The following is a 94847-nucleotide window of genomic DNA, read 5'->3' on the forward strand; positions in this document are numbered from 1 at the left end:
CACCGGTATTGGCGACCGTGCCGCCGATCAGCGCCATGTAGCCGCCGCGATTGATGGTGATCGCACCGGCATTCGTCACCGGCGCCGAGGCGCCATTGCCGGTGAAGCTCCGCCTACCCGCCATGAAGTCGTCGTCGGAGATGCCGAGCGTCGAGGCGACGAAGGCGCCGGCCTTGATTGTCCCGGTCTTGGTGATGGCAATGCCGTTCGGATTGATCAGATAGACCTGGCCATTGGCGTTGATCTGACCAGCGATGGTCGAGCTTGTCCCACCGGTGACGCGATTGAGGATGGCAGCATTGGCATCGGGCTGGACGAAGGTGACCCGGTTGCCCTTGCCGACATCAAAACTCTGCCAGTTGACGACGGCGCTGCCGCTCGCCTGGTTGATCGTCAGCGCCCCTGCCGACGGTGTGCCGATGGTCGCACTGCCGGCCGCCACCTGACCGCCCGTCGGCAGCGACTGCGCCAGCACCGCCGTCGAATGCACCAGCGCCGTCGAGGCCAGAAGCCCGGCCTGGAACAGACCGCTCCTGAAGCCACGCGCGGATTTCGAGAACACTCGTGCAGACATAAATTCCCCCGGCCCGAAATTGCAGAGTTCGGGTTCACGGCGATCAGAAGCCGCTTGCCATTCTCGTGATTCCGTATTTGTTGTCGTCCATGCGCTTTTTGGCAGCACCAGCCGGGAGACGTCCTGATTGGCCGTGGCGGAAGCCCTGAAATTTTGCTGAAATTCCGCTGAAACCCACGAATATTCATGGTTTTTGGCTGACTTACGTGATTAGTGGCACTGTGCCGGAATATGGAACTATCGCAGGAGAGAGGGGGATCGGTGCTCCAATTTGCCGGCTTTGAACTCGATGAGAAGCGCTCCGAATTGCGCAGGCTCGATGGTGAAACTATCAAGCTGAGGCCGAAGTCTTTCGATTTGCTGCGCCTGTTTGCGACCAGACCCGGCAGGGTCCTCAGCAAGCACGAATTGATGACGGCGATCTGGCCGGACGTTCACGTCGGCGAGGACAATCTGTTTCAGTGCATTCGGGAAATTCGCGCAGCACTAGGCGACGAGAAGCGCGAATTGATACGCGCGATCGCGGGGCGTGGCTACCTGTTTGAGGCCGAGGTGTCGGGTTCGACCGACGCCAACCCACAGCAAGCAGTCCTCTCGAAAATCGGATCTCAAACCGAAAGCGAGCTGACGGTAGGTTGGCGCAGCAGCAAGGTGCGGCGCCGCGCCGTATTGATCGCTATGGCAGCGGTCGGCGTGACGGCTTTGACAATTCCAGCAATGATGCTTCCCAATATTTTCGCAGCTTCGCCACCAAATGTGGCAATATTGCCCATGGCAATGGCGAGCAGCGATCCGGCGGTCGCTCGAATGGCGGCCGGCGTCATTAGTGACCTGACAGACGGGTTGGCAAAAATCGAGACCATCCGCGTGGTGGTTCCGCCTGGCGCGGCCATAAAGAAAGCCGATCTTGTCTTAAACAGCGAATTGGAAAAGACCGGAACGACATGGAGCCTGCGCGCCCATATGATCGAACCGGCAACCGGCGCGGTCAAGTGGTCGACATCCCTATCGGTTAACCTGACAGACATTGATCCTCAGCTCCAGCGAACGCGCCTGACCGCCGCTATCGGCGACGCTCTCGCCCAGCGGATCAACGCGCTTCTGACGTCAGGCAATGGTTCAGTGGATGGCGGGCCGACGGGCACCGCCAAAGCCACTATCGAACAGGCAACCGCCTCGATCAATCACACGACGTTGGAGCGCTTTCGCACCGCTGAGGCGATGCTGGAAAAGGCTCTTGCGGACGACGCCGACAATGTCGATCTGCGAGTTGCGCTTGCGGCCTTCAAATTACGCGGGATTCAGTTGTCGTGGTTTCCCGACACGGAGCGCCAGGCGGTCGTCAATGGTGTCGGCGTAATCATGGAGCGCGCATTGCACACGCATCCCAACTACATCCCGGTGCTCGCAACACATTGCCGGTATCTGTCGGCGACGAACCGGTTCGCCGAGAGCCTGGTGGCATGCGGAAAGGCGCTCGCTCTAGACCCCTGGGACGGCAGCGCGCTCTACCTCACCGGCCTCGCACAGATCTTTTTGGGGCGTTTCGATGATGCGCTTGCGACGTTCAAGCAAGCGGACCGTTTCGATACGCCCCAAGTCGCGCGCTGGACATGGGGGATCGGAGCGGGCTGGGCTTGCATGCTTATGGGCCGCGCCGACGAAGCGCTGCCCTGGCTGGAGCGATCGATCAAGATCACGCCGGCCAGCGGGCGCATCTATTTTCTGATGGCGGCAGCCTATCAGCAACTGGGCCGAATAGCCGAAGCAAAGGTCGCCGTTGCAAAAGGGATGGAGCTTAGACCAGGTTCGACAGCGCTAAATGCACCGCCGCCCAGCAACAACACAAGCCCTGTTTTTCTCAAGGCCCAGGAGCGCATTATGAGACTCATAGTTGAGGCCGGGTTGCCCGAGAAGTGATGATCCAGCGGCAAAGGTGAAGCGTCGAGTTTTGGCAAAGATTGAGTATCGCGCTTACCGCCAGACATGGCCGAGAACGCGAGTGGCCAGGTGCAAAATTGCTCGCTCTGAGGAGATATGCCGGTTGGTTTGAGGCGGGCCGAAGGCTGCGTCTCGGCATGAATCCACAGCGATATAGCCACATGCCGGCAACACCATGAACTGTGGCGAACGAAGCTATAAAATCAATCGTAATGCACCGAACAAAGACGGTACCATTGGAATGGAACCCGCCCATTCAGCCCCTAGCGACTGAAGGAATGCCCTATGGAAAGCGAGCAGATAAGCCCTGTCACCTGAGGTTACTCAGGTGACAGGGCGGGCCGCCGACACGAGCGATGCTAGTGTCAGCAACCGGGGGCGAAATGGCAATAACCCAAATCAAACGCTTAGAACATTGGACCTTAGTCTGATCACACGCCTGATACGAAACTTCCTCGAAAAATAATCCAATTCATCAAGCGCAATGTCGGTAGAAATTGATTCAACACCATCACAACCAGCCTGCATGGGATGATCGTCTCCGAGCACGACGGTCTTGAGTGGCTGTACCAGTATGGTGACCTGGATCTCGGCGAACACGATTACGGCGTTTTCCTGTAGGGCATTCGCACCGTCGTCATGGGGCGTGGCACGTATGATTTCATCGCGAAGGCGCCGTCGCCTTGGGCTACGCCGACCAATGCGTCATCGTGGTCACCTCCCGACCGATCGATGATCCAAAGGCACCTCTCATTGTTCGTAGCGATGTCGATATTCTCATCGCGGAGCTGCGTGCACTCAATGACGGTGACGTCTGGATGCCTGCTGGCGGACAACTGCAGATGGCTTTCATGGAGCGTGGCGCTCTGGATGAGATCGAAATCTATGTAATGCCGGAACTACTCGGCGGTGGCCTTCCGCTCTTTCCGCTCACCGGTTTTCGTGCAAGTCCTAAGCTCGTAAGCGCCAAAGCGATCGACAAGAGCTGCGTCCGGCTGCATTACCGAATGGAGCCTAAGAATGCCGCTGAGGTTAGTTTTGCTGGTAGCGTCGAGTAGTATACTCGTGATCCGCAGCACGGCGAAAACGCAAACTGAGCTGTCAATCAGCTCGTCCTCAAGCCCTTCGCTACCAAGCTTACAATAGCCTATGTCGGCTCTGCCGCAGCCGTAGCGCGGCCACGCAGCCTGCGGCGCGTACCGGACGGGCTTTCGGAAAAGCTTGCCCTGTAGCTGCGGGAAAATGCCGAGGCGGAATTGAAGCCGGTCGCGGCGGCTATATCGGCAAAAGAATCTTTGGTTTCGATGACCTTGCGTCGTGCGGCATTCAGTCGGAGTGCCAGATAGTGCACATGCGGTGGCGCGCCGATGCTATCTTGAAAGAGCGCCTGCAGGTGGCGGGCGCTGACGCCGACGCGCCGCGCCAGGCGCGCCAAAAGCAATGGCTGTTCGATATGGTCTTCCATCAAGCGGATGGCCTGAGCGACGCGGGGATCGCGCATGCGCAGACCGGCGGTCGACGGTGAGAGTTCCACCGCATTTTGGCCGGATGCCGGCTCGTAGATGAACAAACGGCTGACCTCGAGCGCCAGCGAATAGCCCTGCCGCCGGCGGATGATTTCCAGCATGAGATCGACCGTCGGCAACGAACCGGCCGTGGTAATGCGCTTGCCGTCGATCACGAAACGGTCCTTGACGGCCCTCACCTGCGGATAGGCAAGCGCGAAATCGTCGAAATCCTCCCAGTGCACAGCGGCCGAAACATTGTCGAGCAGGCTCGCTTCGGCAAGCAGCCAGGTGCCGGACTCGATGCCGGCAACCATCGAACGGTGGCGTGCGGTTTGCGACAGTTGCATTTTCAACGCCTGCGTCGCGCTGCGCTGCCAATTGTAGCTGGCGAGCACGAAGAGCGGCGCCGTATCCGAAGTCGACCGGAAACCGGACGATGCGGGCACAGGGATCTGGCTGGTCGTTTCCGCCGGCGAACCATCCGGCGTGAAGAGCCGCCAGCGATAAAGCTCCGCCCCGGAAATACGGTTGGCCCCGCGCAATGGCTCGATGACCGAAGCGATCAAAATCAGGTTCGTCTCCGGGAGGATCAGAAGGTCGATGTCGAGCGTCTCATTGGCTGATGTCAGCATTCAGCATTCCTTTGATCGTTCCGAAACTGTATCGAATACTTCTGATAATGCAAAGCATGAAGGCGTCTCATGGCTCGTAATGTCCTCAATACGAGGGAGAACAAAAATGCCTCTTGCGATGAATCGCGACGTCTTCATCACCTGTGCCGTGACCGGTGCCGGCGACACGGTTTCCAAATCCAGCCATGTTCCGATCACTCCCAAGCAGATTGCGGAATCCGCGATCGATGCCGCCAAGGCCGGGGCAGCGGTGGTTCACTGCCATGTCCGCGATCCGGAGACGGGTGCTGCCAGCCGCCGCAACGATCTCTACAAGGAGGTCACGGACCGCATCCGTTCGGCCGATGTCGATGTCGTGCTGAACCTGACGGCCGGCATGGGCGGAGACCTGATTTTCGGCGATGTCGAAAGCCCATTGCCGTTGAATGCCAGGGGCACGGACATGGCGGGCGCCACCGAGCGTGTCAGCCATGTCGCCGAATGCCTGCCGGAAATCTGCACGCTCGATTGCGGTACGATGAATTTCAGTCTCGGCGACTATGTCATGACCAATACGCCCTCGATGCTGAGGGCCATGGCGAAGAAGATGACCGATCTCGGTGTTCGTCCTGAGATCGAGGCCTTCGATACCGGTCATCTCTGGTTTGCCAAGCAGCTTGCCGAGGAGGGTCTCATTGAGGACCCGGTTCTCATCCAGCTCTGCATGGGCATCCCCTGGGGGGCGCCCGACGACCTGAACACCTTCATGGCGATGGTCAATAACGTTCCCAAAAGCTGGACCTTCTCGGCCTTTTCCATCGGTCGCAACGCCATGGCCTATCCGGCGGCTGCAATCCTTGCCGGCGGCAATGTCCGCGTCGGGCTTGAAGACAATCTCTATGCCGGAAAGGGCATGCTCGGGACCAACGCGCAGCTCGTCGAAAAGGCCGTGCAGGTGGTCGAAGGCATGGGCGCGCGCATCATCGGCCCCGAAGATGTCCGCAAGAAACTGAAACTGACGAAGCGCTGAGGCCGGCATGACCAAGATCAACAAGGCGGCCTGCATCGGCGGCGGCGTCATCGGCGGCGGATGGATCGCCCGCTTCCTGCTGGCGGGCATCGATGTCGATGTCTACGATCCGCATCCAGAGGCGAAACGCATCGTCGGCGAAGTGCTTGCCAATGCTGAAAAAGCCTATGCGATGCTGACCGGCGCACCGCTTCCGCCGCGCGGCAAGCTCACATTCCGGGACACGCTGGAAGCGGCCGTAGACGGTGCCGACTGGATCCAGGAAAGCGTGCCCGAGCGGCTTGATCTCAAGCGCAACGTGTTGACACAGATCGATGCGGCCGCACGGCCGGATGCCTTGATCGGCTCGTCCACTTCCGGGCTGCTGCCGACCGATCTGCAGCGCGACATGCGCCATCCCGAACGGCTCTTCGTCGCTCATCCCTACAATCCGGTCTATCTCCTACCGCTCGTCGAGATCGTCGGCGGCGAAAAGACCAGTGCTGCGACAATCCAGGCCGCCATGGACAGGCTGCCGCCGATCGGCATGAAGGGCGTGCATATCGCCAAGGAGATCGAGGCTTTTGTCGGCGACCGCCTGCTGGAAGCGCTCTGGCGCGAGGCGTTGTGGCTGATCAAGGACGATATCTGCACCGTCGAGACGCTGGACGATGTCATCCGCTATTCCTTCGGCCTGCGTTGGGCACAGATGGGGCTGTTCCAGACCTATCGCATCGCCGGCGGCGAAGCGGGCATGCGTCACTTCCTGGCGCAGTTCGGCCCCGCATTGCAGTGGAACTGGACAAAGCTGATGGACGTCGTCGATCTCGACGATGCCCTCGTCGAAAAGATCGGCCGGCAGTCGGACGAGCAGGCCGATGGCCTGTCGATCCGCGAACTGGAGCGCATCCGCGACGAAAACCTCGTTGGCATCCTCCAAAGCCTGAAGGGAAGCCACGGCGGCAAGGGCTGGGGCGCCGGCAAGCTGCTCAAGGATTTCGAGCAGCATCTTTGGTCGGCAGGCGGCGGCGAGAAGCAGGGCTTGGACATCGCAAAGCCGCTGCGTCTGATCGACACCAAGGTCAGCCCGGCCTGGGTCGACTACAATGGCCATATGACCGAGCATCGCTATCTGCAGGTGTTCGGCGACACCTCGGACGCGCTGCTGCGCCTGATCGGCGTCGATATGGACTATGTCGAGCGCGGCCACAGCTACTATACGGTGGAGACCCATATCCGGCATCTCGGCGAGGCCAAGCTTGGTCAGGCCATCCATTCGACTGCGCAGATCCTCGCGTCTGATGAAAAGCGGCTGCATGTTTTCCATGCGCTGCACAACACAGTGAGCGGCGATGTCGTCGCCACCGCCGAACAGATGCTGCTGCATGTCGATGCCAAGGCGGGCAAGGCCACGGCCGCACCGGAGGAGGTGCTGGCCAAACTAAGGCCGATCGTTGCTGCTCATGCAGCTCTGCCAATGCCTGATGGAGCCGGCCGTCATGTGGGACAAAAACGCTAGGGGGAAGCGATCGTGAATTTCGGACTCAGCGAAGAACAGGAAATGATCGTCAAGACGGTCCGGGACTTCGTGGAGACGGAGATCTATCCGCACGAGAACGAGGTCGAACGCACCGGTATTGTGCCGCCGGATCTTGGGCAGGACATCAAGCGCAAATGCATCGAACTCGGCTTCTATGCCTGCGGCTTTCCTGAGGAGATCGGCGGCGCTGGCCTGGATCATCTGACCTTCACGCTTGTCGAACGCGAGCTCGGCCGCGGCTCGATGGCGCTGACGGTTTTCTTCGGCCGCCCCTCGGGCATCCTGATGGCCTGCGAAGGCGAACAGCGCGAGCGTTATCTCCTGCCGGCCGTGCGCGGCGAACGCGTCGACGCGCTTGCCATCACCGAACCGGACGCCGGCTCCGACATGCGCGGCATGAAATGCGCGGCGCGGCAGGATGGCGATGACTTCGTGCTCAGCGGCGCGAAGCATTTCATCTCGCATGCCGATGTCGCCGATTTCGTCATCGTCTTTGCCGCAACCGGCGAGGAAGACACTCACAGGGGTGTCAAGAAGAAGATCACCGCCTTCCTGGTCGATCGCGGCACGCCGGGGTTCGATATCCTGAAGGGCTATGACTCGGTCTCCCATCGCGGCTATCACAACTGCATCCTGAACTTCACCGATTGCCGCCTGCCGAAGTCGCAGGTGCTTGGCGAGGTGCATCGCGGCTTCGATCTTGCCAATCAATGGCTCTACGGAACGCGGTTGACCGTCGCTGCGACCTGCGTCGGGCGAGCCCGCAGGGTCTTCGACCTTGCGCTGCCCTATGCCGCCGAGCGCAAGCAATTCGGCAAACCGATCGGTGCCAATCAGGGCGTGTCGTTCAAGCTTGCCGACATGATCACCGAGATTGACGCCGCCGACCTCCTGACACTATCCGCGGCCTGGAAACTGGATGCCGGCATCCCGGCCAATCGCGAGATTGCGTCGGCCAAGCTCTATGCCTCGGAAATGCTTGCCCGCGTCACCGACGAAGCGATCCAGATTTTCGGCGGTATGGGCCTGATGGATGACCTGCCACTGGCCCGCTTCTGGCGCGACGCTCGCGTCGAGCGCATCTGGGATGGCACCTCGGAAATACAGCGGCATATCATCAGCCGCGACCTGCTTCGGCCATTCGGAGCATGAGCCCATGACGCAGCGCTCGCTCGACCGTCTCATCCGACCCAGAACGATCGCCGTCTTCGGCGGCCGCGAGGCGCGACGCGTCATCGAACAATGCGATCGCATGGGATTTGCCGGCGAGATCTGGCCGGTGCATCCGACACAGGAAAGTGTCCTCGGCCGCCGTTGCTACCGGTCGGTCGCCGAACTGCCTGACGCGCCTGACGCCGCCTTCGTCGGCGTCAACAGGATGCTCACCGTCAATATCGTCCGCGAACTCTCCGCGAGAGGCGCCGGCGGTGCGGTCTGCTACGCCTCCGGTTTCAGCGAAGCGGTGGCGGAGCTTGCAGACGGCGCTGAGCTGCAAGGGGCTCTCGTCGAAGCCGCCGGCGCCATGCCGATCGTCGGTCCCAACTGCTACGGCATGATCAATGGCCTTGATGGCGCCCTGCTCTGGCCCGATCAGCACGGCATAGTGCGCACAGAGCGCGGCGTCGCGATCCTCACCCAATCCTCCAACATCGCCATCAATCTCAGTATGCAGAGGCGCGGCCTGCCCATCAGCTATCTGATGACTGCGGGCAACCAGGCACAGACCGGCCTGTCGGATCTCGCCCAAGCCGCTCTCGCGGATCCTCGCGTCACAGCGGTCGGCCTGCATATCGAAGGTTTCGGCGATATCAGGGCGCTGGAAGCTCTCGCAATGCGCGCGCGGGATCTGAAGAAACCCGTCGTCGCGCTGAAGGTCGGCAAATCCGAACAGGCGCAGCGAGCGACCGTTTCACACACGGCCTCGCTCGCCGGCAGCGATGCGGTTGCAGACGCCGTTCTCGATCGCCTCGGCATAGGTCGCGTCACGACGCTGCCGGAGCTCATCGAAACGCTGAAACTCCTGCATGTCGCAGGTCCGCTCGAAACCAATGCAATATCTTCGATGAGCTGTTCGGGCGGCGAGGCCTCGCTGATGGCAGACGCCGCAGTCGGTCGGAATGTCGAGTTCCGCGCTCTGAAAACCGAACAGCTGCCCGCCTTGCGCGCGACGCTTGGCCAGATGGTGACGCTTTCCAATCCGCTCGACTACCACACCTTCGTCTGGGGCGATCTTGCGCGGCAGACGGAGGCCTTCAGCGCCATGTTCGCCGGCGGCTATGCCCTCAATCTCCTCGTTCTCGACTTTCCGCGCGAAGATCGCTGCGATGGCGCCGACTGGATGATCACCGTTGCGGCCGTTGCCGCAGCCGCGAAGCAAACCGGTGCGCGTGCCGGCATTCTGGCGACACTGCCCGAAAACATGCCGGAGACAATCGCGCAGCAACTGATCGAAGCCGGCATCGTGCCACTCTGCGGCATCAGCGAGGCACTGGCGGCGGCTGACATCGCCAGCGGGATCGCCGACGCCTGGAAGAGACCGCAACCATTGCCGCTCCTCAGCACGCGGACCGAAGCGGGCGAAATGGAAACGCTGAGCGAGGCTGCGGCCAAGGCCGAGCTCGCAGCCGCAGGCCTTATAGTCCCGCGTGGCAAGACCGCCGCCACGGCGAGCGAGGCGGCCGACTGCGCGGGGCAACTCGGCTTCCCGGTCGCGCTCAAGGCGCTCGGTGTCGAGCACAAGTCCGATGTCGGTGCTGTCAAACTCAACCTGTGGGATAGGAATAGCGTCCGAGATGCGGCGGAGAGCATGAACCATGTCGCTCGCGGATTTCTCGTCGAACGCATGGTCGATCGCCCTCTTGCGGAATTGATCGTCGGAGCGGTCCGCGATCCGGTCGTCGGCTTGACCCTCACCGTCGGTGCAGGCGGAATCCTCGTGGAATTGCTTGAAGATTCCGTCGTTTTGCCGCTTCCGGTCACGAAAGCCGAGGTCATGGACCGGATTTCGCGGCTCAAAGTCCGTAAGCTGATAGAAGGTTATCGCGGCAATGCGGGAAGCAGTCTTGAAATGGTTGCCGATGCCGTCGTATCAACGGCAGAATATGTCGTAAAGAATGCCGCACGGCTTGAAGAACTGGACATTAATCCATTGATGGTTCTACCAGAATCCCGCGGCGTCGTGGCCGCAGATGCGCTCATTCGGCGAAGGAGGTAGCAGAAGTTGCAAGACCCCATTCGCACTCGAAGCGACAACGGTATTCTTGAGGTCATCATTAACAGGCCGAAGGCGAATGCCATCGACTTGGCGACGAGCCGCAAGATGGGGCTGATCTTTCGCGACTTCCGCGACAACCCGGATCTGCGTGTCGCCATCATCACCGGTGCGGGCGAGAAATTCTTTTCCGCCGGCTGGGATTTGAAGGCTGCGGCAGCCGGCGACGCGGTTGACGGCGATTACGGTGTTGGCGGCTTTGGCGGTCTGCAGGAGTTGCGCGATCTCAACAAGCCTGTCATCTGCGCCGTCAACGGCATTTGTTGCGGTGGCGGCCTGGAGATTGCGCTTTCCACCGATCTGATTATCGCCGCCCCGCACGCCACCTTCGCGCTGCCGGAAATCCGCTCCGGTACGGTGGCAGATGCTGCGTCGATCAAATTGCCGAAGCGCATCCCCTATCACATTGCGATGGACATGCTGCTGACCGGTCGCTGGCTTAATGTTGAGGAGGCGCATCGCTGGGGCTTCGTCAACGAGATCGTCGTGGCCGACAAGCTGATGGACAGGGCGTGGGAACTGGCCCGCCTGCTCGCCAGCGGCCCGCCGCTCGTCTACGCTGCCATCAAGGAAATCGTCAGGGAAGCGGAGGGAACGACGTTTCAGACTGCCATGAACAAGATCACCAAACGGCAGTTTGCGACAGTCGATGTCCTCTATTCGAGCGAAGATCAATTGGAAGGCGCGCGGGCATTCGCCGAAAAGCGTGCCCCAATCTGGAAAGGAAAGTGAGAGGCGGCGGCAACCGCTGCATTTTCCCGCATGGTCGCGGGCATCAGGCTTCAGGCGGAAGAGGAAACCGCTTCTTGAAGCACGCCGCCCGAGAATTCTGTCAACATGACAAAAAAGAAGGAACAGGGGAATGAACGACTACACGAAATATCTGGCAAGCCGTGTGACTTCGGGCGGGCTCAACCGCCGCGAATTCATGGGACGCGCAATGGCAGCCGGCGTGACTTTGGCACTCGCCGACAAACTCTTTACCGAAAGCGCAATGGCGGCCGAGCCGAAGCGCGGCGGGCATCTGAAGCTTGGCCTCGAAGGCGGTGCTGCGACCGACTCCAAGGACCCGGCGAAATTCCTGTCTCAGGTCATGTTCTGCATCGGCCGCTGCTGGGGCGACATGCTGGTGGAATCCCATCCGCTGACCGGTGCCGCCGTTCCTGCATTGGCCGAATCCTGGGAACCGTCGAAGGATGCCGCCACCTGGACCTTCAAGATCCGCAAGGGCGTCAAATTCCACAACGGCAAGGAGCTGACGATCGACGACGTCGTCGCCACGCTCAAGCGCCACACAGATACAAAATCGGAATCCGGTGCGCTCGGCGTCATGAAGTCGATCAAGGACATCAAGGCTGATGGCGGCAATCTCGTCCTGACGCTGACCGAAGGCAACGCCGACATGCCGTTGCTCTTGACCGACTATCACCTCGTCATCCAGCCGAATGGCGGCTATGACGATCCGCTCGCATCGATCGGCACCGGCCCCTACAAGATGGTCAGCTTCGAGCCGGGCGTGCGTGCTACGCTCGAGCGCAACAAGGACGACTGGCGCACCGATCGCGGCTTTGTCGACAGCGTCGAAATCATCTGCATGAACGATGCGACGGCTCGTATCGCCGCCCTGTCGTCCGGCCAAGTCCACTACATCAACCGCGTCGATCCGAAGACCGTCGATCTTCTGAAACGCGCGCCGACTGTCGAGATTCTGTCCACCGCCGGCCGCGGCCACTACGTCTTCATCATGCATTGCGACAAGGCGCCCTTCGACAACAATGATCTGCGCCTGGCCCTCAAATACGCCATGGACCGCGAGACCATGGTCAAGAAGATCCTCGGCGGCTATGGTAAGGTCGGCAACGATTTCCCGATCAACAGCACCTACGCCCTCTTCCCCGAAGGCATCGAGCAGCGCACCTACGATCCGGACAAGGCCTCCTTCCACTACAAAAAATCAGGCCATAGCGGATCGGTATTGCTTCGCACCTCCGAAGTCGCCTTCCCCGGCGCCGTCGATGCTGCCGTTCTCTATCAGGAAAGCTGCAAGAAGGCCGGGATCACCATCGAGGTCAAGCGCGAGCCGGGCGATGGTTACTGGACGAACGTCTGGAACGTTCAGCCCTTCTCCACCTCCTACTGGGGCGGGCGGCCGACGCAGGATCAGATGTATTCCACCGCCTATCTGTCGACGGCGGACTGGAACGACACGCGCTTCAAGCGCCCGGACTTCGACAAGCTTCTGCTACAAGCCCGCTCCGAACTGGACGAAGCCAAGCGCAAGGAGCTCTACCGCGCCATGGCGATGATGGTGCGTGACGAAGGCGGCGTCATCCTGCCGATGTTCAACGATTTCGTGAACGCCTCCACCAAGCAGGTGAAGGGCTACGTCCACGATATCGGCAACGACATGTCGAACGGCTACGTCGCGACCCGCGTCTGGCTGGACGCCTGATGCCCGAACCGGGCGAATAGGCCCTCATCTCAGAGGAAGCCGGGACCGCGGAAGAATTTCGCGGTCCTCCCGACGTTTAAGCGCGAGGCATCGGCCATGTCCAATTCACCCCCCGGAACCGTTTTGCCCGGGCTGAGGTTCAAGCAGCGTTTTCCGCTGCTGTCCCTGATCATCGAGCGTTGCCTGCTCAGCATCGTCCTGCTGTTTGCAGTCTCCATCCTGATCTTCGGCGGGCTCGAGGCCCTGCCCGGCGATTTTGCCACCACCTATCTTGGCCAGTCGGCCACTCCACAGGCGGTCGCCAATATCCGTCAAGAGCTCGGCCTCAACCGCCCCGTCGTCACCCGCTATGTGGAATGGCTCGGTCACGCGGTGCAAGGCGATTTCGGCACCTCGTGGGCCAGCAAGAATTCCGTCAGCGAGCAGATCGGCAAGCGGCTCGGCAATTCGCTGTTTCTGGCCGGCTTTGCCGCCTTGATCTCGGTGCCGCTGGCCGTCTGCCTGGGCATGCTGGCCGTCCATTTCAGGAACCGCATGCCGGACAAGATCATCAACGTTATCTCGCTGGCGGCGATCTCCCTGCCGGAATTTTTTATCGGTTATCTCCTCATCATGTTCTTTTCCGTCAAACTCGGAGTCGCGACCTTTCCCGCGACGGTCTTCGACGGCATGGGCTTCCTCGATCGGTTGAAGGCGATCGCGCTGCCGACGGCCACCCTGGTTCTGGTCGTGCTTGCACATATGATGCGCATGACGCGGGCGGCCATTCTTTCCGTCATGTCGTCGGCCTATATGGAAACGGCTGAACTGAAGGGGCTGTCCGCCTTCCGCGCCATCGTCAAGCATGCCGCGCCCAATGCGCTGGCGCCGATCATCAACGTCATCGCGCTGAACCTTGCCTATCTCATCGTCGGCGTCGTCGTCGTCGAAGTGGTCTTCGTCTATCCCGGCATGGGCCAGTACATGGTCGATGCGGTAACGGTTCGCGACATGCCTGTCGTCCAGGCCTGCGGTCTGATCTTCGCCGCCGTTTACATCTTCCTCAACATGACGGCCGATATTCTCGCCATCGTCGCCAACCCGCGTCTGAGGCATCCACGATGAGATTAAGAGATATCCCCATCGCCGCCTGGATCGGCATCATCGGCATCCTGCTCGCCTTCATCTGCGCGATCTTCGCCCCCTGGATCGCCCCCTTTGGCGAAACCGAGGTTGTCGGCAATGTCTGGCAGCCCGCCGACGCGCAATACTTCTTCGGCCTCGACAATCTCGGCCGCGATATCCTGTCGCGTCTCATCTACGGCACCCGCACGACTCTGTTCGTCGCGCTAACGGCAACGATCATTTCCTTCTCGCTCGGCATTATCCTGAGCTTTACCGCCGCCGTCTCGCGCGGGTTGATAGACACTGTCTTTTCGCGCTTCAACGATTTGATGATGTCGATCCCGACGCTGATCTTCGCGCTCGTCGTGCTCGCCGTCCTGCCGCAGAACCTGATTGTGCTGATCCTCGTCATGGCCATACTCGACTCCACCCGCGTCTATCGCCTCGGCCGCGCCGTGGCGCTCGATGTCGCGGTCATGGAATTCGTCGAGGCCGCCAAGCTTCGCGGCGAAGGCAAGATCTGGATCATCTTTCGCGAGATCCTGCCGAATACGCTGTCGCCATTGCTGGCAGAATTCGGGCTGCGCTTTGCCTTCTCGATCCTGTTTCTCTCCACCTTGTCGTTCCTCGGTCTCGGCATCCAGCCGCCGTCGGCCGACTGGGGCGGCATGGTCAAGGACAACAAGGACGGCATCATCTTCGGCATTTCCGCCGCACTCGTGCCGGGTTCCGCCATCGCGGCGCTGGCGATCTGTGTCAATCTGGTGGTCGACTGGCTTTTAAGGCGCACCTCCAGCCTCAAGGGAGGGCGTGGCGATGCCTGAGCTTCTTTCCGTTCGCGATCTGAAGATCGAAGCAACCAGCTATCCGCCCGGCGAGCCGCCGAAACGCGTCACCATCGTCGATGGGGTCTCCTTCGACCTCCAGAAGGGCAAGGTGCTCGGCTTGATCGGCGAGTCGGGCGCCGGCAAATCCACCATCGGCCTGTCCGCACTCGCCTATGGCCGCGGCGGCGCCGAGATTACCGGCGGCCAGGTGCTGCTTGACGGCAAGGACATCCTGCCGCTCGGCAAATCCGGCATCCGCAGGATCCGCGGGGCGCGGGTCTGCTACGTTGCGCAATCGGCCGCCGCTGCCTTCAATCCGGCGCATCGGCTGGGCGATCAGGTGGTCGAAGCCACCGTGAAGCACGGCCTGATGACCAAGGAGGAGGCCAGGAAGCGGGCGCTCTATCTCTTCCGGGTGCTTGGCCTGCCCAATCCAGAAACATTCGGCGAGCGCTATCCGCACCAAGTTTCGGGCGGCCAGCTGCAGCGCGCCATGACCGCCATGGCTCTCTGCTCCAATCCCGAACTGATCGTCTTCGACGAGCCGACGACCGCGCTCGACGTGACGACGCAGATCGATGTGCTGGCGGCGATCAAGCACGCTATCGAGGAGACGCATACGGCGGCGCTTTATATCACCCACGACCTCGCCGTCGTCGCCCAGATCTCCGACGACATCATGGTGCTGAGACACGGCAAAATGGTCGAATATGGCAGTGTCCAGCAGATCATCGAAGAGCCGAGGCAGGATTACACTCGCGCCCTCGTCAACGTTCGCCAGGAGGCAAGAGCCGAAGCCAGCGACCAATCGAGTGCGCTTCTGAAAGTAGAAAATATCAGCGCGCAATATTCGAATGGCTTCAAAGTATTGCACGATGTTTCCCTGCATGTTCCCAGGGGGCAGACGCTGGCCGTGGTCGGCGAGTCCGGCTCCGGAAAATCGACGCTTGCCCGCGTCATCACCGGCCTGCTGCCGCCGAGCGACGGTCGGATTTCGTTCGACGGTAAGCCGCTCACACCGGCTTTGAAAAGCCGCTCGCGTGAGGAATTGCGGCGCATCCAGCTGATATACCAGATGGCTGATACCGCCATGAATCCGCGCCAGACGGTACGCGATATCATCGGCCGGCCACTGACCTTCTACGACGGCCTGCATGGTGCTGCAAAGACGGCGCGGGTGAAGGAACTGCTCGATCAGATCGAGATGGGCAACGGCTTCATCGACCGCTATCCGGCCGAGCTTTCCGGCGGCCAGAAGCAGCGCGTCGCGATCGCCCGTGCGCTCGCGGCCAAGCCGGAGCTCATCCTCTGCGATGAGCCGACATCGGCGCTCGATCCGCTGGTTGCCGAAGGCATTCTGAAATTGCTGCTCAAGCTGCAGGAGGAGGCCCATCTCTCCTACGTCTTTATCACCCATGATATCGCCATCGTGCGTGCCATCGCCGACAGTGTCGCCGTCATGCATCGCGGTAAGCTTGTTCGCTTCGGCCCGAAATCCCAAGCGCTATCGCCGCCTTTCGATGACTACACCGACCTGCTGTTGAAATCCGTGCCTGAAATGGAGATCGGCTGGCTGGAGCGCGTGCTGACGACGCGGAAGATGGAGAGCGCCGGAAATTGAAGGCTCGACATCTTCAACACGAGAGCGGTTTAGTTTTTCACGGAATCTGAGGACCACTCTAACCTATTGTTTTTACGCAATTCCGGACGGAAAACCGCTGCGTGCTTTTCCTGGAATTGCTTTAGCGGTTCAGTATTTGCTCGCTTTCATGCCAATAGAGAGCTCAGCGGATAAGGCGTTCGCTGAGTTCGCGAGCCAATGCGCTGGCATTGCGCCCAACAACCATACTCTGGTGATTACCGGAGACGTCCACCCAATCCGCATGAACAAGAAGGTGCCCCCATATGGATTTCGGATCGCAATCGACCGGAGAGCCTTGCAGACTGCGATAGAAAGTTAGTTCCCCGTCGTAGCGGCTCGGCTTGTAAAGACCTTTCATGTGTAGGAGTTGTCTGGCGGCTGCATCATAGCGCGGGGGATACTCCCCCATCCATTGCGGCGCCAGTTCCGGATAATAGACTGTACGTGGGTCGGCGTAGCGGAAAGAGAGCGGCTTCAACTTTTTCGCGAGGTATTCTCGTAGCTCGATAGCCGGCCGGCTAGGCTTTGTCGGCTCTTGGCCGCATGCGCGTTGACCGGTTTTCGTTAAGTTCCTCTTTCTGCTCCGGGCTCTCCTCCAGCGTTGCCGCATGAACTTGCCCCAGATCATCAGCGGCCATTCCTGTTCGCCCAGCGGGGTATCGAGCATCCCGAGGAATGCAATCTCTTGCTTCTGCGTCCTCAAAGCACGAGCGAGCTCCAAAGCAAAAACGCCGCCAAAGGAATAGCCCAGCAATCGATAAGGCTCTCCTATCCCTGCTGCTTGTAACGCTCTCAGTGTGCTTTCAATCTCATCCTGCACCGTTGCCGGATAATGAGGACCACGGCTGAAGTCCGTCAACGCGATGCCCAGGATCGGCCCGGGAAAGCGGATTGCCTTAATGAGGTGCTGCATTTCCAGAAAACAGCTTGCTCCGCCGGCGAATACCAGCAACGGCGCAGCGCCTTCCCCACCTCGGAGTTCTATGATTTTTGGTGAGGCTGATAGGTCTTTATGATTGGAAATTGCAAAGCTGAGCGCTTCAAGGGTGCGATGACGATAGAATACATTGACATCCATCTCCTCTCCGGTTTCGCTCCACAAGCGCTTTATGAAATTCAATGCTCGATTGACTGAAACAGTATCGGGAATGTCTGTGTCGCGACTCAAACTGATCTTCGCCTCTTCGCGAAACAGATCGCTCAGGTAAGTACCCGGGCTGGAATCTAAACCCGCTCCCGCAGAGAAAAACATCTAGGCGCCCCCGAATGTCAAAGTATGCGTCACCAAACGCTATGATAGATAGCATTCTTATAAAGCAATCATCAATATATCCCGTAAAAGCATAGCTTCTTCTCCGGCTTTAAGAGGTTTGACCGTCGAGCAACCGAGGGGTCAGCAAGCGTTGTTCCCGGCCTGGCCGGCGGCGAGCTCTTCCGCGACCAACGCCAAGCCCACTTTCAGATCGACTTGCACCATCGCATTCCGGGGCCAGATACATAGCCGGATTTGAGGACCTCGTTGCGAAAATTGGCGTCATCAATATTCTGCCGGCACCGCATAGACCTCGGCGGATGGATCGGCGAGAAACGCGCGTACCGTCGGTGGCAGCTGGCGTGACGATAGCGGCAGAGGTCCGCAGCGCGACAGAAGTTCACGCAGGTCGGGCTCGGCGCCGACATGCCGCCAGATCATCCGCGATGCATAAGGGAGGTTTTCCTTTCGCCAGGAGACCCCCATTGTCGTTCCACGCAAATAGACGCGCTGGTGCTCGTCGAACGGCAAAAGGATCGTCTGCGACAACATGGAGTTCGGGCCGACGACACGCTCCGTGACGAAGACACGGTTTCTATGAAACGCCGCTAAACCCACATATTTTGAAAACTGTTGAATGCCGTTTCCAGGGTCACGGAGACGCTCCATCGACTTGACGTGCACCAACCCACCTTGCTCCGCGAGGCGGCTGCATGAACACACGACCATTCCCGGCCACGACGGCGAGCGGTGATAGGTCTGGTAGTAGCCGATATGACGCCTCAAGGCAGTCAGATTTCCCGGGAACGCCTTTAAGAGTTCCGAACTTTCATTGAGACCGAGCGTCGGTCTCCGGAGCCGTTCGCGAAAGAGCTTCGGAGCGAGGAAAAAGTCCGCTGCGTCGAGATCGAAATACTTGGCAATGCGCGCCAGATTATGGGCAGAGGGTCTCGTCTGGCCATTTATGTATCGGTTGAATTGCTGCCGATTGAGATCAACCGCGCGGCAGATATGCGAAATGGAACGCTGCGTGGCACAGGCAATTTTAAGGTTCTCGACTAGGTGAGGCATCGGCGGCTCCGTCTGGCGACACTCAGCGTAAACTCGCTTAAACATGCGTCAAGTCGCGAAATTGCGCGAGCCGGCCTGACCTCTACGTTTCCCTCTTAGAAAACTGAAAAAGAGGGAACTGTAATGACGCGTCAAAAGGATCAACTTTCGCCCCTGAAAATCGGCCGCCGCCACTTCCTCGGCGGTGCCGTCACCTTGGGTGCGTTGCCGAGCCTTACCGCAAGCTTGCTGATGCCGCGTGACGCTCGCGCTCAGGAAAGGAAACATGGCGGCCATCTGAAGCTCGGACTCAAGGGCGGCGCCACCAGCGATGCGCTCGATCCGGCAACATATAGTGCCTCCGTGCTGTTCGTCGTTGGCCGTCTCTGGGGCGATACGCTTGTCGAATCCGATCCCAAGACCGGCGCGCCCTTGCCGTCGCTGGCCTCCTCCTGGACGCCGTCAGCCGACGCATCCGTCTGGACTTTCAAGATCAGGAACGACGTGCAGTTTCACGACGGCAGCAAGATGACCGTCGCCGACATCGTCGCGACGCTGAAGCGGCATGCAGACAAGAATTCGCAGTCAGGTGCTCTCGGGCTATTGGCCTCAATCACCGGCATCGAAGAAAAGGCCGGCGATCTCGTCCTGACGCTCGCGGAAGGCAATGCGGATCTGCCTCTCCTTCTCACCGACTACCACCTGATCATCCAACCGAAGGGTGGCGTCGAAAAGCCTGCGGCCGCCATCGGCACCGGTCCTTACATTCTGAAAAACTTTGAGCCCGGCGTTCGCGCGGCGTTTGAGAAGAACCCCAAGGATTGGCGTACCGACCGCGGCTTTGTCGACGGCGTGGAAATACTCGTCATCAACGACAACACTGCCCGCATCGCCGCCCTGGCATCTGGTCAGGTCCATTTCGTCAACAACGTCGACCCAAAGACCGTTGCGATGCTGAAGCGCGCACCGAATGTCGATATCGTCCGGAGCGCCGGCAAGGGCTTCTACAGTTTTCTGATGCATTGCGACACCGCGCCTTTCGACAACAGCGACCTTCGTCTCGCCTTGAAATATGCCGTCGACCGCCAGTCGATCCTGGACAAGGTGCTGGGCGGCTACGGAACGATCGGCAACGACTATCCGGTCAACGCAAATTACGCTCTCGCACCGACCGATATTGAGCAGCGGCCGTATGATCCCGACAAGGCCGCCTTCCACTTCAAGAAATCGGGTGTCGACCACCCAATTCTGTTGCGCACATCCGACGCGGCCTTTGCTGGTGCCGTGGATGCGGCGATCCTGTTTCAGCAGAGCGCGCGCAAGGCAGGGATCACAATCGACGTCAAGCGCGAACCCGAAGACGGCTACTGGACCAATGTCTGGAACAAGCAGCCCTTCTGCGCCTCCTTCTGGGGCGGTCGCCCGACGCAGGATTCGCGCTATTCCACATCCTATCTATCGACCGCCGAATGGAACGACACGCATTTCAAGCGCCCTGAGTTCGACAAGATGGTGCTACAGGCTAGGTCCGAACTCGATGAGACCAAGCGCAAGGAACTTTATCGGCATCTGGCCCTGATGGTGCGGGATGAGGGTGGCCTGATCCTGCCCGTCTTCAACGACTATCTCATGGCCGCCACGAAAACGCTGAAGGGATATGTCGACGACATCGGCAACGACATGTCCAACGGCTACATCGGCAGCCGTGTGTGGTTTAATGCTTAAACTTCTTCGAGATATATGACCATGACTGAGCGCAGCTACACCACCATCGAGAATCACTGGATCACCCTCAAGGACGGCACGCGCCTCGCCGCACGCATCTGGATGCCCGATGGCGCGGAGAGTGATCCCGTACCGGCGGTCTTCGAGTTCCTGCCCTATCGCAAGCGCGACGGAACGAGCCCCCGAGATGAATCCACCTATCCGGTCTTTGCCGCAGCCGGCATCGCCGGCGTGCGCGTCGATATCCGTGGCTCCGGGGAGTCCAGCGGCATCATCGACGGCGAATATACCGAGCTCGAGCTTGCCAATGCCTGCGAGCTGATTGCGTGGATTGCAGAACAACCCTGGTCGAACGGCTCGGTGGGCATGATGGGCATTTCCTGGGGCGGCTTCAACTGCCTGCAGGTCGCGGCCCTGAAGCCGCCGGCACTGAAAGCGGTCATTTCGATCGCCTCCACGGTCGATCGCTACAATGACGACATCCACTACAAGAACGGCTGCCATCTCTCCGCGCAGCTTTCCTGGGCGGCGACCATGCTCGGCTACCAATCGCGTTCACCCGATCCGGCCATTGTCGGAAACGACTGGCGGGATATGTGGCTGCAGCGCGTCGAGCAGGAACCCTTCTTTATGGAAGAGTGGCTTCAGCACCAGCGCCGCGACGACTTCTGGCGCCACGGATCGATCTGCGAGGATTTCGCAGGTTTCGATATTCCCGCCATCGTCATCGCCGGCTGGGCGGACGGCTATCGCAATACGCCGCTGCTGGCCGTGGAAGGGCTCGGGGATACGGCAAAGGCGCTGATCGGCCCATGGGTTCACAAATATCCGCATTTCGCCTGGCCGAAGCCACGCGCCGATTTCCACGGCGAAGCCATCGCCTGGTGGAACCGCTGGCTGCGTGGCGAGCGCAACGGTGCGGAGACCATGCCATCCGTGCGCGCCTATATTCTCGATTCGATAAAACCCGCGAAGCGTCGTGATTTTGACCCCGGCTTCTGGATCGCCAAGCGAGAATGGCATCCGCCCGAAATGCAGTGCTTCTATGTCGAGCAGTTCGGCACGTTGATGGAAGGCATGCCGATCCCGCATGCGCCGGAACATCCCGTCTATCTGCGCTCGCCGCTCGACACAGGAACCGCTTCAGGCGAATGGTTTACCCTGAAGCCGGACGCGGAAATGGCAATCGATCAGCGCGTCGACGACGCCGGCTCCCTTACTTTCCAGACCGCGCCGCTGACGGAGGATCACGACTATCTCGGCCGCCCGGTCATCACATTGACGCTGCGATGCGACGCCGAGACCGCCAATCTCTGCGCAAGGCTTGTCGACATCCATCCGGACGGCACGGCGACGCGTGTCTCCTTCGGCGTGCTCAATCTCGCTCATCGCAACGGCAATGCCGCGCCCGAGCCGCTGGCCAAGGGTGAGCGGACTACGATTACCGTGCCGCTGGATGCCTGCGGCTATCGTTTCCGTAAGGGACACCGCATTCGCCTGTCGCTATCGACTGCCTACTGGCCGATGGTCCTGCCGCCCCCGGAAGACCCCGGCTTGACGATCGACATCGCTTCCATCGGTCTTGCCCTGCCGCTGCTCGGTGCGCATGAGCTTATCGACGTGAAGCAGCCTGACAATCCCGAGCCGTTGCCTAAATATATCGAACATGCGCCTGCTTCGACGAAGCGCCAGGTGGTGCGCGATCTCTCGGCAGGCCGTACCCACTATGAAATCCATGAGGATACCGGCCTTTCCGAGCACCCCGGCACCGGACTTTCGACGCAGCAGCTGCGCGAAGAGGTCTGGTCGATCGCAACGGGCGATCCGCTGTCGATGACCGGCATCTCGACATGGACCTGCGACATGCAACGTCCGGGCTGGTTCGTTCGCACGGTCGCGACATCGTCCATATCTTGCTCGGCAACGGACTGGATCGTCAGCGCCTCGGTCATCGCCTACGAAGGAGAAACCGAGATTTTCCGGAAGATATTTGCGGAGAAGCGTATCGCGCGCGACCTGATGTAGGTCAGTTCGAACCCGCAAATCGGCATGCCGCCGCGCATATGGCGGCAAAGCCGGCACGCGCGCCCTCACTCATATGCCGCGCCCGCAGCCAGGCATGTACCATCTGAGGCTCTTCGCGGAACCAGACTTCGACACCCGCCTGAGCAAGACGCGCCGCATAATTGCGGCCGTCGTCGCGCAGCGGATCGAAATGCGCCACGGTAATAAAGGCCGGCGGAAGACCGGCCACCGAAGATAAAGCAAGCGGCCCGGAGACCGGGTCACCTTCGGGCGCCTGCAGGATGCTCCGGTAATAGCTGACATCCGCCGTTGTCAGCCCCGGCGCATCGGCCATCTCTTCATAGGAGCCGGAGACGAGATCGCCGCCCAGCGCGGGATAGATCAAAATCTGGCCGACAACTCCCGAAAGCCGCTCTACTTTCGCCCGCACCGCCAGCCCTGCCGCAAGATTGCCGCCGGCGCTGTCACCGATCAGCACGACCGACTTCTTCTCGGCGAGCAGCTGTCTGAGGACACAGAAACAGTCGTCCGTCTGTGCCGGCCAGCGATGCTCCGGCGCCAGCCGATAATCGACGGAAACCAGCTGGGCTCCGGCATGATCGGCGATCTCGGCGCAGATGGCATGATGGCTCCCGAGCGAGCCGACGATGAAACCGCCGCCGTGGAGATAGAGCAAGATCGTCTCCGTGCGGATATTGGCTGGATGGTATCGCCTGACCGGGATGCTCCCCGAGACGAAATCGTCCCGCGTGTGCAAGCCCTTCGGCAAGGGGCGATCGAAACGGGCGCACAGGGCATCATACCATTGGCGCTGCTGCACGATGGATGCCGACACCGCATCCGGAGGATAGAAGGAATCGCAAATCGCGATGAATTCGAGGATTGCCGCTTCTGTCGGCATGGGACGCTGCAGAGAACTCATCGGAAACCCTCAACATTGGCAGGAAGCCATTGTAGCCGCTTCTACAATCAATAAGCCTATCTGCTTACGGCCAAGATCGTCACAGTGACGACATTGTGACTGGCGCAATCGCAGCGCCTGCGCGCTGTCCGTGGAGGGCGCGTGGCCATGTCCGGATGGCGCATCGGAAACCGTTGAGCCCATGCTTTCGAGAGCGGCGCTTGCCCGCTCCCTCACATCCGCAAATGGCAGCCTAGTGAACTGATCTTCACCGGTCATTAAGTTGGCCACGCCATCGAACTGACCGCTGGAAGCACGAGGCCGTCCTATCCGCAAATCGGGGCGTGCGCTTTGATATAGTCCCAAAGACGGTTGGCGACCGGCCCGCGCGGGCGGTCGCGGCGTCGCGCCGCCACGAGTGCGATATCCATGCCCGGGAAATGCCGCCCCGCTATGGAGCGCAGGCGTCCGTCGCGCAATTCCTCCTCGATCATGAAGCGAGGCAGATGTCCCCAGGCCATGCCGCGAAGGACGATCTCCTTCTTCATCGCATGATCGGCGACCGTACATTGCGGTGCGCCCTCCACCACGTAGAAATTGGTTTTCGGCGTATCCCGGGCCGTGTCGCGAATGATGCACTGGGTCAGTCCGCGCATCTGTTCGGGCGAGATCAGATGCGAGGGGGCAAACGGCAGAAAGTCAGGGGCGACCACCGGTATGAAGGAGATCGTGCCGAGATCGATCCATTCGAGGCGCGGATCGGACTTGTCGATCCAATGGAGGATCAGATCGGCCTCGTCTTCGAAAAGCCGTTCGGACGGACCGCCGATCGTCTCGAAATGCAGATCGAGCCGCGTATTCGGGCAGTGGGCGAAAAAGCCGCCCAGCAATTGCAGGCCGTTATGCAACGGACAGGTATCGCCGAGGATCACGCGCAAATGCGTCTCCTCTCCCATTGCGAGCTGGCGGGCGTGCACCCGCAGCGCCTCCATTTCGCCGAGCAGGGCCTGCGCCTTGCGATAAAAGGAGCGGCCAACCTCAGTGAGGTCTACCCGGTAGCCGCTGCGATCGAGCAGGGCGACGCCGAGGTTAGCCTCGAGCTTGGCGATCGCGGCAAACACGGCCGTATGCGAACGGTTCAGCGCGTAAGCGGCGGCTTGAAAGCCGCCTTCGCGGACGACCGCGTCGAAGCACTGGATTTCCTGGAGTGTGAATGGCTGCATTGTAGATAATGACTACAATGATTTTCCAATCTTTTCAATTTTTATTGAAGCTGGAGGGAAGTAGCGTCGAACCGTTCTCGACAATGCACGCCGCTTCCGCGGGACCAAATCCCCGCGGCAAGGCGGAAAGCGCCGACAGCAAGAGAAGGACCAGTCATGACGAATAATTCCGCCCAGCTCGCCACGCTCAATCACGAGGAGCCGGCCGCCTTGTCGTTCTTCACCACCGGCGACGGTGTCAGGATCGCCTACAGGATCGATGGAACGGACGACCGCCCGGCGCTCATCCTCGCCAATTCCATCGCGACCACCTTGCATATGTGGGACCTCCAGATCCCGAAATTGGCCGAGCACTTTCGGGTCGTCCGCTATGATTACCGCGGCCATGGCGGCTCGGATGTGCCGGCTGGCGCCTATTCGGACGGGCGGCTCGGCCGCGACGTCTTGGAATTGATGGACTGGCTCGGGATCGAGAGGGCGCATTTCCTTGGCCTGTCCCTTGGCGGCTGGGTCGGCCAATGGCTTGCCATCCACGCACCGGAACGCATCGACCGCCTGATCCTCAGCAATACCTCCTCCTATCTCGGCCCTGCCGAAACCTTCGACTGGTCGATAGCCGCGACGCTGGCCGCGCCGGACATGAAGGAAGCTGCCGAAACTTTTCTCGGCAATTGGTTCCCGAAGGCGATGATCGCGGCGAATGGACCTGTCATTGAGCAGTTCCGGGATATGTTGCTGAATACATCGCGCCCAGGCCTTGCCGGCCTGTTTGCCGCCGTCCGTGACGCCGACATGCGCCGCACCATCGCCCTCATCCAAAGCCCGACGCTAGTGATCGCCGGCCAGTTCGATACCGTGACATCGCATGCCATGGGCAAGGCAATCGCCAGCACGATCCCCGGGGCGAGGCTGAAAACCTTTGCTGCCGTGCACTTCTCCAATATCGAGTTTGCGCAGGCGTTCAACGAGGAGGTCCTGGCATTCCTCGATGCGCAACCGGCCTGACGGCGGGTTTGCTGGTACATGATGCCCGATGTAGAGCCGTAAGCTTCGCCTCACGACTCTGCATCGGGCGCCACTTAATATGCGACATGCCAGAAAGTTAAGGCGTTATCGTTCACCCGAGTCGCCGAGCCCGGTTTATCCTGCAGCCCAAGTCCCCAGACAGAGCAGGGCTCCCAGAAGACCCAGGGCCGAAGAGCCCCACCAGACAGGGCGCTTTCGGGTGAGCGCGGCCACCGCCCCTAAGGCGATCGATATTTGCAGCATAGCGACGGAATATGCGTAGAAGTGATGACGATGAATGAGCTCATTGGCTTCATCATCCTTCTGGTCTCTCACTTTCTCAAGTTCCTGTGCTTGAGCGCCAGCGGCCTTCTGCTCGTCCGCATATCGTTGGATCGTTTTGTCAAGATCAGGAGGTGCTGACTTGCCGTCAGATGCTAGAAGCTGCTTCTGCGTTTCAACGATCGCTGCCTTGATGCCTTTTGCCTGATAATAGGCCCACTGGTCGGAGGCCTGAGCCTGCTTCTGCGTTGCTTCGGTCTTAAGGGCCAGCGCCTCGTTGATGGTCCCCCCCGCCAGAAGCGAACCAAGAGCCGCAAGGGCAGCGAAGAACGCCGTCGTCAAAGCGATCAAGCGTAGCAGCGAGGCGGACTCTTTCTCGATCTCCTCGTCGATCGCTTCCCGCAACTTGTCGGTATCGACCTCAATCTCCTCAGGCATCGTGCAGCTCCGAAATTTAAGAAATTTAAACAGAAGGCCGGCATTGCTGCACGGATCATTTAGCGATCATGGCGTAGCCGAATTGCGATCTCAATAGCAGGTTTGTCTTCGAGATGTCTTTCGAACACAATGTTGCTCGCCGTCATCCTCTCAAAAGGATGAGTTCCTGGGTGAGAGACTGGCCGGACCGCGCAGCGCAACGCGTTGCCCCGACGCGGCGGCCCGACACTGTAGCCAACGCGAAAAGCGGGCGACTGAGCGTCGCCCTAGTGTTTGCTGCTCACCGATTCGTATGCGGCAGGATGCTTATTCAACCGAAACAACTTCGCCCGTGCGCCGATCAATCACAACCTTCAGGTCGTCGCCATCTTGGTCCGAACCTTCGACGATGAAGACATTTCGTCTGCGGGCAACGTTATCCACCTCCCGCATGCCTTCACCCCGTGCGATACGAATGGCCTGACGTTCGCTAATACCCATGTCAACGGGCGGCGGCTCCATGCCGGGATTGACGCGTACGCCGCCAGGGCCGATCTCAATGCTTTGTGAGAACGATGGTGTTGCTGACATGATGGTTACTACTGCAATCGCCGCTATGGCAAGACTCTTGAACATGGGGGGTATCCAGAAAATTATGGGAATCGTGTCGTCAAATTTTCTCTCGCTGTTTCATGGCAAATAATCAAGAGCCGGATTTACTCCTGATAGTCTTCGACGCCGACTTTGCGAGAAAATCTACCCGATCATCGCGCCAGGACGGTCGCCGCTCTGCTCGTGTGAGGCTGTGGAAATCGAACGCCCTTTGAGGAGGATGTAAACTTATATTCTGCCGCCCGCAGAAGATCATCGATCAGTTTCATGAGATCCGTGTCCCGCAGGCCCGGGAAAGCCAGAGCGGCCTCGCCCATAAGCGTAGAGAGAATGACTGCCGGTGGATAGCTTGCGGTGACCAGAGCCGTAAGACTGTCAGCCAGGTCGTTCATTGCTTTGAGTGCGCCGCCAACCACATCATGTGTTTGTCGCATTTGGGATTTCTCGTTGTTGATCCAACGAAATCCCGGTAGCAGCCCGCGTCTTGCGCAATGGTATAGATAACCGGCTGCATTTTAACGATCTGCCGCTGGGCAGGCATCCCGGCAATCCATCCAGCCTGTGACTTGATCCGGGGATTGTCTGTCAAATAAGTGCCGGTTGACCGAGCTTATGATAACGGCAGCCCGCCATGACATCATCCTTAATCAAAGCGGCGCCTGGCTGAGGAGGAGGTGATTTTTCGTCCGGATGGTGCCGATCCGAAGTGCCATCTGTGATTGTGAATCAGACTATGGTCTGAATGCCCAAGGCATAGGTCCAATGGCTGTGGAAAGGTGAAATTTCGGCGATATTGTAGTGCGCGATGATTTGCCGGAACGACCGCGGCTGCGGTGACGGATGTTTTGTGAAGGAGGTGCGCAGAATGTCCGCTCTGTCATTGAGACTGCCAACCTCGACCCTATGTTAGCCGACGGCGATGCATAACCAGACCGATGACAACGATCGATTTGGCAGCAATGTAAACAATGATGATGCATGCTCGGTCAGAGCAAATAGCGGCAAAAAGAAGAAACAACACGGAAACACGCAATCATCAGAATATCTTCCGGTTCGGAATAACCAATTGATGGGATAGAAAATTGAAACCAGCCATAAATACTCCCCCAGCAGGCGAGACACCGAAAACGAAATATATGGAGGCATGCATGTTTGCGATCGAGCCTTCCATCGAGAGCTTGTTTACCGCGGCATTGAAAGCCGGTTGGGACTACGAGTCCATCCTTCTGGCAATCATAAATAGCGCCATGAGCAATGCTGAAAAAATACAGTCACCTTCTCGAATGATGCATTCATGAACGATAGCTTGTTGAGCAAACCCATGTCAGACAGAACGGTACACCTAACCCAAACAATGCAGTTTTATTTCGCATTCAAGGGTGAGATGAAAAGGCTGAAGGAAGTCTTGGAGCAGGAACGGCGAGTGTGTGGAGAAACAATCGCGACCTTCTATGATGCACGCAGAAATGTACCGTTTGCATTCGAGATCACCCGCTTCGCCGAATGCAGGAAACAGATGGATCGCCTCCTGACAGAGGCTGAGGAAATCGTTGAAGATCTGAATGCTGCTTCAGATACGGTCGCAAATACAAGCTTCGAGACTGCAGAGCCCTCGTGGGCGTCATTGACTTAACGACCTCCGGAAATCGATTGCGTAGGATGGAGCACAATCCGTTGCTCCTATCCGAGATACCGCCGCCATCGATTTTCAGCCAACTTCATCATCCAGGCTCAGGCGCAACTGGCTGCATCTCGCATTTGAGCGCCAAACGACATCTGGTTATCGGTTGAACCGAAGCTTGGTGGTAAATCGAATCTCCCGCCGTTGATTGCTGCGCGGGTCCCTTGTCCGACCTTTTACCAGCCGAACAGCAGCGCTGCGCCGGTTTGTCCATCGCCGTCCTGCACGATCTGCGTGTCGGTGTTCCTTCCGAATTGGAAGATCCCGTAGGAGTTATCGTTGCCATTCTGCCGCAGCGTGGCGGAATGTCCGTTGCCCCGTTGGTTAACAATGCCGACGTTGTCGCGTCCATTCTGTGCAACGCCGGCATCATTGTCTTGTCCGCGTTGACGGATGTCGGCACCGCTCCGCACATGCTTGTAGAAGGAATAGGCTCTCAGGCCGAGGTCCATCATGTCGGCATCCTCTGCGCTCTGGGGTGAGAGATAAAACCCGATCGAACCACCCGCATTGGCAGGACCGGCCAGCGCCGAGATGCCGAGAAATGCTGCAATCGTGGCAGTGCCCAGAGTAGTGGCAAACTTGCGGTTCATGGATGTCTCTCCTTGTTCGGCCATCACCAGCCAATGTCTCACTCTCGCAAAACCAAGCTGAACCGTGTCGGAAGACACCATTCACCTGCCATTTAACTGGCCGGGCAAAGGAGGCTCGCAGACAGGTTGGGAGCTTCCACGCTGCTGCGGTTGCCAAGCAGCGAAAGCCACCCAGCAGTTCCTTGAAACGCTGAGTGGCTCTAAAGTTTGGGCGTATGCAATTCGGACGGAAAAGCCGCCGCGCAGTTTTCCTGGGATGACATTCAGAACGTACCAGTCACCTGCTTGCTGCAGCTCACATTCGTTCCGTCCAGCTTCAGCCTAAGCTTTACATCGTAGGAAGCGCGGGCTGCGCTGACGCTCATTCGGCCGAGCGATGCCGTGCGACCCGCCACTACCGAGAAATCACCGCTCTGCTGAATGTTCGAGGAGCCCCCGTCGCCGCCGCCGGAGACGCTGACACTGTAAGTGCCGCTCACGTCCTTGTCGGAATGCACGAGAGGCTCGAGAAATACCGTATCGCCGTCAGTTCTGTCGCGGATTTCGCAGCGAACCGGCCCGGTCTGCGACCGATCGGCATCGAGCACGGCAGCGCTCGCGCCGACGGCGACCAGTCCGGCAAGTGTAACCGCCACGACGATGGAAATGCGTCTGTCGGAGCTAACCATAGATCGTCTCCTTGTCATAGTGTGGGGAGCGGCCGGGAATGAGGCACCCCGGCCCCCGCCAAGCCGAGGTTAAGGGCAGGTCTGAACAAATGCGGCGACATTGCCGCCACCGCCCTGGCTTACATTGGCGCTGCAACCGTGGCCGACCTGGACGCCTGCCGTGATGTTGTCGTTGCCGTCCTGCGTCAAAATTGCTGTGTGGTTCGAGCCGAATTGTCCAATGCCAGCCACGTTGCGGCTGCCATATTGATAGGTCGCGCCGTAGTTATCGTTGCCCTCTTGCCCAATGGCCGACAGGTTGCGATGGCCATATTGTTGCCCGATGGCATTGTTGTAGCGCCCCTCCTGGTAGAAGCGGACACGGTTGCTGTGGCCGTTCTGCGCACCACCGGCAGAATTATGCCAGCCGTACTGTTCGATACGTACGTCGTTTGCCAGGGCCGGAGTGATTACAGTGCCGCCGATGGCAGTGGCAACAAGGATGCTGATAATGGACGTGCGGATCATTTTGGCTCTCCTACTGTGCGGATATGACCGCTGTTGAACGACTCCTTGATAAAACTCTGATCTGGAACGGATGCTGAAGGGCGCGTTCATCGAAAATTCATGGCCATAGCCTTCAGGCGGCGATGTGCATGGGTTGGGTGCTGCGCACTCATAGGTACGTCAAACGTCTCAGAGATAGGCATTTGGCAGAAATTGAATGCTAATTGTCATTGCTGCCAGCTTGCGCTCATCGATAATCTCCGGCGCACAGCAAATCGGAGTTTCTTTGATGACCTCTTTGGATACCGGAAGACGCAACGCCTGGATTCTTGCCGTCTGCCAGGCCTTCTATATCTGCGCCATTTCCGTCGATCTGACGCTGACCGGCATCACTGGTTATCAGCTCGCGCCGGACAAATTTCTCGCTACGTTGCCGTTCGCGCTGATCACCGTCGGTGCCGCCATTGTGACGGTCTTTGCCGCCTTCATCCTGCAGAAGCTGGGACGGCGTTTTGGCTTCGCACTCGGCGCGCTCTGCGGTGCAGTCGGCGGCCTTGTCTCCGTCTGGTCGATCCTGCATGCCGATTTCTGGCTGTTCTGCCTTGGCACCGCTGGCGTTGGCGCCTTTCAGGGGTTCGCTCAGTTCTATGCGGTCGCCGCCGCAGACTCGGTTGGCGCGAGCTACAAGAGCCGTGCCATTTCCACCGTTCTTGCCGGAGGTATCTTGGCGGCGCTGATCGGTCCGATGCTGGCGACGACGACAAAGGATCTGCTCTTCGGCATCGCCTTTGCCGGCGCCTATCTTCTTGTGGCGGCGCTTTCCCTGCTTTCGGCTATCGTTTTCCTGGTTTTCTTCCGCGATGTCGGCATCGTCAGTAGCTCGGAGGCGGGGACCGCGCTTCCACCGCGGCGCCTTGGCGAGATCGCCAGCCAGCCGATCTTCATCGCCGGCGTCGCCACGACCATGGCGGGTTCCTCGGCCATGCTGTTCGTCATGACCGCATCGCCGCTGGCCGCAGTCGCATGCGGCTTCAGCATCGAAGATGGCGCGCACATCATCCAATGGCACTTGCTCGGCATGTTCGCGCCGTCTTTTTTCGCGGGCCGCCTTGTCAGCCGCTTCGGCGTCGCTCCGATGCTATCCGCCGGCATGGCGCTGATGGCAACCTGTGTGGCGATCGCCACCATCTCGACCACGCTCACCGCATTCTATCTCGCGCTCGCCGCCCTCGGCCTTGGTTGGAACGTACTTGTGGTCTGTGGAACGACATTGGTATCGCAATCCTATCGCCCGTCCGAGCGCGGCAAGGCGCAGGCACTGTCCGGATTGCTCGGAAATCTCTCGGCGACCGTCGCCACCCTTTCGGCGGGCGCGGTGCTGGAGAGATACGGCTGGTCGACAATCAATCTGCTGACTCTGCCCGTGCTTGCCGTCGCTCTGCTGCTCGTGCTGAGATGGCGCGGCATCAGCCGCTCAACGGTGGGAGAAGGACTTGCCTGATCGCCTAATTGTTATGATCGCTTATGATGGCGTCAATCTGATTGATATTGCCGGGCCGCTTCAGGCCTTCGAGTCCGCAACGTTGCAAGCGAAGGATACGGCGTCAGGCTATCGGATGGTAACGGCCTCGGAACGCGGCGGTGCCATCCGTACCGCCCCTGGCCTGATGGTAGAGACCCGGCCGCTCGATGAACTGATCGCCTCCGACATCGACACGCTCATTGTCCCGGGGGGACTTCCCGCCGACGGCGTCTTCGGGCTCGACCGGCTTGTTGCTTGGCTTGCGGCGACCGGTCCTTCCGTGCGCCGGCTCTGCTCCGTCTGCACAGGCGCCTTCCTGCTCGGCGACGCCGGCCTACTCAACGGAAAGCGTGCCACCACGCATTGGTCGCGGTCGGAAGAACTGAGCCGGCGCCATCCGGCGATCCGCATGGAGGCCGACTGCATTTTCGTCAATGATGGCCAAGTCTGGACCTCTGGCGGTGTGACCGCCGGTATCGATCTGGCATTGGCACTGATCGAGGCCGACCTGGGCCATGCCATTGCCGCCGCGACGGCGCGCCAGCTGGTAGTTTTCGTCAAGCGGCCCGGCGGCCAGAACCAGTTCAGGACGCCGCTTGCGCAGCAGCATCGTTCGCCTACAACCTTCACGCCACTGCATACCTGGATGGCAGAGCACCTGCACGAGGATCTCCGTGTCGAAAAGCTGGCGGAGAAGGCAGGCAAGAGTCCACGCAACTTTGCCCGCCTCTATGCCGCCGAGGTGGGATGCACACCGGCGCGGGTCGTAGAATTGATGCGACTGGAGGCGGCGTGCCGTGCACTCGAAGAAACCGGCCGGCCTTTCAAGGCAATTGCCGCCGATGTCGGCCTCGGCAACGAGCAAAATCTGCGGCGCGTCATGCAGCGCCAGTTCGGCATAGGCCCTTCGGACTACCGGGCGCGCTTCAGCGGGCGAATGTAGTCTCGCTTTTGGCCGTTGTGAAAACGCGCTCCCGTGGCAGGGCTTCGATACGCCACAGCGTGGCCAGGATGCCAAGAGCCGAGCGTTTCTTATGTCGCGCGGCGGCGAAACTCGCGTCTTAAACGGTTTGATCGGCAATCGCCTGGCAGCCCCGGTGTCGTGGCATGTCCGACGACAATGATTGAGGCATGCTATCGTCGTCGGACGCTGCACTATCCGGCTCGCGGGTGGCGTCCGGGCCGGCATTTGGAATATTAGCATCTACCACAGGTTTAGCGACCTGCCCGGATGGGCAGGGTCGGTTCCGCGCTCGATCGACGCTACAGTCCTGATGTTCCTGCGACGGCCCTTCCTTGGCCGTTGGAGGGCAGCTCTTGTTCCGAGCTGCACACGCTATTTCCGAACCTTGCCAACGGTCAGCCGGCCGCTGCTCCCATCGGACAGCGTTACCTTTCCCCATGCCGACATGAGGTCCGCCGCTCTCGTGACTTCGATCCGCCCCGTGCGGCCATCCGAGCATTTGACCGGCAGAACAATTGTCGGGCGCCGATCCGTCAGGTCGTAAGTGCTTGAGCATTTTGCCGAACGCCGTGACGACTGAACCGAAAAGCGGCCGCTGCTACCCGATGCTATGGTTGAGCCCTTGAACGTCTCGCCGGAGTCCATCTTAGCGGAAGCCGGAAGAACGATGTCGGCTTGCCTGTTGCCCTGCGGCTTCGACGGTCTCGAACCGGCAATCCTCAAGGCCCTCGCGATGCTCGGGGTCATGACACCACTTCCGGCAAATTGAACATAGTCGTCATAGGGAATGGCGCCTCTCGCAAAGGCGGTCAGGACCCGGCGGCAGAATTCAAAACGAACATTGGCCTCAGGCACGCCCATGAGCTTCGCTAGTCTTTCCTGCAGCTGCGGATTGATGCCGTGATGGCTACACTCCTCGATATTCCAGTTGAGAGCCGAGGGATCGCTCAGCACGTTCTTATCGTTCTCGTACCCACTCTTGCGGGCGATTGCTCCAGCATTCGCCGACAAAGGAAGCGCGACCATTGCGATGGCCGCCAAGATCATGAGCCCTTTCATTCTACCTCCCATTGCGCTGTTGATATGTTTAGCGTTCCCGCATGGCTTGTGAAGTGCCATTAACGGGTGAGGAGAAAAGATATTCGAATATCCACCGCTTACCGGTCTGACCGACCTCCGTCAGCCCGACTTTGAATTGCCCGGCTATCGGTTGGAGGGTTCTATTGCTATGCTTGGACCCTAGCAATTTTGACCGCCCCGGCAGCCGCGACGCGATCGGCATCCGGCCGAAGGACCTTTATCTTGGCGATGCCCAGACGGGCGGAGCATTTCAGGCCAGAGTCCATGTGCAGGGTGTCGAGCTGGTGGGGGCAGAAAGCTATGTCTACGGCGTTCTCGCCGATGGCCAGGTGATCGTGTTTCGCGTCTCCGGGCGGTCGCAGATTGGCATCGACAGCGAGCTTACCGTCGCGGGCTCATCCAATGCCCTGCATTTCTTCGATAGCCAGGGTAAACGAACGCAATAGCCATTGTGAAACATTGCGGTGCGCTTGCAACCGAAGCCGCTGCATGGCTCGGCCGAGCTTTCGCACGGACAGGCGGGAGTTTCTTGGGCGCGATTGTTCGATATATGCATGCACTAACACTAACATCGAACTCAAATCACCCAACAGCGCAGACCGATTGTGCATAGGCGAAGTCGGCCCGATTAGTTCGACGGAGGGACCGCAGTGGTCTTTGTAATCCACCTCCAGTTTTGCATTGGCGTCTTCTGATCTGCCAGGCACAAAGTTATCCTCCGGATTCTCATCTCGGATTAACGATTTTAGGATAGGAATTGTCCAAGGGGAGCACCATCAAAAGCCGGTGAAACATGGAAAATGCAGCAGATGACACCGAATTGAGCTTCCATCGCTCCGGTTGCCGTCTAGCGTCCGCCTCGCAGGCTCCACTCTACTCCTTGCTGGAGCGTCTCCACGCCGTCCTAACAGGTCCTCTTGACAGGCAGACCATTTGGCAGCTGCATCGTCAGATCAATCAGCAGGCTGCGCTTATCCGCGAGGCCGACGTTGCCCTGGCCGGCGCCGAGATCTTCGAACGCGCCTCCGCGGCTGCATCCATGGGCACATGGCGGTGCGAACTGCCGAGCGAGCAATTGACGTGGAGCGGCGGAACCTATGACCTTTTCGGCTTTCATCGCAGTCATGGACTTGTTCGTGGCGACATCCTGAGAACCTATTCGGAGGAGTCCCTGGCCCGTCTGCAGAAAGTCCGCAGTGATGCCATCGAAACAGGCTCTGGTTTTAAACTTGATGCGGAAATCCAAGGTCCGGATATCGGGAAACGGTGGATCAGAATATTCGCCACGGTCGAACGCCAAAATGGGGAATCAATCCGGCTCTTTGGTATCAAGCAAGACATCACGGAAGAAAGAACCGTCTTTGAGCATATGCGGCATCTCGCCGAACACGACGTGATGACGGGCCTTGCCAACCGCACTCAATTTCAAGTGCAGCTTGCCAAGATCTGCGGGCCAAGCGGATCGGGCGGAGCCCTGATGCTCATTGACCTGGACGAATTCAAGGAGATCAACGATACGCTCGGGCATGGCGCTGGAGACGAGTGCCTGATCGAATTCACGCGCCGGCTGTCGACGATATGCCAATGCGCTGATCTGATTGCCCGCATTGGCGGAGACGAGTTTGCGGTCCTCTTCGGCCCCGCCACCGATCGGCACACCATCGAACGCGTCGCGCAGCGTTTGGCTGACGCGGCAAAGGCGCCGATGAACTATTCCGGATCCGTTTTCAATGTCAGCGCTTCCGTTGGGGTTGCCTTTGCAGAGGGCGAGACGCCGACCGCTCTGTTCACGAAAGCCGACCACGCGCTCTATGCCGCAAAAGCAATCGGCGGCGACTCCTTTCAAGGGTGGAATGACGTTGTCTTGGACGTAGTCGCCAGCGGATAACCGGCGCATGCGGCCCGCGGTCTGGTGAATATATGCGATTGAGCGGAATCGAACCGAGGACCCGGTGCTCATGCAAGCAGCATGAAATGAATTCGCCTTTTAGAAGACAATTGCCAACTCGTGAAAACCGAAAAAAGGATGGCGCGCGGTGCGCGCCATCCTTTCTCTAATTTCGTTGTGCCGGTCCCTAAAGTAGCGTCAATTTGATGTTCCGCCGGCAACGGCCCTGATCACGTTGCAGCCCCGACAGCGGAGCCGCGAGTGCTTACACGGAGCACGTAGTAGACTGCCCCACCAATGCCGACGCCGAAGAACCAGCCATAGGTCGCCCACCATTCCGGCAGGATCGACGTGAAGGTCGGCAGGATCGACGAGAACAACGCTCCAACCACGAGGGCGATAAAGGCATTTCTATGCCAGCCGGCCTGGAACCGAAACTCGCCACCTTCCTGGTAGAGGGCAGCAACATTTAGCTCGCCTTTCCGGATCAGATAGTAATCCACCATCATGATCCCGAAGATCGGGCCCATGCTCGAGCCGATGAAGTTGACGAAGTGCGCGGCACTCGTCTCCCACGGCGCGAAGGGATAGAGTATCAGCGCGATCAGGGCCGCAATATAACCGCCCCGCTTGAAGCTGATCTGCCGGGGGAAGACGTTGGAAAAGTCGAATGCCGGCGAGACGAAGTTTGCGACGACGTTGATACCGAGCGTTGCGACCGCAAAGGTCAATGCAGCAAGCAGTGCCAAGAACCAACTGTCGAATTTCGCCGAGATCGCCTCAGGATGTAGCAGCACTTCTCCATAGACGGTGAAGGCAGCGGTCGTTGTCACACCAGCGACGAGGCAGAAGGCAAGCAAGTTAATTGGCAGGCCCCAGAGATTACCCCTCCGCAAAGTTTTTACGTCCGTGGCATAACGCGAGAAGTCGCAGAAGTTCAGATAAAGCGCTGCAAAGTAAGTGATCCAGGTGGCGGCCACGGCTGCAAGCGCTGGGAAGGAACCCGGCTCACCGGGTACACCCGCGTCCTTCGTCTTTTCCAGCAATACGTCGCGCGGGATTTCACTACCGAAGGAGAAGGTGCCTGCCTTGACGATCAAATAGATCGCAAGCACCAGCATCATGATCCAGACGGCGGGACCAGCCAGATCCTGAAATTTGCGCACCGTCTCCATGCCGCGCTGGATGATCAGAAGCTGCAGCGCCCATACGACGACGTAGCAGATGACCTCGAGCGTTGAATGGCCGAGCAAATGGCTGTTTTGATGGTACGCTAGAATGCTCTCGTTGCGGATGAGAAGAGCGACGATGGCACCCGAGGCAGCCGCAGTCTGAGCGCCATACCAGAAGCAGGCGACGACAGCCCGCACCAGTGCGGGGACATTTGCGCCGAAGGTTCCAAAGGAAGCGCGGGCAAGAACAGGGAATGGCACGCCCGTCTTAACACCCGCATTGCCGACCAGGCTCATAAGGAAGAAGATGACCAGCGAGCCGATACCGATCGCGATCACGAAGTTGATGAAACTGCCGCATAGCAGGAAGAGACTTGCGGCAAGATAATATCCCCAAAGGCTGTGAACGTCCGACGTCCACACATTGAAGATACTGAACGCGCCCCATTTCCTCTCTTCGGCAGGCGCCAAGTCTTCGTTATACAGTGAAGGCGATGGATTTTGTATTGTCATTTCCCCTCTCCCCTATGTCTCCGAGTCCGTTGGACTCGAGGAGCAGCATGCTCCCAAAACGGCCATGTGACAATTGGGATATGGTAAGTGTTAGGATACGTAGAGTTCCGTTTCAAAGAACACGGAATGCCGCCGAGGAGTCGAGGCTCGAATCTATCGATGCGACCGGTAATTTTAGACTCACCATTGATGAAATGAGCGAAATCGCAAGATTGGCGGCACCGAGAGCCGAATTGCAAACCCACCCGGCCTCGCTCCAGCTTAAGACTGAGACCGGCTCGTGCAGTCTCATTGCGATAGTCGCACTGAAGTGATCCAGGCGCACACGCCGAGCGGATGCAAGAATGCGGTCCACCCAAAGCCACGACAAAGCTGGCTCAGCGCGAGGCCGGCAAGCGCCTAGGCCAGCGATGCTGGTTCCATATCCGGGCTAGCGGACAGGACTGCTTCCTTTAGGGCGCGCGAATAGGGATGCTGCGGATTGTCAAGCACAGCGCGCGCACCGCCTTGCTCGACGATCTCACCCTTTTTCATGATGATGATGCGGTCACTGATGTAGTAGGCGGTCGCTAGATCATGGGTGATGTAGATGATCGAGAGCCCAAGTTCTTTCTTCAGCTGGCCGAAGAGGTTGACGATCGCCATTCTGAGGGAGGCGTCGACCATGGAAACGGGCTCGTCGGCTACCAGCAAGCGTGGTTGCGGTATGAGCGCACGCGCAATAGCCGTGCGTTGCAGCTGGCCGCCCGATAGTTCATGCGGAAACCGGCCCTTTACCTCGGCAAGCGTCAGGCCGATATGGGCAAGCGCATTGTCCGCCATACGCTCGACTTCCGTACGGCTCGGCCGATTGCCATCGGGCGCGAAATTCCTCGCCGTTTCGAATAGATATCGATCGACCCTCTTGAGCGGATTGAAAGCCTCGAAGGGGTTCTGAAGGACGGGCTGAACCTCGCGCATGAAGGCGCGCCGGTCGGATCTCCCATGAATGGCAACGGGCATACCGCGAAAATTGAGTGCACCCGATGTCGGCGCCGTTTGACCGAGGATCATCGACGCAATGGTGGATTTGCCGGAACCGGATTCGCCGACGATAGACAGGATTTCCGGCTCTTCTCCCAAGGTCAGGCTGACATCGCGCACAGCGGTTATCTGGCGGCGGCTGAGCATACCGCCCTGCCGATAAATTTTGCTGACATGCGAGAGTGAAAGAAGATCGCTCAAACCCGTCCTCCCGTCACTGCGAAGCAGGCAACGCGACGATCAGGTTCGATGGCTACCATCGGCGGCGCTTCGCGACTGCAGATATCCATGCGCTTGGGACAACGTGGATGAAAGCGGCATCCCTCCGGCGGCATGGCGAGATTGGGCGGTCTGCCCTCCAGCGAGGGCCGCGTGGAGGCATCGCCGATCCGTGGCAGGCTTGCGACCAGATGCTGGGTATAGGGATGAAGCGGCAGTTGAAAAAGCTTGCGCGTCGGCGCTTCCTCGACCAGCCGCCCGGCATAAACGATGCCGATACGGTCGGAGACGGCGGCGTGAACGCCCATGTCGTGGGTGACGAACAGGAAGGATGAGCCCATCTCGTGCTGTATCTCGCGGATCATCGACAGCACGTCGCGCTGGACGATGACATCAAGCGCCGTCGTCGGTTCATCGGCGATGATGAACTCCGGCGTCAGAATGGTCGCGAGCGCGATGGTCATGCGTTGACGCATGCCTCCGGACAACTCGTGCGGATAGGCATCGAGAAGATGCGCGTCGAGTTTCAATCGCTGGAGATGGGTGCCCACACGGTCGAAGAAGGTGCTGCGATCGACCTTCATGTGGCGGAAAGCAAAATCCGTGAATGAATGCCGGATGCGCCGCACGGGATTGAGCACGTTCATCGATCCCTGCATGACATAGGACAAATGCCGCCAGCGAAGCGATGCCCGCTCCTGCGGCGTCATCGCGTAGATATCCTGCGTTCCGCCATTGAAGTGAAATTTGACAGCGCCGGAGACGACGCGAAGCGGCGGTCGGATGGCACCCGCGATCGTCTTGATCAGCGTCGTCTTGCCGCTGCTCGATTCACCGGCAACACCGTAGATCTCACCGCGACCGATCGACAGGCTGACATCATCCACCGCGCGCACCTCGCGATCGACGCCATAGAGGAAGGCTCGATAATAGGCCTTGAGGTTGCTGACCTCGACGACAGCCTCCATACCTAGCCTCCCATCCGGTTCAAACGACTGCGCGGGTCGTTGTATTCATTCATCGACATCGACAGCAGGAAGAGCGCCATGAACAGAACGACGATGGCAGCCACGGGTGCTCCGACCCACCACCAGTTTCCGGCGATCAATGCCGAATGGGCATTGGCCCAATAGATCATCATGCCCATGGTCGGCGTCTCGATATCGGTAAAGCCGAGCACCGAAAGCGTGATCTCCATGCCGATCGACCAGATCATATTGTTCATCGTTGTGGCGAAGACGATCGGCAGTACATAGGGCAGATGCTCCTCGACGAGGATCTTACGCATGCTCATGCCGGAATAGATGCTCTGCGTGGTGAAAGGCCGCGTCTTGAGGCTGATCGCCACCGAGCGGATCAAGCGCGCGTCATAGGACCAGCCCAGCGACGCCATGACGACGATAAGCACCGTCCAGGTCATTTCGTCCTTGAGTACGAAGTAGAACAGGATCAGCAGCGGAAACTGCGGAATGACCATGATGCTGTCATTGATCGCCATCAGCACGCGATCGAGGGCGCCGCCGGCATAGCCAGCCACCAGTCCCACGACAAGCGAGATAATGCGGGACAGGAAGGCGACACCGATGCCGAAATAGAGGGTGTTGCGGAGCGCTACCGCGAGTTGCCAGAAAACATCCTGGCCACGCGATGTCGTGCCAAGCCAGTATTGCCCATCCGGCGGCATGTCCGGCGGCAGCAGATAAAGATCGGAAGGGCCGTAGGGTGAGAAATAGGACAGGATCACCATTCCGACGATAACGGCAAACAAAAGCAAACCGCAAAGGAATTCGGCATTCTGGCGAGCGAGGTCGCGAACGATCGTCAGCATGGCCTACTCCACCTTGATGCGCGGGTCGATCAGCGGACCCAATATGTCGACGATGAAGACTGCCGCGGCGACGCCGGCGATCGATAGCGCACTCAGCCCCAGGACAAGGCTGTAATCGCCGGCATGGACGGCCGAAATCAGAAGATTGCCGATGCCGGGATAGCCGAAGACGATCTCCGTGATGACGGTGCCGTTGAAAACAGCGCCGAGCGACATGGCAAGGCCGGTAAACTGCGGCACCATGGCATTGCGTGCGATATAAGACCTTAAAATCCTGCGCTTCGGCACGCCGCCAAGCTCGGCAAAAACAACGTAGTCCTCGGTGATGATATTGGAGACGAGCGCACGCATGCCGATGAGCCAGCTGCCGGTCCCGACGAGGATCAAGGATAGCGCCGGTAGGATGGAATGTCGGAGAATGTCGAGCACCAGTGTGAAGGACAGCTCCAGACTGGTGTTCATCTCATAGCCGCCGTTGATCGGCAGGATCGGCCAGATGTAGCCGAACAAGATGATCAGCACGAAGGCGAGGATGTAATAGGGTATCGGCTGCATGGCGATGAAAACGAGGCTCACGGCCTTCAGTATCATGCTATTGCGATAGTAGCCGGTGAGCGCGCCGATCATACTTCCGAGCAGGAATGTGATGATGACGGAAACGGTCATCAGGCCGATGGTCCAGGGCAGCGCCCTTGCGATGATGGCGGAAACGGGCGTTGGAAATGCCGAGAGCGACGGCCCGAGATCACCGGTCGCGAGGCGGCCCCAGAAATGCAGATACTGCTGCCAGATGGAGCCCTCGAGACCGTAGAGTTCCCTGAGCGACTGGCGCATCAGTTCGACGGCGCGGGGATCCGATTGGCCCATTTGCTGGATTGCGCCAATGCTTTCCTCGACCGGATCGATCGGTGTCAGATGCGTGATGAAGAAAGTCGCTGATATGCCGAGAAAGACGACGAGCAGAAACTGGCCAAATCGTTTCAACACGAAAACTGGATAGGACGTCATGCCGTCGTTTTCCTTGCTGCCCGCACTTCATCTCTGATCGAAAAGATCGCCGGACCTCTTTTCGTGCCCGGCGACAGGTGCCTGACGCGGCGCGTTCGCCGCGTCAGGGTCGGGAGAGCTAAGGTTGCGCCGGCTTGAGCTTCACCATCATCAACCGGGAGTTCGCCCAATTGGGAACCGGGTCGGTATAGGGGTCAGCTATGGTCGGATAACCCTTCCAGTAGGTCGTGTCCATCGAGGTGAACACGTTGTAGGACATCAGCGGAATGGTCGGCATCTGCTGCGCAACGAGCTTCAGATAGTCCTTGCCGAGTTCGATACCCTTCGGATCATCGGCGCTGATGCGACGGATGTTTTCGATGATCTTGTCGAGTTCGGGATTGGACCAGCGCTGCCAGTTGCGCGGCGCCTGGTTTTCACCCTTCTTCGCGACGAACTCGGAGTGCCAGCTGTCGAGGAAGAACGATAGATCCGGATCGCCGCCCCAGGTCTCGACGCTCCAGGCGATGGCAACCTGATAGCTGCCGGGCTGTAGCCCCACTTGCCAGAGATTTGTCGTGGGTGCCGCCTTGGAGTCGATCCCGAAAGCTGCCCATTGCTGGGCAATCAGCGTTCCGGCGCGGGTGAAGACCGAGCGAGTATCACCCTCGACCGTCAGGCGGATCTTGAAGGGCTGACCGTCGGGTGTCATCCATTTGCCATCGATCTTCTTGAAGCCGGCCTTCTGCAGAAGTTCGGCGGCGGCCTGCGGATCGGGCTTCCACCAGCCATAGCCGAAGGCATTGCCGATCGCGGCCGGATCGGTCGGGATCTGATCTTTGTACTTCGGCTGCTTGCGCAGGATATCGGCGATCTGCTGGCCGATCGTCGGATCGTATGGCTTGATCTTGCGCTTGCCGGTGTCGATCTCGAAATTCTTCAACCAATCCTGCAGCGGAGCCTGATAATCCGTCATGGCGATCGCCGTTGGCGGAACGCCGAGCGCGGAAAGCGTCGCTGTGCCGCGATAACTTGCCATGTCGACGGCCTTGATGTCGATCAGCAGCGCCAGTGCCCAGCGTACGTCCGGATTCTGGAATACGGGATCCTGGGTGTTAAAGATCACCGCTGGCAGGGTCGGGTCTGGATGCGCGAAGGGGAAGCCGGGGAACCAGCTTTCGGCCGTTTTCGATTTCTCCTTCAGCGTGAACATGCCTTCGGGCGTGTTGTCGTGAATGATATCCAGATTGTGTTCGAGCTGTGCGATGGTACGCTTGTCCGGCGGGCCTGGATCGACATAGGAGACATATTTCGGAGCCGGCTCGCCAAAGCGCGCGAGCGAGGTGCGCTGCCAGTCGTCACGTTTCTCCCAGGTATACCATTTGCCCTGCGGATCATAGGCCTTCAGCTTGTAAGCGCCGAGCGAGACGGGATTGGCATTGTCATATCGTACGGGATCGGCGACCTTCTCGAAGACATGCTTCGGCATGATCCAGGCGCCGTTCCAGCGAACCGTGAAGATAGCGTGAAAGCGCGAATTCGGCTTTTTCAGCTTGAAGACAACGGTATAGGGATCCGTCGCCTCGACGCTGGCGACCTGGACCGAAAAGGCGGCACTCCAGACCATGCCGGGATGATCCATCTGCGTCTTGACCGTATAGACCACGTCGTCAGCGGTAAATTCGACGCCGTCGCTCCAGTAAAGACCCTTGCGCAGTTTCACCGTCATCTGGGTGAAATCATCATTATATTGCGGCTTGTCGGCAGCCAGCGAATTGTCCCAGGCTGCGCCACCCAGACCCTTCTCCGGATCGATGTACCAGAGCGTATCCATGGTCAATTGCTGGAGGCCGGTCGAAACGCCGCCGCCGCCATTGACCCAGATATTGAACCAGCCCGGATTCTTGATCGTTCCTTCCGGATTCTCGACGATCAAGGTCTCCTTGCGAGGCAAGGACGTATAATCCTGAGCCTTGGCCGCCGCGACGAGGCCGAACGTGGCCAGCGCGACACCGAAGGCAAGCTTCTTCCACTGCTGCATGAACTCCTCCCACTTTTATCGATTACGCGGCGCGCCCGGACAAAAGGGAGCAGACCACGACTTTCACCCTCTTTCCCGACTGGCAGCAAACCTTGTGCGGCGGTTCGGGTTCGCAAAAGATCGGCGGTCGCCTCCTCGCGACCGTTCGACCATTTTCAGTGCCGGGGCGCATCGGCCCCGGCGGCAAGGCGTCACACCGCCAGCCGGATCACCGTGTAAGACAGCGGCTTCAACGTCGCACGCAGCCGGCCATCCTCGACTTTGGCATCGCCGGTATTGGTCGGGACGACGGCGTTCGGTCGCGTTGCAGTGTTGACCGCCTGCAGATCGCTGTGGACCATCTCATGCTGTTCGACGACACGGGCGCCGGTGAAGCCTTCGAGACGGGTGTCGAGATCAAGAGCGCTGTCCGGATGGCGGTTGACGGCAAACAGCGTGACCATTTTGCCCAGTTCGTCATGGACGGCTGACACATCGAGATAGGGCACATCGTCGGCTTCGTCGCTGTCATAGGTCGGACCGTCGGTGATGAGACACAGCGCGTAGCCACGACCATATTTCGAGGCGAAATAGAGCGGATAGTAGATGGTCTGCCGCCATGCCGGGCCGCCATCTTCCGTCATGATCGGCGCGATCACGTTGACCAGCTGGGCTATGCAGGCAATGCGCACACGATCGGAGCGGCGAATGAAGGTGTTGAGAATACCTCCGACCTGCAGCACGTCTTCGAAATTATAGACATCCTCGAGCAGATGCGGCGCATCCGGCCATTCGTCGCGGGCAAGGATCTCCTTGTCCTGCTGATTGGAGTGGTACCAGACATTCCACTCGTCAAAGGAAATGCCGATCGTCTTCTTCGACCGCTTCTTCGCTTTGATATAGTCGATTACGCCGCCGATGGTAACGATGTAGCGGTCAAGCTTCTCGGCCTTTGCCAGATAGTTCAGCGTATTCCTTTCGCGATTGGCGAAATACATGTGCAGCGAGATATGATCGGCGCTGTCATAGCACTGCTCCAGAACCTGCGCTTCCCAATCCGGATAGGTCTTCATGTCGGAATTGGATGAGCCGCAGACGACCAGTTCGAGCGATTTGTCGAAGCCGCGCATGGCCTTGGCGGTCTCGTCGGCTAGGCGTCCGTATTCGTAGGCAGACTTGTGCCCAACCTGCCAGGGGCCGTCCATTTCATTGCCGAGGCACCAGAGCTTCACCCCATGCGGATCGGCCCAGCCATGCTTGCGCCGGAGATCCGACCAATAGGTGCCGCCCGGATGATTGCAATATTCGAGGAAGTTTCTCGCCGCATCCAGCCCACGCGAGCCGAGGTTGACGGCAAGCATCGGCTTGGTCTTGGCTTTTTTACACCAATCGACGAATTCGTTGACGCCGATCTGGTTGCTCTCACGCGTCCGCCAGGCAAGGTCCAGGCGCACCGGACGCTCGGAGCGGGGGCCCACCCCGTCTTCCCAATTATAGGCGGAAACGAAATTGCCGCCGGGATAGCGGGTATAGGGCGCGTTGAGCTCGCGCACCAACTCGATCACATCCTTACGGAAGCCATGCTCGTCGGCAGTCGGGTGACCGGGCTCGTAGATGCCGCCGTAGATCGCCCTGCCCAGATGTTCCAAAAAAGCGCTGTAAAGCCGATCGTCAATGTCGGCAATTCGGAAATCACGATGGACGATCACATGCGCCTTCACGGCCTTCCTCCCATATGTATCAGATATTTCGTTCTTATACCTTGATCTTGATACACTTTTAGAAGGTCGTCAACGCGTACCAAAGGGAAAATACCGCGAGATTCATGATAAAGACAGCCGAAATCGGGAAAATAGCCTATAAAAACAAATGATTATAAAAAATATGACTTATCGGAAATTTATGCGGGTTATTGGCTATATATCACAATATATGATATAGATTTACGCCAAGTCGATGCGCATCAGGATGTCGCGGCCGTAGTTGCCGAAGCCGCGACCGAAAATATTGATGCCGCCAGTGTTGCGTGCATCGTCGGCAATCCCGACCCGCAAGCGGATCGAGGAATGCTGGCTGATGGCGAGATCATCGATCGTCACATCGGAAGCGGCAACGCCGTCGATAAAAGTGCCTTTTTTCGAGATTCGCCAGGTCTTCAGCTTACCGTACTGGGAGCCTTCCAGCTTCCACCAGCTTGGCGTGAAGGCTCCGCGCTTGTCGCCGTAATCGCCGGGGGACGTCCATGTCCCGACGGCGACACCGTTGATCCAGACGGTAATGTCCGACGGCCAATCCGGATTGGTGCCCGGCACCTCGGACGAAAGCTCCATCGAGAATTCGATGGCGTTGACATTCCTATTCAAGATCTTGGCATTGTTCGGGAATTTATATTCGACATGGCCGCGGCCGAACCATAGGAGGCCGGCCTGCATGCGCTGCGGGTCAAGGAAATAGTCGGGAACATCGAGCAGACCGATCACGCCGTCGGTTGAACACAGCCCGCATGGCGCGTGCGTCTCGCAGCTCGTATAGAGGCCGATCGGCATGGCGACTTCGATCACGTCTTCATCGTGCTTGAAGGCCTGATCCTCGAAACTGAGCAGGATTTCGTCGTAAAGCGCGGTGCAGATCTTCTGGTAGCCCTTGCGCGCTTTCGCAGCCTTGGTCTCGACAAGACCGGCTTCCTCAAGGATCATGATCGCCGTTGCGACTGTGGATTGCGGCAAATCCAGTTCCCGGGCGATCTCGTTGACATTCATCGAGCCCTTGGCGCAGAGCAGCTTCAGCATATCGACGCGCGCCGGCGCCGAAAGAGCCCTAAAAACGGCAGCATTCTCACCCGCATAAATTGTCAGAAAGCCGCGCTTCATTGAATCCCAGACACCTCATCAATAGGTTTCATTTATATCAAGATTTTTGATTTTACAAGAGATGCCGTGGGGCCGGCTTATCTGGCACCCCAATCCAATGTCATAGGGCGTGGAACAGTCATGCAAACAGATACAATCTTGACACTCACGGCCACCTTGGACGAACCATGTCAAGGCATCGTATCTGCAGTAAAGCGCCGGAGCCGAGCGTCCCGCTTGAAGCTCGCATGAATGCCGATGATCTACCCGGCGCTGGAACGGGATAGCCTCAATTCGAGGATATAAAATGAAGCGTTCCCTGACATCACGGCGCACGCCGACGCTGCTCGCCCCTGTGCCGCACGCATCGCTCGTTGAATAGATACCATCCACCGATAAGCGAGCCGCCCGGCTAGGCAATCAGGCGCTCGCCCTCGGTGCTGAAGAAAAGACGGTTTCTGGAGGAGTGATCCAGGTTGATCGAACTTCCCGGCTCGACATCGGGCCCGGCCCTCTGCTCCACCACCAGGTTTTGGCCGTCGTCCAGCGCACAATAGATATATCTGGTGCCGCCAAGATACTCGGAAAACTCTACCTTCGCCGGTATCGACAGGTCATGCGGTTCGCCGAGCACAATATGCTCGGGCCGGATGCCCACAACGAAATCGGCGCCAACGGACGGCATTGCTGGCACTTCCTGCGCCTCGAATATCTTGCCCGCGATCTGGAAACGCCCAGCTCCCTCACTGGTCGCCTTGAGGAAATTCATCCGCGGAGAGCCGATGAAACCGGCAACAAACATGTTGGAAGGGTTTTCATAGACCTCTCTCGGCGTGCCGAACTGTTCGATACGTCCGCTGCGCAGCACAACGATCTTATCGGCAAGCGTCATCGCCTCGGTCTGGTCGTGCGTGACATAGATCATCGTGTTGCCGAGTTCCCTGTGCAGCCGCGCAATCTCGATGCGCATCGACACGCGCAACTCGGCATCGAGATTCGACAAAGGCTCGTCGAAAAGGAAGACGTCGGGCTTGCGCACGATGGCACGGCCGATGGCGACGCGCTGACGCTGGCCGCCGCTGAGCTGACCCGGACGACGCTCGAAGAGATGGTCAATCTTGAGGATGGACGCGGCCTGATCCACCCTGCGGCTGATCTCGGCTGCGTCCGTGCGGGCCATCCTCAGCCCGAATGCGAGGTTCTCCCGCACCGACATGTGCGGGTAGAGTGCATAGGACTGGAAAACCATCGCGATGCCTCGATCGGACGGATCGAGGTCGGTGACATCCCGCCCCTTGATGCTGATCTCGCCTTCGGTCACCTCCTCGAGCCCGGCGATCATCCGCAGAAGCGTCGACTTCCCACATCCAGAAGGGCCGACAAACACGACGAAGTCCCCCTCATTGATGTCAAGATCGATGCCGTGCACCACCGCGAGACTTCCGTAGGACTTCTGGACGGCCTTTAGGGACACGCTTGCTCTATCCATGGAATTCATCCCGATCACTTTTCGGACTGGAGCCACACCAGCATGGCGCCCGGATCACGATTGTCCCAGAGATGATAGGGCACGAGTGTCATCGTTGCCGCCACCTGCTCGGGAGGACGGGTACGGTAGAGCGATCCGTTCCAGCCGTTGGTGTCCTCCTTCGACACGTCCAGCTCGACGGCAACGGCGCCGTTCAGCCTCTCGATTTCCTTGATCCGATAGCCCTTCAGATCCTGCGGAACCACGAAAGCGTTGAGATCACCACCATTATCCGTCTCCTCGACGCAGTAGATCAGCGGGCCGCGGGCGAGCGCGACGCGGCCGACGTCGTGGCGAACCTTCGGAGAAGCGTATTGCGGACGCAGTTCGAGCGGGAGTTTAAGCTCGATGACATCGCCCGTGTTCCAGGCTCGTTCGAGACGCGCATATCCGTCAACGACCGACGAACTGAGGTCGACCGGGCTTCCGTTGATCTGTAAGGCCGCACCGTCAGCCCATTCCGGTATGCGCAAAGCGATTGCGAACGTCGACGGCACCGTCGTCTCCACCTCGATGCGGATATCGCCGTTCCATGGATAGTTGGTGCGCTGGGCGAGCTTTACTCCTGCGCCAGCCATTTCCGCCTTCACGCTGCTTTCGCCGTAGAGATGCACGGCGATCTCGTTGTCCGCCACCGCATACATGTACGAACCGATCGAAGCGACGAGCCGTGCGACATTCGGGGGGCAGCACGGGCAACGATGCCAGACCCAGCGATGGTGCTTGCCCGTGCTCTCCAGCGGATTGTCGTAGAAAAAGGTCTTGCCATCAATGGAAAGCCCCGTAAGCGCGCCGTTATAGAGCGCTTGCTCCATGATGTCGGCGTAGCGGCGATTGGGGCCGCGGCCGAGCATGCGGCTTGCCCAAAAGACGAGACCGACGGAGGCACAGGTCTCGGCGTAAGCCGTGTCGTTCGGCAGGTCGTAATAGTCAGTGAAGCCTTCGTTGCTAGCGGCGGGACCGATGCCGCCCGTGACATACATCTGCTTGACGGTAAGGTCATCCCAGAGCGTCTCCAGCGTGCTTGTCAGCGTATCATCCTGATACTCGGTCGCGATGTCGGCCATGCCGGAGTACTGATACATGGCGCGTACCGCGTGACCGACGACCTTGCCCTGCTCGCGCACGGGAAGATGGGCTTGGCTGTACTCATACGTCTTGTGTACGTAATTCTTTGGATCGCGCCCCCCGCGAAGAGCTTCGGCAGTGAAGAAATGAGGCTGGCTGCCACGCTCGTCGATAAAGAATTTGGAGAGATCGAGATACTTCTGTTCTCCTGTGACGCGCGCCAGCTTGACGAGCGCCAGTTCTACTTCCTGATGGCCGCAATAGCCGGGGATCTGCCCCTCGCCGTGACCAAAAACCTTGATCAAATGGTCGGCGTATCGGCACATGATATCAAGCAATTTGCGCTTGCCCGTCGCCTGATAATAGGCCACGGCGGCTTCCATCAGATGTCCTGCGCAATAGAGCTCGTGATGGTCGCGAAGGTTCGTCCAACGCTTGCCGGGCTGCACGCGCTGGAACCAGGCGTTCACATAGCCGTCTTCCTGCTGCAGCTTTTCATACATCTCGATGATGGCGTCGGCACGCGCCTCGAGTTCCGGGTTCGGCTTTCGATACAGGGAGTAGGCGATGGTTTCGATCGACTTGCCAAGGTCGGAATCCCAGAACATCTGGGTCGAGCCCGTCCACTTTTCATCGATCGGGATCACGATGCCCGGGCTCGGCCGATCGACGTCGATCGCCTGGATCATCCCGGCCTTTTCGCAGCGGTCGAGCAGAATTGCCGCAGTGGAGTCACAGACTGCGTCCTGCCACTTCCCCCAAAATCCGTCGAGCGTGACGTCGGGAACCGCAACGGGGCGGAATTGGCTTTTGTTTTTGGCTGTCATTTTGAAACTCTCCTTTGAATTACTTGACCGCGCCGGCCATGAGCCCGCGCATGTAGAAGCGTTGAAGAAGCAGGAAGACGATGAGACATGGGATGACCATGACGACGACACCCGCCTGAACGGCGCCCCAATCGATGGCCCCCATGCGCGAGGCACGGACGGCGGTCATCAAGACGGGAAGCGTGAACTTGTCGTTGCTCGACAGCAGCACAAGTGCCGCGAAAAACTCGTTCCAGGCGTTGAGAAAGGCGAAGATCGCCACTGTCACCACACCCGGCAGGACGAGCGGAAAGAGCACGCGAGCCAGCAGCCGGAGATCGCGCGCTCCATCGATACGGGCGGCCTCCTCGATCTCCTTCGGCACCGCGTCGAACGCATTGCGCATCATGAACACGGAGAAGGGAAGCTGCAGGGTGACATAGACGAGCGTCAGCCCGATCAGGGAGTTGTTCAGCCCAAGCCGTGACAGAATGATAAACAGCGGCGTCAGGATCGACTGGAACGGGATCATCAAAGTGGCGATGATCAGAATGAACAGCGCGTTCTTGAATGGAAACCGGTAGCGAGAAAAGCCGTAGCCCGCCAGGAGACTGATGCCGACGGTCATGATGACCGTGGCGATCGCCACGAACAGCGAGTTGAACATGTGATGCCAGATGCCGGAGCCGAACCCGTTCAAGGTACGGTAGGCATCGACGCTCACGCCGGACAGCGGCCATGGTGGCAGCGGCGGCAGGGCGGTCTCGCTGCGCGGCCGAAACGACGCCATCAGCATAATTGCGAAAGGCGCGAGGAAGAAGAGGACGACGGCTGCCCCGGCAGCGTGGAAGGCCGTGTTCCGGCGCGCATTTCGGCGGCTGCGGATGGTGCGGCGGGCGGTCATGGGCGATCCTCCCCGACCCTCAGCAGCCAGAGCTGCACGATGCTCAGCGCCACCAGGATGACGAGCAGCGCGATCGAAAGCGCCGCGCCATATCCGAGATTGAACGACACGAACGACTGATTGAAGATGTAATAGACGATGGAAATCATGCGGTTTTGCGGACCGCCGCTCGTCATGATGTAGAACTGGTCGAACGCCAGGATCGAGCCGGTCACGGACAGGATAAGCGCAAGAGCCATCGTCCGGCGCATCAAGGGGAGCGTCAGATGGCGAAAGCGCTGCCACGAACTCGCGCCGTCGATGCGCGCAGCCTCGATCAGCTCGGATGGAATTCCCTGAAGACCCGTCAGCAGGATGATCATGGTAAAGCCCGCAACCTTCCAGACCACCATGACGATGATCGTCAGGAACGCGGTATCGAAGGTTGCCAGCAGATTTCGGCGGCCCTGGGTGAGACCCAGCATTTCGAGCACTGGCGAGAAGAGGCCGCTGTCAACATTGGCCAGCCACACCCACAGCAGCGAGGCCGAGGCGAGACCAATGACGACCGGCAGGAAGATAATCGTGCGATAGGCGGACACACCTTTGCGCGGCTTGTCCACGAAAAACGCCAGCGGGAATGCGACGGCGAAGATGGCGATCGTCACGACCAACGTATACTGCGCGGTAAAGCCGAGCGACGTCCAGAACCGCGGATCGCCGAACATGCGGGTATAGTTGTCGAGACCGGTCCATCGTGGCACACCCATCAGCGGCCATCGATGAAGGCTCATCCACGCCGTGAGCAGAAGAGGCATCACGAAGAACACCGTCACCAAGGCGATGGCGGGGGCGATGTAGGCGAGGCCGCGCCAGCCCCCTCTCCTCCGGCGTTTGCGCTTCGGAGAGACGGAGATGATTTGCGTCGTCATCTTTGATCTCGTCGTATTGTCAGGGAATTGAGGACCGGAAGCACGGCGCACCTCCGGCCCGACGCTTATTGAGCGCTGTCGATAATCGACTGCATGCCCGCCTGGCCGCTCTGGAACGCGCCATCGACGTCGTCGCCGAACATTACGGCGTTGATGAAGTTCGACCATGGGCTGTTCGGACTGTTGATCAGGTCGTTGAACTGCAGCGTGTACGGCGTCTTGGCGATCTTGATCGCCTCGGCGGCGACGAGCAGCCTTGGATCCTGGCCTTGCAGCACCTTGTCGGCAATGTCCGTCCGGGTCGGCAGGCTCCCGTTCTTGGCCATGATGGTCTGGCCTTCCTCAGAGTAGACGTATTTGAGGAATTTCTGGATCTGCGTGACATGGGGTGCGCCCTTCGTCACGACGATGTTGTCGCCGCCGGCAAAGGACGACGCCTTGCCGTCAACGCTCGGGATAAGCGTAACGCCGAAGTCGACCTCGGGATGCTGGGTGATCAACGTGCCGATGGCGAATGCGCCAAGGCTCTGCTGACCAACCTTGCCTCCGAGGAACTTCAGAAAGTCCACGCCGTTATCGGTCGCGGCACTGGCAGGCACCACACCGGATTTGATCATCTTGCGATAATCTTCCACGGCTTTGCGCATCTGCGGAGAATCCAATGTCGCAGTCTTCGCATCCGCCGACAGGATATCCGCACCGGCGCCCCATACGAGCGGAGTGAAGGTGAAGATCATACAGCCGCCGCAGCCGCCGCCCGAGAAATAGAAGCCATAATCGTCTTGGCCGAGCTTGCGGATCCTCTCGGCGTTGGAAGCGATCTCCTCCCAGGATTTCGGTGCCTTGTCAGGGTCGAGACCGGCCTGCTTGTAGAGCCCCTTGTTCCAGGCGAACACCGACGTTTCGACCAGCAAGGGCAGCCCATATACTTTCCCCTCGTAGGTCCCCTGCTTGACGTGTGCGGGAGCGAGAGCGTTGAAGTACGGCAGCGACTTCGCGAAATCCGTCAGGTCCTCGAGCTGCCCCGCCGAGGCGAACGAGGGCGTATAGATCAGATCGAGGGCGATCGCGTCGGGCGCCTGTCCGCCAGCCACTGCGGTAGCGTATTTCTGAACCATCTGGTCCGATGGAATTTCGGTGAGTTCGACCTTGTCGGAATTCGCCGCATTGAAGGCGTCGATGACCGCCTTGAAGGCTCCGCCCCCGCTGCCCGATCTGACCCACATCGAAACGGTTTCGGCGGACGCGGCCGACGACAGACATATCGACAGCAACGCCGTTGCTGCAAGCATTCTCTTGAGCATTACATCCTCCATATGAAGGGACGATTTTCGCCCCGCCTCCCGTCAATTTCCCTGATCGCTGCTCCCGCAGGACTGTCGAACGACCAAACTGCATGGAAGCTTGCGCAGACCCGGCGCCACCGGCCGACCCTCGGCAAGATCCAATATCGTCAGGCCGGCGATCCGGCCGAGTTCCTTCAAGTTCATGTCGATTGTCGTCAGGGCCGGCCTGGTCTGGGCCGCGACAATCTCCCAATTGTCGAATCCCACGACTGCAACATCTTCCGGGACGCGAAGGCCCCTTTCCCGCAGGGCATCTACGACCCCACGGGCGATCTGATCGTTGCCACAGAATATGCCGTCCGGACGCTCCCCCTCCGCGTCGAACAAGGCGGCGATCGACTGGTGCCCCCAGGCTTCGGTCCATTCTCCGAAGAGGACTTTCGCATCGGGTCCGACCGTCCTCTGAAACGCGTTTGCTCGCTCCAGCGCCGACGCGAAGCTCTCCGGTCCGGTAATGTGAACCAGCCTGCGGCGGCCAGTAGAACGAAGCCGGGAAATTGCAAGTTGCGCACCTTGCGCGTCATCAGCGGTTAGAATGACGCTCCCCTCCGTCCCCTGACTGTAGGCGTATACGACCGGCACCGGCAGGCCAGCGAGATCGACCGGGAGAGACCTGTCGATCCGCTTGCCTGTCGCGATGATGCCATCCACCTGCTTGTCCAGCATGGCGTCGACATGGATCTTGGCCAGTTTCGGGTCGTCTTCTATAGCGCACAGGAAAACCGATACGCCCTGATCGACCAACGCCTCCGAAATGCCCGACATCAACGGAAGCGTGAAACGGCCATAGGTGTCGTTGGTCAGAAGCCCGACTGTGAAGCTTCTATTGAAGAGCAGGCTCCTCGCAAGCGCATTCGGACGGAAGCCCACGCCTGTTGCTATCGACTTGATCTTGTCACGCGTCTCAGCGGTCATCCGCCCGGTATCGTTCAACGCCTTCGACACCGTCGAGACGCTGACGCCTGCCGCCTTGGCGACGTCGTGGATCGTTACGCGACTGCTCCTGCCCACCAAATCCAGTTCCTCCTCGCACAAGAGAAAAGCCTTTCCCAAATTTATTGTCAATAAGAGAAAACGTTTTCTCAGCCGAACAGAAGTGAGCTTTCACGATCGACATTAAGGAATAGCGGTAGATTCCCGGAGTTGGAAACGGTTTGTCGGGCCCGCGCAGTCCAGCCCACATCATCGACTGGTTTCATGTCGCCATGACGATCCAGCGCAGGCAGCAGATCGCCGATCCCAGCGCACGATCCTGGTCTTGTTTCCTGGTGAAGTTTCCGTTCGAAGCGAGACGATACCGGTGAAGCGAATATCGCGCCTTGCGGAACTGGCACGCCGACTTCAGACGGAGCTGGTCGGCGCACGAGTGACTTTCTCTCCGGCAACGCGTCCGGTTCTAGAACGTCTTGATTATGTCCTCGACCCTCGACGTAAATTTGGAGAGCGTTTCGCGCATCTTGGTTTGCGCACCTTCATTCTGGTCGATCTTCTTCTCGATTTCGGAGAGCTTTTCGACATAGCCCTTTTGCTGATCGCTGCCTGTCGGCATCACCTTGAGGTTCTCTCGGGTACGCTCCTGGCTCGCCTGCAGAGCTTCATGTTCCTCGGCCGCGCGGTCCAGCTGGCGTCTCGTCTCGAACTCGTCCTTTTTGGCTTTCGAAAGCTCGCCGAGCTTGTCCTTGATCACAGGATCAAGCGAGGTGGAAGACCATTGCGCGAGGTCGACCGCGTTCAAATCGGCGAGCTGAAACGATTCCCCGCCGGAACGGGTAAGCACCGCCTTGACCTCCCGCGTCTCACCCTTCCCGATTTTGACCTTGAGGCGATAATCGGTGGCGCTCTCGCTCTTAAGGTCGGGCGAGGTGAACTCCCATCCATCGCGCTTGGGGTGTTCGATCAGGATCGTACGCTCGGCATCGGCGGCACCGCGAACCACATAGACCGTTTCCTCGCGCATGATGTTCTTCGTAACGAGAACTCCGTCCACGACCTTGATTTCCACGGTCTTGACGCCGTTATCGGATCTGGTCTCGACGGTAACCTTCTTGTCCAGTGCAAAGCTCGACATTCGGGTGTCGCCGTTCGGCAAGCCGATGAGGCTCGAGTCTCCGATATAGCCGCCCTTGTTGTCGTATACGGTGAGGATGCCGCCGGGCAGGCTCACTCCCGTGGAATTTTCGAGCGAAACTGCCGAGATCGGATGGCTGTCGCCACGGTCCGGGCGATAAAGCGAGACGAGTTCGGCCGACACTTCCTTGTCGACGATCGGAACCGATACCGTGTCACCGTTCCGGATGTCGTAGGTGTCGTCGAGCTTGAACGTGGCCGAGATGTCCCCCTCGGAGGAGGTCGCAGACTGTGCATAGGACATTGCCGGCGATGGGGCGACCGCCGCTGCGACCGGCATGTTCCTTCGTCTGGCAGCACCATCACTCTTCATCGCTTCCATGGCAGCGCCCTCGGGCTCTTCCATTTTGGCGAAGGCGGCTCCGTTTCCGGAATCGGCTTTGGGAATTCCTACATTGTCCACGCTGATTGGCAGCTCGTCGCGGTTTTTCCAATAGCGGTCATGCAGGCGCTGGGTCAGCGTGACGGGGGAGCTTGAGGTGAGGACCAGACTGACGTCCTTCCAGTCCTCGCCGGTTGCATTCTCAAGTACCGCCCATGCCTGCAGCCTGGCCTTCCCCTCGTTTCCGACAACGACACGGTAGGACGTCTTCCAGACGGGTGCCGCGACGACATATGAAAAGTCGACGGCGCGTTTGCCTTTCCCGTCGATCTTGACCGCGATGCTGCGCGTCGTGTCCGTAACGTTATTCCCGACAACACCTATGGCGGATGCAATTTTCGCCCGAACCGCCGGATCATCGAATTTCACCAATGAGGAACTGTCGAGCTCATATCTGGAGATCTGGCCATCATCGTTCATCAGGTTGAGGAGCAAGGCCTCTTCCCCGTTGGCCCTCTTTTCGGTCTCGACACCGAGGATCGTGCCGGCCCCGGTGTTTTTTCCCCCGATCGCGACCCTAGATCCCTTGAGGGACATCAGGAGCTTGGGAAGGGAAGCAAGATCATCCGGCGTAAACGGGAGGTTCTTGAAGGTTTCATCAAGAGGGTTCGGCCCGGCCAGGGACAGATCCTTGACGGTTCCCGTCGGATCGAACACCACGAGCGACTTGAGGATGTCGTTTACCTGATCGAGAGGCACCTCGATTCTAATTTCGCCATTGCCATCAAGCAATGCAGTCCGCCTGATTTCGGCAAGGCCGCCCGAGGATAGGGTGATCGACTTCACCGGGGAGTTTGTACCCTCCTCGGCAAGAGAGGGTACGGGGGAGAGCATGGCAATTGCCGCAGCGGTCGATAGCAGAAATCGTCTGGTCATGTGGTTCCTCTCACAAAGGAAAGGAGGCGTGAGGCCTCCCTTGAATATCGCCCTTGGGTTGATTGTAAACCGGGTTCGGGATTCGGGTCCACTGGCTACCCTGCGCCTTCTTGGACTGATGGACCTTCATCTTTCCTTGCGATCCAAGCCGGAGTGCAAGCCGCCGAGAATTCGTGAAATAGTTGAAAAGCGCCGTCAGCACATCAACGTTGGATCGCGCTGATTGCGTTTGAACTGTGAATTCAGCTAATTCGATTTCGAATACAAAGTTCAAAATGGATCGAAACGGCCATAGTCTTACACGCCAATGGCAGGTGCCTGATATGAAAAAACGCTTTTCGTGGGTTCGGGCGGCATCCTTTACCGCCTTGGGATTGCTTGGAACGAGTACTTGTGTTCGAGCCGGATCCGAAAACGCGTGGCTGGAGGATCCCGCGAGCCACTGCAGATTCGTTGCCCCAGCCTCCCTGACAGCCGGGCCAACTTTCTGGATAGGAGCTTGCCCGGATGGCAAGGCCTCCGGAACCGGCATGCTGCGCCGCCGGGACGGTGATCGCGTCGGTGCGGCCTTCTTTGGGAAAATGAAGGGTGGAGTCCCCCATATAGGCGTTGTTGACCTCGTGGACGGATACCGGGCCGGCAATTTCGATCGCGGTGACATTGGCGCCCAAGCGGAATCGAACCCGCAAGTTCGGATCGATGCTTTTCGAGCGGCTATCGAAGCCGCTCGGCTCGTAAGTTTAAAATACAAGGCGGAGCACAAGGACACATCCGCACAATTCTACGAGACGCTCGCCAAGACGTTTGAAGCTCAGATCGAGTGAGCGGCCACCGCTTTGCTGGATGTGCCGTGTCCGCGATCACGTGCCCAGCCAGTGATATTCGGCAATCGACGCGCGGCCTGTCTTCTTGTCGTAAAGACAAATCAGGCTGACGTTCTTCTTCGCCGCACCTTTGCCAAGACGGCCGCGCAGCAGCACGGCAATCTTGCCGGTCGCGTCATCGAAGACCACAGGCGCCGATGCTTCAGGCGTATCGATGCCGGATTGGCCGATACATGTGCCATTCACCTTCGCGAACAGCGCATTCCATGCGGCATTGCTCGATGCAGACGCATACTGGCAGGCGGTCAAAGCAATCGCTGCGGTGATGGTGATTTTCTTTAGCATCCTGTAATTCCTAAAGATTTTGCGAGAATCATTGTCAGTTCTGTCCGTGGGCCGAAGTATGATAATAGTGCAGCGCGCGACAGATGGCATCCCTCGTTTGGCTGGTCACATCGGCGAGCGCCGCGTCGCAACGACCAGGCATCGATACGGGAAATTGAAGGCCTCCATTGAAATCCGTTGGAATTACAGAATGGGTCAGCGCCGTGACCTCCCCCCTCTCCCTCTCATGGAATTGGGGAGGATCGTGCGCTTACCCGCGCGAGCAATAGTCATCTGCTGGAACTGATTGAGCTCGGACTTGATCTTACACGGCGCCGGCAATCAGGCGCCGAACCCCTGCCGCAATAGCCTGAGGATGATCTTCCTGCAGATAGTGGGCACCGGCTCCGAGCGAAACGACCTCGCAGTTATGGAGCGTGGGCGCGAAATGTCTGGCAAATTCGGGAGATACCAGGGCCCCGGGCTCTCCTACAAACAGCACTTTCGGATAGGTGCTTTCTCGCAGCGCGGCATGGGCATTTTCGAGAAGCGCCCACACATCGTCAGGTTGGCCGGCTATCGGCATTTCATTTGGAAAACGCCATACCGGACGGCGCGTTTCCGGCGTAGGGAACGGCGCTCGATACGCGGACATTTCCTCCCCCGTGAGCTGGCGCTTGATCGAGCCGGGAAGGACCCGTTCCACGAAGACATGGTCTTCCATAATGAGTTTCTCGCCGATTCCAGGCGTGCGAAATTTCTGAAACAGTTCTCGTGCCGCCGGAACCTGATGGAACTCGTTCCAGCTTTCTATCGGCCGGATGAACTCCATGAACGCGAGGCCACGCACGAACTCGGGCCGGCGTGCCGCACGCTCGAACGCGAATGCGGTGCCCCAATCCTGAGCGACGATAAAAGCCGATGGAATCTCCAGAGCATCGATGAACGCATCGAGGTAGCGAATATGATCCACGATGCGATAGTCGATGTCCGGCTTGCCCGATTGCCCAAAGCCGATGAGATCGGGCGCGATGCAACGGGCTTCCTGTGAAACATCCGCGATGATGTGCCGCCAGATATAGGATGACGTTGGGTTCCCATGCAGAAAGAGAACGATAGGCGCATTCTTTGGCCCCGCTTCTCGATAGGCCATATGAGAGTTCAGAACCTCGACGCGAGGCAGTTCCAGATGGTGGGTCATTGGAGCTTCCCTTCTTCAATACGGATGTCCGTATTGATTTGATGTGCAGTGGCGACGATGTATCGGCCCATCCGGTGCCTAACAAGAAAGGCCGCAGACGATGGGAAATGGCATTCAACCTTGCAGGAGGGTCTCCTCCTTCGCCTCTTGATTTTTAATACAGACGTACGTATTGTCAAGTCATGCCAAAGCCATCGAACAAAAACGAAATTATAGCCGCCGGGCTGCATGTCATGTTCCGCAAGGGATATCACGGCGCGGGAGTAAGAGATGTCGTTGCCGAAGCGGGCGTGCCCCAAGGCTCCTTCACCAATCACTTCCGCTCCAAGGAAGTCTTCGCCGCAGAAGTCCTCGACCACTATTTTGCGCACACGCGAAAGCTCGTCGGCGACGCGCTCAACGATCGCTCCCTGCGACCTCGCGAACGCTTGTTGCGCTACCTCGACATCATCACGAAACGCCTCGCAAACGACGACTACCTTCGCGGCTGCCTGATCGGCGATTTCAGTATCGAGGTTTCACAGGTTAGCGAACTGCTGCGCGAACGGCTTGCTGAGATCTATAAGGAATGGTGCAAGCCGTTCGAACAATGCGTCGCCGAAGGGCAGCAGGCCGGCGAAATCAGCGCGCAGTTTTCGGCGAGCGATCTCGCGGATTTTCTGCTCACCTCCTGGGAAGGCGCAATTCTGCGAATGAAAGTGGAACGGGGTCCAGAACCGCTCGACCGCTTCAAACGGATCGCATTTGCTACGGTTTTCGCTGCAGAGCGGTTGGACAGTGCCTAAGGCGATCGCAGCCTTGATCGCGCAGCGTCGAGCGTCTGGCATATTGTGCTGCGGGCCTTGGCTATGCCAATGGCGAGTTCGCTTTACCAAAGTCCGGTGCTTGCCAGCCTTTCAGCTGTGTTTCAGCATCCCGTTATATTATTAGTTTGTGCAAATGCTCACGCCCCCAATCGAGCATTTGCACGCGGCGCCCCATAAGGCTCCAGCTCTGCCTCATGCCAGCGAGGCAGAGCCCTTTCTCCATAACCTTCCCGACCAACGAATTGCATGCGCTGCGCCCAGACTAGGCCCGAACGTCGATCGTGCCCATCATGCCGAGCTGCTCGTGTTCGAGGATATGGCAATGGTACATGCGCGGACCGGGCAGATCCTGGCGCAGAAGGAAGCGCACTGTTTCGCCGGCTGGGACGTTCACGGTGTCCTTCCACGCCCGGTAGGCGGGTTTTGTCACCTCGCCGTCTTTCTCATGCTCGACAACCTGGAACTGCGTCCCGTGTACATGGAATGGGTGGTCCATGTCCGCCTGGTTGACGATTTCCCACAGCTCAACCTGCCCCACTTTCGATACTTCGTCGATGCGATCCATATCGAAGCTGGCGCCGTTGATCAGGAACTTCATCCCCATATCGGAAGACATTGACATACTGCCCTGATCCATCTCGCCCATGGATTCCGTCAGCACGAAGCGGCGCGTGATCGTTGGCTCGTCAAGCGGCGCTATGGAGCGCAGCTTGCCGGCAACGGCGGTGCGGAAGGCGCTGTCTCCGCTGAAACATTGGCGGTCAGAAGCGTCATGCCAGCTTCGTTCGGCTTGCCAGGTCCCATCCATCCGCGCTCATAGTCGAGCGCAATCAGCTTCGCTACCCCCGGCTGATCGAAGGACACGATAAGTTCGACCCGCTCGGCCGGCGTCAGCAGCAACTCCTCGACGGCAACCGGGGCCTCGATCAATCCGCCGTCCGTTCCAATGACGGTCAGGCCGGCGTTTTCGAACTTGAGGCGCAGGAATCGCGCGTTCGTCGCATTGAAGAGCCGTAGACGCCGCTTCTCGCCGCGCGCCGCGGTCATGGCTGGATTCTTCTGGCCGTTGACGAGCACATGGTCGCCAACCCGCCCATTCATCAGATCCACCATCGAGCTATCCGGCATCGTTCCGTCGGCAGCGAGCCTCAAGTCCGTGAACATCAGGACCGTGTCGCCATATCCCGCCGGGATCGAATCTTCCTTTGGCTTTACCAGGAAGATGCCGGCCAAGCCGCGATAGACCTGCTGAGCGGTCAGGCCATGCGGATGGGGGTGGAACCAGTAGGAGGCGGCGCTGCCTTCCGGCAGATCGAATGCGTACACCCGCTCACGACCAGAGGCCACCGGGTCGGCCGGATTGCCATCCTGATCGGCCGGAACCGGCATGCCATGCCAATGGACCGTTGTCGGCTCGTTCGGAATCTCGTTCCTGAACGCAATCTCGATCCTGTCGCCCTCGCGTGCTTCGATCACCGGATTGGCGCCGTTATAGGCAAGCATCGGCGTATCGAGCCCCTCGGAGAACCGTACCGTACTCGGACCTGCAGTCAGCTTTGCCTTGAACGTCCCCGCGACACCGGATTGATTCTCCAGGCGCGGCAGATCCCGCAGCGGCAGTCCCTCAGGTAGAACGGGTTTGCCCCCGCCCTGCGGCATGTTGTGATTGCCATGGCCGCCCATCGCGCCCATGTCGTGGCCGCTCATATCATGTTTCATCCGGGCCGCAGTGGGCTTGGCAATTGCGAGGCCTGCGAGGCTTGCCAGAAAAGTCCGCCGATGCATCGATTATCTTCCTCTCGCTGATGACGGACTGCTGGCGACAAGGTTGCTCAGGTCCGTCTCGAATTTCGCGCTTCCGCGGACGCGACCCCGAAGAGCCGGCCCCCGGATGTTACTTGCCGTGTTCGGCGAGCCATTTCCTCATCGCGGCGATCTCACCCTCCTGGGCCCTGATCACCTCTTCGGCCAGTTTGCGGACCGCAGGGTCCTTGCCATATTGCAGTGCCACTTTCGCCATGTCGATCGCACCCTGGTGATGCGGGATCATGCCTCGCATGAAGTCGGCATCGGCATCGCCGCTATAGTCGATCATCATGCCCTTATGCATGCGGTCGTTGGCTTCGGCGAAAGCCTTGGTGGACGGATTGTCCGCCGCCGACATCCCGTGGCCAGACATGTTCATTCCCGACATATCGTGACCCAACAAGGAATCGTTCTTGTTCAACTGGCTCTGCGCAATCGCGAGGCCCGCACTGACGGCGATCGCGCCTGCAATGAAGATCGGGGTGCGCTTGTTCATGATCCCGCTCCCGATCAGTTCGCCGCCGGGTAGCCAGCTTCTGCGAGAACCTGCAAAATAGCGTTCTGTGTTGCCGTCGTTACGACCTTGACCGCACGCGCATCAGGATTGGCCTCAACCTTGGCATTCGGATCGACTGACTGAATCGCCTTGGTGACGGACCTGGCACAGCCACCGCAGGTCATGCCTTCGATTTTGAGTTCCATGAAAAATCTCCTTGTTTTTGATCTCACGCCACTCAAGGTGGGGCTTCCAACGATGGGAAGGTCAAGTGGCGTCAAACAAAAAAATGCTATTGACCTTCCCATCGTTGGAAGCCTGATCCTCCACTCAACTCAAATTTTGGAACGAGAAAGGAGGCGGCTATGAATGCTCTCATTCGAGCGACAGGCACATCCGCTGCAATATCACTCCCGATCGAGGGCATGACCTGCGCATCCTGCGTAGGCCGTGTCGAAAGGGCCCTGAAGACAGTTCCCGGCGTCGAGACCGTATCGGTCAACCTCGCCACCGAACGGGCCAGCATCACGACAAGCGCCGCCGTCGACCGCGCCACGCTCGTCGCGACCGTCGAGAACGTTGGCTATTTTGTGCCCGCAAGATTCGCCGCAGCCGCCGGCTCCATTGAACTCTCGGTGGAAGGAATGACATGCGCGTCCTGCGTGGGCCGCGTCGAACGTGCCTTGAAAGCCGTTCCCGCTGTCACGCAGGCGGTGGTCAATCTGGCAACCGAACGCGCGACGATCCAGGGATCGGCCGATGTGGCAACCCTGATCGCGGCGATCGAAGATGTCGGCTATGAGGCGAAGGTGGTCGTCGCCGCAGTTGGCGAGACCGAAGACGAAAATGCCGAACGCGCCGAGAAGAAGGAAGCCGAACGCCGCGAACTCACCCGCGATTTCACCATCGCCGCGGTGCTGACCGCGCCAGTGTTCCTCATAGAGATGGGAGCTCACCTCATTCCAGCAGTGCATGGCCTCATCGAAGCTTCGATCGGCATGCAGTGGAGCTGGTATATCCAGCTCGCGCTGACGACGCTCGTGCTCTTCGTTCCCGGCATCCGCTTCTATGACAAGGGGCTTCCGGCGCTGTGGCGTCTTGCCCCCGATATGAACTCGCTGGTCGCGGTCGGTTCGCTTGCGGCTTACGGCTATTCGCTGGTAGCGACCTTCGCGCCAGGCTTCCTGCCGCCCGGCACGATCAATGTCTATTATGAAGCCGCAGCTGTTATCGTGACGCTCATCCTGCTCGGCCGCCTGCTCGAAGCTCGCGCCAAGGGGCGGACATCCGAGGCGATCAAGCGCCTGGTCGGCCTTCAGGCCAAGACCGCGCGCGTTCGTCGCGACGGCAAGACGGTCGATCTGCCGATCGGCTCGGTCGTTGCCGGCGACATCGTCGAGGTTCGCCCCGGCGAGCGGGTTCCCGTCGACGGTGAACTGGTCGAAGGCGAGAGCTATGTCGATGAATCGATGATCACCGGCGAGCCTATTCCGGTGTCCAAGACGGTCGGCAGCGAGCTGGTCGGCGGCACGGTCAACCAGAAGGGCGCCTTCGCATTCCGCGCGACCGCCGTAGGCGGCAACACGGTGCTGGCGCGGATCATCCGCATGGTCGAAGAGGCACAGGGTTCGAAGCTGCCGATCCAGGCCATGGTCGACAAGGTGACGATGTGGTTCGTGCCGGCGGTCTTCGCCGCGGCGGTACTGACTTTTGCGGTCTGGCTCTACTTCGGTCCGTCGCCTGCCCTCACCTTCGCGCTGGTCAACGCCGTCGCAGTCCTGATCATCGCCTGCCCATGCGCCATGGGCCTTGCTACCCCGACCTCGATCATGGTGGGCACTGGCCGAGGTGCGGAACTCGGCGTGCTCTTCCGCAAGGGTGAAGCCCTGCAACTGCTCAAGGATGCCAAGGTCGTGGCTTTGGACAAGACGGGTACCTTGACGGAAGGTAAGCCAACACTGACTGATCTGGAAGTGGCTGTCGGCTTCGACCGGACAAGCGTGCTGGGCCTGGTTGCGGCCGTCGAAGCCAAGTCGGAGCATCCGGTCGCTCGTGCGATCGCGGAGGCGGCGGCTTTGGAAGGCGTGGCGCTGCCGACCGTGTCCGACTTCGAGTCGGTGACAGGCTTCGGCGCGAAGGCGAAGGCAGACGGCAAGCGCATCGAAATCGGCGCGGACCGCTATATGGCCGAGCTTGGGCATGATGTGGCCGGATTCGCCGCGGTCGCCGAGCGCCTGGGCAACGAGGGCAAGTCCCCGCTTTACGCGGCAATAGATGGCACGCTCGCAGCGATCATCGCGGTCGCGGATCCGATCAAGGAGACGACGCCTGCCGCGATCAAGGCGATGCACGATCTCGGCCTGAAGGTGGCGATGATCACCGGCGACAACGCCCGCACCGCCAAGGCTATCGCAATACGGTTGGGCATCGACGAGGTCGTGGCCGAGGTGCTGCCGGACGGAAAGGTCGATGCGGTTCGCCGCCTCAAGGGCCAGTATGGCAAGATCGCCTTCGTCGGCGACGGCATCAACGATGCGCCGGCGCTTGCTGAAGCTGATGTGGGTCTCGCCATCGGCACAGGCACGGATATCGCCATCGAGGCGGCCGATGTCGTCCTGATGTCGGGAAGCTTGCAGGGTGTGCCGAACGCCATTGCCTTGTCCAAGGCGACGATCGGCAATATCCGGCAGAACCTGTTCTGGGCCTTCGCCTACAACACGGCTTTGATCCCGGTTGCGGCGGGCGCGCTCTACCCGACCTTGGGCATCCTGCTCTCGCCGGTCTTTGCTGCCGGTGCCATGGCCCTGTCGAGCGTCTTTGTGCTGGGCAATGCGCTTCGGCTCCGCCGCTTCAAGATCGCCAACTGACAATCAGATACAGCCGGTCCTTAACGGGCCGGCTGCTCTACCCAAGGAGACTATGCATGAATATCGGAGAAGCAGCGAAGGCATCGGGCGTTTCGGCCAAGATGATCCGCTATTACGAACAAACCGGCCTCATTCCCGCGGCCGGCCGAACCAATTCGGGCTATCGCGACTATTCCGGTACGGATGTTCATATGCTGCGCTTCATCCGCCGGGCACGCGATCTCGGCTTTTCGGTCGCCGAGATCAGTGATCTGCTCGGGCTTTGGCGCGACGAAACCCGGCAGAGCGCCGAGGTCAAGCGCCTAGCGCAAGGTCATGTCCATGAGTTGGAGAGGAAGATCAAAGATCTTCAGGACATGGTTCACACGCTGACTGTCCTCATCAACTCCTGCCGGGGCGACCACCGCCCGCATTGCCCGATCCTCGAAGGTCTTGAGTCGGATCAAGACAATGAGGCTGCGTCGATCCAACCTCGCGCCGGTGCCGTTGATCGCTCGCTGCGGTAGTAGGGCAGCTCCGCAATGGGTTTCACATCGAAGGAGATCTGCAGGATAGAAACAGCAGTCGCAGAGGCATCCCTAGGAACTATGCACTTGTCCCACCATCTCCGCCCTTAGCTGCGAATGCTGGTAGTGCTGCAGCTATCCACCGATAGCATCCTTCAAGGCGGCCCTGACCTTCAAGCCGCCGCTGTGCGCGTTTCGATCCAACGGCGATAGCGCCGGGCGCGGCAACGCGTTCCCACCTGCGAGAGGACCAGCGCCCATGTGGGCGACACGTTCGGGGTCGTGCCCTGCCGCCGGCTGAGGCGGGTCAGTTGGTACTTGACGGCCGCCATATGCGCCGTCGAGGCGAGCTGCTTGTTCTTCCAGGCGATGGGCCTCAACGCCGGAACATCCGCCCGGCCACTGCGCCAGTTGCGTGGCAAGCCCGGCTCGATCGCAAGTGCCGTGGCAATCCCGGCCATCGCGACGCCGCTGTCGACGACCTTCTCGGCAATCTCTCGCCTGCGGATGCCTCCCGTCACCATGAGCGGCATGGTCGCTACCTTCGCGATATCGCGGGCGAAGTCGAGGAAATAAGCCTCACGGGCGAGGGTGCGTTCGTCGCGCGCCGAGCCCATCATCGCAGGCGCCTCGTAGCTGCCGCCAGAAAGCTCGACGAGATCGACGCCAAGGGTGCCGAGCGTGGTCACTACAGCCTGCGCATCCTCTGGCGAAAAGCCGCCGCGCTGGAAATCGGCCGAGTTGAGCTTGACGGCCACCGCAAAACCGGGCGTGACCGCGGCCCGGATGGCCTGCACGATGTCGAGCAGCAGGCGTGCGCGGTTCTCAAGGCTTCCACCCCAGCGGTCTTGCCGACGGTTCGTCAGCGGCGAGAGGAACTGGCTGAGAAGATAGCCATGTGCCGCATGGACCTCGACGCCGGTAAAACCCGCGCGCTCCGCAAGCATCGCCGTCTCCACGAAACGGCGCTCGACCTCTGCGATATCGGCAACCCTCATCTGGCGCGGCACCGGAAACTGCTTCGATAGCGCGCCGATATCCACCGCAACCACCGAGGGCGCCAGCGTCTGCTGACCGAGCGCAGCCGGCATCTGCCGGCCGGGATGATTGATCTGCATCCACACCTGCGCACCATGCGAACGTCCAACCGCAGCCCAAGCCTTGAAGCGATCGAGATACCGATCATCCTCCAGCACCACGCCGCCGGGGCCAGTCATTGCACGCGCATCGACCATCACGTTGCCGGTGATGATCAATCCGGATTCGCCATCGGCCCATGCCTGATAGAGGCGGAGCAACTCTCCGGAGGGTGCATGGTCGTTATCGGCCATGTTCTCTTCCATCGCAGCCTTGGCGATGCGGTTGGGGATGACGGCGCCATTGGGTAGCGTGAGCTGAGAAAACAGGGACATGAGGGGTCTCCAAAGATTGATTTGAAGGCACCATAACCTTTGAGTTAAGTTTAAGGTCAAGCGGGTTTCCGTTGAGGATTGTCGACCATGAATATCGGGGAACTGGCCAAACGCACCGGCCTCAGCAGTTCACGCATCCGCTTCTATGAGCGGGCTGGTCTCCTGACGACGGTCGATCGCAGGCCGAACGGCTATCGCACCTATTCGCCGCAGGCCGTGCTCATGCTCACGCTGATAACGACCGCACAGAATGCGGGCTTCAGCCTGGAGGAAATCCGCAGGCTGCTACCCTCCGATCTGGAGCGATGGCAACACGACGGACTGCTGGAAGCGCTCCGCCGCAAGGTGGCGGATATCGAGGCGCTGGAGGCACGGCTTGCCGAAAACAAGGCGCAGCTTGTGTCGCTTATCGCAGACATCGAGGCAAAGCCGGATGACGTCGACTGCGCAACCAATGCGCGCCGGATCCTCTCACACGTGGTTGGACAAGAGACGGAGAGCCACCTCGTCGGCGCTGGTGACATCAAGCCGACCGGCAAGGCGAGCCGTCGTCGGCAAACGAAGGCCGGTTAGGTGTCACAGGTAAGGGAGCAAACCAATCTGCACGCAGCGCGTCGGACGGCCGATCGGCGCCATTGCCGGGCAGCCATTCGCTCTCAGCCTTACCCGCGCTGTTGCACGACCGGCGTTATCCGGCTCACTACGCTCCTCCCCAAAAGTCAGCCGCCGATGCCATGAGTGTATAGGCGGCATTGAGGAAGACCTATTTATCTGCCAAGCAACCGCCTAAACACCTAGCGGGATGGTGCCAGCACAAAATCGTGGTCGACTTTCCAGAACTTGCCGTCAAAGCCAAGCTCTTTGGCGCGGGCCTGATCGTCCACGAGCTTGAATTCGGCAAGCAGGCTCTCCTTGACGCCGAACACCGCATCGGAATGGATGTAAGGATCGTCGGGATCGAAGATATGGGTCGTCAGCGTCTCGAAGCCATCAGCCTTGATGATGTAATGCAGGTGGGCGGGCCGATAGGGATGACGGCCGAGTGCATCGAGCAACTTTCCAACAGGCCCATCGTCGGGAATCGGATAGTATTTCGGCTTCACCGCCCGGAACCAGTAATGTCCGTCCTTGCCGGTACGGAATATACCGCGCAGATTGAAATCGGGCTGAATGCCCTTCTGCTGGACATCGTAGAAGCCTTCATCATTCGCTTGCCAGACATCAAGCACCGCGTTTTCGATCGGCTTGCCTTCGGTATCAAGGATGCGGCCGCTGATCACCATCTCCTCGCCCTTCTGATCGAGGCAGATATTGGCGCCCATGGGAAGCTCCGGCGCATCCGCGACATGGAAAGGCCCGAGAACTGTGCTTTCCGATGCACCTGACGGTTTGCGATTGTTGATCGCGTCGACCAGCATCGACACACCGAGCACGTCCGACAGCAGGATGAATTCCTGCCGCCAGTCGGTGCAGGTATGGCCGGTGCGGGTGAGGAAGAAGATAGCCTCCATCCATTCGTCCTGGGCCGGCTCCAGCTCCTTCACCGCCTCATGCAGCTTGCGGGTGACGACCTCCATCACCTGTTTCAGCCGCGCATCCCTGGCGTTGGCGTTGCGGCCGGTAACAACCTCGACGGAGTTTTCCTCGGTGAAATAGCCTTTTTCTTGCACACTCATTGTTGCCTCACAGATCCAGAATTGTCGTCAGCACGCGGCGAAGTTCGCGCTCAGGGTCGTCAACCGCCGCATCGGAACGCCAGGCGACATGATGGTCCGGACGCACGAGCAGCACGCCGGAATCTCTTATGTCCCGCGCCCGCGCCCAGTCTCCGGTCAGGTCTTGCCATTCCTGTCGCGGACCGATCTTGTGGGCGGCGATTGGCAGCTTCAATTCCTTCGACAACGCCTTTGCCGCCGCGATCCAGCCGTCGCCACCGATACCGGTCAGCACCGTGAAAACACCGTGACCGGTGAGATCGAGGCTTGATACCTTTTCGCCGCTATCGCTGAACAACCAGGCATGCGGCAGCCGTGCGCCCGGCCAAGTGGTCGGCTGAAAATGCAGTTCCGCATCCCTCTCGAAGGCCGGTTCCGGCTGTCCGTCCTTGACCACGGCATTCGAGGTGTAGCGATGGTTCATTTCCACACCATGTGCGTCGAACTCGTAGACCTTATAAGCGATCGCCTCGCGGATTGCCGTACGCTGACGCTCGGCATCGGCCGTGTCGTCGCAGCGCGCATCCATGTTCTGCTGCATCTTCACCGGATCGACGGAATCAAGCAGACCCAGCGACTTGAAGATCGGACCGAACTCCTCGATCGATTTGTTGGCGCGGGTGACGATCTGCTTGGCGATCGGCGCGCGTTCGGCCTGGTAGCTATCGAGCAGGCCAATGCCGGCCTGACCTCTAAGGACCATGGCAAGCTTCCAGGCAAGGTTGAAACCGTCCTGGATCGAAGTGTTGGAGCCGAGGCCGTTAGAGGGCGGATGGCGATGGGCGGCATCACCCGTGCAGAACACCCGGCCGTTCGACATGGTGGTCGCGTACATGTTGTTGACAGTCCAGGTGGAGACGGATTTGATCTTCGGCTTGAGATCGGCAACGCCCACCAGTTCGCGCACGACCTTGGTGGCGAAAGCGTCGTCGACCTGTGGCGCCGGCTGGTTGATGTCATAGCCCCAGACAATCAGCCATTCGTTCCACGGCCGCACCATACGCACCAGGCCCATGCCGATGCCGCCGACATCGGCACCGGGCTGCAGCACCCAATAGAGCACCGACGGCCGATGGGCGACATAGCGCGAGAGATCGGCCTCGAACAGGATGTTCATCGAGCCGGCGACGCCCATCTTGCCTTCGAAGGTCAGGCCCGCATGTTCAGCCACCTTGGAATTGCCGCCATCCGCGCCGATCAGGAATTTCGAGCGGATGGTCAATTCCTTGCCGGTCAGCCGATCGAGACAGGTCGTGGTGACGCCTTCCGCATCCTGGACATGGCGCACATACTCCGTCGACATGCGAGCCTGCGCCCCGCGCGAGCAAGCCGTCTTGAACAGCAGCGGCTCCATGTAAGTCTGCGGCAGGTCATTCATATGGGCAGGCGATGAAAGAAGGTGCTCGGCGCGCGAGAGTGGATGGTTGCCCCAGCTCTGCATGCGGCCGATCTCCTCACCGGCGACCGCCGTGCAGAAAACGTTCTGTCCCATCAGATCCTGCTCGACCGCGAAGAGATAGGCCTCCTCCTCCACGTCGCGACCGAGATCGCGCAGAACCTCCATCGTGCGCTGGTTGGTAATGTGCGCGCGTGGCGTGCTCGCCAGCCAGCGATAGCGGTTGATCACCATCGGCTCGAGACCGTAGCTAGCAAGCAGCGCTGCCGTCGCCGAGCCGGCGGGTCCCGTGCCAATGATCAGAACGTCGGTGGTGATGTCAGCCATTTGGCCCTCCCTTTTCATCATGCAGGACAGGTCCGCCCTTCAGCAGGCGGCGGACCGGAAAAAGTTCCCAGCCGGTACGGCTGGAGATGAGACCCCAGAGGCCCCGTGGTGCAAACAGCATCGCGACGATGGCCAATGCGCCCAGAGCCAGCAGATACCAGGAGCCGTAGCTCGAAAAGGCATTCTGCAGCAGGAAGAAGACAAGCACGCCGACGAGCGGCCCTTCGATGGTGCCGATACCGCCAATGACGACGATGAAGACGACGTAGGCGGTCCAGTCGGTGAGCGAGAAAGCAGCATCGGGGGAAATGCGCGCCTTTTGCAGGTAGATGAGCGCGCCGACCATGCCCGTCACGAAGGCGGTTGCCAGATAGACGACGATCTTAAGCCGGCGCGCGTCGACGCCGAGCGCGCGTGCCGCCGTCTCGTTATCGCGCACGGCGGCAAGGCCAAGCCCCTGTTTGCTGCGCAGCAGCCTGTAGATGAAACCGATCGTCAGCGCCGTAAGTGCTAATGCCAGCCAATAGGCAAGCGCATCGGCCGCGGCGGCGGAGCGCATGCCGAACCAGTTTTGCAGCAATGAAATACCCAGCATGTCCTTGGTGGCTTCGCGCGGCAGCGACGTGCCCGTTCCGCCGCCGAGCATCTTCCACTGGGCGAAAAGCAGCCGTCCGACTTCGGCGATGACCCAGGTGCCGATCGCGAAATAGGGGCCGTAAAGCCGGAAGGAGAAGAAAGCGGCCGGCGCGGCGATCAGCATTGCGAAGAGCCCGGCCAGTGGAATGGCAAGGATCGGGTCGACACCGGCGAGAATGACGAAGCCGAACAGCGCATAGGCGCCGCAGCCGACGAAGAGCTGCTGTCCCACAGAGATCAATCCGGCATAGCCGGCGAGCAGGTTCCAGCTTTGCGCCAATGCCAGCATGGTCAGGATGAAGAAGAGATCCTGCACGACGCCGCGCGACATGACAAAGGGGGCAGCCGCCAGCACGGCCACTGCGACGAGCGAAAGGATAGCGAAGAGGCTGGAAAGCCGCGTTCGTGTTTCCACTCGCCAGCCTGTAGGCGCTTCCATTTGGGTCGACATTGTTTCGAAACCTGGAGTCATGGCCGCCTCAATCCACTGCCCGAGGGAAAAGACCGCGCGGCCGGAAGAGCAGCACGAGCAGGAAGGCGATATGCCCGGCAAGGATCTGCCATTCGGGATTGATCGCCGCTCCCATCGTCTGGGCAACTCCCAGGATGATACCGCCGGCAAGCGTACCCCAAAGCGAGCCGAGACCGCCGATGATGACAGCCTCGAAGGCATAGATCAGTCGTGCCGGCCCTGCCGTCGGATCGAAATTCGCGCGCATGCCGAGATAGAGCGCCGCGACAGTTACGATCATCATCGCAAGCCCTGTGGCAATGGCGAAAATGGAATTGGGCCGGATGCCCATCAGGCTCGCCGTGACAACATCATCCGAGGTGGCGCGGAAGGCGCGACCGAGCTCGGTGCGGTAGATGAGCTGGTTGAGTCCGACGATGACGAGGACGGCCGAAGCAAAGGTGAGGAGCGGCATCAGGCCGGCACTGACGCCGCCAAATTGCAGCGAGGCCGTCTCCAAAGCACCTGCAGAGATACGCCGGCTGTCGGCTGTGAAGCCTTCCAGAAGTCCGTTCTGGATCACGATCGACAGACCGAAAGTGACGAGCAGCGGCGGCAGAATGTCCTTGCCGAGCGTTCGATTCAGCAGGTGATATTGCAGCAGCCAACCGACGGCGAACATCAGCGGTGCGGCGATCAGCGCAGCCAGGAAGGGATTAAGCCCGAGGAAGGAGACAAGCACCAGGATCAGGAAGGCCGCCAGCACGATGAGATCGCCATGAGCGAGATTGACGAGTCGCATGATGCCGAAGACGAGGCTCAAGCCTGCTGCAAACAGCGCGTAAAGGCCACCGAGTAGAACACCTTGCAGAAGCGTATCAAGCCAGTTCATGGGTGTCCGCTCCAAAATAGGCCGCATGGATGTCAGCGCGATCGAGTTCGGCCGGGCGCCCGGTCAAGGTGATGCGACCCTCCATCATGCAATAGACACGGTCGGCAACCTTCAGCGCCTGGGCGATATCCTGCTCGACGATGACGATGGCCGCACCTGCGGCCCGGATCTGGGAGAAGGCGGCGTAGATGTCCTTGATGATCACGGGGGCTAGACCGAGGCTCAGCTCATCGCAGAGCAGTACTTCGGGATTGGACATCAGCGCCCGGCCGATCGCGACCATCTGCTGCTGTCCGCCGGAAAGCGCGGTTGCCGGATTGCGGCGTCTCTCCTTCAAAACCGGAAACAGTGAATAGATGCTGTCGAGCGTCCAAGGTCCGGCGATCCGGCGGCCATAGCGGCCGATCTGGAGATTTTCCTCGACCGTCAGCGACGGGAACAGTTTCCGTCCCTCCGGCACAAGCGCGATGCCTCGGCGGACCACATCGGAAGCGGCAATCGCCCCGATCGGTTCGCCGCGATGCAGGACCATGTCGGGCCTGTTGGCGATCACGCCGGCAATCGAGCGCATGAGGGTCGATTTTCCCGCGCCATTGGCCCCGATGACGGCAATGGTCTCGCCGGCCTCCAGATGGAGATCAACGCCAAGCACAGCCTGGAAATCTCCATAGGAAGCCATGAGGCCGCAGGTTTCGATGAGGCTTGCCATCAGACTTCCATCCCCAGGTAGATCTCGCGCACCTCACTTGAGGCCATGATCGCGTCGGGCTCGCCGATGCCGATCACCCGGCCGAAATTCAGCACGAGAATGCGCTGAACCACCGCCGTCAGCGCATGCAGCACATGCTCGATCCAGATGATCGCAACGCCGCGTTGGTGAACCCGCTTGATGGTGGCGACGAGCTGACGGCATTCGCCTTCCGTCAGGCCGCCTGCAATCTCGTCGAGCAGCAGCAGCTTCGGCTGGGTCGCCAAGGCCCGGGCCAATTCCAGGCGCTTGCGTTCCAGGAGTGTCAGCGATCCAGCAGGCATGTTCGCCTTGGCGATCAAGCCGGTCTCGACGAGAATGTCTGCGCAAAGATCCGAGACGTTCCTCTCGGTCGCCTGTGCCCCAAATGCGCCGGCGACCAGCAGATTTTCATAAGCAGTCAAACGTTCGAAGGGCTGCGGGATCTGGAAGGTGCGGCCCATGCCCGCAAAGCAGCGCTGCATCGGCGGCGTGTGGGTGACATCACGCCCGTCAAAGCGGATCGACCCGCGCGCCACGGAGAGGTTGCCGTTGATCAGGTTGAACAGCGTCGATTTGCCGGCGCCGTTCGGCCCGATGATCCCAAGTGCTTCCCCCGGCTCGACCGAGAAGCCGATATCCTCGGCGACAACGAGCGCGCCGAAGGATTTCGAGACTCCGTTCAGTTCCAGTATGGGCATTGTCGTTCTCCCTGGAGACTGCCCGACCAAATGCCGGGCAGCTCTCCTCTCACGCCAGAGCTTCGAGCTTGCCGCCGAGCGGCACATTCGGCGCCAGCCCGTTTTCGACAACGACGAGATCGTAGCCGCCGCCCGATTTCAGCCGCCATTGGCCGCCGACCAGAGGCGTCCTGGCGACATTCTTCTGGGCAAATGGCGGAAGCTTTTCGCTGCCCCAGGCAATCGGGCCGACGAGCGTATCGAGCTTCGTTTCACCGATCGCCTTGGCGACCGCCTTGGCATCGCCTACATCTTCCGTCCGCTTCATGACGTCGACGGCGAGTTCGAACAGTGCGTGGGCAAAGCCGATCGGCTGCGTCCACGGGCGGCCGGTCGCCTTCGTAAAGGCAGCCGCGACCGCCGATGCGGTCTCGCCGGTCAACGACGACGTGAATGGATGCGTCGGGGTCCACCAGACTTCGGTCGAAAGATTGTGCCCGGCATTTCCCAGCGCTTCGACGGTCTGCGGGAAGAGAAGCGCCTTGCCGATCGAGGCGACCTTCGGCTTGAGGCCCTGCTGCTTGGCCTGGTTCCAGAACGTCGTGAGGTCGGGCGGAATCATCACCCCGGTCAGAATATCGGTGCCGGCCTGCTTGAAGGCGTTGATCTGCGCGGAAAAATCATCCGTGAGATTCTGGTAGCGGCCGGTATCCGTCAGCCCGTAGCCAAGCTTTTCGAGGACTGGCGGGAAACCGACGACCTTGTCGCCCCAGGCATTGCCGTCGCCATCGTTTGGAAACAGACCGCCCACCTTCTTGTTCGTCTCAATCTGGCCCCACATGCCGGTGAAGACCGCGATAATGTCTTCCAGACCCCAGAAGAAGTGATAGGCATAGTTGAACGGCTTCCACGAGGCGGGGTCGCCCGGATTGCCCTGCTGGCCGATGAACCAGGGTTGCCACGGCGCGACCGTCGAAATGCAAGGCATCTCCTCGCCCTCGCATGTGGTGGAGACCGGATTGGTCGTTTCCGGTGTCGAGGAAACCAGCATCAGGTTGATCTGATCGTCGACGATCAGTTGCTTTGCCACTTCTGCGGCCCGGTTCGGGTTCGACTGGCTGTCCTTGACCACGACCTCGTAGTTGAAGCCCTTTGCCTTCGTGGTCGCCAGGAAGGCATCGATGACGAACTTGTCGGCTTCGCCGAAGGCGGCGAGCGGCCCCGTCTGCGGGCTGACATAGCCGAGCTTGATCGCCGTATTCTTGGCGATCGCAGGCATGGCCAGGCCCGAGGTTGCGAGCAGCGCACCGCCGGCAGCCGTCGTCTTCAGAAAGTCGCGTCTCGTGAACATGCTTCCTCCCCTCATTGTCTCTCCTCCCAAAGAGTGCGCCCACGGGCGCCTATGTCTCAGTCCTTCGGCCGCCGGCCCTCCCATGCGTCCTGCAGAAGCGTGCGGATCGACTCCCGGTCGATCGGTCGCGGGTTCCAGTAGGGATTCTCGACGGCGACCGAAGCAGCACGATCGAGATCGGCCTCCGTCAGCCCGAATTCCTTGAGCGACAGCGGCGCACCGATCGCCTTGGCGAAATCCCAGAGCCCGCCGCCAATCGAACCACCGAAAATACCGGCTGCTTCCGCCAGTTCCGGCGCTGCGGCATCTGCGTTGAATGCAGCCGTGTGCGGCAGCATCACCGCATGGGTTTCGGCGTGCGGCGTATCGAAGGAGCCGCCAAGCGTGTGGCAAATCTTGTGATGCAGTGCCATGCCGACGGTGCCGAGCACAGAGCCGCAGAGCCAGGCGCCATAAAGCGCATCGCTGCGAGCCTCCGCATTTTTCGGATCATTCACGATAACAGGCAGGCTTCGCGCAAAGGCCCTCAGGCCTTCCAGCGCCATCAGACTCGAAATCGGATTGCGATCCCGCGCATAGAGCCCTTCGACGGCATGCGCCATGGCATTAAGGCCACTCGTCACGCTCATCGCGACCGGCAGCCCGAGCGTCAGCGAGGGGTCGTAGATGACGATTTCTGGCAGAATCCTGGCATCGCGCACCGTCGTCTTCCGGCCGCCTTCAGTCTGCCCAAGGATCGGCGTGACCTCCGATCCGGCATAGGTCGTCGGAATGACGATCTGGAGAAGATCGGTGCGGTAGGCAATCGCTTTGCCGAGCCCGGTGGTCGATCCGCCACCGAGGGAAATGACGCAGTCCGCCCCTGTTTCCGCCACCACCTTCATCGCCGCCTCGGTAACCTCGACGGGCGTGTGCATGGTCGCACCTGAGAAGACACCGCAAGCCAGCGAGCCGATCTCAGAGGCCAATGCCTCCGCATCCGCCTTCTGATGCGGCGTCGCGAGCACCAAAGCCCGCTTGCAGCCGACTTTCGCTATCCATTCCGCCACCTTGTTGCGGCTGCCGACGCCGAAGACGATCTGGGCTGAGCTACCTGCAAAAGAAAAATCTTGGGTCATCCTACTCTCCCCGGCTTTGTCCGCACCATGACGAAGGTGAGGTTGACCGCCTTGGCACGCTTTCCGTCGATATCGACAGGCTCGAAGCGGGCGACGAGTTCGGGCCGCACGCCAAAGAGCGCGTCTTCGCCAAGATGCGGGTCGCTCGCATCGTAGATATGGGTCGTGATCGTCTCGAAACCCCTCGCCCGAATGACGAAGTGCAAATTCACAGGACGGCGCAGCGGATAGCCAGCTTCGGCCAGCAGCCGCCCGACAGGTCCATCGTCCGGCACGCCATAGCCTGACGGCATTACCGAGCGATAATGGAAGCGTCCGTCAGCATCCGCGCGGAAAAGGCCGCGGAGATTATGTTCCGGCTGGAGATCGGGCTGCTGGTTTTCATAGAAGCCCTCACCATTGGCCTGCCAGGTGACGATTTCCGCACCGGCAATCGGCAGACCGTCCAGATCCTCTACCCGCGCGGAGACCATCAGCGGCTCGCCGACGCCGTCGAGCGAGATCGAGGAGCCGGAACTCCGCTCCGGCGCATCGTTACGAAAGAATGGCCCGCGAATGGTATTGGGCGTTGCTGCCTTTGGACGCCTCGAATTGATCTCCTCCACCAATGCCGACGCACCGATAAGATCAGACAGAAGCACCCATTCCTGGCGCCTCTCATCCGAAGCGTGTCCCACCTCGGTCAGAAATGCGATGACCTGACGCCACTCGTCCTGGGTCGGGCGGAACTGCTTGATGAGATCATGCACGTGGGTCACGACGGCAGCGAGCAGTCGCGGCAGATTGCCGTCGCCATTTGCGGAAAGCCGGTCGGAGAAGACCTCCGACGACGTCGCCTCGCTGAATGTGAGCGCCTTGGCATGCCCCGCCATGCTCATCCTCCAAAATCCGCTGTGCAGGTTGAAGGCACATTAGCAGCAGAAAGAACATGGATTGATGATTTTGTTGCGCATCAGTATAACGGATCGTTATGAAATTCGACGAACGCCACCTTATTCAACTTGCTGCGGTCGTGAAGACGGGCGGCGTGACGGAGGGTGCCGCCCTGCTGGGATTGGCGCAACCGGCCGTTTCGCGTACCCTTTCGATGCTGGAAAAACGCGTCGGCGAGCCGCTCTTCATCAAGGGTCGCCGCCCGCTGCAGCCGACGCCGCTCGGCCTGTCCTTGGCCGAGCACGGCTTGGTCATGCTGGCGGCTTCGCGCAAGGCATCCGATCTCGTCGAAAGTTTCAGGGTGGGCAAAAGCGGTGTCGTGCGGATCGGCGGCACGCCCTTCTTCATGGATGCGCTGATCACCGGACTGTGCGCCGAATTCCAGGCGAGCCATCCGGATGTGCGCATCGACCAGAGCTATGGCTATTTTCCGGACCTGCGCGCGGCGCTCAAGGCTGACCAGATCGATCTTGCGATCTGCCCGATCGACATTCTCGACGAAGGATCCGGGCTCGAATTTCAACAGATTCTTCCCGGACGCAATGTCGTCGCCTGCCGGATCACGCATCCGCTGCTTCTCAAGCGCCGGCCGCAGCCGAGCCACCTTCTCGACTATCCCTGGATCGCGCCGCCGCCAGGCAGCCCGCTGCTTGCGGATCTGCGCGCCCTGCTGCTCTCATTCGGCGCAACCGAAATCAAGATCCGCTTCTCAGGCGGGTCGCTCATGAGCGTGATCAACTATCTGAAAGCCGCGGATGCCTTGACGATCATGCCGCATAGCGTCGTATTTGCGCAGCGCAAGGAAAAGACGATCACCGCACTGCCGATCACGATTCCTCACCCGGAGCGCGCGCTAGCGATCCTCAAGCGCATCGACGCCCCGCGTGCGCCCGCCGTCGATCAATTCGCGGAATTCGTGCGCACCGGTTTCCAGGACCTTCGCCATCTCATCAAGCGCCATGAAGAGGCCGTGATCTGGGGAATTTGAGCAATAAGTGTGGAGCGGATAGTCCCTGGAAGGGCTCAATCGCCAAATCGGGCCCATCCGAGGAATGATGAACGGCGCGCTGCCGTCACTTCACCGTGATGCTCATGCCGCTGATATCGGCGTTGATTTGCAGGCCTACCTGCCTGCCTGAGAGTTCGAGCTGGGCTCCCTTCTCATTGGTCATGACGATGACCTGGGCTCCTTTGCCGACGGCGCCGCCACCGCCCGCGGCTCCGTAGACCCCCGTTACATCTCCGGCGCGGCGAATGTGGCGAACGGCGCCTTGGAAATAGGTCTTGGAAGCCCCGAAGGCGAGGCCGCCAGAGATGCCGCCGATCGAGACGGGATAGTGACGGCCATGAAAGGTCAGCGTGCCCTCGCCTCCGGAGCCACCGACGAAGAAGGCCGCCTTGTAGACGGCGAAGCGGATCGTACCGCTATCGGCATGCGCTGCGCCGGCGAGGCTTACTCCCGTGGCCGCGATGACGGCAAACGCGACTGAACGAAATCTGGACGAAATCTTCATGATGCGAACTCCTTAAGAGCGCCGCTTACCCAGGGTCGGCCGGGCACGTCAGCGTCGGATCAAACTTACCATAGAACAGTTTAGCGCCCTCATTAGTTCCAACCACGCGAACTGAATCTGCATGCGGGAAGGCCGCCACGAGCCGAGGACGCACAGCAAAAATCTAGCGAGCATCGATCCAAATGCGGCATCTGCGATATAACCAGATGCGCGCAAGATCCCCTCTATCGGCATCAGCGCTAATGGCCAGCGAACCACACAAACGGTGCTTCAAAGCTTGACTACCGTCTTGCGTGCGATCAGGCCTTGCGGAGCAAAGAGCAACACGGCGATGACGAGTAGGATGGTGAAGGCGTCGCGGTAGCTGAGCAGGCTTTCCGGCAGATATGCCTGCAGAAAGACCTCTATGAAGCCCAGTAGGAAGCCACCCGCGACCGCCCCCGACAGGCTGCCGAGGCCGCCGATGATCGCGGCGATGAAGGCCTTGAGAACAGGCAGGAAACCCATCAGCGGATCGACGCTGCCGCGCTGAGCCACCCAGAGAATGCCCGCAACGCCTGCCAGAAGGCCCGAGATCGCAAAGGCCGTGGCGACGACGGCATTGGCGCGAATGCCCATGAGGCGCACGATGGCGAAATCCTCGGAGGCCGCGCGCATGGCCCGGCCAAGCACGGTGGTTCGCAGGAAAAGGTTCAATCCCGCCAGCATGATGAAGGTCACCAGGATCGAGATCCCCTGGATGATGCCGATATGCAGTCCTGCGATCTCGATCGTGCCGGAAAGGCTCATCGGCATCGGGACGGGCTTCGGGCGCGCCGAAACGAAATTCTGGAAGAGCACGCGCAGGATGGCGCTGACGGCAAAGCTGGTCAGAAGCAAGGTGGTGCCGCTGGCGCCGCGAACCGGCCGGAAGGCCGTGCGCTCCATCATAAGTACCAGCACGATCGCGACCGCCAATGCCACGACAATTGCCACCCCGAAAGGCAGGCCGACGATCAGCGCAAAGCAGAGGCCGTATCCGGCCGCCGTCATGAGCTCGCCGTGGGCGAAATTGATCAGGCCCATGATCGAAAAGACGACGGCAAGACCAAGCGCCAGAAGCGCGTAGGTGCCACCAAGGCTGAGCGCGTTGACCAGCTGCTGCAGAAACATGTCCATGAGATGAATTCCCTTTTGCCGGTCAAGCGCCCAGATAGGCGCCCTGGATTTCGGTGGAATTGCGAAGGTCGGCCGCAGTGCCGGAGAGCACGACCCTGCCATTGGCCATCACATAGCCGGCATCGGCGATCTCGAGCGAAAGAGAGACGTTCTGCTCCACGAGCAGGATCGTCAGCCCGCGCTCGCGCAGGCCCGAAATGAGTTCGAAGATCTGGTCGACGATCTGCGGTGCAAGACCGAGCGACGGTTCATCGAGCAGAAGCAGATCCGGCGAAGACATCATCGAGCGGGCAATCGCCAGCATCTGCTGCTCGCCGCCGGACAGCGATCCCGCCTTTTGATGCAAACGCTCCTTCAGGATCGGGAAGCGCGACAACATGTCTTCGCGCACGGCATCGATGGCCCCTCTCCCCTTATGCATCGCGCCGCCGAGGAGGAGATGCTCGTCGACGCTGAGGCTCGGAAAGATGCGGCGCCCTTCCGGCGTCAGCGTCATGCCCATGCGTACGATCGTCTCCGGCGGAAGCGCTGAAATATCCTTGCCGCCGAAAGTCACTTTGCCGGCCTTCTTCGGCGCGAGGCCGACAAGCGCGTTGAGCGTCGAACTCTTGCCGGCGCCATTGGCGCCAAGCAACGTCACGATCTGCCCTTTGCGAACCTGGAGATCGACGCTCTTCAGAGCCTCGACCGGGCCATAGGCAACCTTTAGCCCGCTAACATCAAGCAAGGGGTCCTGGTCGGAAATTCTACTCATCATCATCGGGCAAATCCTTGCCGCAGCCTCTGCGCCTGAGCCATAGAACGAATTCATTCCGGCGACATGCCACCGGCAAAGCGCCGGGGGCATGTCGTTCAGATCACGGAGAAGGAACATCCGCGGCGTTCGGCACGCCCTGGCTGACCAGCGAGCGCTTGCCGCCGTCAATGCGGACCAGCGAGACCGAACGCAAGGGCATCCCTTTGGTGCCGGCATAGGTAATGGCGCCGGTCACACCCTTTACACCTTCGAGAGAGGCGACGGCATCGCGGATAGCGGTCGGTTCAATGCTGCCGGCCTTGGTGACGGCTGCCTCGATGACCTTACCGAGATCATAGCCATTCGCGATGTAGACCGTATCCGGATCCTGCCCGGACTTGGCCTTGAATTTCGCATTGAAAGCCGCAAGCGGGCTGCCCTCGACGGCAAAGCCGGCGGTGGTGAAGACGACGCCGTCAACGAGCGGGCCAAGACCAAAGGTGGTGGGCGAGTCGATGCCGTCGCTGCCGAGGATCGGCGTGTTGACGCCTGCGCCGCGCAGCTGGCGTATGAAGGCCGGGAAATCAGGCTCATAGGCAGCCGTCATGATGACGTCGGGCGCGGGGTTCAGAGCCTTGATCTTCGTCACCTCGGCGCTGAAGTCCTGTTGGCCCATGCTGAAGGTGCCCTCGCCGAGGAGTTCGCCGCCCTTAGCCTTGAAGCTCGAGGCAAAATATTCCGGCAGCTTCAGCGTATAGGCAGTATCCGGAGACTTCAGGATATAGGCTTTCTTGAAGCCCTTATCCGTGGCATAGCCTGCCAGGACGGCGGCCTGCACGTTGTCGGCGGGATAGTTTCCGAACATATAGTCGCCGACAGCCAGCGGCATGGTCGGTGTCGTCGCGCAGAACGAGAAGGCCGGAATATGCGCCGCCTGCGTGATCTGGCCGGCTGCAATCGAAGGATCAGCATCGCAGGGCGTGATCAGGATGCTGATGCCCTGATCGACAAGTTCCTGCGCGACGAGAGCGGTCTGCCCCGCATCGGAGCGGGTATCCTTCGCAACGAGCTTGATCGGGAACTTGCCCGCAACGCCGCCGGCAGCGTTGATCTCGTCGACCGCCATCTGCAGACCTTTGAGCGACGGCTGGTCATAAGGCGCGAGAGTGCCGGTCTGGGCCGTGGCCAGCCCGATCACGAGATCGTCAGCCAGGGCCGGTAGAGCCATGGTGCCAAACACGCTTGACAGGAACAGAACCTTCAATGTCGACTTCATTATTATTCTCCTCTGGATTGTTATGCTGTCTTGCCGCTGGTGTGCGGATCGAGATTGAGTAAGGGCGCCTCGGTCTTGGATGGCTCGTGCTTTGCAGCCGAGCGGCGGCGGCCGATATAGGCCTCGATCACGGCAGGATTCGACTGGATCTCGGCCGGCGTACCGATGGCGATCTGCTGACCCTTGTTCAGAACCACGACGACATCGCACAGGCGCATGATGAGCTTGAGATCGTGCTCGACCACGAGGAGGCCGAGGCGGTACTTCGTGCGGATCCGGTCCAGCACGGCCATCAACTCCATCGTCTCTGCCGGGTTCATGCCGGCTGCCGGCTCGTCGAGCAACAGATAGCGGGGCTTCAGCGCCAGGGCGCGGGCGATTTCGAGACGCCGTTGCGCACCGTAGGAGAGTGTCCCCGCCAGCTGGTCGGCAACGTCGCCAAGGCCAACCTCAAGAAGCGCTTCGCGGGCAAGATCGACGGGATCCGCGCCATCGCGCACTATCGCGCTTGCGGCGACTGTGACGTTTTCCAGCGCAGTCAGGTTCTTGAAGAGACGGATATTCTGGAAAGTGCGCGCAAGGCCGGCAATCGGCACGCGGTGAACCGGCAGCGAAGCGACATCCATGCCACCGATGGTCACCCGCCCCGTCGAAGGCGGCACGACGCCCGAGATACTGTTGATCAGGGTCGATTTGCCGGCGCCGTTCGGGCCGATCAGGCCGGTGACGAGGCCCGGGCGGACTTCGAAGTTGGCATCCTCGAGCGCGACGAGCCCGGAAAACCGCTTGCCGACATTTTCCACGCGCAGCACGTCGCCTTCAATGCCGGATGCTTCCGTTGTGGCGGGCTTGACGGCAGGCCGCACCTTCCCGGCAGCCAGACGTCTCAGGAACGGCAGCTGCTCGTCGATCTCGCGCACGCCGAGAAGGCCGTCCTGGAGGCGATACATCACAAGCAGGATCGCCAATCCGATGCCGATATCGGTCAGACCGAAGACGGTCGGCAGGGAAAAGAAGCCAAGATCGACGCCGCCTTCGAGTTTTCTGAGCAGCTCGACGATTACCATGATGACCGCCGTGCCGATGACCGCGCCCGAAACGGTGGTGATGCCACCGAGGATCAGCATGGCGAGCAACAGGAAGGTCAGGTTGAAATAGAAATCCTTCGGCGAGAAGGCACCGATGAAATGACCGAGCAGCACCCCGGCCGCCCCGGACAGAACAGCGCCGAGAACCCAGGCGAGGAAACGATGCAGCCGCACATTCACGCCGACGGCGGTGGAGGCGATTTCATCTTCACGCGAGGCGCGCAGCTTCATCCCCGCGCTTGAATCGCGGTAGATGCGCGCAATTGCCACTGCAAGGATCGCGAACGGCAAGGCCATCCAGATGTTCACCGCACGCGGTATCCCGAAGAAGGTCTGGCTGCCGCGGGTGAAATCGCTCGATGCGACAAGCACGACATGGACGATCACCAGAAAGCCGAGCGTGCAGATCGAGGCCGACGATCCGGCAAGCCGTGCCACCGGAATACCGATTGCAATCGCCACCAGCGCCACAACGACCAACGCGACGAGAAGCGCTGGAATGAAAGGCATGTCCCATCCCGTCAGCCACGCCGGCAGATGCGGCAGGGCCGTCTTTTGTATGATCGGGCTGATGGTCAGCAGCCCGGCGGCATAGGCGCCGATCGCCATGAAGCCGGTGTTGCCGAACGAAATGATACCGGAATTGCCGCTATAGACGGAGGTACCAATGACGGCGACGACGTAGATCAGGAACAGCGTCACTAGCCGTTCGCCGCCTCCCGGAAAGAGGCCTGCCGCCACGAGGGTCGCAATGACCAGGGGGAGCACCGTCGCAACGATCCCGACGACGGTCCCACGCCTTATGCGCACCATCAGAATTCTCCCGATTTTTTAGGCCCAGGTTTTTTGGGCCGTTCCCGCAACAAACGTTAATCGAGAAAATCAATATGTCAATCTTGTTTCAATTTCTGTTGACTGATAGCAAGAATGTAACAAAATGAATATCAGCGGACCAACGCCGATCACAGGGGGAGATAGGAAGTGACCATTCGAGATCGCCTCACGGAAGGGGGCATCGATTTTACCCGCGCCGAACTCAAGATTGTCAGGCAGTTGCTGTCGAACTATCCGGCGGCGGCCCTCAACACTGTTGCCAACCTCGCCTCGGCGGCCGGCGTCAGCAACCCGACGGTCGTGCGCTTCGCCAACAAGCTGGGATACGAGGGCTATGCAGAGCTGCAGGCCGCGCTGCTGGGCGAAGTGCAGGAACGAATGAGCTCGCCGCTGTCGATGCTCGACACCCGTAAACCTTCGCTCGAGCAGGAAAACTTCTATCAGTACTTCATGCGCGCCAGCATTCACGCGCTCGAATCGTCGATGCATATGCTGCCGCCCGACGATTTCGAAGCCGCGATCGAGGCAGCAGCCGACCTGAACCTGAAGGTTCATTGCCTGGGTGGGCGCTTCAGCGGCTTCATGGCCGGMCTTCTCTGGGCCCATATGAAGCAGTTGCGCCCCGACACCCGCTGGATCAACGGCTCGCAGGCCGATCAGGTCGATCACCTGGTCGATTTCGGCAAGCGCGACGTCCTCTTCGTCTACGACTATCGACGGTATCAGATCGACACCATCCGCTTTGCCAGCCAGGTGGCAAAGCAGGGTGCGCGGATCGTGCTTTTTACCGATCGTTGGCTTTCGCCGATTGCGCAGTTCGCCTCCGTCACCCTGACGGCAACCGTCGATACGGTGTCGCCCTACGACACGATGGTCCCGGCCATCGCACAGACCGAAGCCCTGATTGCCGGCCTTACGGCCCGGCTTGCAACGCAATCGCGTCAACGGATCGAACGCATGGAAGAGCTGCGTCGCAGCTACGCCATCACCGAGGACGCCTACACGACAGCAGTCGGCAACGGGACGTGAGATCCCGCGACAACGACGAAACGAGATTTCCTCTGGAGGACAGACATGGGCATGATTGAAGTACAATACGGCAAGGATCTGCTGCGGCGCGAAAGCGCCTACGAACCCGGCATGACCAGCGTGCTTTTTGTCGATATGCAGCGCATCTGGTGCGAGCCGAACCTTGATCCGACGCATCCACAGGATGCCGACAGCTACTATCACCGTCGCCTGCGCGATACGGTGGTCCCGAACCAGGTTCGTATCCTCGACGCGGCCCGCAAGGCCGGCTGCAACGTGCTGCACACGATCATCGAAAGCCTGACACTCGACGGCCGCGACCGTTCGCTCGACCACAAGCTTTCCGACATGCATGTGCCGAAGGGTTCGCCGGAAGGACAGGTGATCGACGCGCTGAAGCCGATCGATAACGAGATCATTCTGCCGAAAACATCCTCCGGCGTCTTCAATTCGACCAACATCGATTACGTGCTGCGCAATCTCAATACGCGCTATCTTATCATTGCCGGCGTCGTGACGGACCAGTGTGTCGACATGGCTGTCCGTGATGCCGCCGATCGCGGATATATGGTCACCGTGGTCGAGGATGCTTGCGCCACCTACAGCCAGGAACGCCACGAGGCCGCCCTTCGTGCCTATTCCGGCTACTGCTGGACGACAAACACCGAGACCGTCGTCCGCCGCCTTACCGCGCTCGGCCAGGCCTGATCGTTTCAAAAAGGGGAACAGCATGAACGACAGCAGCAACGGCAAGGCGCTCTCCGACCTGACGGAACTTGCGACCTTCGTCACGACAGACATTGCCGGCATCACCCGCGGCCGCAGCTTCGCAGCCTCCGATATCGAGGACTACCTGCGCAAGGGTGTCGGCTGGGTGCCGGCGAACCTCGCTTTGACGCCCTTCGACCTTATCGCCGATCCGAATCCGTGGGGTTCGGCCGGCGACCTGCGCCTGATGGCCGACCCCGCCAGCAAGGCGCGCGTAACCTGCCTGCCGGATGTCACGCCCCTGCATTTCTACCACTCGGATATTACCGACCTGAAGGGCGAGCCTTGGGATTGCTGCGTGCGCAGCTTCCTCAAGGCGACGCTTGCCGACTTCGAGAAGGAAGCAGGCCTGAAGGTCATCGGTGCGGTCGAGCAGGAATTCCAGGTGCTCGGCGCCGACTGGCCTGCTGCTCCCGCCTTCGGCCTGCGCGCCCAGCGCCGCGCCGAGCCCTTCGGCTCGCTGCTGATGACCGCGCTCCAGGAAGCCGGTGCCGAGCCGGAAATGTTCCTGCCGGAATATGGCAAGGACCAGTTCGAAGTCACCTGCCGTCCGGCCCCAGCGCTTGTCGCCGCCGACCGCGGCGCAACGATCCGCGCCGTCACCAGGGAAGTCGCCGCCCTTTTCGGCTGGAATGCCAGTTTCGCGCCGAAGACCGATCCGAACGGTGTCGGCAACGGCGTGCACCTGCATGTCAGCTTCACCGACCTCGACGGCAATCCCGTCACCTTCGACGCCTCCCGCCCCGGCCGGCTTTCCAAGGTCGCCGGCTCCTTCGCGGCCGGCGTCATCAAGCACCTGCCGGCGCTCGTCTCCTTCACGGCACCCTCCGTACTCTCTTACATGCGCCTTGTGCCGCACCACTGGAGTGCGGCCTATACGTGCCTCGGAGAAAAGAACCGCGAGGCGACGCTACGCATCTGCCCGACGCTGGATCTGCCCGGCAGCAGCCCGGCAAAGCAGTTCAACATGGAATACCGCGCCGCCGATGCTTGTGCGAGCCCACACCTGTCACTGGCGGTCGTGCTTCGCGCCGGGCTTGAGGGCATCCGCGCAGGACTTGAGCAGCCGCCGCTGATCAACTCCGACCCTTCCGAATTCTCCCCGGAAGAGCAGAGGAAGCTCGGCATCCGCCGCCTGCCGTCGAGCCTTGCCGAAGCGCTCGATACACTGGCAGCCGACGAGGTAGTGACCGGCTGGTTCCCGAAGGACTTCCTCGATTGCTACTTCGCCATGAAGCGCAAGGAGATCGAGATCGTCGACGCGCTTTCGCCCGAAGACCTCTGCGCGCGCTACGCGACCGTCTACTGAGCGATGGACAGATCATGACGTCGACCAAGGTCATCATGCGGTCCGGGAACCGATTGCGGCACGACCCCAGCCAGCCGCTGCTCGCCATCGACGAGCCGCCGTCCTATGCCGTGATCAATCCGGACGGGGCGTCACCCTATCTGCTTCTCTGCGAGCACGCTTCCAACCGCATTCCCCGCGCGCTTGGCGAACTCGGCCTGCCCGAGGCCGAGCGCCAGCGCCACATCGCCTGGGACATCGGCGTCAGTGCGCTTTCCCAGCATCTCAGCCGCGCGCTCGACGCGCCGCTGTTCATGACCAACTATTCGCGCCTCGTCATCGACTGCAATCGGCCGCTCGGCGTGCCCTCGGCGATTCCGGAAATGAGCGAGACGACGGAAATCCCCGGCAATCTCGACCTGACGGACGCCGAAAGACAGCAGCGCGTCGACACATTGTTCACGCCCTTTGCCGACGCAGTCGCGCGCCGGCTCGACCACCTGCAGGAAGAGGGCAAGCGCCCGTTCGTGGTCGGCGTCCACTCCTTCACGCCTGTCTATTTTGGCAAGCAGCGCCCCTGGCATGCGGGCATCCTCTATGGCGAAGCGGCCGGTTTCGGCCAGACGCTGATCCGCGAACTGCAAAGCGAAGCCGCCCTCACCATCGGCGACAATGAGCCCTACAACATTCATCCCGACGAGGACTACACAGTACCCGTCCATGCGGACGACCGCGGACTTCCCGGCGCGCTGATCGAGGTGCGGCACGACCTGATCGACACATTCTCAGGCGTTAGCGAATGGGGCGAGCGCCTCACCCGCTGTTTCGAGGCAGCCCTCAAGGAGCATGGCTGATGGCCGGAAATCTCTACGGGCGCGACGGCGCGACGATCGGCAACCTGCAGAAACTGCGGTTCTTCCCGCTCGCCGTCGCCGGCGGCAGGGGCGCGCGGCTCGTGGAGCAAGACGGGCGGGAGCTCATCGATCTCTCCGGCGCGTGGGGTGCGGCCAGCCTTGGCTACGGCCACCCTGCCATCGTCGAAGCCGTCTCCCGCGCCGTTGCCAATCCGGCCGGCGCGAGCATCCTTTCCGCCTCCAATGCACCGGCTGTGGCGCTTGCCGAAAGGCTGCTGGCAACCTTTCCCGGCCGGGGCACGCATAAGGTCTGGTTCGGTCATTCCGGATCCGATGCCAACGAAGCGGCCTACCGGGCGATCACCCGGGCGACCGGCCGCACTGGCGTCATCGCCTTCATCGGCGCCTATCATGGCTGCACCGTCGGCTCGATGGCCTTTTCCGGCCATAGCGTCCAGGCCGATGCCGCAAAGGCCGACGGGCTGATCTTGCTCCCCTATCCCGATCCCTACAGACCTTATCCGGGCGACCCGACTGGCGATGCGGTCCTCGCGCTTCTGAAGGAGAGGCTGGCGGCCGTCCCGGCCGGTTCCATCGCCGCCGCCTTCATCGAGCCGATCCAGTCGGACGGCGGGCTGATCGTGCCGCCCGATGGCTTCCTGCAGAAATTCGCCGATATCTGCCGCGCGCACGGCATCCTCGTCGTCTGCGACGAGGTGAAGGTGGGGCTTGCCCGCAGCGGCCGTCTGCATTGCTTCGAGCATGAGGGCTTCGTGCCTGATATCCTGGTGCTCGGCAAGGGGCTCGGCGGCGGGCTGCCGCTCTCGGCCGTCATCGCGCCGGCCGAAATCCTCGACTGTGCCAGCGCGTTCGCCATGCAGACCCTGCACGGCAATCCGGTTTGCGCCGCCGCCGGCCTTGCCGTTCTGGAAACGATCGAAGCGGAAGACCTCGCGGCGGCAGCCGAGCACAAGGGCAAACTGCTGCGCGAGGAATTGGCCCGACTGGCAGAGCGGCATGCCCTGATCGGCGATATCCGCGGCCGCGGCCTTACCTGCGGCGTAGAACTGGTCCGCAACAGGCAGAGCCGTGAACCGGCAAGGGCCGAGACGGCGAAACTCATCTACCGCGCCTATGAACTCGGCCTCGTCCTCTACTACGTCGGCATGAATGGCAACGTCCTGGAAATGACCCCGCCGTTGACCATGACAGAAGGCGAAATCAGCCAGGCGGTGAACTTGCTCGACCAGGCCTTCACCGAACTTTCCACCATTTCAGACGCAGTCATCTCGCAGTTTGCGGGCTGGTGAACAGCGTGCATACGTATGCGAACAAATCAAGGTGGTCGCTCTTAGGGCATTTCCAGGAAAAGTACGCTGCGGTTTTCCGTCCGGAATGCGTAAAGAAACAAGAAGATAGAGCGTTTTCGCGATTCGAAGAAAAGCGGAAATGCTCTCATGGGATCCGAACCGCCGGCCCTATGATTTTCCAAAGTGTCCCAACGCTCTGATCCGCCCGCCAGCGGCCTTCACGGAGAGCGATGGCGGTCGATATCCGGAGAAGCCGGAGCCCCGTCTGACAAACAGCATCGCCCTAGTTCGGGCATTGGGCCGTCATCGAAGTCCACCCTCTTTGACACCCACAAGCATCGGAAAACTGATTTCAGGTTTCAGCAAAACCTGCCTTTCAACCGTATGATCGCCGGCAATACTGGCGAGCAAGACGTGTCCCATGCGCTCGCCCGTGTCTGTCAGGTCTTCATAGATGGTCTCGACCTTGGGCTGGATCTGACTGAGCAACTTCGAGGTGCGCTTTGCCACCACATCATATTCGACACCGAGCGTAAGGCCGTTGTCACCCATGCCCGTGATCGTCGCCAGGGCCGAAACCTCACCACCGCAGGCAAAACCATCGGGAAAGCCGGGCTCAGATGCGCGACGGCTCACATAGTCGCGGATTTGTTCCACCGGACAGTCCAGGTCGATCTCCTTCGGGATCTCGTAATCGACCCCCGCTTCGCGAACGGCCGTCATGAAACCATGCAGCAGATGCTGCGAAAAGGTCAGTCGCCTTGGCGGAAGGATGATCAAGAGCTTTCGTCGGCCGCGTTCGACCAGCCGCTTGGTCGCCTCATAGGCGAAACTGAAGTTATCGTAGTCGACGAATGGATGATCAACAGTGAATTCCGTCCGCCCATGCGTGACAAAGGGAAAATTATTTTCGAGCAGAAGGCGAACACGGGGATCGAAAGGTTCGGTTCGGGAGAAAATCAGCCCGTCAACCATTCGATTGCGCACCAGATATTGCACCGCCTCGATATTGCTTCCGTTGATGAAATTCGGTGTCACGATCAGGTGGTAGGCGGTATTCTTCAACGCCTTGGCCAGGCCGTGCATTATGGAAATGCCGTAGCCCAGGATCTCTTCATGCGGATCAAGCAGGACGCCAATGACGTTCGTCTTGCCCGTCTTCAGACGCTGCGCCGCGCGATCAGGTAGATATCCGATTTGAGCAGCGACCGCGTGGACGCGCTCGCGCGTCTCGACCGAAATCTGCGGCGCATTGCCCAGTGCGCGGGACACGGTTGTGACGGCAAAGCCGGTCATCTCGGAAATTGTGCGGAGAGTCGGCTTTCCGCTTTTGCCCACGGGCGTCGCTAGGGACGCGGATCTTCCGGGAATATCTTTCAAGAGAATACTCAGCCTGCATCGGAGTCGGCGTCTTGTACGCTGTTTCGGCACGAAGTGCAAATGCGTTAACGAAAACGTTTTCCGGGCCGATATCTGAGTAAGTATGCCTGAAGACATGGTGGATTTCATCGCTAAAAGTAAGACTATTCAGCTATTTATGCCAATTTCAGAAATCCGAAGCGAGATCTTGACTTGAGCTTATTTGTAACGTTTTAAATGCTTTTGCGGCGAGTGAGGCCGCAAGCAGATGGCATCCGCCTGAGGACGGAGGCCTTTAGGGGAGCGGAGGACAACCTTCGCTCGGACGATTTGCACAATTGGGAGGTTAGAATGATAAAGTTTCTGACGACGACGGCGGTATTGGCGCTGGCGGTTGGTGGTTTGGGCGTATCGGCTCGGGCTGCGGATGTGAAGGAAGTGCAGATGCTGCACTGGTGGACATCGGGCGGCGAGGCAGCGGCGCTGAATGTCCTGAAGCAGGACCTGTCGAAGGAGGGCTATGCCTGGAAGGACGTTCCGGTGGCCGGCGGCGGCGGCGATGCGGCGATGACGGCGCTGAAGGCGATGGTGGCGGCCGGCAACTATCCGACCGCGTCGCAGATGCTCGGCTATACCGTGCTCGACTACGCCCAGGCCGGCGTCATGGGCGACCTGACGGAGACGGCGAAGAAGGAAGGCTGGGACAAGGCGGTGCCGCAGGCGCTGCAGAAGTTCTCGGTCTATAACGGCAAGTGGGTCGCCGTTCCGGTCAACGTCCACTCGGTCAACTGGCTGTGGATCAACAAGGCGGTSATGGACAAGATCGGCGGCAAGCAGCCGAAGACCTTYGACGATCTGATCGCGCTGCTCGACAAGGCCAAGGCGGCCGGCGTCGTGCCGCTGGCGCTTGGCGGCCAGAACTGGCAGGAAGCGACGATGTTCGATTCCATCGTCATGTCGACCGGCGGSCCGGAGTTCTACAAGAAGGCCTTCAACGATCTCGACGAAGCCTCTTTGAAGTCCGACACCATGAAGAAGTCCTTCGACAACCTGGCCAAGATCGTCAAGTATGTCGACCCGAACTTCTCCGGCCGCGACTGGAACCTGGCAACGGCGATGGTCATCAAGGGCGATGCGCTCGTSCAGGTCATGGGTGACTGGGCCAAGGGCGAGTTCGTCGCCGCCAAGAAGACCCCGGACAAGGACTATCTGTGCTACCGCTTCCCCGGCACCGAAGGCAGCGTGATCTACAACTCCGACATGTTCGGCATGTTCAACGTTCCGGCGGACCGCAAGGCGGCCCAGGGTGCGCTGGCGGCRGCGACGCTGTCGAAGAGCTTCCAGTCGGCCTTCAACGTCGTCAAGGGCTCGGTCCCRGCCCGCACCGACGTGCCGGATACCGCCTTCGACGCCTGCGGCAAGAAGGGCATGGCCGACCTCAAGGCCGCCAATGCCGACGGCAAGCTCGTCGGCTCGCTCGCCCAGGGCTATGGCGCCGCGCCGGCGATCGCCAATGCCTATAAGGACGTCGTGTCCAAGTTCGTCCACGGCCAGATCAAGACCTCCGACGAAGCCGTCAAGCAGCTCGTCCAGGCGATCGACGACGCGCGCTAAGCGCGGGCCKGTCCTCGGCCGTTCCTCCTCCCCGCCGRTAAGCGGGGAGGATCATGACCAGCACCATGCCCCTTGAAGGCCCTTGAAGGGATGACCATCATGAGCACCGTCGTCACCACGGATCCCATTCTCACGCGTCCMGCCCGGCGCACCGCGATGCGCACGCGCCTGCAAAACGCGCTGCCGCAGATCGTCCTTGCCCCCAGCTTCCTGCTGACGATCATCTTCGTCTACGGCTTCATCATCTGGACCGGCTATCTGTCCTTTACCAATTCCAARACCTTTCCCTCCTATGGGCTGACCGGCGCCCGTGCCTATCAGCGGCTTTGGAACTGGACGTTCGAGAGCGATCCGCCGTCGTCGTGGTAYACCTCGATCACCAATATGGGCATCTTCGGSGTTCTCTATGTCGGCATCTGCCTGGCGCTCGGCCTGCTGCTGGCGATCCTGCTCGACCAGAAGATCCGCGGCGAGGGCGTGCTGCGGCCRATCTTCCTCTATCCGATGGCGCTGTCCTTCATCGTCACCGGCGTTGCCTGGAAGTGGTTCCTCGATCCGGGTCTYGGYCTSGARCAGACATTGCATCAGCTYGGCTGGACCAGCTTCCACTTCGACTGGATCAAGAACAAGGATTTCGTCATCTACACCGTCGTCATCGCCGGCGTCTGGCAGGCCTCCGGCTTCGTCATGGCGATGTTCCTGGCCGGACTGCGCGGCATAGACAGCGAGATCATGAAGGCCGCCCAGATCGACGGCGCCTCGGCCGTCCAGCTCTATCGGCGGATCATCATCCCGCTTCTGCGGCCGATCTTCCTGTCGGCCTTCATCGTGCTTGCCCATATGGCGATCAAATCCTACGACCTCGTCGTGGCGCTGACCTCGGGCGGGCCCGGCGGCTCGGCATGGCTGCCGTCGAATTTCATGTACGAATACACCTTCAAGCGCAACGAGATGGCCGTCGGTTCGGCCAGCGCCATCATCATGCTGATGACCATCTCCGCCATCATCGTCCCCTACCTCTATTCCGAACTGAAGGAGAAGGCTCGATGAGCACCGCGGCCTACTCGACACCGACACGCACCCCAGGCAGCAAGACAAGCAGCCATACAAGCAGCAACAGAGGCCGCCTTATCAACCGGGCCGTCATCTACGGCCTGCTGGCGATCTTTGCGGTCATCTACCTGATGCCACTGTTCGTCATGATCGTCACCTCGCTGAAGACGATGGACGAGATCCAGAACSGCAACATGCTGGCGCTGCCGCAGGCGCCGACGCTCGAACCCTGGGCCAAGGCCTGGGGCGAAACCTGCGTCGGGCTCACCTGCAACGGCATCAAGGGATACTTCTGGAACTCGATCAAGATGGTCGTGCCGGCGGTCGTCATCTCGACCATCCTCGGCGCCCTCAACGGCTATGTGCTGACCAAGTGGCGCTTCCCCGGCCATACGCTCGTCTTCGGCATGATGCTGTTTGCCTGCTTCATTCCGTTCCAGTCGGTGCTGCTGCCGATGGCCACCATCCTTGGCAGCCTCGGCCGCTTCGGCACGCTGCTGCAGGACACGATCGGCGTCTCGCTCGGCTTTGGCAACTCGACCGTCAACCTGGTCATCGTCCACGTCATCTACGGTCTCGGCTTCACCACCCTGTTCTTCCGCAATTTCTACGAGGCGTTTCCGAACGAGCTGGTGAAGGCCGCGCAGATCGATGGCGCCAGCTTCTTCCAGATCTTCCGCCGCATCATGCTGCCGAACTCGCTGCCGATCATCGTCGTCACGGTGATCTACCAGTTCACCAACATCTGGAACGACTTCCTGTTTGCCTCCGCCTATGCCGGCACCGGCGATTCCATGCCGATGACGGTGGCGCTCAACAACGTCGTCAACACCTCGACCGGCGTGGTCGAATACAATGTCAACATGGCCGCCGCCATGATCGCCGCGCTGCCSACCCTCCTCGTCTACATCGTCGCCGGCCGCTATTTCGTCCGCGGTCTGATGGCTGGCGCAGTCAAAGGATAATCCCATGGCCTTCCTTCAAATATCCGGTCTGAGAAAGCGTTACGGCTCGCTGGARATCCTCAAGGGCATCGACCTCGACCTCGAACAGGGCGGCTTCCTCGTGCTCGTCGGCCCRTCCGGCTGCGGCAAGTCGACGCTGCTCAACACCATCGCCGGGCTGGAATCCATCACCGAGGGCGACATCCGGGTCGATGATCACTCCATCGCCGACCTGCACCCGTCGAAACGCGATATCGCCATGGTGTTCCAGAGCTATGCGCTCTATCCGAACATGACGGTTGCCGGCAACATCGCCTTCGGCATGGAAATGCGCGGCGTTCCGGCCGAGGAGCGCAAGGCGGCGATCGAGAAGGTCGCCAAGGTGCTGCAGATCGGCCATCTGCTCGACCGCAAGCCGAGCCAGCTCTCCGGCGGCCAGCGCCAGCGCGTCGCCATGGGCCGGGCCCTGGTGCGCGATCCCAAGCTGTTCCTGTTCGACGAGCCGCTGTCCAATCTCGACGCCAAGCTCAGGGTCGACATGCGCATCGAGATCAAGCGCCTGCACCAGTCGACCGGCAAGACCATCGTCTACGTCACCCACGACCAGATCGAGGCGATGACGCTGGCGACGAAGATCGCCGTCATGAAGGACGGCGTCGTGCAGCAGTTCGGCACGCCGGCCGAGATCTACAACAATCCCGCCAACATGTTCGTCGCCGACTTCATGGGCTCGCCGGCCATGAACCTGCTGTCGGGAACCATCGAGAGGGGCAGCAATGGCCTTCTCGTCTGCCTCGACCGCGCCGGCGGCGAGGCGATCAAGCTTCCCGTCGCCACGGACAAGCAGGCGCTCGAAGCCCATGCCGGCCGCCAGATCGTCTTCGGCATCCGCCCCGAGGCGCTCACCGATCCCGAAGGCGCCGACCGCAACGCCCGCACCCTGGCCGAGAACGACTGCCTGATCGAGGTCGTCGAACCGGCCGGCTCCGACACCTTCGCCGTCACCAAGCTCGGCGGCAAGGAGGTCGTCGCCCGCCTGCGCGCCGACGCCCGCATCAGCGCCGGACAGCACGCCCGCCTCGCCTTCAACCTCGACAAGGCCGTCTTCTTCGATCCACAAACACAAGCAAGGATCGCTTGAG

The 94847-nt window shown here is 60.0% G+C and carries 84 protein-coding genes and 1 pseudogene; 35 read left to right on the top strand and 50 right to left on the bottom strand.

Annotation, left to right across the window (positions count from 1 at the left end):
• A partial coding sequence (locus QD409_RS21170; protein ID WP_430763596.1) for a filamentous hemagglutinin N-terminal domain-containing protein occupies positions 1-574 on the bottom strand: 574 nt, incomplete at its 3' end.
• A gap of 306 nt (positions 575-880) precedes the next feature.
• On the opposite strand from QD409_RS21170, the gene QD409_RS21175 reads away from it, so the two are divergent.
• Together QD409_RS21175 and QD409_RS21180 are read left to right on the top strand one after the other, a co-directional pair.
• Positions 881-2494: a winged helix-turn-helix domain-containing protein gene (locus QD409_RS21175; protein ID WP_430763597.1), complete on the top strand. Its 1614-nt coding sequence runs from the start codon at positions 881-883 to the stop codon at positions 2492-2494.
• A 552-nt stretch (positions 2495-3046) separates the two neighbouring features.
• A pseudogene (locus tag QD409_RS21180) lies at positions 3047-3573 on the top strand (dihydrofolate reductase family protein).
• An 89-nt stretch (positions 3574-3662) separates the two neighbouring features.
• Here the strand turns inward: QD409_RS21180 and QD409_RS21185 are convergent.
• Positions 3663-4655 carry a GlxA family transcriptional regulator gene (locus QD409_RS21185; RefSeq protein WP_092846145.1) on the bottom strand — a complete coding sequence of 331 codons (993 nt, stop codon included), beginning with the start codon at positions 4653-4655 and terminating at the stop codon, positions 3663-3665.
• A 106-nt stretch (positions 4656-4761) separates the two neighbouring features.
• Between QD409_RS21185 and QD409_RS21190 the strand changes: the two genes are divergently transcribed.
• The 9 genes from QD409_RS21190 (at position 4762) to QD409_RS21230 (ending at position 16458) form a co-directional block, all read left to right on the top strand.
• Positions 4762-5664 (top strand): 3-keto-5-aminohexanoate cleavage protein, encoded by a 903-nt coding sequence (locus QD409_RS21190; protein WP_092846147.1) that lies wholly within the window; start codon positions 4762-4764, stop codon positions 5662-5664.
• Between the two features lie 7 nt (positions 5665-5671).
• Entirely contained in the window at positions 5672-7162 is a 1491-nt protein-coding gene (locus QD409_RS21195; protein ID WP_430763598.1) for a carnitine 3-dehydrogenase, read from the top strand.
• 12 nt (positions 7163-7174) lie between these two features.
• Entirely contained in the window at positions 7175-8335 is a 1161-nt protein-coding gene (locus QD409_RS21200; protein ID WP_430763599.1) for an acyl-CoA dehydrogenase family protein, read from the top strand.
• Between the two features lie 4 nt (positions 8336-8339).
• Entirely contained in the window at positions 8340-10397 is a 2058-nt protein-coding gene (locus QD409_RS21205) for an acetate--CoA ligase family protein (protein WP_430763600.1), read from the top strand.
• A 6-nt stretch (positions 10398-10403) separates the two neighbouring features.
• A complete protein-coding gene (locus tag QD409_RS21210; RefSeq protein WP_430763601.1) occupies positions 10404-11186 on the top strand; it encodes a carnitinyl-CoA dehydratase in 783 nt (260 codons plus the stop codon).
• Positions 11187-11316: 130 nt separating this feature from the next.
• On the top strand, positions 11317-12906 hold the full coding sequence (locus QD409_RS21215) for an ABC transporter substrate-binding protein (RefSeq protein WP_430763602.1): 1590 nt from the start codon (positions 11317-11319) through the stop codon (positions 12904-12906).
• A 96-nt stretch (positions 12907-13002) separates the two neighbouring features.
• Positions 13003-14010 carry an ABC transporter permease gene (locus QD409_RS21220; RefSeq protein WP_092846294.1) on the top strand — a complete coding sequence of 336 codons (1008 nt, stop codon included), beginning with the start codon at positions 13003-13005 and terminating at the stop codon, positions 14008-14010.
• Positions 14007-14834 (top strand): ABC transporter permease, encoded by an 828-nt coding sequence (locus QD409_RS21225; protein ID WP_092846159.1) that lies wholly within the window; start codon positions 14007-14009, stop codon positions 14832-14834. Before QD409_RS21220 ends, QD409_RS21225 begins: the two co-directional genes overlap by 4 nt.
• Entirely contained in the window at positions 14827-16458 is a 1632-nt protein-coding gene (locus tag QD409_RS21230; protein WP_430763603.1) for an ABC transporter ATP-binding protein, read from the top strand. The genes QD409_RS21225 and QD409_RS21230 overlap by 8 nt, the downstream gene beginning before the upstream one ends.
• Before the next feature lie 163 nt (positions 16459-16621).
• Here QD409_RS21230 and QD409_RS21235 read toward each other — a convergent pair whose 3' ends face one another.
• Together QD409_RS21235 and QD409_RS21240 are read right to left on the bottom strand one after the other, a co-directional pair.
• Positions 16622-17731 carry a thioesterase domain-containing protein gene (locus QD409_RS21235; protein ID WP_430763604.1) on the bottom strand — a complete coding sequence of 370 codons (1110 nt, stop codon included), beginning with the start codon at positions 17729-17731 and terminating at the stop codon, positions 16622-16624.
• Between the two features lie 285 nt (positions 17732-18016).
• Positions 18017-18802, bottom strand: a complete 786-nt coding sequence (locus QD409_RS21240) for a helix-turn-helix domain-containing protein (RefSeq protein WP_430763605.1) — start codon at positions 18800-18802, stop codon at positions 18017-18019.
• Positions 18803-18925: 123 nt separating this feature from the next.
• Here QD409_RS21240 and QD409_RS21245 point away from each other — a divergent pair, with 123 nt between their 5' ends.
• Both QD409_RS21245 and QD409_RS21250 read left to right on the top strand, forming a co-directional pair.
• Positions 18926-20506: an ABC transporter substrate-binding protein gene (locus QD409_RS21245; RefSeq protein ID WP_430763606.1), complete on the top strand. Its 1581-nt coding sequence runs from the start codon at positions 18926-18928 to the stop codon at positions 20504-20506.
• A gap of 21 nt (positions 20507-20527) precedes the next feature.
• Positions 20528-22531, top strand: coding sequence for a CocE/NonD family hydrolase (locus QD409_RS21250; RefSeq protein WP_430763607.1), 2004 nt, complete (start codon positions 20528-20530; stop codon positions 22529-22531).
• Between the two features lies 1 nt (position 22532).
• Here QD409_RS21250 and QD409_RS21255 read toward each other — a convergent pair whose 3' ends face one another.
• Together QD409_RS21255 and QD409_RS21260 are read right to left on the bottom strand one after the other, a co-directional pair.
• Positions 22533-23453, bottom strand: coding sequence for an alpha/beta hydrolase (locus tag QD409_RS21255; protein WP_430763608.1), 921 nt, complete (start codon positions 23451-23453; stop codon positions 22533-22535).
• Positions 23454-23758: 305 nt separating this feature from the next.
• Positions 23759-24655 (bottom strand): LysR family transcriptional regulator, encoded by an 897-nt coding sequence (locus QD409_RS21260; RefSeq protein WP_430763609.1) that lies wholly within the window; start codon positions 24653-24655, stop codon positions 23759-23761.
• Positions 24656-24811: 156 nt separating this feature from the next.
• Here QD409_RS21260 and QD409_RS21265 point away from each other — a divergent pair, with 156 nt between their 5' ends.
• Positions 24812-25660 carry an alpha/beta fold hydrolase gene (locus tag QD409_RS21265; RefSeq protein WP_430763610.1) on the top strand — a complete coding sequence of 283 codons (849 nt, stop codon included), beginning with the start codon at positions 24812-24814 and terminating at the stop codon, positions 25658-25660.
• 135 nt (positions 25661-25795) lie between these two features.
• On the opposite strand, the gene QD409_RS21270 is transcribed toward QD409_RS21265, so the two are convergent.
• The 3 genes from QD409_RS21270 to QD409_RS21280 form a co-directional block, all read right to left on the bottom strand.
• Complete coding sequence (locus QD409_RS21270) at positions 25796-26380, bottom strand: DUF4337 domain-containing protein (RefSeq protein WP_092846173.1); 585 nt, start codon at positions 26378-26380, stop codon at positions 25796-25798.
• A 306-nt stretch (positions 26381-26686) separates the two neighbouring features.
• Complete coding sequence (locus QD409_RS21275) at positions 26687-26995, bottom strand: PepSY domain-containing protein (protein WP_430763611.1); 309 nt, start codon at positions 26993-26995, stop codon at positions 26687-26689.
• A gap of 128 nt (positions 26996-27123) precedes the next feature.
• Positions 27124-27405, bottom strand: a complete 282-nt coding sequence (locus QD409_RS21280) for a hypothetical protein (protein ID WP_430763612.1) — start codon at positions 27403-27405, stop codon at positions 27124-27126.
• Positions 27406-28119: 714 nt separating this feature from the next.
• Here QD409_RS21280 and QD409_RS21285 point away from each other — a divergent pair.
• Positions 28120-28269, top strand: coding sequence for a hypothetical protein (locus QD409_RS21285; RefSeq protein ID WP_430763613.1), 150 nt, complete (start codon positions 28120-28122; stop codon positions 28267-28269).
• Positions 28266-28604 carry a hypothetical protein gene (locus QD409_RS21290; protein ID WP_430763614.1) on the top strand — a complete coding sequence of 113 codons (339 nt, stop codon included), beginning with the start codon at positions 28266-28268 and terminating at the stop codon, positions 28602-28604. The genes QD409_RS21285 and QD409_RS21290 overlap by 4 nt, the downstream gene beginning before the upstream one ends.
• A gap of 224 nt (positions 28605-28828) precedes the next feature.
• On the opposite strand, the gene QD409_RS21295 is transcribed toward QD409_RS21290, so the two are convergent.
• The 3 genes from QD409_RS21295 to QD409_RS21305 all read right to left on the bottom strand — a co-directional run bounded on the left by QD409_RS21295 (position 28829) and on the right by QD409_RS21305 (position 30420).
• Positions 28829-29245 (bottom strand): curlin, encoded by a 417-nt coding sequence (locus QD409_RS21295; RefSeq protein ID WP_430763615.1) that lies wholly within the window; start codon positions 29243-29245, stop codon positions 28829-28831.
• A gap of 263 nt (positions 29246-29508) precedes the next feature.
• A complete protein-coding gene (csgH, locus tag QD409_RS21300) occupies positions 29509-29913 on the bottom strand; it encodes a curli-like amyloid fiber formation chaperone CsgH (RefSeq protein WP_430763616.1) in 405 nt (134 codons plus the stop codon).
• 69 nt (positions 29914-29982) lie between these two features.
• Entirely contained in the window at positions 29983-30420 is a 438-nt protein-coding gene (locus QD409_RS21305) for a curlin (protein ID WP_092846185.1), read from the bottom strand.
• Between the two features lie 268 nt (positions 30421-30688).
• On the opposite strand from QD409_RS21305, the gene QD409_RS21310 reads away from it, so the two are divergent.
• Together QD409_RS21310 and QD409_RS21315 are read left to right on the top strand one after the other, a co-directional pair.
• A complete protein-coding gene (locus tag QD409_RS21310; RefSeq protein ID WP_430763617.1) occupies positions 30689-31900 on the top strand; it encodes an MFS transporter in 1212 nt (403 codons plus the stop codon).
• Positions 31893-32864, top strand: coding sequence for a GlxA family transcriptional regulator (locus tag QD409_RS21315; RefSeq protein WP_430763618.1), 972 nt, complete (start codon positions 31893-31895; stop codon positions 32862-32864). Before QD409_RS21310 ends, QD409_RS21315 begins: the two co-directional genes overlap by 8 nt.
• A gap of 393 nt (positions 32865-33257) precedes the next feature.
• On the opposite strand, the gene QD409_RS21320 is transcribed toward QD409_RS21315, so the two are convergent.
• Positions 33258-33944, bottom strand: coding sequence for a hypothetical protein (locus tag QD409_RS21320; protein ID WP_430763619.1), 687 nt, complete (start codon positions 33942-33944; stop codon positions 33258-33260).
• A gap of 173 nt (positions 33945-34117) precedes the next feature.
• Here QD409_RS21320 and QD409_RS21325 point away from each other — a divergent pair, with 173 nt between their 5' ends.
• The gene (locus QD409_RS21325) at positions 34118-34411 is read left to right on the top strand and encodes a TOBE domain-containing protein (RefSeq protein ID WP_430763620.1); all 294 of its coding nucleotides are present in this window, start codon (positions 34118-34120) and stop codon (positions 34409-34411) included.
• A 593-nt stretch (positions 34412-35004) separates the two neighbouring features.
• Positions 35005-35853: a diguanylate cyclase domain-containing protein gene (locus tag QD409_RS21330; protein ID WP_430763621.1), complete on the top strand. Its 849-nt coding sequence runs from the start codon at positions 35005-35007 to the stop codon at positions 35851-35853.
• 230 nt (positions 35854-36083) lie between these two features.
• On the opposite strand, the gene QD409_RS21335 is transcribed toward QD409_RS21330, so the two are convergent.
• The 15 genes from QD409_RS21335 to QD409_RS21405 form a co-directional block, all read right to left on the bottom strand.
• Entirely contained in the window at positions 36084-37538 is a 1455-nt protein-coding gene (locus QD409_RS21335; RefSeq protein ID WP_430763622.1) for an NCS1 family nucleobase:cation symporter-1, read from the bottom strand.
• Positions 37539-37937: 399 nt separating this feature from the next.
• Positions 37938-38762 (bottom strand): ABC transporter ATP-binding protein, encoded by an 825-nt coding sequence (locus QD409_RS21340; protein ID WP_092846197.1) that lies wholly within the window; start codon positions 38760-38762, stop codon positions 37938-37940.
• Positions 38759-39748, bottom strand: a complete 990-nt coding sequence (locus QD409_RS21345) for an ABC transporter ATP-binding protein (RefSeq protein WP_430763623.1) — start codon at positions 39746-39748, stop codon at positions 38759-38761. Before QD409_RS21345 ends, QD409_RS21340 begins: the two co-directional genes overlap by 4 nt.
• Positions 39749-39750: 2 nt before the next feature.
• Entirely contained in the window at positions 39751-40608 is an 858-nt protein-coding gene (locus QD409_RS21350) for an ABC transporter permease (RefSeq protein WP_092846201.1), read from the bottom strand.
• A gap of 3 nt (positions 40609-40611) precedes the next feature.
• On the bottom strand, positions 40612-41616 hold the full coding sequence (locus QD409_RS21355; protein WP_092846203.1) for an ABC transporter permease: 1005 nt from the start codon (positions 41614-41616) through the stop codon (positions 40612-40614).
• A 118-nt stretch (positions 41617-41734) separates the two neighbouring features.
• Positions 41735-43636, bottom strand: coding sequence for an ABC transporter substrate-binding protein (locus QD409_RS21360; RefSeq protein ID WP_092846205.1), 1902 nt, complete (start codon positions 43634-43636; stop codon positions 41735-41737).
• Positions 43637-43827: 191 nt separating this feature from the next.
• Positions 43828-45336 carry an alpha-N-arabinofuranosidase gene (locus QD409_RS21365; RefSeq protein ID WP_092846207.1) on the bottom strand — a complete coding sequence of 503 codons (1509 nt, stop codon included), beginning with the start codon at positions 45334-45336 and terminating at the stop codon, positions 43828-43830.
• A 222-nt stretch (positions 45337-45558) separates the two neighbouring features.
• Positions 45559-46485 carry an ArsR/SmtB family transcription factor gene (locus QD409_RS21370; protein WP_092846209.1) on the bottom strand — a complete coding sequence of 309 codons (927 nt, stop codon included), beginning with the start codon at positions 46483-46485 and terminating at the stop codon, positions 45559-45561.
• Between the two features lie 391 nt (positions 46486-46876).
• On the bottom strand, positions 46877-47953 hold the full coding sequence (locus tag QD409_RS21375) for an ABC transporter ATP-binding protein (protein WP_167667941.1): 1077 nt from the start codon (positions 47951-47953) through the stop codon (positions 46877-46879).
• 14 nt (positions 47954-47967) lie between these two features.
• Positions 47968-49887: a glycoside hydrolase family 127 protein gene (locus tag QD409_RS21380; RefSeq protein ID WP_092846213.1), complete on the bottom strand. Its 1920-nt coding sequence runs from the start codon at positions 49885-49887 to the stop codon at positions 47968-47970.
• Positions 49888-49906: 19 nt separating this feature from the next.
• Positions 49907-50770: a carbohydrate ABC transporter permease gene (locus QD409_RS21385; RefSeq protein WP_092846215.1), complete on the bottom strand. Its 864-nt coding sequence runs from the start codon at positions 50768-50770 to the stop codon at positions 49907-49909.
• On the bottom strand, positions 50767-51681 hold the full coding sequence (locus QD409_RS21390) for a carbohydrate ABC transporter permease (protein WP_092846217.1): 915 nt from the start codon (positions 51679-51681) through the stop codon (positions 50767-50769). Before QD409_RS21390 ends, QD409_RS21385 begins: the two co-directional genes overlap by 4 nt.
• A 65-nt stretch (positions 51682-51746) precedes the next feature.
• Positions 51747-52985, bottom strand: coding sequence for an ABC transporter substrate-binding protein (locus tag QD409_RS21395; protein ID WP_092846219.1), 1239 nt, complete (start codon positions 52983-52985; stop codon positions 51747-51749).
• Between the two features lie 42 nt (positions 52986-53027).
• Positions 53028-54041, bottom strand: a complete 1014-nt coding sequence (locus tag QD409_RS21400) for a LacI family DNA-binding transcriptional regulator (protein ID WP_425348523.1) — start codon at positions 54039-54041, stop codon at positions 53028-53030.
• A 382-nt stretch (positions 54042-54423) separates the two neighbouring features.
• Positions 54424-56412, bottom strand: a complete 1989-nt coding sequence (locus QD409_RS21405; protein WP_092846221.1) for a DUF4139 domain-containing protein — start codon at positions 56410-56412, stop codon at positions 54424-54426.
• Positions 56413-56735: 323 nt separating this feature from the next.
• On the opposite strand from QD409_RS21405, the gene QD409_RS21410 reads away from it, so the two are divergent.
• Entirely contained in the window at positions 56736-57236 is a 501-nt protein-coding gene (locus QD409_RS21410; RefSeq protein ID WP_208858627.1) for a hypothetical protein, read from the top strand.
• A gap of 36 nt (positions 57237-57272) precedes the next feature.
• Here QD409_RS21410 and QD409_RS21415 read toward each other — a convergent pair whose 3' ends face one another.
• The gene (locus tag QD409_RS21415; RefSeq protein WP_092846223.1) at positions 57273-57581 is read right to left on the bottom strand and encodes a hypothetical protein; all 309 of its coding nucleotides are present in this window, start codon (positions 57579-57581) and stop codon (positions 57273-57275) included.
• 304 nt (positions 57582-57885) lie between these two features.
• On the bottom strand, positions 57886-58761 hold the full coding sequence (locus QD409_RS21420; protein ID WP_092846225.1) for a haloalkane dehalogenase: 876 nt from the start codon (positions 58759-58761) through the stop codon (positions 57886-57888).
• Positions 58762-58943: 182 nt separating this feature from the next.
• Here QD409_RS21420 and QD409_RS21425 point away from each other — a divergent pair, with 182 nt between their 5' ends.
• A complete protein-coding gene (locus tag QD409_RS21425) occupies positions 58944-59546 on the top strand; it encodes a TetR family transcriptional regulator C-terminal domain-containing protein (RefSeq protein ID WP_430763624.1) in 603 nt (200 codons plus the stop codon).
• A gap of 283 nt (positions 59547-59829) precedes the next feature.
• Here QD409_RS21425 and QD409_RS21430 read toward each other — a convergent pair whose 3' ends face one another.
• From QD409_RS21430 to QD409_RS21445, 4 genes are all read right to left on the bottom strand, one after another.
• On the bottom strand, positions 59830-60375 hold the full coding sequence (locus tag QD409_RS21430) for a multicopper oxidase domain-containing protein (protein ID WP_430763625.1): 546 nt from the start codon (positions 60373-60375) through the stop codon (positions 59830-59832).
• Positions 60264-61352 (bottom strand): multicopper oxidase family protein, encoded by a 1089-nt coding sequence (locus tag QD409_RS21435; protein ID WP_430763626.1) that lies wholly within the window; start codon positions 61350-61352, stop codon positions 60264-60266. Before QD409_RS21435 ends, QD409_RS21430 begins: the two co-directional genes overlap by 112 nt.
• Positions 61353-61461: 109 nt before the next feature.
• A complete protein-coding gene (gene copM / locus QD409_RS21440) occupies positions 61462-61761 on the bottom strand; it encodes a CopM family metallochaperone (RefSeq protein ID WP_430763644.1) in 300 nt (99 codons plus the stop codon).
• A gap of 122 nt (positions 61762-61883) precedes the next feature.
• Positions 61884-62075 carry a heavy-metal-associated domain-containing protein gene (locus QD409_RS21445; protein WP_430763627.1) on the bottom strand — a complete coding sequence of 64 codons (192 nt, stop codon included), beginning with the start codon at positions 62073-62075 and terminating at the stop codon, positions 61884-61886.
• Between the two features lie 159 nt (positions 62076-62234).
• Between QD409_RS21445 and QD409_RS21450 the strand changes: the two genes are divergently transcribed.
• Positions 62235-64736, top strand: coding sequence for a heavy metal translocating P-type ATPase (locus QD409_RS21450; protein ID WP_430763628.1), 2502 nt, complete (start codon positions 62235-62237; stop codon positions 64734-64736).
• A 56-nt stretch (positions 64737-64792) separates the two neighbouring features.
• A complete protein-coding gene (cueR, locus tag QD409_RS21455; RefSeq protein WP_092846237.1) occupies positions 64793-65242 on the top strand; it encodes a Cu(I)-responsive transcriptional regulator in 450 nt (149 codons plus the stop codon).
• Positions 65243-65415: 173 nt separating this feature from the next.
• Here the strand turns inward: cueR and QD409_RS21460 are convergent, their stop codons facing one another.
• Complete coding sequence (locus tag QD409_RS21460) at positions 65416-66654, bottom strand: NADH:flavin oxidoreductase/NADH oxidase family protein (RefSeq protein WP_430763629.1); 1239 nt, start codon at positions 66652-66654, stop codon at positions 65416-65418.
• 87 nt (positions 66655-66741) lie between these two features.
• On the opposite strand from QD409_RS21460, the gene QD409_RS21465 reads away from it, so the two are divergent.
• Positions 66742-67227, top strand: a complete 486-nt coding sequence (locus QD409_RS21465) for a MerR family transcriptional regulator (RefSeq protein ID WP_430763630.1) — start codon at positions 66742-66744, stop codon at positions 67225-67227.
• Between the two features lie 221 nt (positions 67228-67448).
• On the opposite strand, the gene QD409_RS21470 is transcribed toward QD409_RS21465, so the two are convergent.
• The 9 genes from QD409_RS21470 to QD409_RS21510 are packed head-to-tail and all read right to left on the bottom strand — an operon-like array spanning position 67449 to position 76819.
• Complete coding sequence (locus QD409_RS21470) at positions 67449-68330, bottom strand: intradiol ring-cleavage dioxygenase (RefSeq protein WP_430763631.1); 882 nt, start codon at positions 68328-68330, stop codon at positions 67449-67451.
• Between the two features lie 7 nt (positions 68331-68337).
• Positions 68338-70092: an FAD-dependent monooxygenase gene (locus tag QD409_RS21475; RefSeq protein WP_430763632.1), complete on the bottom strand. Its 1755-nt coding sequence runs from the start codon at positions 70090-70092 to the stop codon at positions 68338-68340.
• Positions 70085-71200 (bottom strand): branched-chain amino acid ABC transporter permease, encoded by a 1116-nt coding sequence (locus QD409_RS21480; protein WP_092846247.1) that lies wholly within the window; start codon positions 71198-71200, stop codon positions 70085-70087. The genes QD409_RS21475 and QD409_RS21480 overlap by 8 nt, the downstream gene beginning before the upstream one ends.
• Before the next feature lie 7 nt (positions 71201-71207).
• Positions 71208-72071, bottom strand: coding sequence for a branched-chain amino acid ABC transporter permease (locus tag QD409_RS21485; RefSeq protein WP_092846249.1), 864 nt, complete (start codon positions 72069-72071; stop codon positions 71208-71210).
• Positions 72058-72780, bottom strand: a complete 723-nt coding sequence (locus QD409_RS21490; RefSeq protein WP_092846251.1) for an ABC transporter ATP-binding protein — start codon at positions 72778-72780, stop codon at positions 72058-72060. Before QD409_RS21490 ends, QD409_RS21485 begins: the two co-directional genes overlap by 14 nt.
• Entirely contained in the window at positions 72780-73499 is a 720-nt protein-coding gene (locus QD409_RS21495; RefSeq protein WP_092846253.1) for an ABC transporter ATP-binding protein, read from the bottom strand. The genes QD409_RS21490 and QD409_RS21495 overlap by 1 nt, the downstream gene beginning before the upstream one ends.
• Positions 73500-73548: 49 nt before the next feature.
• On the bottom strand, positions 73549-74829 hold the full coding sequence (locus QD409_RS21500) for an ABC transporter substrate-binding protein (protein WP_430763633.1): 1281 nt from the start codon (positions 74827-74829) through the stop codon (positions 73549-73551).
• 56 nt (positions 74830-74885) lie between these two features.
• A complete protein-coding gene (locus tag QD409_RS21505; RefSeq protein ID WP_092846257.1) occupies positions 74886-75947 on the bottom strand; it encodes a maleylacetate reductase in 1062 nt (353 codons plus the stop codon).
• Positions 75944-76819 carry a dioxygenase gene (locus QD409_RS21510; protein WP_092846259.1) on the bottom strand — a complete coding sequence of 292 codons (876 nt, stop codon included), beginning with the start codon at positions 76817-76819 and terminating at the stop codon, positions 75944-75946. The genes QD409_RS21505 and QD409_RS21510 overlap by 4 nt, the downstream gene beginning before the upstream one ends.
• Before the next feature lie 98 nt (positions 76820-76917).
• Here QD409_RS21510 and QD409_RS21515 point away from each other — a divergent pair, with 98 nt between their 5' ends.
• Positions 76918-77868 carry a LysR family transcriptional regulator gene (locus tag QD409_RS21515; RefSeq protein WP_092846261.1) on the top strand — a complete coding sequence of 317 codons (951 nt, stop codon included), beginning with the start codon at positions 76918-76920 and terminating at the stop codon, positions 77866-77868.
• A gap of 85 nt (positions 77869-77953) precedes the next feature.
• Here the strand turns inward: QD409_RS21515 and QD409_RS21520 are convergent, their stop codons facing one another.
• The 5 genes from QD409_RS21520 to QD409_RS21540 form a co-directional block, all read right to left on the bottom strand.
• The gene (locus tag QD409_RS21520; RefSeq protein WP_092846263.1) at positions 77954-78394 is read right to left on the bottom strand and encodes a hypothetical protein; all 441 of its coding nucleotides are present in this window, start codon (positions 78392-78394) and stop codon (positions 77954-77956) included.
• 270 nt (positions 78395-78664) lie between these two features.
• Positions 78665-79552: a branched-chain amino acid ABC transporter permease gene (locus QD409_RS21525; RefSeq protein ID WP_245297955.1), complete on the bottom strand. Its 888-nt coding sequence runs from the start codon at positions 79550-79552 to the stop codon at positions 78665-78667.
• Between the two features lie 22 nt (positions 79553-79574).
• The gene (locus QD409_RS21530; RefSeq protein WP_245297956.1) at positions 79575-80312 is read right to left on the bottom strand and encodes an ABC transporter ATP-binding protein; all 738 of its coding nucleotides are present in this window, start codon (positions 80310-80312) and stop codon (positions 79575-79577) included.
• A 97-nt stretch (positions 80313-80409) separates the two neighbouring features.
• The gene (locus QD409_RS21535) at positions 80410-81564 is read right to left on the bottom strand and encodes an ABC transporter substrate-binding protein (protein ID WP_430763634.1); all 1155 of its coding nucleotides are present in this window, start codon (positions 81562-81564) and stop codon (positions 80410-80412) included.
• 20 nt (positions 81565-81584) lie between these two features.
• Complete coding sequence (locus QD409_RS21540; protein ID WP_430763635.1) at positions 81585-83465, bottom strand: branched-chain amino acid ABC transporter ATP-binding protein/permease; 1881 nt, start codon at positions 83463-83465, stop codon at positions 81585-81587.
• 168 nt (positions 83466-83633) lie between these two features.
• Here QD409_RS21540 and QD409_RS21545 point away from each other — a divergent pair, with 168 nt between their 5' ends.
• From QD409_RS21545 to QD409_RS21565, 5 genes are read left to right on the top strand one after another with little or no spacing between them, the layout of a single operon-like run.
• Complete coding sequence (locus tag QD409_RS21545) at positions 83634-84515, top strand: MurR/RpiR family transcriptional regulator (RefSeq protein WP_430763636.1); 882 nt, start codon at positions 83634-83636, stop codon at positions 84513-84515.
• Between the two features lie 45 nt (positions 84516-84560).
• Positions 84561-85223 (top strand): isochorismatase family cysteine hydrolase, encoded by a 663-nt coding sequence (locus tag QD409_RS21550; protein ID WP_430763637.1) that lies wholly within the window; start codon positions 84561-84563, stop codon positions 85221-85223.
• Positions 85224-85245: 22 nt separating this feature from the next.
• Positions 85246-86592, top strand: a complete 1347-nt coding sequence (locus tag QD409_RS21555; protein WP_430763638.1) for a glutamine synthetase family protein — start codon at positions 85246-85248, stop codon at positions 86590-86592.
• 14 nt (positions 86593-86606) lie between these two features.
• The gene (locus tag QD409_RS21560) at positions 86607-87425 is read left to right on the top strand and encodes an N-formylglutamate amidohydrolase (RefSeq protein ID WP_430763639.1); all 819 of its coding nucleotides are present in this window, start codon (positions 86607-86609) and stop codon (positions 87423-87425) included.
• Positions 87425-88735 carry an aspartate aminotransferase family protein gene (locus QD409_RS21565; RefSeq protein WP_430763640.1) on the top strand — a complete coding sequence of 437 codons (1311 nt, stop codon included), beginning with the start codon at positions 87425-87427 and terminating at the stop codon, positions 88733-88735. Before QD409_RS21560 ends, QD409_RS21565 begins: the two co-directional genes overlap by 1 nt.
• Before the next feature lie 303 nt (positions 88736-89038).
• Here the strand turns inward: QD409_RS21565 and QD409_RS21570 are convergent, their stop codons facing one another.
• Positions 89039-90244, bottom strand: coding sequence for a LacI family transcriptional regulator (locus QD409_RS21570; RefSeq protein ID WP_430763641.1), 1206 nt, complete (start codon positions 90242-90244; stop codon positions 89039-89041).
• A 201-nt stretch (positions 90245-90445) separates the two neighbouring features.
• On the opposite strand from QD409_RS21570, the gene QD409_RS21575 reads away from it, so the two are divergent.
• The 4 genes from QD409_RS21575 to QD409_RS21590 all read left to right on the top strand — a co-directional run bounded on the left by QD409_RS21575 (position 90446) and on the right by QD409_RS21590 (position 94846).
• On the top strand, positions 90446-91708 hold the full coding sequence (locus tag QD409_RS21575) for an ABC transporter substrate-binding protein (protein ID WP_092846281.1): 1263 nt from the start codon (positions 90446-90448) through the stop codon (positions 91706-91708).
• Positions 91709-91807: 99 nt separating this feature from the next.
• Positions 91808-92758: a carbohydrate ABC transporter permease gene (locus QD409_RS21580; protein ID WP_092846308.1), complete on the top strand. Its 951-nt coding sequence runs from the start codon at positions 91808-91810 to the stop codon at positions 92756-92758.
• Positions 92755-93726 (top strand): carbohydrate ABC transporter permease, encoded by a 972-nt coding sequence (locus QD409_RS21585; RefSeq protein ID WP_430763642.1) that lies wholly within the window; start codon positions 92755-92757, stop codon positions 93724-93726. The genes QD409_RS21580 and QD409_RS21585 overlap by 4 nt, the downstream gene beginning before the upstream one ends.
• Positions 93727-93730: 4 nt before the next feature.
• On the top strand, positions 93731-94846 hold the full coding sequence (locus QD409_RS21590) for an ABC transporter ATP-binding protein (protein WP_430763643.1): 1116 nt from the start codon (positions 93731-93733) through the stop codon (positions 94844-94846).
• The last annotated feature ends 1 nt before the right edge of the window (position 94847 follow it).

The organism is Rhizobium sp. BR 315 (assembly GCF_050577975.1).
Taxonomy (GTDB): Bacteria; Pseudomonadota; Alphaproteobacteria; order Rhizobiales; family Rhizobiaceae; genus Rhizobium; species Rhizobium miluonense.

Excerpts from the sequence above, each read along its gene's own strand:
- QD409_RS21195 (WP_430763598.1), top strand. The coding sequence starts at position 5,672 with ATGACCAAGATCAACAAGGCGGCCTGCATCGGCGGCGGCGTCATCGGC.
- QD409_RS21430 (WP_430763625.1), bottom strand. The coding sequence starts at position 60,375 with ATGGATGGGACCTGGCAAGCCGAACGAAGCTGGCATGACGCTTCTGAC.
- QD409_RS21560 (WP_430763639.1), top strand. The coding sequence starts at position 86,607 with ATGACGTCGACCAAGGTCATCATGCGGTCCGGGAACCGATTGCGGCAC.
- QD409_RS21495 (WP_092846253.1), bottom strand. The coding sequence starts at position 73,499 with ATGCCCATACTGGAACTGAACGGAGTCTCGAAATCCTTCGGCGCGCTC.
- QD409_RS21540 (WP_430763635.1), bottom strand. The coding sequence starts at position 83,465 with ATGGTGCGCATAAGGCGTGGGACCGTCGTCGGGATCGTTGCGACGGTG.
- QD409_RS21450 (WP_430763628.1), top strand. The coding sequence starts at position 62,235 with ATGAATGCTCTCATTCGAGCGACAGGCACATCCGCTGCAATATCACTC.
- QD409_RS21470 (WP_430763631.1), bottom strand. The coding sequence starts at position 68,330 with ATGAGTGTGCAAGAAAAAGGCTATTTCACCGAGGAAAACTCCGTCGAG.
- QD409_RS21405 (WP_092846221.1), bottom strand. The coding sequence starts at position 56,412 with ATGACCAGACGATTTCTGCTATCGACCGCTGCGGCAATTGCCATGCTC.
- QD409_RS21555 (WP_430763638.1), top strand. The coding sequence starts at position 85,246 with ATGAACGACAGCAGCAACGGCAAGGCGCTCTCCGACCTGACGGAACTT.
- QD409_RS21380 (WP_092846213.1), bottom strand. The coding sequence starts at position 49,887 with ATGACAGCCAAAAACAAAAGCCAATTCCGCCCCGTTGCGGTTCCCGAC.
- QD409_RS21480 (WP_092846247.1), bottom strand. The coding sequence starts at position 71,200 with ATGACTCCAGGTTTCGAAACAATGTCGACCCAAATGGAAGCGCCTACA.
- QD409_RS21415 (WP_092846223.1), bottom strand. The coding sequence starts at position 57,581 with ATGCTAAAGAAAATCACCATCACCGCAGCGATTGCTTTGACCGCCTGC.
- QD409_RS21490 (WP_092846251.1), bottom strand. The coding sequence starts at position 72,780 with ATGGCAAGCCTCATCGAAACCTGCGGCCTCATGGCTTCCTATGGAGAT.
- QD409_RS21305 (WP_092846185.1), bottom strand. The coding sequence starts at position 30,420 with ATGATCCGCACGTCCATTATCAGCATCCTTGTTGCCACTGCCATCGGC.
- QD409_RS21255 (WP_430763608.1), bottom strand. The coding sequence starts at position 23,453 with ATGAGTTCTCTGCAGCGTCCCATGCCGACAGAAGCGGCAATCCTCGAA.
- csgH (WP_430763616.1), bottom strand. The coding sequence starts at position 29,913 with ATGGTTAGCTCCGACAGACGCATTTCCATCGTCGTGGCGGTTACACTT.
- QD409_RS21220 (WP_092846294.1), top strand. The coding sequence starts at position 13,003 with ATGTCCAATTCACCCCCCGGAACCGTTTTGCCCGGGCTGAGGTTCAAG.
- QD409_RS21460 (WP_430763629.1), bottom strand. The coding sequence starts at position 66,654 with ATGTCCCTGTTTTCTCAGCTCACGCTACCCAATGGCGCCGTCATCCCC.
- QD409_RS21320 (WP_430763619.1), bottom strand. The coding sequence starts at position 33,944 with ATGAAAGGGCTCATGATCTTGGCGGCCATCGCAATGGTCGCGCTTCCT.
- QD409_RS21370 (WP_092846209.1), bottom strand. The coding sequence starts at position 46,485 with ATGAAGCGCGGCTTTCTGACAATTTATGCGGGTGAGAATGCTGCCGTT.
- QD409_RS21330 (WP_430763621.1), top strand. The coding sequence starts at position 35,005 with ATGGGCACATGGCGGTGCGAACTGCCGAGCGAGCAATTGACGTGGAGC.
- QD409_RS21505 (WP_092846257.1), bottom strand. The coding sequence starts at position 75,947 with ATGACCCAAGATTTTTCTTTTGCAGGTAGCTCAGCCCAGATCGTCTTC.
- QD409_RS21530 (WP_245297956.1), bottom strand. The coding sequence starts at position 80,312 with ATGATGATGAGTAGAATTTCCGACCAGGACCCCTTGCTTGATGTTAGC.
- QD409_RS21275 (WP_430763611.1), bottom strand. The coding sequence starts at position 26,995 with ATGTTCAAGAGTCTTGCCATAGCGGCGATTGCAGTAGTAACCATCATG.
- QD409_RS21205 (WP_430763600.1), top strand. The coding sequence starts at position 8,340 with ATGACGCAGCGCTCGCTCGACCGTCTCATCCGACCCAGAACGATCGCC.
- copM (WP_430763644.1), bottom strand. The coding sequence starts at position 61,761 with ATGTCGGGAATGAACATGTCTGGCCACGGGATGTCGGCGGCGGACAAT.
- QD409_RS21475 (WP_430763632.1), bottom strand. The coding sequence starts at position 70,092 with ATGGCTGACATCACCACCGACGTTCTGATCATTGGCACGGGACCCGCC.
- QD409_RS21350 (WP_092846201.1), bottom strand. The coding sequence starts at position 40,608 with ATGCTGACGATCGTTCGCGACCTCGCTCGCCAGAATGCCGAATTCCTT.
- QD409_RS21395 (WP_092846219.1), bottom strand. The coding sequence starts at position 52,985 with ATGCTCAAGAGAATGCTTGCAGCAACGGCGTTGCTGTCGATATGTCTG.
- QD409_RS21565 (WP_430763640.1), top strand. The coding sequence starts at position 87,425 with ATGGCCGGAAATCTCTACGGGCGCGACGGCGCGACGATCGGCAACCTG.
- QD409_RS21410 (WP_208858627.1), top strand. The coding sequence starts at position 56,736 with ATGAAAAAACGCTTTTCGTGGGTTCGGGCGGCATCCTTTACCGCCTTG.
- QD409_RS21215 (WP_430763602.1), top strand. The coding sequence starts at position 11,317 with ATGAACGACTACACGAAATATCTGGCAAGCCGTGTGACTTCGGGCGGG.
- QD409_RS21520 (WP_092846263.1), bottom strand. The coding sequence starts at position 78,394 with ATGAAGATTTCGTCCAGATTTCGTTCAGTCGCGTTTGCCGTCATCGCG.
- QD409_RS21355 (WP_092846203.1), bottom strand. The coding sequence starts at position 41,616 with ATGACGTCCTATCCAGTTTTCGTGTTGAAACGATTTGGCCAGTTTCTG.
- QD409_RS21335 (WP_430763622.1), bottom strand. The coding sequence starts at position 37,538 with ATGACAATACAAAATCCATCGCCTTCACTGTATAACGAAGACTTGGCG.
- QD409_RS21535 (WP_430763634.1), bottom strand. The coding sequence starts at position 81,564 with ATGAAGTCGACATTGAAGGTTCTGTTCCTGTCAAGCGTGTTTGGCACC.
- QD409_RS21360 (WP_092846205.1), bottom strand. The coding sequence starts at position 43,636 with ATGCAGCAGTGGAAGAAGCTTGCCTTCGGTGTCGCGCTGGCCACGTTC.
- QD409_RS21465 (WP_430763630.1), top strand. The coding sequence starts at position 66,742 with ATGAATATCGGGGAACTGGCCAAACGCACCGGCCTCAGCAGTTCACGC.
- QD409_RS21500 (WP_430763633.1), bottom strand. The coding sequence starts at position 74,829 with ATGTTCACGAGACGCGACTTTCTGAAGACGACGGCTGCCGGCGGTGCG.
- QD409_RS21230 (WP_430763603.1), top strand. The coding sequence starts at position 14,827 with ATGCCTGAGCTTCTTTCCGTTCGCGATCTGAAGATCGAAGCAACCAGC.
- QD409_RS21375 (WP_167667941.1), bottom strand. The coding sequence starts at position 47,953 with ATGGATAGAGCAAGCGTGTCCCTAAAGGCCGTCCAGAAGTCCTACGGA.
- QD409_RS21345 (WP_430763623.1), bottom strand. The coding sequence starts at position 39,748 with ATGGAGGCTGTCGTCGAGGTCAGCAACCTCAAGGCCTATTATCGAGCC.
- QD409_RS21250 (WP_430763607.1), top strand. The coding sequence starts at position 20,528 with ATGACTGAGCGCAGCTACACCACCATCGAGAATCACTGGATCACCCTC.
- QD409_RS21260 (WP_430763609.1), bottom strand. The coding sequence starts at position 24,655 with ATGCAGCCATTCACACTCCAGGAAATCCAGTGCTTCGACGCGGTCGTC.
- QD409_RS21445 (WP_430763627.1), bottom strand. The coding sequence starts at position 62,075 with ATGGAACTCAAAATCGAAGGCATGACCTGCGGTGGCTGTGCCAGGTCC.
- QD409_RS21310 (WP_430763617.1), top strand. The coding sequence starts at position 30,689 with ATGACCTCTTTGGATACCGGAAGACGCAACGCCTGGATTCTTGCCGTC.
- QD409_RS21550 (WP_430763637.1), top strand. The coding sequence starts at position 84,561 with ATGGGCATGATTGAAGTACAATACGGCAAGGATCTGCTGCGGCGCGAA.
- QD409_RS21185 (WP_092846145.1), bottom strand. The coding sequence starts at position 4,655 with ATGCTGACATCAGCCAATGAGACGCTCGACATCGACCTTCTGATCCTC.
- QD409_RS21485 (WP_092846249.1), bottom strand. The coding sequence starts at position 72,071 with ATGAACTGGCTTGATACGCTTCTGCAAGGTGTTCTACTCGGTGGCCTT.
- QD409_RS21280 (WP_430763612.1), bottom strand. The coding sequence starts at position 27,405 with ATGCGACAAACACATGATGTGGTTGGCGGCGCACTCAAAGCAATGAAC.
- QD409_RS21285 (WP_430763613.1), top strand. The coding sequence starts at position 28,120 with ATGTTTGCGATCGAGCCTTCCATCGAGAGCTTGTTTACCGCGGCATTG.
- QD409_RS21570 (WP_430763641.1), bottom strand. The coding sequence starts at position 90,244 with ATGAAATCCACCATGTCTTCAGGCATACTTACTCAGATATCGGCCCGG.
- QD409_RS21235 (WP_430763604.1), bottom strand. The coding sequence starts at position 17,731 with ATGTTTTTCTCTGCGGGAGCGGGTTTAGATTCCAGCCCGGGTACTTAC.
- QD409_RS21515 (WP_092846261.1), top strand. The coding sequence starts at position 76,918 with ATGAAATTCGACGAACGCCACCTTATTCAACTTGCTGCGGTCGTGAAG.
- cueR (WP_092846237.1), top strand. The coding sequence starts at position 64,793 with ATGAATATCGGAGAAGCAGCGAAGGCATCGGGCGTTTCGGCCAAGATG.
- QD409_RS21420 (WP_092846225.1), bottom strand. The coding sequence starts at position 58,761 with ATGACCCACCATCTGGAACTGCCTCGCGTCGAGGTTCTGAACTCTCAT.
- QD409_RS21435 (WP_430763626.1), bottom strand. The coding sequence starts at position 61,352 with ATGCATCGGCGGACTTTTCTGGCAAGCCTCGCAGGCCTCGCAATTGCC.
- QD409_RS21425 (WP_430763624.1), top strand. The coding sequence starts at position 58,944 with ATGCCAAAGCCATCGAACAAAAACGAAATTATAGCCGCCGGGCTGCAT.
- QD409_RS21225 (WP_092846159.1), top strand. The coding sequence starts at position 14,007 with ATGAGATTAAGAGATATCCCCATCGCCGCCTGGATCGGCATCATCGGC.
- QD409_RS21265 (WP_430763610.1), top strand. The coding sequence starts at position 24,812 with ATGACGAATAATTCCGCCCAGCTCGCCACGCTCAATCACGAGGAGCCG.
- QD409_RS21190 (WP_092846147.1), top strand. The coding sequence starts at position 4,762 with ATGCCTCTTGCGATGAATCGCGACGTCTTCATCACCTGTGCCGTGACC.
- QD409_RS21385 (WP_092846215.1), bottom strand. The coding sequence starts at position 50,770 with ATGACCGCCCGCCGCACCATCCGCAGCCGCCGAAATGCGCGCCGGAAC.
- QD409_RS21270 (WP_092846173.1), bottom strand. The coding sequence starts at position 26,380 with ATGCCTGAGGAGATTGAGGTCGATACCGACAAGTTGCGGGAAGCGATC.
- QD409_RS21245 (WP_430763606.1), top strand. The coding sequence starts at position 18,926 with ATGACGCGTCAAAAGGATCAACTTTCGCCCCTGAAAATCGGCCGCCGC.
- QD409_RS21390 (WP_092846217.1), bottom strand. The coding sequence starts at position 51,681 with ATGACGACGCAAATCATCTCCGTCTCTCCGAAGCGCAAACGCCGGAGG.
- QD409_RS21290 (WP_430763614.1), top strand. The coding sequence starts at position 28,266 with ATGAACGATAGCTTGTTGAGCAAACCCATGTCAGACAGAACGGTACAC.
- QD409_RS21525 (WP_245297955.1), bottom strand. The coding sequence starts at position 79,552 with ATGGACATGTTTCTGCAGCAGCTGGTCAACGCGCTCAGCCTTGGTGGC.
- QD409_RS21295 (WP_430763615.1), bottom strand. The coding sequence starts at position 29,245 with ATGAACCGCAAGTTTGCCACTACTCTGGGCACTGCCACGATTGCAGCA.
- QD409_RS21510 (WP_092846259.1), bottom strand. The coding sequence starts at position 76,819 with ATGGCGGGGCATGCCAAGGCGCTCACATTCAGCGAGGCGACGTCGTCG.
- QD409_RS21240 (WP_430763605.1), bottom strand. The coding sequence starts at position 18,802 with ATGCCTCACCTAGTCGAGAACCTTAAAATTGCCTGTGCCACGCAGCGT.